Source organism: Rhizobium sp. P40RR-XXII (assembly GCF_012641405.1).
GTDB lineage: Bacteria > Pseudomonadota > Alphaproteobacteria > Rhizobiales > Rhizobiaceae > Rhizobium.
Window position 1 is genome coordinate 1 of record NZ_JABAII010000021.1, and the last position, 111,712, is coordinate 111,712.

Sequence of the window (111,712 nt, forward strand, 5' to 3'; positions counted from 1 at the left end):
ACAGCCTCGCACAGTCGAAGCGACATGGCGCAAGGCTGGTGAAATGCTCGACTGCTTCTCGCCAGCCGAATGCGCAAACTACCTCACAAACTCAGGATATGCTTCCGTATGAAAGCAGCAGGCTCTAGCGCAATTCGAGAGTTACGCTCGACGTGCGTCGGTTGCCCTCAACCACTCGCCTTACCCTCCACGAACGTATCCCGCATCGCCCGCAAAATAATCACCGCCGAAGCCGCCCCGGGGTCGATATGTCCCAGAGACCGCTCGCCCAGCCGCGCAGCGCGGCCGCGGGCGGCGATCATGGAGCTTGTGGAGTCCGCCCCGGTTTCAGCAGCTTCGACGATATTGTTCCACATGACGGCAACATCGCGTGAACCTGCCTTCACATCGATGGCGGCTTCTGCGGCGGGGATCCAGGCGTCGAGCATGGTCTTGTCGCCGCGCTGGCCTTTACCGCGTTGCTGGATACCGGCGCGCATCTCTTCGACGATCATCGCCTGACAGGCAGGCGAAAGGGACTCGTCCGTTTTCAATGCCTGCGACGCACGGCGAAAAGCTGTGGCATAGAGCGGACCCGTCGATGCGCCGACGGCATCCAGAAAGGCGGAGGCTGCGATGGAGAAGATTTCCGAGGGCAGGGCCTGCGCGAGATCGAGCTTTGAGAGTTCTGCATTCACCGCCATGAAGCCGAGGGACATGGTGATGCCGTGATCGGCATCACCGATCGCCCCGTCCAGCTCTGAAAGCCGGTCCTTCTCGGCATTGATCGCGATCGATATGCGCTGGAACATGGTGCCCAGGCATCGCGCGGCTTTTTCCGACATCGTCTTCCTCCCGATCCCAGCAGTTTCAGAGCTACTGGGCACATTCTTATGTTCATCCGACCTTCAAAGCGAAGGTGTCGCATGGATGGTGCAGCATCTCAGTCAGTTTCTGGTCGAGATGCAGGATGGATATGGATGCGCCGACCATGTCGAGCGATGTGCAATAATGCCCCACCCAATTCGCCTCGATCTTGATGTCCTTGGCGCTCAGCCTTTGCTCGACGCGCCGGAACAGGATGTAGAGCTCCATCAATGGCGTCGCGCCGAAGGAGTTGATCAGGACGGCAACACGATCACCCGCAAGGGGCTTCATTTCGGAAAAGATCCGGTCCATCACCCGGTCGGTGATCTCGTCGGCGGTCATCATCTTTTCGCGGGTGACGCCGCGTTCGCCGTGAATGCCCATGCCGAACTCGATATCGTCGGGGCCGATCTCGAAATTGTGGCGTCGCGTCTGCGGCAGCGAGCAGGGCTCCAGTGCGACCCCCATGGTGAAGGTCCGGTCATTGGCCTTGCGAGTAATCGCCTCGCAGGTGTCGAGTGAGAGGCCTTTGTCGCAGGCGGCGCCTGCGATCTTGAAGATGAAGAAGTTACCGGCAACGCCGCGCCGTCCTTCGCGATCCTCGATCGGCGACGAGGAGATATCGTCTGTTGTCAGCACGGTGCGGACGTCGATCTGCTGTTCCTGCGCCATTTCCGCAGCCATTTCGAAGTTCATGACGTCACCGGCATAATTGCCGTAGACGAAGAGCACGCCTTCGCCGCCTGAGGACGCTTTGGCGCATTCGAGGATCGGCGTCGGTGGTGGCGAGGAAAAGATGTTGCCAATGGCGACGGCATCGGCAAGACCCTTGCCGACATAGCCGAGAAAACAAGGCTCATGCCCAGTGCCGCCGCCGATCACCAGGCCGACCTTACCGACCCTCGGACCGTTTCGCGCCATCAGCGCCCGGTTCGATCCCTTGATCGGTGCAATATGCGTGGCATGCGCCTTGACGAGGCCCTCGAGCATCTCGTCGACAACATCATCGGGATTGTTGAGGAATTTCTTGATATGCGTCCGGTAGCTGCTGGGCAATGAGAGGCTGTTATCGATCCTTGGACGTTGCTGGGATTTCGGATCGAATTCGGTGACGCCGTCCGCATTCAGAATGCCGCGCCCCGTGGCAGCATCGGTAATGAGCACGTTGATATAACCGCCGCGCAAGGCAGCGAGGATCGCCGGCACTTTGTCGAAGCCGCCGGCAACGGCGATCCGCAGCCCGATGGACTTCAGCATGTTGAGGGATATGCCGACGGTGCGATCGTCAAGCGGGCCTGCAATCGGCTGACCTTTCGCATCGATGAAGCGACCGGCGAGAACGCCGACGGCATTCTTTGCCAGATAATCCTGCAACGAAACCGACTCGAAGAAGCCGCTGCTATGGATCGTCGAGTTCGGCCGCAGCGACGCGATGCCGAAGATGGCCTTGTTGGCCTTGGACAGCATCGCAAACTGATCCTCAACCAGCGGCTCCCGCAGTAATATGTCCCGAACCTCGGGAGCCGAGACGATGGCGGGCGCTGTGATATTGATGAGCTTGCCATCAGTCGCATTGGCAAAAGCTGCGGCGCAAAGCTCCGGCGTATAGGCAAAGCGCGCGCGCGTGCCGCCGGTTGCCTGAACGATGGTGACGTCCTGTAGGTTCGGTACATTGGCCTGCTCGGCAACGGCGAGGACCGTGCGGCCCCAAGCGACGGCAAGCGTGTCGCCGGATTTTAAGAGCCGGGCGATTGCCTGAGCGCCCGCGGTGCCGAGGCGGTCGATCAGCGGCCGCGAGCCGTCGTCGCTCGGGACGACAAGACAGTCATGCAGGCCGAAATGTCGCTTCAGTTCCTGGGCGATGGAGAGAGAGCTTAGCCGCGATGGCTCGAGCGAGATATTGACGATACCGCGGCTGCGAGCATCGGCCAGATAGCTGTTCACGGTCGCCCGCGAGATACCCATGATCTCGGCGATATCGCCTTGCGTCTTGCCATCTTCATAGTAAAGCCAGCAGGCCCAGACATAGGGATCGTCGCCATAGCGTAGCGGCATACTATCGGTTGCGTCCGGCGCACCCGCCTTGCTTGCACTATTTTTACCGACCGAAGATGCCTTGCCTGTCATGACGATTCACAATTCCCTTTTCCTGCCCGAGCATGGAAGCAATGGCGTATGTTTGCAAATGCTTCTTCGAGCGAGGGGCGGCCCGCGATCCCGTGGTGGAGCACGGGATCGTGTGAGCCTTGGGAGAGCCCTTTATGTCAGCCGCGCGCGCGCGCCGAGGGAAAGCTCCTTCAGGATGATCGCACAGGACGTAGCACCGGCATCCAGCACGCCAAGCGAACGTTCGCCCAGCCGGCTGGCGCGGCCGATCTTGGCAACGAGATTGAGCGTGGCGTCTCGGCCGGCCTCGGCGGCAGCGACTAATGCATCGAGCGCTTCCGCAAAAGATTTGCCGGCTGCATTCGTTGCATCGAACGCTTCGATTGCCGGAACCAGCGTATCGAGCAGCGTCTTGTCGCCGACCTTGGCGGAACCGATCGATTGGATGCCTTCGAGCCCAGCATGCAGCGCCTTGCTATAGGCCGCACTGTCGACCGCCTCGATGCCTTCGAGCTTTTCGGCAATCTCGGTGAACATGACGCCGTAAAGCGGACCCATGGAGCCGCCGATCTCGGTCATCAGCACCGTGCCCAGCGTGTCGAGCGACGTCGATAGCGACTGGTTCTTGCCCTTCAGGCGCTCCGATGCCATGCCGAAGCCCTTGGCCATGTTGACGCCGTGATCGCCGTCGCCGATCTTGCCATCGATCTCGCTTAGATAGGCCCGGTTTTCGACGATGCGCTCGGCCATCACCAGAACGATGTCGCCTGATGTTGCATTGTTGAATGTCTGCATGTGTACATCCCCCTCAGAGCAGCGTCGTGCACTTGACCTCGACGTCCAAAAGCTCCTTGAGCTCTTCGTCGAGCGCCATGACGGTCAGCGTCGCGCCGACCATTTCTAGCGACGTGAAGTAATTGCCGATATAGGTCTTGTAGATCTTCAGGCCCCGCTCGGAGATCTTCGCCTCGATCGTATCATTCAGGATGTAAAGCTCGTTGACCGGAGTGGCACCTAGGCCCGATACCAGGACGGCCACTTGCGTTCCGGCTGCCAGATTATGATCGTCGAGCACGATCTGGCACATGTCTTCGGCAATCTCCGCCGCCGTCTTTAGTGGTTCCACCCGAACGCCAGGCTCACCGTGATGGCCGATGCCGACTTCCATCGTACCGGGTTCGATCCGGAAATTCGGATGACCGACGGCGGGCAGGGTGCAGGGGCCAAGGCCGATACCGACGGAGCGGCAACGGTCGATCGCCTTCTGTGCGGCAACGCGGACTTCATCGAGGCTTGCGCCCTTGGACGCCTTGGCGCCGCCGACCTTCCACATGAAGATTTCGCCGGCCACGCCGCGGCGCTTCTCGCGCTCTTCGGGCGGTGCGGAGCAGACATCGTCGTTCGCAACGACGGTCGCGACTTCAATGCCATCCTTTGCAGCAAGCTTCATTGCCATCTTCACATTCATATTGTCGCCGGCATAGTTGCCGTAAAGGCAGATGACGCCGCGACCGCCATTGGCCTCGCGGATGGCATCATGGAAGCTCTTGGCCGTCGGTGACGAAAAGAGCTCGCCGACGGCGACCGCATCCAACATGTTCTTGCCGGCGTAGCCAATGAAGGCCGGCTCATGGCCCGAACCGCCGCCAGTGATCACGCCGACCTTTCCGGCATGCGGCGCATCCTTGGCCACCACGACGCGCGGATTTTCTGCCAGGCGTACGATGTCCGAGTGTGCCTTGATGAAGCCTTTTACAGTATCTTCAACGACTTCATCGGGATTGTTGATGAACCGCTGCATGGTCTCTCCTGTCGAATTGTCGAGCATCTGGGCTCAAAGAATGGTGTAGCCGCCGTCGATCAGAAGATCGGCGCCATTGATCATGTCCGCGCCGGACGAGGAGAGGAAAACAGCCGCGGCTGCGATCTCCTGCGGGAAGGCAAAGCGGCCGGTGGGGATGCGCTTCTTGGCGGCCTCACCCTTTTCGCCAGCCCAGGCCTTCTTGCCGAGCTCGGTCAGCACGATCGTCGGTGAGATGGTGTTGACGTTGATGCCATGCTTGCCCCATTCGGCGGCAAAGGTCTTGGACATGCCGATCACGCCGAACTTGGAGGCGCAATAGGCGACATGCTCTTCGATGGCGACGGTACCTGCCTGCGAGGCGAGATTGACGATCTTGCCGCCTTTGCCGGCCGTGATCATGGCGCGACCGACCGCCTGCGTGACCAGGAACGTGCCCTTGAGATTGATGTTGATCGTCTTGTCCCAGTAGTCGAGCGGCAGATCCTCGGCCGGTGCGAGGAAGACGACGCCGGCGCTGTTGACGGAGATATCGATTCCGCCGAAATGTGAGACGACATCGCTGACGGCCTTGGTGACGGAGGCCGGATCGGACACGTCGCAGACGAATGCTTCTGCGCCGCCGCCGATTTCGGATGCCTTGGCCTTTGCCATATCGACATTGATATCGAGAACAGCCACCTTCGCGCCCTTGGATGCGAAAGCTGCCGCGATGGCAGCGCCGATGCCGGAGCCACCGCCCGTAACAAGCGCTGTTTTGCCTGACAGCGGGAAATTCAAATCAATGTCTGGTGATGTCTCGGTCATCTTTTTCAAGCCTCTGTCTTCGGGGTACGGCGGGGCGGCAGTTCGCCCCGCCGCATTGTTTTACTTGCGGGTTTCGAGCAGCTTGTCGACATTGTCGGCCGTTACCGGCGTCCATGGGACATTGTAGTTCTTCTCCTTGCCGTCGTTGAACGGCATGTCGGGATACTGCGACCAGATCTTCGATTCCGGCTTGTAGTTGCCCTTCTTGGTGGCGAAGATCGCAAGATCGAGGGCGCCCTGGGCCTGCGCACTGGCATCCTGCAGGATCGAAGTCATCGTACCCTGCTTGACCGCGTGGAGCGCATCGGTAATGCCGTCGATACCTGCAATAGCGAAATCCTTGACGTTGAGCTTGGCAGCCTTGATCGCCTCGATCGCGCCGAGCGCCATCTCGTCATTCTGGCCGATGACGCCGTTGATCTGGCCCGGGTGCGAGGTCAGCCAGTTTTCCATCAGCGTCTGTGCCTCAGCGCGCGACCAATTGGCCGTCTGGTCTTCCAGCACCTTCACATTCGGGCACTCCGCAAGCGCCTTCTTGTTGCCTTCGAGGCGCGAGATCTGCGCGGACTGGCCGATCGGGCCTTCGAGGATGACGACATTGCCCTTGCAGCCAATCTTGTCGAGAACGGTCTTGGCTTCCATGTAACCGGAGATCGTGTCGTCGGAGCCGACATAGGAGGTCAGGAGATCGGAGTTGACGCGGGTGTTGGAGCCGACGACCGGGATACCGGCATCATGGGCTGCCTGAACGGCGGTCGCTGCCGCTTCGATATCGATTGGCACGAAGATGATGGCGTCGAACTTCTGCGTGATCATCGTGTTGACCTGCTCCTGCTGGACAAGTGCGTCATAGCGGCCGTCGAAGATGGTCAGGTCGACGTCACCGTTCTTGACGGCGGGATGCTCCTTCAGCGCTGCCGACCAGATCTGCATGAACTCGGCGTTGAGGCCATAGGGAGCAGCACCAATCTTCAGTTTCTTATCCTGCGCGAGAGACGGCGAAGCCAGAAGTGCGGTCGCGGCAGCAAGGGCAATCAGTAATTTTTTCATTATAAGTCTCCTCCATTGAAAGTCCGGCGGCCGTTGTGACGCGCCGTTTGGTTTCCGAGTGCGAACACTGGAATTTCTTCGGGCTTAGCTGCCCAGGTTTCTCTTTTGGTCGAGCATGACGGCGCCGACGATGAGCGCGCCCTTGAGGACCTGCTGGTAGTAGGATTGGATCCCCATCAGATCGAGGCCGTTGTTCATGACGCCGATGATCAATGCGCCGATCAGCGTGCCGGTGATGCGGCCGACGCCGCCGGAAAGGCTGGTGCCGCCGATGACGACAGCCGCGATGGCGTCGAGTTCGTAGGCGATGCCGGCTTGCGGTAAAGCGGAGCCGGTGCGAGCCGCGAGGATCATGCCTGCCAGCCCGGAAAGGCCGCCGGAAATCACATAAGCGAGAAAGCGCAGCTTGCTGACATTGATGCCTGACGTGATGGCAGCATGAGGGTTACCGCCGACGGCGTAGATATAGCGGCCGAAGCGGGTGCGGTTCAGAACCCACCAGGCGACGATGAAGACGATGGCGAGCAGGATGACCGGCATCGGAATGGACAAGACACTGCCGGTGCCGATCCAGCGGAAATCCGGAATGAGCGCCGGAACCGGCTTACCGCCGCCATAAATCAACGTCAGGCCGCGTGCTGCCGAGAGCATGCCGAGTGTTGCGACGAAGGCGGGGACAGCGAAACGGGACACGATGAGGCCGACCACGGCGCCGCAGGCGACACCGACGAGCAGACCGACGGCGAGCGCGATATAGGGTGGATAGGGGGCGCCGACGATGCCGGCTGTCGCTGACGTCGTTGCGAAGCTTGCGCTGACGATCCCGGTGAGCGCAACCACGGAGCCGACGGAGAGGTCGATGCCGCGTGTCAGGATGACAAATGTCATGCCGATCGCCAGCACGCCGTTGATCGAAGTCTGCAGCAACACATTCGAGATGTTGCCGGCCGTCAGGAAATACTCATTCGAGAATGAGAGGACGACGGCCAGAAGCAAGAAGGCGAGAAAGATCCCGTATTCCTGAATGATCAATCTGCGCCGGTCCGAACCGAACCAGGAATTGGACGGATTGTTGTCAGTGGCGGACATTGCAAATACCTCTTGTTGCCGGGCGCTTCTTTTTGGCCTCGTGCTCCGTCGCATTCAGGTCGACAGATGCACGAGCGATTGCGCGTCGGCCTCCTCCCTCTTGAGAATCCCGGCGGAGCGTCCCTGGCGCATCACCAGGATGCGGTCGGACATGCCGAGAACCTCGTCTATTTCGGATGAGATCATGATCACGGTGCCGCCTTGGGCGGCGAAGTCGCAAATGATGCGATAGATTTCGCGCTTGGCACCGACATCGACGCCGCGCGTCGGCTCGTCCAGCAGCAGTACTTTCGGCTTGCGCAGAAACCATTTGCCGAGAACGACCTTCTGCTGATTGCCGCCGGAAAGGCCGGAGACGGGCATGCTGTCGCGCGCCGCCTTGATGCCGAAACGCTTGATTATATCCTGGCTAGCTGTGGCCTCGGCCCGGCGATCCATCGAGAAACGCGGGCTCATTTCTGGAAGGCTCGCGAGGCAGATGTTGTTGCGCACGCTATCGATCAGGTTGAGACCCGTGAGCTTGCGATCTTCGGTCACGAAGGCAATGCCGTGCTGCATGGCTTCTGCCGGCTTGCGCACGACGATGGGTTCGCCGGCGAGCATGATCTTGCCGCTGCTGACGGCATCGACGCCGAAGATGCAGTTGAAGATCTCGGTCCGGCCCGATCCCATCAGGCCATAGATGCCGAAGATCTCGCCCTTATGGGCGGTAAACGAGATATCGTTGACCTTGCCCTCTGCGCTAAGACCGGTGACTTCCAGCCCGGGCGTCGCCGTCGGCACATTGGTCTTGATATATTCCTCGCCAAGCTCGCGGCCGACGATCATACGGATGAGGCCGGGCCGATCGATCTCGGCGAGTACACCGCTGCCGACATAGGATCCATCGCGGAAGGCCGTGTAGGAATCGGCGATCTGGAAGATTTCGGACAGGCGGTGCGAGACGTAGACGACGCCCTTGCCCCCGGCCTTCAGCCGCTCGATGGTCGCAAACAGCTGCTGTGCTTCCTTCTCGCCGATTGCCGAGGTGGGCTCGTCCATGAAGATCACCTCGGCGTCATGGCTCAGCGCCTTGGCGATCTCGACCAGCTGAACCTGGGCGACCGAAAGGTTCATCATGAATTGCGTGGCGCGGATCTTGAACTGCAACCGGTCGAGCAGCGCCTGCGCATTGCGGTTCATCGTCTTGAAATCGATGCCGCCGAAGCGGGCCGATGGCTCACGGCCGAGATAGATGTTCTCCGCAACGGTCATGTGCGGGATGGGGCTGAGTTCCTGTTCGATGATGGCAATACCGGCAGCAAGCGCTTCGGCGGGGCTTGCATAATCCACGTCCTTGCCGCGGCGGCGGATCGAGCCAGCATCGCGCTTGTGAATACCCATCAGGATCTTGATGAAGGTCGACTTGCCGGCGCCGTTGCCTCCGCACAAGGCGTGGACGGAACCGGGCCGCAGCTGAAAGCGTCCGTCGCGCAATGCAGCGACGCCGCCAAAGGACTTCTTCAGCCCCTCTACTTCAAGCAGGAATTCCACTTTCCCCTCCGCACTCCCGATGCCGGAGCAAGCTCTGACGAGACCGTCGATTGTTGCCTAGCACCAATGTTGACAATATTCGAAGTGCTTTCGACAAATGTCAATACGACGATGGAGAATTCCTATAGGAAGGTATCGTGCATGGATACCGATGGCGCATCTTCTCTTGGATGCGACTATAGGTAATCGTTATAAGCATCTGTAGATAATGATATTTCGTCGCACTATAATTACCGCAATGAGTAGCCTAGAAGGTGCCGTTGCGGTGGGAGTAGCGGCGCAAGTAGCCTGCGTAGAACACAGCGATTGTGCAAAAAGTTGGTTGTAGGCGCGGAGAATCTGCTTAATTTTAAGGTGCAGCGCAGTTCCGGCTGATATCGTTGGGACGGAGTAAGACAGAGATGCAGCCATCGAAAATCACCATCCTGTCATGCAGCATGGATCCGGAAAGCCGGAGTCGCCGGCTCGCTCGTGAAGCCGAGAAGCTGTTGCGGGAGAGGCGGTGTGGGGTTGATTTTATCGACCTTCGGAACCATGAATTGCCCGTATTCGATAACTCGAACTGCTATGACCATCCATTGTATGACAGGCTCTATCACGCAATCCGCGATGCGGACGGCGTGCTGCTTGCCGTGCCCATTTACAATTGGTCAGTGGGCAGCGTTGCCAAGAGCCTGATCGAACTTACCGGCGCAACAGGTGCGGGTGGTCGAAAATCTGCCTGGTTCGACCAGATCGTCACTTTCGTCTGCTCCGGGGGGCTTCCTCATAGCTATATGGCTTACGGAAACCTGGCGATGTCGCTGATGCTCGATTTCAAATGCGTGATCAATCCCTACGTCGTTTATGCGACGGAGAGAGACTGGATCGATGGTGCCAACCCGTCCGATGCACTTGCAGCAAGGCTGCAAAAGACGATCGAGGTCAAGCTGGAACTTGCATCGCGCCTTCGAGGCAGGGGTTATACTTCCGATTGGGAAATCTGAGGCACGGGAATTTACTGCTGTTTACCGATCACAATTTGGAGACGAACATGAACAATGAGGTGCTCAAAAACTACCTTCTTCATCTTGTTCCTGCGTTCGCTATCCCGATAGGATTATATCTGCTGGATGATAGCATTCCGCTGACGGCTCTGTTTAAAATCTGGTTGCTGTTTCCTCTGCTCCTGCTCGCAGTGAAAGGCCTGACGGTTTATTTCGCTCCAGGCAATCTAAGAGACCGTTCGATAGGACGAATCCTTGAATATGCTGTGTTGCAGGGGATGGTATATGCTGCGTTCATAGTTTTGTTTATAGGTTTTGCGCAGCCATATCTGCAGCTCACAACCCTTGCAACATTACGTCAATTTTTGATTGGCAGTGTTGCGATGACGGTGTCCAATATCCTCATGGCTCTAAATCAGCAAAAAAAGCTGCGCAATTCGTAACATTCGACAGCTGTTGTCTAAGCTTGCTTTTTCCGGAATTTCGACGGACGCCCGCGATACGCGTGCGTCAAAGGAAACTCGCTTCAAACAGTTCGCGCGTGTAAGCGTCGTGGGTTACGCTGGCTTGTATGTCTGCCTTGGTGAGTTCGTCCACGAACCGGCCGCCCTTCATGATCAGAACCCGGTCGCACATGTGGCCGATGACCGCGAGATCATGGCTGACGAGGATGTAGGTCAGTGATCGCTCCTCGCGTTGATCGGCGAGCAGATTGAGGATTTCGGCCTGGATCGACACGTCGAGCGCCGATGTCGGTTCGTCCAGCAACAGGATCGGCGGTGACAGGATCAGAGCCCGGGCAATCGCCACGCGCTGGCGCTGACCGCCGGAAAGCTCATGAGGATAGCGATTGGCGAAACTCGTGGGCAAGCCAACCTGCCGCAGGGCCTTTTCCACCTTGGCCCAGACGTCGTCATGCCCCATGGCCCGCAGCGGCTCGGCGAGCGCTGTGCCGATCCGGTGCTTGGGGTGGAGCGATCCGTAGGGGTCCTGAAATACTATCTGCGCATGGCGCAGTTCGTCTCGCGTCCTGACCTTTCCGACTGCCTTGCCGGCAATTTCGATCGTGCCGGTCCATCCTTTTTCCATTCCGGCGAGGCTGCGCAACACCGTCGATTTGCCGCATCCGGATTCGCCGACAATTCCGAGTGTCTCGCCGCGGCTGACCTCAAAGCTGACGCCACGCACGACGTGGTTTTGGACCTTGCCGGACGTGAAAACGACATCGAGATCCTGCACCTTGATCATCATACGCGCTCCAGTTTTGTCCTGTCGAGTACGGCCAGGCGGCGTACCGGGTGACGCGGATCGGGCAGGGCAGCCATGAGCCCCCGCGTATAGGGGTGTTGCGCATCTTCCAGCCGGGTCAGGGTTTCGACAATGCGGCCGCCATACATGACGATAATGCGCTCGCAGAAGGCCGCGACCATGCGAATGTCGTGGCTGATGAGCAGAAGACCGGAACTGTTCTCGCGCACGAGTTCATCGAGCAGGGTGAGGACGTCCTTGCGCACGCTGACATCGAGCGCCGATGTCGGCTCGTCGGCAATGACGAGCTTTGGCTTTGCCAGCAGCATCATGGCAATCATGACGCGCTGCCCCATGCCTCCGGAAATCTGATGCGGATAGAGAGCCATGACGCGCTCGGGATCGGCTATTCGAACCCGTTCAAGCATGGCACGCGCCGCATCCCGGGCAGCGCTGCCCGTCGCGCCGAGATGAAGGCCGGCGGACTCTGCGATCTGCTTGCCGACAGGCAGAACCGGATTGAGCGAGTAGCGCGGATCCTGCATGATCAGCGCCATATCCTTGCCGCGCAGCGCGCCCATCTGCCGCTCCGTTCTATCAAGGAGCGGCGTGCCATTCAGATCCAGGCGCTCGGCCGTCACGGCTGCGCTCGGCGGCAAAAGGCGCATGACGGCACGGCCGGTCGTCGACTTTCCGGAACCGGATTCGCCGACAATTCCGACGCGTTCGCGGCCGACATCGAAGCTGACATCCGAGACGGCCGAAACGGAGTTGCGGCCGAAGCGGACATTCAGTCCCTTGATGGAGAGAATGGTGTTGTGATCACGATCTTGCATGGCGGGGATCCAGAATATCACGCAGAGCATCGCCTGCGATATTGAAGGCTAGGCTTGCCAGAAGGATGGCAATGCCGGGCATGACAGCGACCCACCAGAAATCGAGCATGTATTTGCGGCCGCTGGAAATCATCGCGCCCCATTCCGGCGCAGGCGGTTGCGCCCCCAGCCCGAGAAACCCGAGCGATGCGGCTGTCAGGATGATGCCGGCCATGTTGAGCGTCAAACGCACGATCACCGAGGGAACGCACATCGGCGCGATATAGAAGAACAGGATGCGCAGCTTGGACGCGCCATAGAGCTGCGCGGCGGCGACATAGTCGGCATTTCGGACCACGAGCGCTTCCGCGCGCGCCAGCCGCGCGATCGGTGGCCATGCGGTCAACGAAATCGCGATGATGGCGGTGTTAAGCCCGGCTCCGAGTGCGGCGGCGAAGGCAAGAGCGAGGATAAGCGAAGGAAAGGAGAGCACGATATCCGTTGCGCGCATCAGGAAAGCGTCGATGCGCCCGCCGAAGAAGCCGGAAATGACACCGATCAGAAGGCCGATCGGTCCGACGATAACGGAAATCGACATCACCGTTTGGATGGTGATGCGGGTGCCGAAGATCAATCGGCTGAGAATATCGCGACCGAATTCATCCGTTCCGGCCAGATGCGCGAGGCTAGGCGGCTTCAGCGCCTCGGAAAGCTGCTGCAGGTTCGGATCATATGGTGCAAGCACCGGCGCAAAGATGGCGATCAGGCAGAAGATGGCGAGAACGACGAAGCCAGCCAGCCCAAGGGGCTCGTGGCCGAGCTTGCTGCCTGCGCGCCTCAGCGATGCACCCATGCGGGTGAGGATGCCCGGCGGGCGAACATCCGCTTCCGTTTGGACGGCGTCGGTCATCGGCTTGCCTCCCTGGTGCGCGGGTCGAACACGGCATAGGCGATATCGGCGAGGAAATTCAGGAGCATGAAGGAAAACCCGACGATGATGGTTGCGGCCAGGATGGCGTTCATGTCACCGATCATCAGGGCGTTGGTCATGTATTGTCCGATGCCGGGCCAGGAAAAGACGATCTCGGTGACCACGGCGCCCTCCAGAAGACCGCCATAGGAGATGGCGAGGATGGTAATGAGCTGGACGGCTATATTGGGAAGCACATGGCCGATGACGGTCCGGATCGGGCTTGCTCCCTTGGCGCGCGCGGCGATCACATAGTCCTGGCTCAGCTGCTCCAGCGTAAAGCTGCGTGTCATGCGCGTGATATAGGCGACCGCCGCATAGGCCAGAATGCTGGCCGGCAGGATGATATGCGCCAAGGCGTTCCAGAAGATCTCTGTTTCGCCCTGCAGCAGGCTGTCTATCAGGAGCAGCCCTGTCCTTGAGGTGACGATACCCTCGTAATAGACGTCGACCCGCCCCGGTCCGCCAACCCAGTTCAGGCCCGCATAGAAGACGACAAGTCCAACGATGCCGAACCAGAAAACGGGAATGGAATGGCCGACAAGGGCAATGATGCGCGCGATTTTATCGATCAGACTGTCGCGGAACAGAGCTGCGACGAGACCGAGCGGCACACCGACGAAGGTCGAGATGATGACGGCGAAGGTCGCAAGTTCGAACGTCGCCGGAAATGCCTGGGCCAAGTCCGAGGAGACCGGATTGCCCGTCAGGATCGCCGTTCCGAAATCGCCATGAGCCAGGCCCCTCAAATAAATGAAAAACTGCTGGTAGATCGGCAAATCCAGGCCGAGCCGCTGGCGCATCGCCGCGTAGGCGGCTGGATCGGCCAATTCACCGACGATGGCGCCGACCGGATCGGCCGGCAAGACGCGACCGATGACGAAAGTGACGCAAAGGAGGATGAACAGGCTGATGATCAAATGCGCGATACGGCGTCCGAACTCAGCGGCGGATAGTTCCTTCATGGTCGCTGCCTTCGATAATTAGTCGGCTCAGTCCTTGGTCACAATCTCAAGCCGCGTCATCTGGTTGGGATGCCCGACGTAACCCTTGACTTTGCCGGACAGCACGATCGGTTCGAACCGTTCGAAAAGGGGTAAAAGCGCCGGCTTCAGATCGACGAACATTTTCTGCATCTGCACGTAACGCTCGCTGCGCTTCTGGGCATCGACTTCCACGGCCGTCTTTCCATAAAATGCGTTCAATTCCGGAATATCCCAGGCTGAGCGCCAGGCGAAGTTGCCGGCATTATTGGCTTCCAGGCGATTGTCGGGATTGTTGGCGAAGTCATCCATCGAACCGAGCACGTTCGGCATCAGGGCGCTGGTCTGCGGAATGAGGAGATCGAAGTTGCGTGCGCGGTGCGCCGCGATAATTTCGGAGCCGTTACCCTGCTGGATATCGACCTTGATGCCGATCTGGCCGAGCGATGCCTGGATGGCGGTGGCAAGATCGATGCGCGGCGTCTGCGCAATCGTCTTCAGCGTCAGCGAGAACCCGTCCTTGAACCCTGCCTCTTCCAGCAATTGCTTGGCTTTCGAAATGTCCAGATGCCAATCCGGATTCGGTATCGCATTAGCGAAATTCTCCGGAACGGGGACGTTGCGCGCCCGCCCGTACGGACCCATTATGGTCTTTTCAATTCCCTTGTAATCGATGCCATAAGCAATCGCTTCGCGGACTTTCGGGTTGGCGAGATATTTGTTGCCCGCATTCATAGCCAGCACGTAGAAGCCGCCTGTCGGTACGCGCTGGATGACAAAATCGCTTTTGCCCTCGAAAGTCTCAAGATCAGACTTGGTCAATGCATTGCCGATATCGATATCGCCACGCTGCAGCATCAATCGCTCGACCTGGCTTTCCGGCACGTGACGAATGATCACGCGGCGCATCTTCGGCTGGCCGCCCACATAGTTCTTGTTGGCATCCAGGAGGACGATCTCGTTCGGAGTCCATTTGTTAAGCGTGAATGGTCCGGAGCCGGCCGAGTGGGTTCTCAGCCAGGCATTGCCGTAATCGTTGTCCGATATGTGCTTTTGCACTTCGACGCTGTCGACGACGCTCGAAACGCCGACTGCGAGACGATAGAGCAGGCCCTCCGCCGTCGTCTGGTCAGTCAAATCGATCTGCAGCGTTTTGGCGTCGATCGCATGCATATGCGCGGCAATGTTATCGCCATTATAACCAAGCCGCTTGAAATAGGAGGCTCCCGACTGATTGAGCTTCAGCAGTCGCGTCAGCGAGAAGATGACGTCATCGGCCGTGACCGGGTTGCCGGAGGCGAATTTGGCATCCCGCAATTTCAGTGTCAGCGTCTTTCCATCGTCCGTCCAGCTTTCGGCGAGTTGCGGAACGATTTTGCCGTCCGCCGTGGTGGCAACGAGCCGGTCGTAAAGATTGGCAAGGATTTCGAGCGCCTTCGGCTCCGTCGCCTGTTGCGGGTCGAGCGACAGCACCTGCGCAAGCGATGTGCCGATTACCAGCTGATCCTTCGGAGTGGCCGCATAAAGCTGGGGAGCGGCGAGTGTCAACGCACCTATCGCAATACCGACGAATGCGGATCTCGAAAAGTGCTTCATTATGGCTCCTCCTTGGATTACTATAAATACGTATTATGTCGTCCGTATGTCGTATTATGATTATCGAAGATCAGCGGGCTTGGCAAGCCCGCGCAGATCAATCGGCGGCAACCAGATGGGGATCAAGGAATGACGACGATGAGCAGAGGTCGGCAAAGACTCGCGCAGCAGGTGATCGATCAACTGCGGGCGCAGATCGAAACGGGCAGGCTGCGGGTGGGGGATCAATTGCCGACGGAGCCGCAGCTGGAGGCGACGTTTGGTGTCAGCCGCACGGTCGTGCGCGAAGCGATTGCCGACCTGCGCTCTGCCGGGCTCGTCAAGCCAATTCAGGGCAAGGGTGTTTTTGTCGCGGAGCTGACGGCACGCGGCGGACTGGCCCTGACGCCGGTTGAGATTAAAAATATCCCGGAAACCCTTGAATTGCTGGAGTTTCGTATGGCGGCAGAGGGGGAGGCGGCGGCGATCGCCGCTTATCGAAGAACCGCCGGGCAGGAAGCGGCGATCGCCGCGGCCAATCGAAAAATGGCGATGCTGATCGACCAGGGGCTGCCGACGGTCGAGGCGGATTATGAATTCCATATGGCCATAGCCGCGGCGACAAACAATCGATTCTATGTCGACGTTCTCCGGCATTTCGGTGCCCGCACGATCCCGCGAGGCCAGTTCCCAACGCTGCCGGAAGCCAATGATCGGGCTTATCTGGAAAAGGTCCATGCCGAGCACGTCGAGATCCTGATGGCCATTGCGGACCAGGATCCCGAACGCGCGCGCCAGGCGATGCGGGCACACATGATGGCGAGCCAACGGCGCTATCGCTTCCTCGCCGAGCAGCAACCGCAATAAGGGCTCGACACCTCTAAAAATTCATATTATGTCATATGACATTATGAAATCGAACGGGAGACATTCCGGGTGTATGTAGGAACGCAGGTCGACGCGCGGGACGACGATGATTATCGGGTTTTTGCGCAATTGGGGGTGAAGCACATCTGCGCCGATCCGCCGGGGAGGCCGGAGAGCTGGACGCTATCCGATCTCGAACGTCATCGCGACAAGGTGGAAAGCTTCGGATTGATCCTGGACATGGTCCAGCTTCCGTTGCCGTCGCAGCCGATCGAAAAGGCGTCCTATCCCGATATTCTTCTCGCCGGGCCTGATCGTGATCGTCAGATTGATTCGGTCTGCAAGCTGATCGAAGATGTGGCGGCGGCCGGCATTCCCGCGGCAAAATACAATTTGAATCTCATCGGCATTCCACGCACCCCGGAAGAGCCGGGGCGAGGGGGCTCGATGAATGCGAGCTTCCGCTGGGACAAGGCGGACCACAATGCCGCACCCGGCCTTGCAGGGGTTTTGTCGGAAGATGAAAACTGGGAGCGCATCGATTATTTCCTTAAGCGTGTTATCCCCGTGGCGGAAAGCAGCCGCGTCCGTCTCGCCTGCCATCCGCATGATCCCTACACGCCGCCGGGCTATCGCGGCGTCACGCGCGTGCTGGGCTCGGTGGAGGGTTTGAAGAAATTCGTCCTCATGCGTGAAAGCCCCTATCACGGGCTGAACTTCTGCCAGGGATCGATCGGCGAGATGCTCGACAATCCGCGCGAGGAAATCGACGACATCATTCGCTGGTTCGGCACGCGCGATAAGATCTTCAACGTCCATTTCCGCAATATCAGCGGCGGCAAGCTGTCCTTCATGGAGACCTTTCCGGATGAGGGCGACATGGACATGGTCCGCTCCGCCCGGATCTATAAGGAAGTCGGGTATCGGTACATGCTGATGCCGGATCATGTCCCGACGATCAGCGGCCGTGATCCGACCGGCGTCGCCTTCGCCTTTTGCTATGGTTACATCGCAGCGCTCGTTCAAGCGCTCGAACAGGCCTGAACCTTGTTGCCCCAATTGAATTGAAACAGGATTCCACGATGAACCCGATTGAACTGAAAAAAGCAGTTGGCAGCGGCCTGCTATCGTTCCCGGTCACACATTTTGATCAGAATCTGACGTTCGACGAAGCGAAGTACCGCAGCCATATCGAATGGCTGGCGGGCTTTAACGCCGCAGCGCTTTTCGCGGCCGGTGGGACGGGTGAGTTCTTTTCCCTCAACCCCTCCGAAATCCCGCAGGTCGTGCGTGCCGCCAAGGCTTCGGCCGGCAAGACGCCGATCATTTCCGGAGCGGGCTACGGAACGTCGCTCGCAATCGAAATCGCCAAGGCCGCGGAAAAGGCCGGCGCCGACGGTCTGCTGCTTCTGCCGCCGTATCTCCTGTTTTCAGAGCAGGCGGGCCTGATCGCCCATGTAAAGGCAGTTTGCCAGTCCGTCGGTATCGGCGTCATCGTCTACAATCGCGACAATGCCGTGCTCAGCGCCGAGAGTTTGGCACGACTGGCCGACGAATGCCCCAACCTCATCGGCTACAAGGATGGGGTCGGCGACGTCGACAAGGTGATCGAGATCACCACGACACTCAACGATCGTCTGGTTTATGTCGGTGGCATGCCGACACACGAGGTCTACGCCCAGGCCTATTTCGCAGCAGGTGTCACAACCTATTCTTCCGCGGTCTTCAATTTCGTTCCCGCTCTGGCGCAGCGTTTCTATGCTGCGCTGCGGGCCGGAGATCAGGCAACGGTCGACAATATTCTGCGGAGCTTCTTCTTCCCGCTGGTAACCCTGCGCAACCGCAAGAAAGGTTATGCCGTCTCCATCATCAAAGCGGGCCTGCGTATCGTCGGCAAGGATCCGGGTCCGGTCAGGCCGCCTTTGACAGATCTGACGCCAGAGGAAATGGCTGTGCTGGAAAAGATCGTCGCCGTGGCGGGGTGACGATCCGGGATCAGACCAATCGTTTGCGATAACGACGATCTGTATTGGAGGGAGGTGACGCGTGACACAGATATCCTTTGGACTTGCCGCATCGGTGCTCGCAATGGCGGCGATGGTGTCGGGTGCTGGCAGCGCTTCTGCAAGGACATTCGTTTATGTTTCGGCAGCAACGGCCGGAGCGATCGACACTTACAGCATGGACGAGAACACCGGCGAGCTCCTGCAGGTTTCGACCTTCGATGCGGGTAAGATGGTCATGCCGATGACCGTCAGTGCCGATAAGAAACATCTCTATGCCGTCATCCGTTCGCAGCCGTATCGGGTGCTGACGCTGGCGATCGATCCTACGACCGGCAAACTCACCCAGGAAGCCGTCGCCGCCTTGCCCGACAGCATGCCTTATGTCTCCACAGATCCGTCGGGCCGTTTGCTGTTCACCGCGTCTTATGGCGGCAACAAGATCGCCGTGCTGCCGATCGCCAAGAATGGGCTTGTGACCGACGGTGCACGGCAGATGATCCTCACCGGCCGCAATGCGCACTCGATCGTAAGCGACCGGACCGGCAGATACGTCTTCGCAACCAATCTTGGTTCCGATGTCGTGCTGCAGTTCGTGCTCGATCCGGCCACCGGCATGCTGGAGGTGAACAATCCGCCAAAGGTTACGACGAAGCCGGGCTTCGGGCCGCGCCACATCATTGTCTCGCCGGACAATAAATCCGTTTATGTTCTGACGGAATTGACGGGCCACGTCATCCACTACGCCCTCGATGCTGCCAAAGGTACGTTGAGCGAAGTCGAAAGCGTGAAATCCGTTCCTGATGATGCCGGACTTTTTCCGGGCATTGCTCCGCCGGCCCCGGCAGCGTTCAACGCAACCGCGCCAGGCGCAGCTCCGGCCGATGACGGCAAGCCGAAGGTATGGGCTGCCGATATCGGCATCACGCCGAACGGCAAGTTCCTCTATACGACCGAACGAACCACCAGCAAGATCGCTCTCTTCCATGTGGCCGCAGGCGACGGAAAGTTGACCTACGTCACGAATTATCCCACCGAGCAGCAGCCGCGCGGCATTCGCATCGATCCGTCGGGCCGCTTCCTTGTCGCCTCCGGCGAGAAGTCCGACAAGCTTTCGGTCTATGCCATCGATCAGGCAAGCGGCACGCTCTCATCCGTCGGTCGATATCCGGTCGATGCCGGCGCCAACTGGATCGAGATCGTGACATTACCCTAAGCGCCGCCTTATGCAGAAAACGCCCAAGCGTTGGATACGCTATCCGGCCTTCACGGCCATCCCTGCAATCAGGCTTTCCACCTCGGAAGAGGGAAGGGGCCGGGCGAGCAGATAGCCCTGAAGCAGTTCGCATCCGGCGCCTTCGAGGAAGCGGGCCTGTTCCTCGGTCTCCACGCCCTCTGCCACGACTTCCAGTTCGAGCGTTCTGCCGAGCGACACGATGGCGGAGGCAATAGCCATATCGCCGGGCTTGTCCGGAATGTCGGCAATGAAGGATCTGTCGATCTTCAATCGGGACAGCGGAAAGCGCCTGAGGGCGCTGAGGCTCGAATATCCGGTACCGAAATCGTCGATCGCGAGACTGACGCCCAGCGTCTTCAGTTCAAGCATGCGCTCTATCGCTCCCTCGATATCGCGCATGATCAAGCTCTCCGTCAGTTCGAGCTCGAGCCATTTCGGATCAAGACCTGCCGCTTCGAGTGCCGACGCAACCTGGTTTGTCAGCGAACTTTCCAGAAATTGCCGGGCCGATACGTTCACGCCGATACGCAGCTCAGGCAGGCCGCGATCCTGCCATGCTCGGGCCTGCTGACAGGCCTTGCGCAGAACGATTTCGCCGAGCGGCACGATGATCCCCGTTTCCTCGGCCAGCGGAATGAAGTCTGCGGGCGGCAACAAGCCCTCGACAGGATGCTGCCACCGCACCAGCGCTTCGACGCCGATCACCCTGCCGCTGCGGATCTCCTTTTGCGGCTGGTAATGCAGCACGAACTCATCCCGCTCCACCGCGCGCCGCAGCTCTTCGATCCGGCTCAGCTTGTTGCGGGCGTCCTCCGCCATGGACGGTGTGAACAATCGAATGGAGTTGCGCCCCGCTTCCTTGGCGCGATAGAGCGCCATATCGGCGCTTGCGAACAGGTCCGAGGCGGTATCGCCGTGCTCCATGGCGCATGCGACACCGATGCTGCAGCCGACACGGATTTCGACGCCGTCGATAGTCAGCGGCTTGGATATGGCCTCGAGAACGGCGGTGAGCCTCTCGTATATGGAATCGGAGGACTCCTCCAGGACGATGATGAATTCGTCACCGCCTATCCTCGCAACGATGCCGCGGCGACCGACATGGGTCGATATGCGCTGCGCCACCGCCATCAGCAATTCATCTCCGGCGGCATGGCCGAGAGTGTCGTTCACCAGCTTGAAATTATCCAGGTCGACGAAGGCAACGGCCAGGGGCTTCTGCTTTCGCGAAGCCTTTTCCAGCAGGGCGCTGAGCTTGCGGTCGAGCAGCATGCGGTTGGGTAGCCCGGTGAGCGCATCGTGTTCGGCCAGATAGGCAATATGGGCGATGTCCCGATGACGATCGATCGCTATCCCAACCGTTTGCGCTATGCCCGCGAGGAATTCCATGAGCCCGGCCTCGTCGCCGTCGGTCTTCACCGTCACCAGCGCCCCATGTTTGCCGCCATCCCGCGAGAAGATCGGAAATTCCAGAATGTCGCCACTCAAGGATTCGGGTTGCTCGCTGTCGAGAACAAAGTCGACCTGCCTGCCGTCGAGCAATCGTTCAAGGAGGGATCGGGCATCCTTCAGAAGGTCGTCAAGATCGACGCCTCGCGCCACATCCTGCAGGAGTTTCGTCTGCGCGCTCATCAATTCTTCGGCACGCTTGCGAGCGGAGATGTCGCGCGAGGCTCCAACGACACCGATGATGTTGCCGTTTCTATCCCGCAACGGAACGCGCGACATCATCAGCCAGCCTTCGCCCTTGAGGCGCCGCTCTTCCACGCCGAGATCGGCTTCGCCTGATTCCATGACCTGACGCTCGACCTCCTCGATCTTACGCGCGTCGGCCATCGGGTGAATTTCGGCGTCCGTGAGGCCGATCATTTCAGCGACATGTGTAAAGCCGTTGTTGAGAACGATAGCCTGGTTGGCAAAGAGGAAACGGCCGTCTCTATCCTTGGCGTAGATATAGTCGGGCACGTAATTGATCATCGCTTCGAGCCATTCGTAACGCTCGGTGAGCGACAGATGCTGAGCCCGGAGCAATTCGAGCAGCTCGCGGACATGCCGGTCATCATCGTTCGCATCTGTATTCACTGACTTCGACGATCTACCCGGCCGCTGTGTCATCAATGTTCTCTCACGTGGTGAACGGACAATAGAGGCAAGCAGTTATGCAACCATGAAAACAGATGGGGCATTTTGGCCATCTTAAACGAAAGCGTAAAGGCATATTTATCGGAGCTTTGACCAGAAGAATCTGGTTGCTGAGCATTCATGCGGCGGTGAAGGAGGGGTGGATTTGGCAAGCGTCGCGCTGCATGGTGGGAGAAAATCATAAAGTCGAGCACAAGCCATAGCTTGACACTTCATATTGTAATTTGAATTTCGTTCGTGTTGCCGCGCCGGATGCCGATCATATTCAGCTTGAGGCGTGGTGGTCGCCTTGCGGAGTAGGGGTGAAAACCGCTAAAGCCGAGGCGGGAGAAATGCAGGATTCGCAAGGACAAACGACATGAACGTTCGCAGAGCAGCGGCGAGTGGCAATCTCGTGCTTGCCGGCATGCTTCTGATGCTTGTCGGCGACTTCATGTTTTCGCTGAATGATGCCATGGGCAAGTGGCTGGTTGCGAGTTTCTCCGTCGGGCAGATACTGGTTATCCGCTCGCTCGGTTCATTCATAGTCCTGGCACCCATGATCGCGCGGCAGGGCAGCGATGCGCTCTTTCGCCTCGAGAGGCCGCCGCTGCAGGTCTTGCGGATAGTTATGACAACACTTGACGTCGGTCTTTTTTACGCCGCCGTTGCCTATCTGCCGCTTGCCGACGTCATGACCTTCTACATGGCCGGCCCCATCTATGTCGCCGCTATCTCGCATTTCTTCCTGGATGAGAGGATCGGCTGGCGGCGGTCGCTGGCCGTTTTCGTCGGCTTCGTCGGCGTATTGATCGCGCTCAGACCGTCCGCCGCCATGTTTTCCTGGCCGTCGCTTTTCGGCCTTGGCGGCAGCCTCGCATTCGCGATGACGCTTGTGCTCGGGCGGCGGCTGCGGCAGACGAGCGATGCCACGCTTGTTACCTGGCAGACGGTTGGCGCCCTCGCGGCCGGATTGGTGCTCAGCATCGGCAATTGGCGCGCGGCATCGGCACTCGATCTCGGCGCCATGCTGGCGCTCGGCGTTGTTGCCGGCGCCGCGCACTTGATGATCACTCGATCATTGAAACTTGCCCCCGCGTCGCTGCTCGCTCCGCTGCAGTATAGTCTGCTCCTCTGGGCGATCATCCTGGGCTTTGTTTTCTTCGGCGATATTCCGGATGCCCAGATCGTCATCGGCTCTGTCATCATTGTCCTTGCCGGGCTCTTCATTTTCCATCGCAAGAACATGGTTGCTACGATCCCAAAAGACGACATTGCCCCGGATGGGCATTGAGGCTGATACGTCATCGTTATCTCACTGAATATCTCCGGCGATCACGGCAACTCGCCTGTCTGGGAACGACGCCGCATGCATTTGCAGAGGTTTGCCAAGCAGATTGGGAGGGCTTGGGCCACCCCACTAGGATTCGTGCTCATCCCCCGTTACGATAAACCGCGCATCAACAAATCCGTGGCAGCCTATAGAAGCCAACGAGTGGAATGGGGAACATGAGCCTGCTGTCGTCCCTGATGAGAAGAATGCGGAGCCATTCCGAGATTTCAGGCGTTGATCGCCTCGACCCATCACACGATGTGCACCATCTCAAAAAGGTTTTCGACCGCTGTTCCAAGGCAGCCAGGATCGGAGTGTGGGAGTGCAGCCTTCCGGATGAGCGGCTTTCCTGGACGGATATGGTCTACGAGCTGTTCGATCTTCAACCGGGAGAACCCCTGGTCCGCGATGACATCGTCGCGCTCTATTCGCCAGAGGCATCCAAGGAGCTTACACGACTTCGAAATGCAGCCATCGAACAGCGCGGCAGCTTCTCACTCGATGCCGAGATCGTCACCTGCAAAGGCAATCGTCGCTGGATCAGGATCACGGCGACGGTCGAATGCGAAAATGATATTCCGGTCCGCATCTTTGGCCTGAAGCAGGATGTTACGGCTGAGGTCATGATGCTGCACGAGATCCGCCGCCGGGCGGATTTTGATCATCTGACGGGGCTGCCCAACAGGTTCAGTTTTCACGAACGCCTCGACGCGCTCTGCGGATCGGGATTGGAGACCAACACAGCTCTTCTGCTGATAGATCTCGATGGCTTTAAACGTGTCAACGACACTCTGGGCCACCGGATGGGGGATACGTGTCTTGTAGAGGCGGCGCGGCGTCTGGCGGGCGCTGCGGAGCACGCCGATCTGGTGGCAAGAATCGGAGGCGACGAGTTCGCCGTGATCTATACCGGGACTTCGGTAGGGCATGTCGAACATGCTGCCAGCCGTATCGTGCAGGAAATGCAATGGGACGCTCGTGACGGAATCGTCCTCGGCGCGTCCGTCGGTATCGCTTGGGCAGTGCCGGGAACGACCTCGGCCACGCTCTACGAGGAAGCCGACAAGGCCATGTACCGGGCCAAGACACAGGGGCGGGCTCGTCTTGTCGCTCATTGCACGACGACAGATGAGCCGCGCCCGTTCAGATCCGCGGGATGACTTCAAGGCGAGTTCGGACGCTTGTCTGGTGTTTCGACAAGGTCGGTGCGCCGAAACTCGACTGGTATTCGTCCTCTGCAAGGGAGGCACGCAATTCTGGTGGTTCATTAGGGAGCGCTGATCATTTAAAGTCCCGCCTTCCAAAACAAAGGACCAAGATGTCTGAACATTCACGACCGCTCGAATCGACAAGGCATTGCGTATCTGACCGTAAGCCTAAAGGGACGATCACTTATATAGCTGTTGCAATCATTGCTGTTCTCACAACATCGATTTCAGCCAGACATGAAGCTCCTGCACCATCGCAGAAACCCGTCGCGAAGTTGCTCCAAGACACCAACTGATCTGCCGGGAAGTGCTGTACGCCGACCGTCAGTGGTTGTTTACTATCGATTATGCAACTATAGATTGAAAGCAGATAATATACATTATGGAACTGATCTCGTGCCGCCGGATGTCGGTGTTAAACCGGAGCGAAGACCGGATTATGCGGAACGAAACGCCACTTACGGGAACGAAGAACCGGATTGACTATTGGCGTGGGCGTCCGACACCAGCACACAGACGGACGTGATATCGACAATTCTGCAGATTGAGGCGCCGACTGGTGCCCATTTGGCGTAATTGCATCGCGATGCGGCTCCCGCAGTTTGCTCGTAAGCGCTCAATTCCATGCACATTGACGTTTTTCGAGATGACCAACCGCTTTCGGTGGACGCATCGTTTGGGGTCAGGCCGCAGTTGCTTTGGGAAAGTTGAATGGCAGCAGGTCGTCGATATCGGCGTCCTCGGTGCGCTGGGGCAACTCGGTGAGAACGTGGCGCAACCAGGGTAATGGCTCGACGCCACAGGCGCGACAGGTCAGCATGAGGCTGTAGACGATGGCGCTGGCCCTGGCCCCGTCGACAGTGTCGCTGAACAACCAACTCTTTCTGCCAGTTGCAAAAATTCTGATATCACGTTCCAAAAGATTGTCGTCGATCGGCATTCTGCCGTCCTCGGTGTGGTGCGTCAGATACTGCGTTCGGGCGTCAGACGCGACGGGGGCAATCCGATAGACACGCTGCCCGCGATTGCCGAAAATGTCGATCAAGGGGGTAATGTCCCTATCCGTGTCACCGACCAGTGAAGACGACCGCTGCTCATCTCCAAGCGGTTCCGTCATGATAGCAACGAGCGTCAGCTTCTCGATGCCGAAACCCGGCTCGATCTTTTCGGTGCGATCCCGGAAGAGCTTGGTGAGCCACGCGATGTCGCGAGCTGGCTTGGCGGTTCCCGCTCGTATGGCTTGCCGTACGCCATCGACCTTCTCGACAATGAGGTCCGTTCGTCGGACACCGAGTCCCTTGCGCTGCAGTTCGGAGACAAGCTGCGTGATCAGGCGTCCCACATATTTGTTGATGGTTTCAGCTGCGCCGATAGGCTCAGCGAAGGAGCGACTGACTTCGATTAGCTCCGGTGTCCGGATAGGATCGATTGGCTCCCTCACACGACCAAACATCTGGTCGAGCCGCCTGCTGATTTCGGGACCAAACCGAAGAGTCAGTGGAGTACGTGGGGTCGCTGACAGCTCGCCAATTGTCGCTGACAGCTCGCCAATTGTTCTGAAACCGAGCGTTCGTAGATCACCGACGACCTTGCCCGGCAACCTCAGGCGAGCGATAGGCAGGTGTTCGACGGCACGAGCCGTCTCTCCAGGTAGTATGATGACGGTTTCGCGGTTGATGGCACGCGCACAAGCATGGGCAGCCCCCCACGTTTCGGCGATAGCAACGCGGGTCGTCAGTCCCCTCGCCCGGAACATGGAGCGTCAGGTGGAGCATTGCTTCGCCAAGGGCCTGTAGGTCTGGAAGCAGTTGGCATCATGAGTTCAATGAGTGGGTCTTGCACGAAGTTCAACCGCAACCGCTGCTATACCTTTGCCGTCGGTTTCGAACCAGAACTTGTCGCAGCCGTGCACAAACTTGCCGGAGAATGAATCTTGATCGGTACGGTGAGTTGGCCAACGTCCGCGCCATCATGCGCCACTCGAACTCGGTCAATGCCGTCGGCTCATGCCAACTCTGAAGGAGCCTCGACCCAAAAAGAGAGCCTTTATTTTTTCCTGTCGCTCACGCAGGATAGTCCATGACCGAACATTGTTGTAGCCGCATTGCTCGGCGAGAAGTAAAATCTTGTCGAGCATGATCACCCGACAAGCTCATTTCCACCGTCACTCTACACCCTAAATCGGCGTCGCCTTGATCGAAGTGTCAGACATCACCTCAATCTCAATATTCCTGCGATGTCCCAAGGAATCTACGACAGATGCCCAGGCGTGGCCGTGCCGTGCAGCCACAATAAGCCGATCATAACCGAGCATCGCCGCGTGATTAAAATCTTCGGCGTCTTCGATGTCAAAGCTGAATGATACGTTATGCATAATGGTCTCTCGCCTCGTTGACTATTGATTTATAGCGTCAGCGATCGAGAGGCGCATAAAGTCGCGAGCGAGGCTGGCCCACCTACAGCAGTTGGGCATCCTCTTCTACGGACACCTTTCTCTTCACCCACAAATCGCTCGTCTGCTCCATCGTCATCAATTCCGCTGGATACACGCGTTGCTGAAGAGCAAGCAGATCGTCGAGGCTACCTTTCATCCATCGTTCGTAATCATCCCGGTGTAGGATTACAGGCATCCGGTCGTGAACTGGCGAAACCGCCTCGTTCGCCGCTGTCATGGCACCGGAATAGACCGGCCCCCATTCATCGGAAATACGCCAAAGCCCTCCCCACGCGAAGATCGGTTCATCAGGAAGACTGAACCAAGTCCTCGTCTTCTTTCCCTTTGGTCCCTCCGGCTCGGCGAAATGCGTGACAGGTCTCAGGCAACGCCACTGCGGTTTGCGAGCAACCCCGATCCACATGGGCTTCGTCAGTTCGGCAACGTTGTTCACGGGTATCGGCTTTGCCTCGGGTTTCATCGTCTTGAGGCGCAGTGGAAAACCCCAGGTCATCGACCGCATTTCCCGAGCGCCATCCTGCTCAATGATGGCAATGCCGGGAGTGCCCGGATAGACCTCCTCTGGAGAGTTCGATCTAACTGGGTTGGCTACCCCGAAATAGCGAGCGACTTCTTCAGCCGACTTCCGAACCGTATATAGATTGCACATGCTGAAGCGTTCCCTTCAATCAGATCAGGCCGGTTTCCCGCCGTTCGCGAAAATCACAACTAAGATACGTTACATCGCCCAGCCTAAGGCCCCATGGGCTTTGACAATACGGTGTCTAAGCCAACGCGAGAGATTTCTCTCCGGAGCAGCCTATGGTACTGAGAGAATTCTGTATCTCCATCGCTTTACCCTCATGCACCAAAACGAGCGCATTCAATGTCAAACAAGTTCCTAATTCTACTGAGTCATAAAACTTTCTGGGTTCGCTGATGTTCGAGATTTGATAGCTTGCCGATTCGCATTTTGGCGCGAGTTTTCAAGATGTCTGTATCTGAAGCTACCTTATCTGGTCGATTTGAATCCTACCTGTCTTCGTTGACCAGTGTTTTCGGTCACGCGGATCGCATCGAACCGCTGCACGATTATTGTTGCGGGCTGTTGTTGCCGGGAGAACGCAAGAGCGTTGAGCCGATGGCGGCGGTGTTGGCGCCGTCGCGGGTCTCGGCGAAGCATCAGTCCCTGTTGCATTTCGTCGGTCAGGCCGGCTGGTCCGATGCGTTGGTTCTGGCCAAGGTCCGTGAACTGGTGTTGCCGTCGATCGAGCGCAGTGGGGCGATCACTGCCTGGATCATTGATGACACCGGCATCGCAAAGAAGGGCATGCATTCGGTGGGCGTGGCTCGGCAGTACTGTGGTCGCCTGGGCAAGCAGGATAATTGCCAGGTCGCGGTGAGCTTGTCGGTGGCCAACCATGCCGCCAGTTTGCCGGTTGCTTACCGGCTGTTTCTACCGGAGGCCTGGGCCGGTGATCCAGTCCGCCGGAAAAAGGCGGGCATACCGCAGGACGTGATCTTCCAGAGCAAGCCGCAGATCGCTCTCGACCAGATACGCAAAGCCCTGGCCGATGGCGTCGCTCCTGGTGTCGTCTTGGCCGATGCCGGCTATGGCAACGGGGGTGGTTTTCGTACCGCCCTCACTGAGTTGAGATTGCTTTACGCCGTTGGCATTCAATCGAATGCCACCTTCTGGTCGCCGGGGCAGGAGCCCTTGCCCGCCAAGCCCTGGAGCGGACACGGACGCCCCACCTCACGGCTGCAACGCAGCCCTGAACATGCGCCGCTCTCAGCCAAGGCCCTGGCTATGGACCGAGTGTCGGACTTTTCGACCGTCACCTGGCGTGAGGGATCAGATAGCGATCTCACCTCCAGGTTTGCCCGCTTTCGCGTGCGCTCCGCCGCCCGTGACTTCGAGCAGGACACTCCCCATCCCGTCGAATGGCTCCTGGTGGAATGGCCCGAAGGAGAAGAAGAACCCACCAAATACTGGCTATCGACCTTGCCCGAAGACACTGACTTCAGCACGCTTGTCGACACGGTCAAGCTGCGCTGGCGCATCGAGCGCGACTACCAGGAACTCAAATCCGAATTGGGCCTGGCGCATTTCGAAGGCCGAGGATGGCGCGGGTTCCATCACCACGCCACCCTCACAATCGCCGCTTACGGCTTTCTCATCCGCGAACGCGCCGCTTTTCCCCCCTCAGCACACCAAATCCGCAAAAACACTCCCATTCCCAATCGTCCTAGACCCCGAGGCGCCCCCAATCCGTCCGGAACGACACGTTCCAAACTCGATCGCAACGATCCGTAAGTACCTGACAGTCGCTATCGCAAGACAAATCAGCCGATGTCCATGCTGCCAAAAAATCTACCGTCTCAGAATTTAATGACACAGTAGAACTAAGCCGTGGTGCGATTATCGATACAATCAAAAGTGCCGAACGCATGAACGCATTGCAAAAGCGAACCGGCCCCAAACGTTACCACGTCGATGTAATTTCATGCGGATGTCCTGATCCAAATTGCGGCGCTTTTCACAGACTCCGGCTTGAGCGCCCCCTCCCCACGGTAGAGGAGGCGGAAGCAACTTTGCGCATGCACAGCAAAACGCAAAAGCGCTCGTGAAGCTATCGCACAATCCCCCAGCCGTCGAAGCCAAACGCGCCTCCGAGGGCGTCACTTCACATAGCAGCGTGCGAAGCTCGTCGATGATGACTTCGTGCTGAGGAATGACATCCCTGTCGAAGATCAACCAGCAATTTATGGTTTTAGAGAATTGAAGATGGCTCTGGCATTGGCTGCGATGATAGCCGACTGCGTCATGAAAAAGTCCGTCGTGCTCCTGAAATCGTACGAGATGGCGAGCTGGTCTGATAACTGCTCGGTGACAGTGCAATAGAGCCAGGGTTGGCTCTTAGAATGAAAATCCCGGCATCGGGCGAAATATCCGTCTGGCCGCATCAGATAGAAGTCATTTTGCGAGCCATATGTTCGGAGGCCATCGGGCCCTACGATAGCTTGGTTTTTCAACATGGCTTCGCGTTCGCGGGCCCAGGGATCAAAGCCCTGGGCTTTAACGGAAACCGTTATTTCGACAGGCTTGTCGGGTATAACGTCCGTCGGAATGAGGTGGCAGGCCATTTCGGCCCATGGATATTCAGGATGTGGGCGCGAGCAGAACGGTCGTTTGGTCTCCGTTTCTCTCCGCGAGGGGGTACCATCCAGCATGAAGACCACTGATTTCAAAGTCGCGCCGCCTCCATCCGCCTCCCTGCAGAAGGAGCGTGCGTCTGGATTGCTCCAAAGAATGTAATGGTCGTCGTTCATTCCGTTGCCGTAGAGGAAAATACCGGGCGCAACCGGAATTGCGACGTCGACATCGGCGATCCGCGCCGGATGCAGGTTGTCGAGGCATGCGGCAGCAGGTGGTGCATAGTGAGCTTCCCTCATTTTCTGCTGGGACCAGGTGACCGCGAAATAGCTGCCGAAGCCTAAGATGAAGACGGCGGGAAGCACGTACATGGCCCGCAGCGCCTGCGACTGGGTCGTGCGGCCGATCAGCACAATCCCGCTCGCTACAAACCCGCTGGCGGCCCCAATCATCACGAAGACGACGAGGAGGATTCCCAACGCCACGCCGGGCCCGTCAGAGGACGTGACACTCGCGTATTCGATTTTGGCCAAAACTGCCGCAACGATCCCAGCGAGAAGGAGCAGCCACCAACGCCACCAGAAACAAAGGGCGAGGAAGCCAATGCCGTAGGCCGGACCTACAAAACTGAGAAAGTGCCCGATGTACTGCATGAAGTCGTCGTCCGTCCCGCCCCAACATGATCATCTATGGCATCAACCTGAAGATGAATCATGAAAAACTTCGGTCAAATTGCATGCAACAGCGTCCACCGTCGTGATGCGCGACGAGGCTAAAAATATGACTGGTAGAAGCAGACCAGTCTCAACGAGGCCGCGAAAGACGTGCCCTCCATGAAATCAGCGCAGAAACAAAAACCTTTCGAAATTCCCTCGACAGTGCCTATTCGATCATTCATTGCTTCCATGCAATCGTACTTTCGTCAGCGACGTGACAACTTTTACTACCTCTGGTATTTCCATGATGGACGCTCAGGTTGGGAGAGACTTTCATGAAGAAACACGTCATGGCTCTGATGGCGGCACTTGCCATGTGCGCCCCCATCGCCAAAATGACGCCCGCTTTTGCCGCAGATGATGCATGCGCGTCTGTCAAAGCGATGGCGAATAAATTCAATGCCACACCGCGAATCCGGTTGGACGGCACCAGTTATCTTGAGGCAACCCATTTCACCACCTTGTATGTTGACACTAAGGAGTGGTGGCATGCTGGTTCTAAACCGTGGCATATAGAACCGCGCCAATATTCAAAAACCAATGATATCGAGAACTGCGAACATCTTGGGAGCGAAACGATAGACGGCGTCCAGACGGAAATCTGGTCCTACGACCACTTATCGTACCAGGAGGTAGATAACTTTAAGCTTTGGATATCAGTTGATACGGGGTTGCCGCTGAAATCCCATTTCAAGCGGGTTCGGCCAAAAGACGTTATCGAGTGGGACGGCATTTACACGTATCGCCCTGATATCAAAGACCCCGTCTGAACCACAGCACGTCGTCTTCGAAGGAAAACCATCGTCGGCATCCCGATGGCCGCTTCTAGCGCGTTCCCCCTGTCGGTCCTAACCGGTCATAGCCGAAATGGCCTCGACATGATTGATCACCTCACGGCCGGTCTTCAAAATTACTTTCGTTCCCGCGTATGCGTCGAACAGTTTCTCATGTGGGGCATAGCTGGTTGAAGAGTTTTTGCGCTCGCGATACTCGCGGACGTTGGGTAGCATTCCCCTTCTTGATTGCCCTGATAACTTTCAGAACAGGCGATCAACGAATTGCTCGGTCTCCCATGTTTTGAGAAAATTTGCTTCCCGGGCAACCCAGCCGATAGCATTGTCGCCCCACTCTTGCGCCCGGCTCGCGTACTCGCCCATGAGCCAAAAGTGACGGACGATCACAAACCGGTGGGCTGCTTCGTAGTCGTTTGGAATTATCGGCCGGATTGCTCGATATCCATCGATGAACGCATCCCACATAGTGGTCAACTTCCGACCAAAGGATATTTTCGCCCACAGGAAAACCGACAAGTCGTAAGCAAGGTATCCTGGACCACCATCATCAAAATCAAAAAATACTGCTTTGCCAGCGTCATTGATACGCGAATTGAAGCCGTGGCAGTCCCCATGGCAATACGTCCAGGTCAGATTGCTGAACTCTTCAATCGCCTTTGCGGTCCGCGCGGCGATATTATCAAGATCGCTGAGGACTTCGGCATCTTCCACTATTCCACTATCGCGTATTCGCACGAGCGGTCGGCGCAGCAAGTGTTCAAGGTCAAGACGATACACTGCCCCTTCAAATGGAAATGACCCGGCGGCATTGTGCACGAGGGCAAGGGTCTCCCCGTTGGCCCAAGCATCGCCAGCGTCTGCCGCATTTGCGTCGCGACCGTCGGCCGCCTGGAAAAGCACTCCCTCGCGCGGCCCTTCCGGCGCATATCCCGTAAGAAACAAAGTGCCGTCGCGTGTCGGAATGGGCGCGGCGACCGGAACTCCGGATCGCGCAAGGTGGGTCAGGAAAGCCGTTTCGGTTTGCACGTCGGCTGGACCACGCGCACGCTGGTGGGAAAGGCGAAAGACATAACGCCCGCCGTCGCTCGCAATAACAAGATAAACATCATTCAAGCCACGCTGGAGCAATCTGCAAGAAACCGGGCTTGCAAGCGAATAATGCTTACCGATGAAGCGCTCAATCGTCTCAACCTGTGGGGTCGAGTATCGTGCCTCGAAGTCGAGCATCGTCAGTTCCTTAGGAGAAGCCCTTCAAGGTAATTCTGTCGTACCGAGCCGATATTTGCAACTTTAGAGAACAAGAAAAACTGCCGAACCCGCCGCCAAGTTGGTGTCAGCAAGTCCGGGTTGGCCATCGTCATGCCACATATCATTCACGAACGCAGTCTCACACTCGCGGCCTTCAACCACGAAACCACATTTCTCATGGGCCCGGATCGCACGCTTATTGTGAGAAAGCACCCGAATTCCAATCCGGTGCAATCGCAAATGCTCGAAGGCGTGTTTCACAAGGCGAATAGCTTCGCTTCCAATCCCTTGGCCCAGCAATTGGGGGTCGAAAATGCCAACGGCCATGGACGCACGGCGTTCGCGGAAATCGAGATTGTCCAGCCTTATCTCCCCGACCAATCGGTTGCTAACTTCTATGATCCAAGCATTCGGATTGCCGATCAGTCTTTGAAGCCATCGTGACGCTCCGTCTCTGGTCAAAGGCTTCACGTCACGCAGACTAATCCCAAACATTTCGATGATTTCGGGATGGTTCCCAAGAGACAGACGAGCGTCAATGTCCTCTGAAGACGCGGGTCGCAGTTTGACGTTCCTACCTTTCAAATTCACCATTCCTACCATCGCCATCCGTTTTCGAAATGCTTTCCGCCATCGGAAGTCTAGGTAACCGCAAACGTATTGCAATGACGACATTTGGCGCGTTCCCGCCGAGGCTCTCGGCAGCTTGCGGCCCATTGCAGACACCTTTTTAACAGAGCCGCAATCAAACTAACTGCAACCCATGAGATTACATCTGTTTTTCTACAATCTCTTTACTAATTATTAGTGCGCACTACCTAGCTTCGTCGGCGGCGAACACCTGGGGAGCCCTCAATGCGGTCAATGCGGTCGCGTCCCAACACGTGGTGTAGGTGACTGGAGGTAGCGAAGGCGAGCGCCCGCGCGTTTCATAGCGCTGTAGCGGGTGATCGGCTTCGCGGGCGGCCATCAGTGTTTTCCGCTAGGGTCGGGTTGTTCAAGACACAACCTGACGGAAAGACCACCGATGACCAATGACATGATGAACGTGCGCTCGCTCGTTGAGAAGAGCGCCGATGCAGATTTATTGCGCGAGATGATCGGCTTTGCAGCCGAGCGGCTGATGGAACTGGAGGTCGGCTCAGTCACCGGTGCTGACTTCGGCGAGAAGAACCCGATGCGGCTCGCCCAGCGCAACGGCTATCGTGATCGCGATTGGGAAACGCGAGCCGGAACGGTCGAGCTTCGCATTCCAAAGCTGCGCAAGGGCAGCTACTTCCCAAGCTTTCTTGAACCGCGTCGTATGGCGGAGAAGGCTCTGACGGCTGTTATTCAAGAAGCGTATATCCAAGGAATTTCCACGCGTTCTGTCGATGACCTGGTCAAGGCCATGGGCATGAGCGGCATCTCCAAGAGCCAGGTGAGCCGCTTATGCGAAGAGATCGACGTCAAGGTGAAGGCGTTTCTCGACAGGCCGATTGAGGGCGAGTGGCCGTACGTCTGGGTGGATGCGACCTATCTCAAAGTCCGGCGTGGCGGTCGCATCGTTTCCGTCGCCGTCATTATCGCGGTTGGCGTCAACAGCGATGGTCGGCGTGAAGTCCTAGGTATGGAAGTCGGCACATCGGAAGCTGAGCCAATCTGGACGGAGTTTTTGCGTAGGCTGACACGCCGAGGCCTACGCGGGGTGAAGCTGGTTGTTTCCGATGCGCATCAAGGCATCAAGGCCGCCGTTTCCAAGGTCCTTAACGCCACATGGCAGCGGTGCCGCGTTCACTTCATGAGGAATGTGCTGGCGCATGCCGGAAAGAACGGCAGGCGGGTCGTCTCCGCCTTCATCGCGACAGCCTTTGCCCAGGAGACACCAGAGGCGGCCAGCGCTCAATGGCGCAGCGTCGCCGACCAGATCAGACCGAAAGTGCCAAAGCTTGCCACCATCATGGACGATGCTGAAGACGATGTGCTGGCCTACATGACCTTTCCGAAAGAGCACCGGGCGAAGTTGCACTCGACGAATCCGATTGAGCGTCTCAACGGCGAAATCAAACGCCGCACCGAGGTCGTCGGCATCTTTCCCAACGGTAAGAGCGAAGAGCAATCGATCCAGTGAATCGATTGCCGCTCGAACGCCATCGTGCGTCTCGTCGGCGCATTGCTCATGGAGGCGAACGATGAATGGACCGTCCAGCGAGGGAGGTACCTGACCCTCGAGACCATGGCTCAAATGAGCGATGATCCCCAAATCAGCTTGCCCGCTGTGGCACGCTGATAATCGCTCCGACCTGGGGCGGAAAGCACGGCAATCAGCCGGCAGCTACACCACCTATGTGGACGCGATCCTCAATGCTGTGGAAGATATTCGCCATCATATCGATTGCTCTTTATTTTTGGTTGTTCGTGATGTGGTTCAACGGGACCTACAGTCCAACGATGCTGCACTATCTCTTTGTCGCCATTCAATTGCCTGTCGTTGTTGGGACCACGTGCTAAGCGTTCGATTTATATATTGGCGCACCAATGTTCTGGAGAGCGACACTATGGGGTCTGGCAACTAAGATAATAGTATCTGCTGGCATGACGGTTCCTGGGACAATCAAGATGTATTATTTGAGCCAAGCATATTCGCATCCATCAGCGGTTTTCGCTGTCGCGTTTGGAGGAGCTTGGGTTTTTTTATCTATCGATTTTGTACCCTGGATTATTCAGTTTGTTGTTTTGTCGCGTTACTTCCATAAACAATTGAACCGTGGTCGAGCTATCCAGCAGCCTATATCCAGTGCTCGCCGCCCTTTGTTCCGGCTGCCAGCAGGCTAAAGGCTGATGTCCGCAATTGGCGCGAGGCGGCCGAGGCTATCGGCGGCTTCCAGGCCCGAAGCGGTTGTCGGCCTATCGGTTCCCAAGAGAGAGTTTCATAAGCGAGATTAACTTCGAAAAAGCATGCGCGACGCCGACCAAGACATATCCCAATAGACACGCTGCTACCTCTCCGATAACCGGCAAAAGAAGGAAGCCGTCGCCAGGGCCATTGCTCTCATCAGCGGACATCTCCGGCAAAGCTAAAAAGGCTACCAAAATAGGTGAGCAAGCGAGCCAGACGAATGTGATGACATGCGGCAACCATTTGAGACGGGACATCTTTATTGAGGCGAGAAACGCCGCGCCAAGCGCAATTATGTTGACGAGAAATATAAGCGAGACCGCGAATTCTGGCGGTAAAATCGTAGGGTATGCTGGGTCAGATTGCGTGAACATGAGCTGCCAAGGTTGAGTATGCCATCCGGTTTCAGCGACGGGCAATTAACAAGAAATTTGCAGTATCGGCAATGACCGCTGATGACGCGACGCGAAGCTGCTGTTCAAAAGACAGCGCTTAACCAGTGCGAGAGCGTGCAGTGTCAACGATTCTTTTAGTGGAAGTTTCTGCTCTTCACCTTCAGCTGATCGATATGCAGGTCGGGAATGAGGGAGTCTCGTGACTTCATTCCTTGGTCCGATGGCTCCCTGGATTCCGGCCTGCCTGGCGTTCCATGACCGAATTCGTCACCCCTCCCGGTCGGCAATCGGAATTCCAGATCGCGATCCGCAAGCCCCGTTAGGTCTTCCGACAGATCAAACAGCTGCTGGGCAACCAAATGAACGACATCGCCCTCCCTTTGGATGCGGCCATTGATCGCAATCATGGAAGCCCCGAGCGCGACGCGTCTGGACCGCTCGAACAGCTTTGGCCAGATGACGACATTCGCAACACCGGTCTCGTCTTCAAGCGTCATGAAGATCACGCCTTTTGCCGATCCCGACCGCTGGCGTACGAGAACCAGACCGGCCGCCATCAGCCATCGACCATCGCGAGCCGACATCGCTTCCGCACAGGTGACGACACGACGCTCGGCCAGTTCCTTGCGAAGGAAGCTGACAGGATGCGCCCGCAGGGTTAGGCCGGTGTGCCCGTAATCGAGGACGACGTTGTGTCCCTGGGTCATCTGTCGGAGTTCGACCGTTGGTGAAAAACAAAAGGCTGAACGAGCCCAAGAAGGCGGAGCACGATAGAGATGATTGAAAGTTCAACTATATGGCCAGTGTATTTCCCGGTCGTTTTTGTGAACCAGGAAAATGATGCTGGAGTTTCATCCAATGGTTGTTTTTCCTATTGGGCGCGACTTTTGGGGTTGATTATAGCATCCTCCGGCACAGATAATACTATCTGTGATGCATCACATAATGAAATTTCAACCCAAAGCGCAAGATAGGAGAAGTTTTATGGGTGGTTCATCTGATAGTGGTTCAAACAGCGGATGGGGCGGCCGGATCGGTGCTGCTGTCGGCGGTGTAGTCGGGGGAACGGCTGGCTCTGCGGCAGGCCCCATGGGCGGTCGGATCGGCGCTGCAGGCGGCGGGCTCGCCGGATACGCCATCGGTAACTCGGTAGAAAATAATATTAACAGCGGAGCTTCGCCCGACTATGGTGGCTACACTGCCATGGGTGATTACGGTGGAGGCCCCGCATCCGACGGCGGTAGAGGCGTTAGTAGCTCCGGAAGCCACAGATAGTTCTCGGAACCGCTGCAAAGGACATAGATTCTGGTTCTTGTCGGGGTCTATGTCCGATACTGGGGAGGTAACGGTTGAAATATCTTAACATTCTCATACCCCTTGCCATCATAAATCCCCTTTTGATTTTTCTGTTTCCCTTCGGTTTACGGGGAATTGAAGATCACTTCATTTACTTCGCCTTTCTCTCTCCAATTGTTTCATTTTTGGTATGGGACTTCCTTATTCGTCCATTTTTTGGGCAGCGATGACCCCAACCATTCATTGAAATTCACGTAGCTAGGCGGCTTGTAGTTCATGGCGCAGTTCTTGAAGCGATGTCTGGCAGGGGTGACAACCATCTGTCGTATGATTTTTCTCGTCTGTGCAGGTGACATTGGAATTATCATAAGCGCCGTATTGGTGGCTTTCCTCACCACCAATATCGCCGGTGTCGTCCTGTCTGCATCAGACGTTACTGCGACCGCACGAACCGAAATAGCCATTGTGGTACCGATCCTTACGATCGACATAATCCTCTTGGGCTCGATCCTACTGCGCATTCGAGAGGTTGCTCGACCGGATCGCCAACGTCGTTCGCTGCTTTATGCGCTTGTGACGGGCGTTGTTTTGCTGCTCTTAAAGTCGCCTTGGCAGGGTCTGGACCAGGCAAGCTATAGCTTTTCGGCCACAAGCGTCCTTTTAATCCTTACGACCTGCATTATCGCACCGATCTGCGAGGAGTTATTTTTTCGTGGTCATCTGTGGCTGAAGCTCCGGAGCCATCACTACAATGATAAACTGATCGTTTTGTGTACAACGGTGTTGTACATAGTCCCGCATGTTCCCAATAGTTTATCGGCATTTTTAGACTATGCGCTAATCGGCGTTTTTCTTGGAGTTATACGATATTTTAGCGGAGGAATACTTATTTCGTGCGCTTTTCATATGGCTATGAACATCATCTTAATATTCGGAATATGAATGACCGACGAAAGAATACGCCTCGCGGCGGTTGCAACCGAGTAGCGTTTCTCGAAACGGGAGGGCAGCTGTGTCCTTTGGCTTTGCGTTCGTTTTCAAGACAGCCCTCCTCGCCTTCTTCGAGGAAGTAATAAAGTTTGTGACGGTTTGGCTCTTCAAGCGCTCGCCGCACCCGGCTCTGGGATTGTTCCCAGTCGCACTGTTGGAATTTGGCCTATATTTCCCTGTGGTCAGGCAGCACCTTGGCGATCTAGGTATTGAGTCCACCTTCTTGTCATATATTTTGGCAACTTATTTCTTAGTTCTCGTTAAGTTTCTTCATGTTGCATCGAGCTACATTTATTTCAAGGCAAACAACTGGTTTATAGCCGTAGCTTATTGCACCGTTTGGCATGCGACTTTTAACCTGCTGCCTTTGCCCCCACTTTCGTTGAAGTATTATCTTCTTCTTCCGATTTGGGGCTTCTTATCAAGTGTAGCCGCAGCAGCCGTATTCTTGGTTGTCCAAAGACGGTTGTCTCGACCGGCACCCGTTCCTGAATCCGGTCCATTAGAAGATCGCAGATAGGACCAAGGCTTCGGAGGTTTAGGGTAGTAGAAGGAATAGCTCGCCCATTGCCCCCCAGCTCGCAACCCGCCGAACTCGGAGATCATTTGTAATTCAGTCGACGGTTCTCGTTCGCCTATTCATTTTGGCTCGCAAGCTCAGCCAGGAACGCTGTCCGGATGCGCTGCGCTAGAGCCGCCATGTCTTCATCATCGATATGCAGGACGCCGTTTTCGGCCATGAGTGCGTGATATTGTTGCTGCGCCAGGGGAACACCTTTTGGTAAAGGCGCGACGTGGAAATGGAGATGACTGTTTGCTTGACGACTTCCGAGCGAAAGAACGTAAACACGCTCAGCGTCGAACAGGTTTTTAAGGACCCGAGATAGAACGTACACCATTTCCTGCAGGCGAATGTATTCGGCTTTGGTGAGATCGTGCGACAGGTCCTCCCGATGTTCACGAGGGCAGACAAGGCAGTATCCCTGAAGAGTCGGATATTTACTCAAGAAGATGATCGTATCGGCGTCTTCGTATACAAGATGATGAAAGAAGGCCGGATCCCTGGCGGCGCAACGACAGATGAAACAAGGCCTCGTCTCAATCCCGTCCAGATATGCATCCAGATCGAATGGCTGGCGCTCAGTCACAGTGGGCGTCCCTTTTACAGAGGTAGAAAAATGACATCACGGCTTCTAACGTCGGAGCAGGCTTTCAAGGCAATGATCGCGTTTTTAGAAGAATATTATAATCGGACAGGATCTGACAGTGTCGGGTCTCTCCTTGGAAGCATGAACTTGCTGACGGATGGAAAGCCGGTGGATCTTGCCATGTGGCGGGAGTGGTCAAAATGTGTCGACAGCGCGGTGAACGGTGATTTTGACACCGGGACCCACAAAGAATCTTCAAACGTGTAAGTGAGCATCCAGCCATCGCGCCGATAGAAGTTCTCAGCGGTGGCGTTCCCTGCCGTGGAGAGCAGCTCGGCCTCTCGCACTCGATTTTTCGACAGATGCAATTTCGCGACGGATAGCAGCTGATGCGTTCCCCTCCCCGCGCGAGCATTCCTAAGCCTCGTAGAGTTTTACGACTTCGGGGCTCTCCACGGACACGAAGCCCACGATGTCACCGCTCATCGCAACGTAAAAATCATCTGAGGCTTCTTTCAGCCATATATTGAAATGTTCAATCGTCCTGAACGACAGCACCTCAGACGGCACGAGGGCCGCATGTGCATCGTGCCATCCCTGATGTCACAACCGCACAATGTCGGCATTGTCAGTCGATTGTGCTGGCCGAATTTTGAGCATTGATACGAACTCCCTGGAATTGAATCATCGGCATCGTCCTGTCGCTGGCCCATTTGGAATACCGGCCAATGCCAAGTTCCGCGTCCGGGACATAAGGGACAGCGATGAACCCGACGGAATTTCCATCTCGGCCGCCGGAATACCGAGAGATCGCTGGATCCGACCAGCCTATTTGTTCTCGTGATCAAAGCTATAGGCCCGTTGAACAAGCGCGACGCGGCCATCGAAGGGTTCGTGAGGCGCTGGTATCACTCCCGACTTAGCCCACAAATTAAACGGGGATACTAGAAGTGGGTTTGCCAGAAAGCTCGGTGCATATTCGAAATAGGCGCGGCGTTCCTCAGAACTCCAAGCGAGCGTCCCAAGTTCTCGATGATCGCCTTCAACGTTTAAGGCAACTGTCATCTTACGAACTGGTTTGAAGTTCATTTCTTCCTCACTCGCTGGCGCTCAGGACTTTCTACAATCTCATCAATCGTTTGTTTTTGGCGCGGCAAAAACAAGGTTTCAAACTCTTTGTCTGCATCCAACACGAAAGCAACCTTCACGAGAGCCTCGAAAGATATTTTGCCCGTTTCCTCGAAGAGGCGGATTGAACCATATGAGACGCCCGACATTGATGCTAAATCTCGTTGAGTGAGATCAGCATCAATCCGCCGCTTTTTCACTCTGGCCGCGAGGTCACGCACAGTTTCTGACGGAGAACTCATCGTAAATGCTGTCATTTTAGCACTAAACCTTAATTTAAGGCGTTAATTGCTAATATAATAGCATTTAAGTCAAGAAAGTCTACCGTTTTCTCGGCGTCTCTCCGATCAATGACACCAGCGCCTCCTCCAGCCGTGCCAACGACTGTTTAGGGCTGGACACCTTCAGCTGGACCGTTTCCAACCCCGACGCTTGTCGCCTCCCTTCAAAGCTTAAGACGCGCATAACCGGGTCATAACTGACCATGGAGGCGATCTCATTTCCCGCATTCGCGACCAACTGCCCATCGACCGGCAGTCGCGACGGAATTTGCAGATAGGGCGGTATATTCCCGCCCAGCGCCTTTTACCTGACACGCTACACCAGTGACGGCAGGATGCCGATCGATAACAACATTCTGGAACGCGAAATCAGAGTTTTTGCCACCGGCAGAAAATCGTGGCTGTTCAGCGATACCGTCGACGGAGCCAGAGCCAGCGCCGTGATCTACAGTCTCATGCTGACTTGCCGCGCCTGCGGCGTCGACCCGCTCGCCTGGCTGCGCCACGTGCTCACAGAGTTGCTGCAGCGCGAAGAAGCGGCCGAAATCGGCGACCTGCTGCCGTTCAACTTCTCCAATACTACTGTGGTTGGATAGAGCCGGATCTCACTACCAATGCGCGGACGTTCATCGGGCTTGCCGCCGTCAATGCGCATCGAAAATCGCGCTTACTTTCTTTCAGCACTCACTTTTCAGCAGATATCGTTTTCGACCACCCTTTTCCCGCAATGGCGCCTTCGATGCTACGTTGGGCTCTTATTGCTCAGGCGAAGAGCAATTCGACAGATGTGTCAGGTTGTGAGGCGCGATCTTGCGAAGACGAAATCATCGAAAATAGTGCCGGTCGAGCACCAGCTGCGTCTTACGGCTGAAATTCCATGCGAATGGGTCGGGAGTTCATCACGGAATACCAAGGTGTGGGCCAATTCAGGAGGGAATCAAATTTCAAGGAAACGCCCGAATACTCGGGGCGAAAATACAATCCGAGACTAGAGCACGCTTCGATTTCTCAGAATCGCAGGTTCGCAAATCAGCTGAGATATGATTCTCTGTTCCTACCGGGAAAGGACGGTCGGCAGGGATGACCCAACCATATTCCGAAGATCTTCGCGAACGGGCGATGGCGCGCTTGAATGCCGGAGAAACGATACGATCGATCGCAGCAGCACTTGCGATCGCTCCCTCGTGTGTTTCGAAGTGGAAGAAGCGCCTTGCAGAGACCGGCGCTCTCACTCCAGGCCGCGTCGGCGGGCGCAAGCAGCGGACCTTGTCCGGCGAGCGGGCCGACTGGCTGCGCCAACGCTGTCGATCCGGCCCGTTCACGACGCGGGGCCTTGTGGCGGAACTGGCCGAACGCGGCATCAAGACCGAGCGACGCGCCGTTTGGGTGTTCGTCCGGGCCGAGGGCCTGAGCTTCAAAAAAAACGGTTCTGCCGGCCGAGCAGACGCGGGTGGATATCGCCAGGAAACGGTTGCGTTGGAAGATCCATCAACGGCGGATCGAAGCGCGGCGGCTGGTCTTTCTCGATGAGACCTGGATCAAGACCAACATGGCGCCCCTCAGGGGGTGGGCACCGCGTGGCCAACGCCTATGTGCTGCGGTCCCGCACGGGCATTGGAAAACCCTGACCTTCATTGCCGCCTTGCGCTGCGATCGCATCGATGCCCCTTGGGTCATCGATGGGCCGATCAACGGCGAGCTCTTTACCCTCTATATCCAGAGGATCCTCGTACCCACGCTCGCCAAGGGCGACATCGTCATCCTCGACAATCTCGGCAGCCATAAGGGCCAAGCCGTCCGTCGTGCCGTCCGGGCCGCAGGCGCGCACCTCTTCTTCCTGCCGCCTTACAGCCCGGATCTCAATCCCATCGAGCAAGTCTTTGCGAAGCTCAAGCACCTGATCAGGAGAGAACAGCCTCGCACAGTCGAAGCGACATGGCGCAAGGCTGGTGAAATGCTCGACTGCTTCTCGCCAGCCGAATGCGCTAACTATCTCACAAACTCAGGATATGCTTCCGTATGAAAGCAGCAGGCTCTAGAGCCGGTTTAATCCGGGAGATACCCCCGAATGGCCGCAAAACACAGCGTTTTCAGGCAGTTCAATCCGATTCTTAGCCCGGTTTTACACGTTTGTTGTCGCTGGACACTGGGTCTCGCCTAAATCCACATGAATTCGCCGGTTCGGGCATTTGATTTCGCCCAGGGAGATTGGCTGGTCGGATAGGAATAGAAAGGAGCCCAAAAGCTGAACTATGGTACTCAGAACGAGGCGGCATGGCCAACGTCACTAAACTTGACTTTAACTTCCCCTGGCGATCGAGCTCATATGGGCAAAGGGTGCGAATTCCAGTGACATTGTTGCTTCCGTAGCCGAACGGAGACGAGATAATCGTGCTCGCAGACACGTCGTCTGGCAACGGATACTGCTTGGTTCCGCATCTGTAGCCATGATCGCTGACGCAGTCTTAAATGCGCCCGCTAGCCATGGATTAGGTATTGCAAAAGACGGTTCTGACGATTCCACATTTGCCTTAGTGGCTGAACCCAATCTCGATGCCGATGCGGTATCTTTAAAACCCAAGTCGGCGTGACCGCAAGCCGCGTACCGCTGACCCCGTCGTGACAATGGCGGGTTCAGTCAGCTTCGCTATTTTCGCCCTGCCTCGTCTTCTTGACTTTGAGCCTCGTTTGATCACGCCCTAGACCGATAATGATCCTTTTCGTGTGCGGTTTGAAATCCGCACCTGTCCGGAGCACAACTTTTGATCGATGCGGCAAACTGAAAATTCAGCCATCATTGCGCCTTCGGAATAAACCCCACAGTAAATCCGAACAATCGGCCAATCTTCCCTAAAGTTTCGAGCGTTGGGTTCGCCGTGCCGGCTTCGATCTCAGCAACTTGGCGCCTGGTGAGCGATAGCGTCTTGGCGAATTCGTCCTGCGTCAAACCAAGCCCTCTTCGGATTTCAACTACAGCCTCAGGTAACCTCAAGTCGCCCGTCCGAGCGCGTTCCGCCAGTGTTCGCCGGTTCTCAAGAATTTCCTCTTTCGTTGGCTTTCTCCATCGAGCCATCTAGCGGTCCTTCGCCATCATTGACACGCGGCCAGAACGCCGTCGGCTATCGCGATACAGCGCCCCATCGCACGGTCTAGAATTTCCGGAGGCGCGCTCATATCTTTCGCCATGGTCGGAGCCTGGCGCAAGTGTTCGGCAAACATGGCAAGCGTAGCTACGAGCGCACTCTGCTCAGCAGGATCAGGCATCAATTCGCCGCAAATGTGCTTCCAATCGGGAAGATGATCGCGACCTGCGTCACGCATCATGGCCCAGCGGGTGGAACGGACGATCCCCTCTTTGGCGAGCCGCATTGGCGCGAAATCAAAGAGCGGAGACAGGCGGATCGTGCCGTCCTGGTGTTTGCTTAATGCGGAATTCCGGCCGTGATTGTCGGGATTGCCAAGCGCGAGGTTGGCGATATCGCGCTTCAGGTATTCGACAATGTCCCCGAAGGGATTGGCCGAGTATTGGCGCAGAACGTCGATATAGGCCTCATGCGTGCCGACATGGCCGAAATCGGCAACCCCGATCGCGGACACGAGGCTTTCCTGCCCCAGTCGGACGGTTCCGACACCTTCTTTTTTCATCCGGTCGAAACGGGGAATGATCAGAACGCCTTCGGCGTAGGTCGAGTGTTCGTTGACATTCAGGCCGATCTCTTGAGCTATCCGCGAATAGAGGGCTTCGCCTTCGAGAATCAGGCGGTCCACAGGCTCGTTGCTGCGGACCAGCTTGACGATGACGTGGCGCACGGCCTCATCATCGGTCACGAAGCTGTCAGGATAATAGAGACCGTCATTCGCCTGGGTCATTGAGACCTTCGGCCATTCGCCTTGCAGGCCGCTTGAGCCGGAGGCGAGCATTCCAAAGCGGTCGGCGACTTCCATGAAGCGATCTGATCGTTCAAGGATTTCCGCCTCTGTAACCCCTTGGCGCTCAACACCGCGCAGCCGTTCCGTTTCGGCCTCGGCCGGTTCCTTGATGCGGATATTGCCTATGCCGCCCGTTGCCGATCGCAGAAGCAGCGATAGATCGGAAGCGCGCGAGCCTTCAGCAAGGCCGAGGTGCTCGGCAAGCTTTCGCCTTGCATGCCCCTGGGGCATAAGATCCAAGAGGAAGGGCGGCCAGCTGCGGCTATATCGATTTTCCAGATCAACAGGATAACGGACTGACAAGGCGCGATGGTCGCGGACCGGTTTTCCGGCCGCGAATTCCGCCGACGCCACGGTGACGAAATAGTCGAGATCGTAATCGACGATCGACGCGCCCTTGAAGCCGGCCGCGTCGTCCTTCAGTTCTAGCGTCGCGGCGTGATGCCACTCACCATCAAAATGGGTTTGGAGCGTTAGGCGCATTAATTGACCCTTTCAATGGTTCAAATAATGCATTTTTTCAAGTTATTCAACCCATCAAAGTGGGTTGAATAATTGCCCTCAGAACTGCCAGGTACCGAAGCGGTGATTGAATCTTCTGATCCGGCTGACCATCTTCCGGCCACGCAACGCACTACCGCAGGCGAACAGCATGAGGGACAGGCTCAGCGCGGGCGTCAACCAAGCATCGGAGCCGCTTCTCCCATCAAACACAATGAGCAAGACAGCTCCCATTGCAGCGAAGAAGACCATTCCGAAATCGTATTGCGTTTAAAGGCTCGCAAGCCGGGCCGAATCCTGGGCATAGCGCAATTGCCTCGCCAACCTTCGCTTTTCTGATGCCAGTTGATCGCGCTGGCGTCCGATCGCGTAGAAACCATGTTCGTTTTTCTTTTCAAAGCTCGACTTACTCATATCGCTGACCTCAGATATTTTTCTGCAATTTCCTCTGTTGACCTGCCACTGCGAATTTCCTCCAAAACCATCGGGACTCTAATCGCAGCCGGATGAAACTTCAGTGGCAGGTCACCGCGAAGCAAGCTGTCCAGCCTTTCAGCGACATCGCCCCATGCCGATGGCTACCATCACAGACGATCAAATGCCCATATCGCCATTCGACAATCAAAGGCGGCAAGCGTTGTGCATCGACAAGACCAAGAGCGATGCTTTCGATCCGCTCTTTCCAAACGTCCGTGGGAACGCGGTAGATCATCCCGTCTTCAGGTCCGCGACACCTTGCAGGCTTGAAAGCTCAATGAAGACGGGGTTGGCCTGACGGGCAATCGAAACTCGCCTCAACCACGTGCTGGTAAGAAGCATCGAGGTGGAGCGAAGGACGGCTATTGTGCCATTCAACGCGAACCGGCACGGTCGTATTGGACCGTATGCAGGATAATAGCATACGGCCCAGCCGCAAGACGTCGAGCAATCGTATGGTCCGTGTAGTCGTCGGGCAGATCAGGGTGACCCTCATCACGCAAATAGATTTGAAAGTAGTCGGCAAAAACATTGCCCTGAAACAGGACTTTGAAGTTGGAAGCCCCAGCATTCACCGAACCGATCATTGAAATTCCTCCGGTGGCCAGAAATGTGCCGCGAGTTACGGTCATTTGTTTGCCTCTTTCGCCATATTCTTCTGGCGGACCAGCGCGGCTCCTTAATCGAATTGTTCACCGTGTCCTATCTGCTCGCGAACAGCGTTGCCGATTGGCGGATCATCAGCAGGATCTGGGTCAGCACTGTTGGCTTTATCGAGAGAACGGACTGCCTCGACCAGTGCGACGAGTACCTCTCGAGTACCCCACCCCGCTTGGTTTGCTGAGGCGATGACTTCTTCCAGGGCGTCTTTGGCCGCCACCTTCAATTCCTCGATGCGCTGCTCTAAATCCTGGGCTCGTGGGCATGGAAACGGCATGGTCGGCTCCTCTTGCTGCGGAGGTAACCCGTGGGACATCGGTCGGTTCCGTCGTCTCAACGGATCTTCAAATAATCGCAGAAAAACCTTCCAATACCAACGAATATCTGTCGTTTCCCAAGGCGATTCGGACGCTGCGCTCGGCGCCTGAATTTGATCACATGGATGCAGGAGTCGGGAGAAGAGTCGTGCCCATGGCTGATTTTTGTCTGAAGAAAACGGCTTGATAAGTAGCGTTGAGCGAAAAAGCGGAGTCGTCTGCACCGGACGACGCAGCAGCGCGTTGGATTGCCGTCTTGATGCGCGCCTTGCTACGGAAGCCCCACGTGCGTCGTTTGGTTCATCGATTTCGGCAGCCATGTCTTTGAAAGCAACCATACCCCCGTCACGAAGGCCACACTCGCCGCGACACCCAGCAAATGCGCGATATGCCATGCTGTATTGAATTTGTCACCGGCGTAGCCTCCAACTCTTCCAGTGAAGCAGCAGGAGTTGGCCTGAAGGTGAGCCCTTCCTGGGCAATGTACAGCCTTGCCGCAATATCAGTTTTCTCTCTCATCGGCACAACATGAGCGTGCACATGTGGAATATCGCCCCCTGAGAAAAGGAAAACGACACGATCTACGCCGTAAGTTTCTTTTGGGCACGCGCGATCCTTTGCCCTGTGCAAACTAGCTCGCCCGCAAGGTCGGCTGGCAAATCATCGAAATAGTTGAAATGATCGCGAGGGGTGATTTGAACATGCCCACGACGGATCGGAGAGGTATCGAGGATACGCCAGTAACTCAGGGCTTTCCAAAATGGGGACGCATGAAATCCGATTGTTCGCGATGTCGCAAAAGAGGCACGAAGAATTCTTTCCGGTCATAATTTCCTCGCCCGCGCAGCTATAGGCGGTTAACGATATCAAGCACCGAACCCGATGTTCAACCCAAAGAAGCCAGCGCTACTTGTGAACAAATAGCACTCGCTGAAACGTCCGTGCCGGATGATCCAAGGATGCATGTGCTTGTGGGAAGATCTTGCGCTTTACTGATGGGGCTATCAACAATTGGCGACGAGCACGATCTCAATCGAATTTGTCGCGGCACCCCGCCGCATATGGAGTTTACACGGCCTCTGCCGTCACTTACGGGAATGCCAGCCATCTGGATTAAGGGGAACCGGTGATGTTGATCACCCAAAGCGACTACCATCGGATTTACCGGGTCATCAACAGCCTGTTGGTCAACGAAAACGCCAATCCCGCCACGGCTTCGATGTATTTCAGCACCTTTGGGGCCTTCATCCTCGAACATCACTTCAAGGTGAAGGCAAAGGCAAAAAGCGGGCTCGCGGCCTACAACCTCGACGGAAAGTACATCCTCTTCGCAGACCAGCGCGACGATGGTTACGTCTCTGGCGCTGGTGAGAATTTCCATTGCTGGGTCGAGGCTGACGATTGGGCGATCGATTTCATGGCCCCTACGTTCTCACAGAGCACCCCGGGTTTGGCGATTCCGCCGAAGATGTTTCAGCGGCCGCTCTCATCGATGCGCTCGTCCATCAATGATTTGAGCCAGTCCGGCGACTTCTTCTATCGTGCCGAACCTGATGCAACGAGCCGACGTTTCGCAGACTGGCGCAAGAATCCGATGATTGGAGACCTCGCCAGCCTCGCAGCGAACTGGTTCCGGAAATCTCCCAGAAAGATGCAGACATCAATCACAGTGCGGCATCAGGATGGAAAATCCAACGCCGTACCACTCATCGGCAACTCCCTTGTTGGTGCTTGGTAATCGTGGCACGAACGCGTCCCCACGCGATTGAAATGTCCTTGTGTTCCCCTTGAATTTTCTCGCGCACGGTGGCTGCATGATGGAGTGCCCCTCGCCCAGATACGACGGCAATAAAGGGCTGTTTCTGGAGGACACGGATCATGCGCTTGAATCAAGTGACGGTAACGATGCCCGACCTCGATGCAGGCTGGAACTTTTATTGCACTCTTGGCCTCAAGCCTGTCGTCGATGCACGTCCCCACTATGCTCGATTCTTATGCCCGGACGGCGACAGCACGTTTTCATTGCACCAAGGCGAGAGCGCCGGTCGTGGGACTACGGTGTATTTTGAATGTGACAATTTGAATGAGACGGTCAGCCAACTGCAGAAGAAAGGGCTTCAATTCACAAGCCCGCCCGAAGATAAAAGCTGGTTGTGGCGAGAAGCCGAGCTGTTTGATCCTGGTGGTAATCGCGTCCTGCTATACTTTGCTGGGCAAAATCGCATTAACCCACCATGGCGTATCAAATAGCTTGTTTTGGAAGACTGACTTGCTCCACTTTTCCACGGACGAAGGTATTTAAGCTGAAGCGGCGAATTTCCGCGAAATTGAAACAGGCCGCATAACGTCAACCGATTGGTGGCAATTCCAGGCATTCGAAAATGGTCATGAAACACCGACGCCAGTCTGCCTGGCAATTCCTTTTACTGCCCTTGCGGCTCATTATAGCCGTGTTCGTTGTCATCAGCGAAATCGCCCGGCCCGTTTATCGGCCGCTCGTGAATTGGTTTGCTTCGCTTTCCATCGTAAAGCACTTTGGCGAGTTTGTGGGTTCACTGCCGCGAGCCGTCATTCTTGTTCTCTTTGTGGTTCCGCTCGCGATTGCCGAGCCCCTGAAGATTTATGCATTGGTCGTGATCGCCCGGGGCCATGTAATCTCGGGGCTGGTCATAATCGCACTGGCCTATCTGATGAGCTTTCTCCTAGTTGAGCGCCTGTTCCACGCGGGCCGTGAGAAACTGCTAACCTATGGCTGGCTTAAGTGGATTATGGACCGCGTTGAGATCGTTCGAAATTGGATGGCCGAGATGAAGGAGCGGATCATGGCGTCCGTCCGCACTTGGCTTAGATCTCCCCGAAACTGATAAGCCAAAAGTAGTGGCAGCCGACTAGGGGAACCCAGATGCAGGCCTACCGACAGGCGACATTTTGGGAAAGGTGCAGGGCGAGCTTCTGACACTCGCCAAGCCGAACGGGTGGCGCGTTCTTGTCTGGGTGAATCGAGCGGTCGCGTAACCGTCGATAAGAAGTTGGGGTTCGAACCGTCTGGACAACCCCAAGAGACCAGATGAGGCTTGATCTTGCCAATGCTGGCGAGGCGGTAAGCGGAATAGATGCAAATGGCGCGTTCCCGCTATCCATTGCAGTCGTCTACATGGCATAGTCCTTAATCGACGTCCGCAAGGAAATGCTCCGGAAGAGTTAGTTTGATCTAAATCAGGCAACGATTATATATTGTATGCTAGAAGCTACGGAGGCCATGGCGAAAGCCCGCCAGAAGTTGCATCTTCATCAGGGGCTGTTACATCGTGATAGCGAGGGAAACCGATACTTCCATCAAGCCGGCTGATTTCGTCGAGAGACGGAAATGGCCGCGTTTGTCGCAGGCGCCGCTATTTCCGGAAATGCAAGCTGCTACAGCCCCGGAATCCTTGTCGTTTTCGAACTTGGATTTGGCTATTGATCAGCAATTTGCGGCCTGGCAGCAATTCATGACGCCGTTGATCGACATCCACATGCCAGAGCGCCTCCGCATCGGTGATGCATTTCCCGTGAATCAAATCGTCTGGAATCTGGAAGGGGTGCTTCTCATCCAGCAGGACAGTCCCGCATTCAGCTTTGCGCGATCTGAAGAAAAAGTACGCTATAGCTCGATGGATCATTGGCAGGTCACATTTTTGCGGACCGGAAAGACATGGGCGAGCACGAACGGGCGAGTGATCGAAAATGCCCCAGGTATGATGGAAATACGCAATTTGGGATGCCCCTTTTATGGGAGATCTCTTGCCGGCCAGTCCCTCGCGCTTATTCTCCCACGTGATTTATTTGCGATCCATGGCGGACTCCCAAACGCCGACAGTAATATCGTATTGGGAGGAGAGCGCGTCGAACTTCTCCACAGTTACGTGGATCATCTCGAAACGAACCTCGAACGGCTGACCAAAAACGACCTCGCCGGCGTGAGGAACCAGCTTCGTGATACGATATTTGAAATCATGACGTCGCTGGCGCATGATCGCCTCGATAGTGATGCGACGCAAACTGGATTGATGACGCGGGCAAGGCAATTCATCCAAGATAACCTCCATTCGACGTCCCTAACGCCGGAGAAACTCAGCCGAGAATTGGCCATTTCGCGCACCCGGCTTTACGAGATGTTTCAGACATCCGGCGGAGTATTGAATTACATTCGAAGAAGACGGCTTTTGGCTGCGCACATGGCGCTGAGCGATCCAGCCAATAGATTGAAGATTGGTGCTATAGCCGAACAGCTCAGCTTTGATTCCGCCGCCTCCTTCTGTCGCGCGTTCACCCATGAGTTCGGCTACAATCCCAGTGAAGTGCGCAAACATTCGGGGATGCACGAAATGGCGCATCCGATAGGCGCAAAAGACCTTTCGACGTTTAACGGCTGGCTCAGCTCCCTTGGGCTTTGACTGCGCCGGCTACCGGTGTGCGGGAATGCCTTCAGACCTTCAATACGCTCGCCTTGTAAATTTCTTCGATCGTTTTCCCGAGACTGGCGTCGAACTCCGCGTCGCTCATCGTAACCCGCAGATCTTCCGTCAAAGCCCTTGAGAAGCTCGCGATCATGCCATGATTATGAGTGAGCTTTTCGCAGGCGTCGACACGGCTATAGCCGCCTGAGAGCGCGACGACACGAGCGACTGACTTATGGTCGACGAGCGACTTGTAAAAATCCGCGACCGTCGGAATGGTCAGTTTGATCATGACATGCTGGTCCGGCGACAGAGCATCGAGTTCCCGGGCGATCTCGTCGCGCAGGATGGCTTCCGCTTCGGTTTTCGTCGAGCTCTTGATAGAGACTTCCGGCTCGATGATCGGAACGAGGCCGTGGTCCAGGATTTGCCGACCCACGACGAACTGTTGCTTCACCACGGCAGCGATCCCGGTCTTATCGGCATGAGCGATCACCGACCGCATCTTGGTACCGAAGATTCCCTTCTTCACCGCGCGCTCCAGCAGAGCGTCAAGATCGGGCATCGGCTTCATGAGCTGGACGCCATCTTCCTCGCCCGCCAATCCTCTATCGACTTTCAGAAACGGCACGACGCCGCGGTCCTCCCAAAGGAACGACGGGACCGGTTTTCCATTCGCGTCTCCATCCATGGTCCTTTCGAAAAGGATGGCGCCGATCACCTTGTCACCGGAGAATGCGGGGGTCGTCACGATGCGCACCCGCATCTCATGCACAAGCCGGAACATCTCCTCCTCGCCGCTGTAGTCGGCATCGGAAATGCCGTAGAGACGCAAAGCGGCCGGCGTGGAACCACCACTTTGATCAAGGGCGGCGATGAACCCGTCCCGGCTGGTCATCTGCGCCATCATCCGTGCATCTGCTGCCATTTTCATTCCCTTTGCGCTGCGTCCTAACGTGATGGCGTCGAAGTCCACACCCAAGGTTCCAAGGTTGATCAAATTCCCAGTTGCTTCCAAGCTCAGGGACTTTCCGAGTCACGACGCTGCAAACATACTTGCATCGTCGTGCCGACCCAATGCGTCTACGGCAGTTTCCTCAATACTATTTCGGCGTCGTACTCCTCGGGTCCGCGAACATGCGGCCCAACTTCGCGTCGCGATGCAGCGTAAGCAGCCGTCCGAGAGCTTCCTTTGGTGCGCGAGCCCCCGGATGCCGCAGCACTTCAGCTGAAAGCTGCTGGCCGAAAGGCACTGCGTCACGCAGCGTCATCCCGCCAATACGGGCCGCCAGATAACCTGCGTTGAAGGCGTCGCCGGCCCCTGTCGTGTCCCTGATCATTGCAACTTTGGGAGTCGCCATCTCGCCGCTCTCGTTGCCTGCGGCGAAGGTAATCGCATGCGCGCCATTCTTGACGATAATCTCCTTCCCTCCCTCAGCTTCGATCCTTGCAATGGTGTCGGCCGGGGACTTGTCGCCCCACAGAGCGGCCTCGTCGTCGAAACTCGGGAGTACGATATCGCTGAGCGCAAGCATGTCTTGAATGCTTTGCCGCGCGTGCTCGGGCGACGCCCAAAGCCTCGGGCGGACATTCGGATCGAAGGAGACGACTGCGCCTGCGTCACGAGCCCGCGCAACGGCATCAAGCAGTGTTCGGCGACCGTTTTCAGGCAAAATAGCCAGCGTTATCCCTGAAACATGGATGAGGTCTGCGCCACTCATCGCCACCGACAGCTCCGCCGGATCATCGGCGAGATGCGCGGCTGCCGAATCCTTTCGCCAGTAATGGAAGCTGCGCTCAACGCCGTCCAGCTCAATGACGTAGAGTCCCATTGTCCGCGTGGAATCTCGCGAGATGACCGCCGTATCGAACCCATCTGCGCGTAGCTCTTCGACGAACCGGCCAGAAAGACCGTCGATCCCTACCCTCGTCACGAAGGCCACACTCGCCGCGACACCCAGCAAATGCGCCATATGCCATGCTGTATTGAATGTGTCACCGGCGTAAGCGAAGCGAAACATGTTCGCTCCATCAGGCGCCATTTCGATCATCGCCTCACCGATGGCGACAATTCTTCTCGATACAAACTCCACCATCCGGGCAACCTCAGCGAGTCTCGAGATCGTAGATGCGCCCGGTGAGCCAGGCAGGCCAGTCCCGTTCGAAGAAGCATTTGGCGCTTTCGTCAAACGTCCGGTTCCGGCGAGTGTGGATATCGAAGCCCTCGGTGCTCATTCGCACCACAATTTGCTCCCGACGATGCTCTTCGCGTTCCTTCCGGAAGCGAAGTTCCTCGAGCGGACCCGACTTGGAAAGAGGCAAGGAGTCACCGTTGCGATCGCAGATCGCCCGCGCGCCGCGACTGCCTCCGCCATTTGCGATGAAGAAATCCAAGGCGGCGAGGACAGCTTCGGATGCGATCGCCATCTGATACCATTGAACGGCGCGGGTCGCCTCTGCGGCCCGGTCGTAAGTTATTCCATGTTCGCCGATGCGCTTGTTGAGCAGTCGTGCCTCTTGCAGTGCGTCAGTGACGTTGCCCGGATCGCAGATCAAACCAGCCTTATCGCTCATGCGCGCCTGCACCTCGCTGCGGACCGCCTTTACCGTCAGTTCGCTGTCGGAGCGAAGGAGCGCGCTGATTTCGGCCATGCCCTGCTCGGCAGCAATCCTGATGTCAGCTCCGGGGGGCGTCCGGGCTTTCTGGCTGGCAGATATGTGCTCTGCGACGCGTGTACCGAAAACCTGTCCGGCATTGAGTGCAGCACCTCCGGGACGGGTAACACCATGGGTTCCGGCGGCCTCACCGATCGCGTAGCAACCGGCAAGGTTGCTGCGCCCCCAGGTGTCGACCATGATCCCTCCGTTCATATGCTGATTGTTCACAGCGAACTCCAGCGGCTGCTCGGCAATGTCGATCTTGTAGCGGCGGTAGAGCTCGATCGAAAGCGGGTTCATGTGCCGGAGACGATCGATCGGCATCTCCTGGATCGCCCCTGCATTGCCAAGATACTGACTTGCGTCGTAGTCAAGCCGTGCAAGCGAAAACGGCAGGTCGCCGGGGACAGGCAGTGGGTTCCTGTTGAAATCCATGAAAACCTGACGCCCTGCAATGGTCTCTCGATAGATGGCGAGATCCACGAGGCTCGATCCGAAATCGAGCATGCGGGTGGAATGGAATGGCCACTGGTAGCCTTTCCGGAATACGTTCGATGCTAGTTCCTGGGTGGTCCGATAGTACCCCGCGAGGAAATGATGCTCGTTTCCTTCGGCATCTAGCGAAAAGATATGGGGAATGGCCTGCATATAGGTGCCGGAAAGATTCCAAGGGAATCCTTCCCGGCGAGTGCCAATTCCGAATTGGCTCTCCGTCAGGTTCACCAGCTCGATGCCCGCCTCAAGCGCCAAGCCCAAAGAGCCGAAGCAGCCGTTCGGATAGACGCTGTCCCGATAGAGTTCCCCGGGTCCGCCGGCGGCGAGTACCAGGACGTTGCAGACGAAGAGAGTCAAGCCAAGGAGATTCTTCTCGGCTCGATGGCCCGCCTTCATGACGAGCACGCCGCAAACGCGGCCTGCGGCCCCCTGCTCTTCCTTTAGGATCTTCACCACCGTTGCATGGTTGTAGAACGGAATCCCCAGACGTATTGCCTCTTCGGCCAGCACCTTGACCATCAGCCTCGACGTTCTTGGTCCGCAGCTCGTCGCGCGACCGACCTCGTCGTGATCCGTCTGATATCGCAACGTCCCGCCAAGTGGCTCCTGCGGAAGTCGAAGGCCGAGGAACTGCAGCGACGCCATCATACGCGGGGAGCCGACCGCCTCCACGTAAGCCGTGTCCTCGTCCATCGCGCCGCCCGCCCGGATTGCCCGCGCCATCGCCTTATAATTATCTCCTTGATCAGCGGTATTTGCAGTGTGCAGCGTCTGCTTGTCGGAGCCGGAACAAGCGGACGTGCCGCCCCATGCGCTTTGGCTGACGATCGCCACATCGTCGCCGCGCCGCTTCAGTTCGACCGCTGCACGCAGCCCCGCCGCGCCAGATCCGACGATGACGCAGCCGGCTCGATATACGGGCACATCGATGCCCGCCAGGCGGACTATCTCCGAGGACATTGCCTCCGGGGACAGTCGCGGCATGTCGACATCCGTGAGCGCGTCGAGGATGTGTTGCGGAACATCGATGGTCATTGGCGCAGGTCCTTGCGAGGTCTTGGCTCAGGAGAGCGGGATGTCGATCCAGCGCTTCAGGCGCGAGGATTCCATGCAGGCGTCGACGATCTGGCAGATATGATGACCGTTTTCGAACGTTGGCCACATCGGTGTGTTCGTGGTGATCGACTTCACCACCTCGGCGGCTTCGATAATCTTGCTCTCGTTGTACCCGAGGGCGAAGTTCGGAAGCGGTAGGAACGCCCTGAAGGTCGGGTTTTCAGGCCCGACGTCGATCTCGCGGAAGCCACTTCGTCCGGCACGGTCGTCGTTCGTGTAGAAGCGCAAGCGGTTCACCTCGTCATAGGTGTAGGCAATGCTGCCTTTTGTTCCATAGATTTCGTAGGTCTGCATGAACTTGCGGCCGGTGGCGACACGGCTGAAGTCGACGATCCCCGCAGCACCATTTTCGAAGCGACAGAGCAGGTTCGTGGCGTCGGGATTGGTAATCTCTGCCCACTTCTCATCGCCTTTGAGCTTGACCTGCTCGCCGTATGCAAGCCCTTCCACCACAGGCCGGCTGGCCGTGACGATCAGGTTGTCGGCAATCAAAGAGCTGACGCGACCCACCAGAAACTCCATGAAGCTGAAGATGTGCGAGCCGGTGTCACCGACGATACCCGTCGGGGCCACTTTGCCGTCGGCGCGCCACATGAATGGTGCCATCGGGTCGCCGTACATATCGACGTGCTGACAGCCCTTGAACATCTCGATCTCGCCGATTTCCCCTGCCTGGATGATCTCCTTGGCGAGGTCGTGCACCGGATTGCGGGGGAACGCGTGGCCGACTCTCGTGATGACGCCCTTCTCTCGGGCGATATCGGCAAGCTCGCGAGCCTCTTTGGCGGTATTCGCCAGCGGCTTCTCGCAGTACACGTGCTTGTCGGCGATCAGTGCAGCTTTGGCTACCTCGTAGTGCAGGCTGTCGGGCAGGCATATGTCGATCAGGTCGATTTCCGGGTCGTTTACCGCCTGTTGCCAGTTCTGCAGGATCTTCGCGCCGGGGGCCCGTCGGGCAAGATCTTCGGCCGCGGCCGGATTTGCCTCGACGATCGCGACGACGCGCGCGGTCCCTCCGGAGGGACCGAGGAAATGAGGAAAGGTCTGGTAGGCCATCGTGTGGATCTTGCCCATCCAGCCCGAGCCGCCCAGCACAGCCACCTTGACTTCGCCCATTGCGAAAACTCCCTTGAAATCCGGCCCGTTCACGACCGGTCGCTGATATTCATCTGTTCCCCGCGGTTACGGAGGCGTGACGTGTTTCCTACCGGACGCCGGCGCGTGCCCTCGGGCGCGTATCGTTGCGCTCGTATGAAAAGATCGCCGATGGGAGTGGCGGCAGTCCTCGAATGAGGTCGGCTCCCTTCTCGCCGACCATGATCGTCGGAGCATTGGTGTTGCAGGAGGGAACACGCGGCATGATCGAGGAATCGCACACGCGCAGTCCCTCGAGCCCATGGACCTTGAGATCGAGGCCGACGACGGCGTCGTGCCCCGTGCCCATCTTGCACGTCCCGACGGGATGGTGGTCCGTCTTGGCATTGGCGCAGCCGTATTCGAAAAGCTGCTCGTCGGTCGTGACCTTCGGGCCGGGAAGACGCTCGGCCAGGACGAACGGCTTGAGGGCGTCCTGCTGCATGATTTCGCGCGCAATCTTCAGGCCTTCGACAGACATCTTCCTGTCGTGCGGGTCCGACCAGTAGTTCGGATCGATGAGGGGTGCTGCCGCGGGATCGGACGAAGACAGGCGGACCGTCCCACGTGATCTCGGGTGAAGGTAAGCGGAATTCAGCGTGACGCCCGCGTTCTTCAAGCGCTCGACGCCAGCCTCGATGCCGGATCCGAGACCCAGATGGAACTGGATGTCCGGCGAGCGAGCATCGGGCTCGGCGTACCAGAAGCCGCCTGTCTCAAAAAGCGACGATGCAACAGGGCCGGTACGGAAGAGCACATACTCCATGCCCGCCCAGAGTGTGCGATGCAGTTTCGCCACGCCGTCATACGTGTGGTCGCCAGTGCATTCGGCGATGACGAACAGATCGAGATGATCCTGCAGGTTGCCGCCGACGCCCGGGAGGTCGTGAAGTACCTTCACACCTACGGAACGCAAATGATCGCCGGGACCGATGCCCGACTGAAGAAGCAGCTTCGGCGAGCCAATCGCTCCCGAGGAGACCAGGACTTCCCGCTCGGCACGAACGATCTCCGGGCCGCTTCCGCCTGCGATCTCAACGCCCACGGCGCGGTTGCCTTCCAGCACGATGCGCGAGACGCGCGCGCCGGTGCGGACTTTCAGGTTGCTGCGGTTCTTGATCGGGGAAATGTACGCCATGGACGCCGAAGAACGGCGATGATCGCGCTGCGTGACCTGGTAAAAGCCAACACCGGCCTGCTGTCGGCCGTTGAAGTCCGGGTTGTACGGAATACCCAGTTCCTGTCCCGCGCGGATATAGGCGTCGCAAATGGGTAGCGGCGCGGCCGGCATGGATACGCCGAGCGGACCGCCGTAGGAGTGGTAGTCGTCGCAGAAGCGCTGATTGTCTTCGGCGCGTTTGAAGTAAGGAAGGATCGAGCGATAGTCCCACCCCTCGCAACCGTCTTCGCTCGCCCAAAGATCGTAGTCGGCGGAATTTCCGCGAGTGTAGAGCTGCGCGTTGATCGATGAGCCGCCGCCGATGACCTTGGCCTGCGTATACCGGAGGATCCTGCCGTTCATGTGCTTTTGAGGCACCGTGTGCCAGCCCCAGCTCGCGACGCCCTTGGTCATCTTTGCGAAGCCGGCGGGCATATGAAACAGTGGGTTCCAATCGCCGCCGCCCGCTTCCAGCAGGAGCACGTTGACGTTTGGGTCTTCGCTGAGCCGGTTCGCAAGCACGCACCCGGCCGGACCAGCTCCCGTGATAATGTAGTCGAAACGCATTTTGCTAATCCTGTTGGATGCGAGAGAACGAGAGATCCTGCGAGGCTATGTGGTCCGCCACGCGAAGCGCCTGGCTTGCCACCGTAAGGGCGGGGTTCACCGCGGCCGATGTCGGCAGGAAACTGGCGTCCACGACGAAGAGATTACTGTGGTCGTAAGAACGGCAGTATACGTCCAGTGGTGCGGAGGCAGGATCGTTTCCGATCCTGATTGTTCCGCACTGGTGCGACGGTGTGCGCTTGTCGAACGCTCTGGCCAGCACGATCGGGAATCCGATCGACTTCAGGATTTGCTTCAGTTTCGCGACGAGTGCGAGGTGAGCTCCCCAGTTTGTCCGCTGCCACTGCAGGATGACGCGATCGCCATCGACCATGACCCGGCTCTCGGGATTGGGTATGTCCTCGCTCATCGCATAGAAGTCGATTGCGTGGCCCGTTACGAGATTGAGCAACCATTCCGGCGCGCTTGGGAGGGATCCCTTGAGGATCTTGGCAGACACGCGTCCGAGGAGTTGCACGTTGCCGAGAGGAAAACCTCCGTCTCCATCTGAAAGATAGAAATCGTTGAACGCGAACGTCTTCTGATAGACGGACGTGTTCCGGAAGGTCGGCGAAACGCCGATCACGGCCGAAGCGTTGTGGTTCATGAAGTTCCGTCCGACCTGGTCGGAGGAATTCGCAAGGCCGTTCCTGTAGCGGTCGCTTGCCGAGCGCAGCAGCAGGACCGACGACTGAACGGCACCCGCGGACAAGATGACGATTTTCGGGGCCACGGAAAGCGTCTGTCCGTCCCTGACGAAGACGACTTTCTCAATCTTACCGCCTTGGCCGGTCTCTAGCCGAACCGCGCGCGAGTTCGTTTGGAGGGCGACATTCGGATGCTTCATCGCGATGGAAAGCGCCGCCGTTTCGGCATCCATCTTGCCGTCCTTGGAATTCGGATGGGCATCCCACGGTGTCTTCGCCTTGGCCAGCCAGGTGTCGATGTCGATGCCAAGTGGCAGCGAAGATGGGTGCAGCCCCTTTCTCTTGAGACGCGCTCTCACGGCGGAGATGGGAGCTTCATCCGGAACCGGCGGGTATTCGTATCCGAGAGAATGGTGCGGCTCCGTCGGATCTTCGCCGAGAGTGCCGCGAACCCTGTACATGCGCTCCGCACGACTGTACCAGGGCTCCAAGACCTCGTATGGAAACGGCCACGCCGGAGAAACGCCTTCCCGATGCTTGAGAATCCCGAAGTCCTCCTTTCGGTAGCGAGACAGCACCGCGCCGTAGAATTTCGAGTTCCCGCCCACGTTATAGTAGTTGCCGGGATTGAAGCCTTTTCCATCGGCTTCGTACCACGTCTCCTTCGGTCGGAAGTGTCCGCGTTGGAAGATAGCTCGTTGATCGCGATTCACCGGCAGGTCGGCTATGTGATCGCCGGCTTCCAGGATGAGGATCTGGGCGCCGCTCGCGGCTAGACCGGCCGCCACGGTCGATCCGCCCACTCCTGAGCCGATGATGACGATATCGGGTGTGACGTTCATTTCAATTCCTGTCCTACGCGATCCGGACCTGGGTCTGCGGATCGAAGAAGACGGCCTTGTCGAGGTTGAACGCGAGGCGTGCCGTTTCGCCCGCCTTGATCCGGGCATCGGCCCGCAGTCGCGCCACCACTTCCTTGCCACCCAGCTTGGTGACCGCGAAAGTGTCCGATCCGGCCGGCTCGACGACCTCGATAAGGCAATCGTTCTCCGCGACGCTCTGCGCATTTCGGTCGGCGCCTTCCGGGTCGGTTAGGGCTTCGGGACGGATGCCGAAGACAACATTGCGGTCCGCGTAGGTTGCCAAAGACATCATGCTCGGTGCAATCGGGAGCTTCATCGCCTCTCCCGCTGTTCGCTCCAGCGAAACGGCGAGACCGTTCGAATCCTTCAGGATCTTGCCTGAAAGGAGGTTCATGGCCGGCGACCCCATGAAATCGGCGACGAACATGTTTGCCGGATTATTGTAGATTTCCGCGGGCGTGCCGAACTGCTGGACAATGCCTTCCTTCATGACGGCGATCTTCGTTGCAAGCGTCATGGCCTCGATCTGATCATGCGTGACGTAGACGATCGTCTTGCCGGTCGCCTGGTGAAGGCGCTTGATTTCGGTGCGCATGTCGACGCGAAGCTTGGCATCGAGGTTCGACAATGGCTCGTCAAAGAGAAAGAGCTTCGGGTCACGGACCAGGGCACGGCCCATTGCCACGCGCTGTCTTTGGCCGCCCGAGAGCTGGCTCGGCTTGCGATCGAGCAGATGGCCGATCTGCAGCACCTTGGCGACCTTGTCGATTGCCTGCTTGCGCTCTTCGGCGGGCACACCGCGCATTTCCATACCGAAGGAGATGTTTCCCGCCACCGTCATGTTCGGATAGAGCGCGTAGCTCTGGAATACCATCGCGATGTCGCGCTTCGATGGGTGCAGGTCGGCGATGCTGCGGTCGTCGACGCGAATATCCCCTTCGGTGATCGTCTCGAGACCGGCGATCGTGTTGAGCAGCGTTGACTTGCCGCAGCCGGACGGACCGACAAGCACGAGGAAGCCGCCCTTTTCCAATTCGAGGTCGATGCCCTTAAGGATTTCCAGGGCGCCGTAGCGCTTTCTAAGACCGGAGATGTTGAGGAAAGCCATTGTGATTATCCTTTGACAGCGCCCGCCATCAGACCGCGAACGAAATAGCGGCCGGCGACGATATAGACGATGAGGGTCGGCATGGCGGCGATCATTGCGGCGGCCATGTTGACGTTGTACTCGACCACGCCAGTCGAGGTGTTGACGACGTTGTTCAGGGCAACGGTCATTGGCATCGAGTCACCTGAGCCTGCGTAAGCCGACGCAAACAGGAAGTCGTTCCAAATATTGGTGAACTGGTAGATGACCGTGACGACAATGATAGGCAGCGAGTTCGGTAGCATGATGCGGCGGAAGATCTGGAAGAAGCTTGCTCCGTCCACCTGGGCTGCGCGCACGAGTTCGTCCGGAAACGCCTCGTAGTAGTTACGGAAGAAGAGCGTCGTGAAGCCGAGACCATAGATGACGTGGACGATGACGAGATTGACGGTCGAGTTGCCGAAGCCTAACGACATGCCGATCTCGTTACGCAACGTTGCTCCGAACCGACCGAGGTTGCCAAGGATGGTCGCCATGGGGAGAAGCACCGACTGAAACGGAATGAAGCAGGCAAAAAGCATCAAACCGAAGACCAACGTGTGGCCTGGAAAACGCCACTTCGTCAGAATGTAGCCGTTCAACGCGCCCAGGATCGTGGAGATCGCCACGGCTGGCACAACCATCTTGATCGAGTTCCAGAAGTAGCCCTTGATGCCTGTGCAAGTCAGACCGACACAGGCCTCGCCCCAGGCCTTGAACCAGGGATCGATGGTCGGCGACTGAGGTAAGGCCAGCATGTTGCCATTCTGGATCTCGTCCATCGTCTTGAACGAGGTAACCAGCATGACGAATAGCGGCATCAGGTAGAAGATTGCGAATACGACCAGCAGGCCATAGATAATCGTGCGGTTGATCCAGCGCCCACTGGCAATGCTCCGTGATGGTGAAGACGGGGTGGAAATCGTAGTCATCGCGCCTTCTCCTTCAGTTCGGAATAGAGGTACGGAACGATGATCGCGGAGATCGTCATCAGCATGATGATCGCGCTTGCAGAGCCAACGGCCATCTCGTTGCGCTTGAAGGTGTATTCGTACATGAAGTTGGACGGCAGCCAAGCCGAACCGCCCGGCCCGCCGGAGGTCAGCGCCACGACAAGATCGTAGGACTTGATCGCCATGTGAGCGAGCACGATGAAGGCTGACAGGAAGACAGGGCGCAGCAACGGAATGATGATCCGGCGATAGAGTTGGGCAGTCGTCGCGCCGTCGATCTGGGCAGCTTTCATGATCTCACTGTCGATGCCACGCAGGCCGGCAAGGAACATCGCCATGACGAAGCCGGAGGCCTGCCATACGCCTGCGATAACGACAGTGTAGATGACGAAGTCCTTGTTCTTGATCCAATCGAAATGGAAGCTCGTCCAGCCGAGGTGATGCAGCGTCTGTTCGAGGCCGAGACCCGGATCGAGGAACCATTTCCACGCAACGCCGGTGACGATGAACGACAGCGCCATCGGGTACAGGAAGATCGGTCGCAGAACGCCCTCGCCACGGATCTTCTGATCCAGCAAGATCGCCAGAAACAAGCCGAGCGTCAGGCAGATGCCGACATAAAGCACGCCGAAGATGCCCATATTGGTGATGGAGGTGTACCAACTGGATGGCGGATCGCTTTCAAACGTCCAGCGCCACAGCCGTTGATAGGCGCGCGCGCCGGTCAGGGCGTAGGACGGAAAAGTCTTCGAATTCGTGAAGGACAGATAGGCCGTCCATGCGATGAAGCCATACACGAAGATGATGGTAATCGCGAAGCTTGGAGCAAGCACGATCTGCGGCAGCGTGTTCTGGATCCGCGCACGCATCGACGTGCGCTTCTCGCGCGTTAGAATTGGTTCGGTGGTAGCGACAGTGCTCATGGTAGTCATCCCTTCGGGGGGCCTCGACCGGGCATCTTCCCCGCGATTTCCGCGGGGAAGACTTTCAGCCGCACTTAGCGTGCGTCGTCGATCGCCTGGACGAGTTGCTTGACAGCTTCGTCGGAGGTCTTGATCTGACCATGAACGAACTTCGAGACGACGTCCTTGTAGGCGTTGGCGATTGCGGGAGGTGCGCCATAACCTTGTGCCAGCGAACCGAACAGCGTGCCTTTCTCGTTAGCAGCCTTCAGGTCGGCGATGCCCTTCTTGCCACAGGCGTCGAAGTCAGTATCGGGAACGTCGGTACGGGCCGGAACCGAACCCTTGACGACGTTGAAGGCCGACTGAAAGCTCTTCGACAGCGTCGCCGTTGCAAGCGCAACCTGCGCCGCCTTACGATCGTCAGGTACCTTGAACATGCCGAACATGTCGGAGTTGTAGATCACACTGCCTTCGGTGCCGGGGAAGCGATAGCACAGGAAGTCCTTGTTCGGGGTCTTCTTGGCGGCTACAAATTCGCCTTTGGCCCAGTCGCCCATGACCTGCACGAGCGCATCGCCCTTGATGACCATCGCGGTCGCCAGGTTCCAGTCACGACCGGAGAAGTTCGGGTCGACGTACTTGATGATCTTGGCGAGATTGTCGAACGATTTCTTCATCGTATCCGACTTCAGCGCCTCCTCGTCGAGGTCGTTCATCGCTTTCTTGTAGAACTCGGGACCGCCGGTCGATTCCACGATCGAGTCGAACATCGTCGCTTCCTGCCAGTTCTGGCCGCCGAGAGCGAGCGGAACGACGCCCGCAGCCTTCGCCTTATCGAGCAGTGCGATCAGGTCATCGAACGTCTTCGGCTCGGTGCCACCGATCTTGTCCATGACGGCCTTGTTAATCCACAGCCAGTTCACCGAGTGAACGTTGACCGGGGCGGCGACCCATTTGCCATCGTATACCGAAAACTTCTGCAGCGCCGCTGGAACGGATTTGTCCCAGCCTTCCTTCTTCGCAGTTTCGGTCAGATCACCCATGACCCCGGCCTGGGCGTAGTCGAGGACGGTGTAGCCGAGCATTTGCGAGGCGGTCGGATAGTTGCCAGCGGCGACCATCGCCTTCAGCGCGGTCATCGCGGCGTCGCCGCCGCCGCCTGCTACCGGGACGTCCTTCCAGGCATACCCTTCCTTGGACAGGTCCTGTTTCAGGACATTGAGCGCCGCAGCTTCGCCGCCGGACGTCCACCAGTGCAGCATCTGCACTTCTTTCACGTCGTCGGCGCGTGCCGCAGCAGTCGCACCAGCAAATGCAAGTGCAATTACAGCGGTAGATGTTAGAAACTTGCGCATTGAAAACCTCCCAGTACAAGTTTAAGGTGCGGGACCATTCCCGCACCGATCACCCGCCCTCCTCGGGCGTAGTCCTGTCGCCGACCTAAGCCGGCGTTCCCTTCTTCGGCATCCACCAGTTCGTTCGGGCGCCGATATGCATGTTAAGTGTCTTGGTCTCGGTGTAATCCTCGACCGCATGGCGGCCCAGCTCGCGACCGAGGCCGGACTGCTTGTATCCGCCGAAGGGGAGCTCCGAAGCACCGTCCATGAAGGTGTTCATCCAGACCGTCCCCGCGCGAATCTTTCTGCCGATCGTGAGGCACGTGTCGAAGTCGCGGCTCCACACGCCGGCCGAAAGACCGTAGTCGATGGAATTCCCGATCTGGATCGCTTCAGCGGTTGTCTCGAATGTCAGGACGGAAAGGACTGGTCCGAACACTTCCTCGCGTGCTACCGCCATGTCCGGCGTGACAGCTTCGAGAATGGTCGGAGCCATGAACTGCCCCATGCCGAAGTCAAGGGCTTCGCCACCGTGAGCGACCTGCGCACCGTTGTTCGTCGCGCCGGTCACATAGGTGTTGATCTTTTCCAGGTGCTGCGGCGTGATGATGGCACCGACCTGGGTGCTTGGATCGAGCGGATCGCCGACCTTGACGTCCTTCGCCAGCTCGGCAACGCGCTTAACGACGTCTGATGCAATGCTCTTGTGCAGGATCAGTCGCGAACCGGCATTACAGCATTCGCCTGCATTGAAATACGCGCCGAACACGGCAGCGTCGATGAAGGCATCGATATCCGCATCCGGGAAAACGATCTGCGGGTTCTTGCCACCAAGCTCGAGCGACACCTTCTTCAGCGTCTGCGCGGCGTTGGTCATCGTCAGTTTGCCGACCCCGGTCGAACCCGTGAAGGACACCATGTCGACATGCGGATGCGTCGTCATGATCGCGCCCACCTCCGGTCCGGTGCCTGTAACGATGTTGACCGCACCGTCAGGAAGGCCGGCCTCTTGCAGAATCTCCCCCAGCAGCAGCGTTGATCCCGAGGTGAGTTCGGAAGGCTTGACGACCGTCGTGCAGCCGGCGGCAAGTGCAAAAGGCAGCTTCTGACCGACGATCAGGAACGGGAAATTCCACGGTGTGATGATCGACACCACGCCGATGGCTTCACGAAGAACGACGCCCAGAGTACCGTCGCCCAGGGTGTTATAGCTCTCGCCATGCAGGTCACGGGCGAGTCCAGCGGCGTATCGCCAAATGTCAACAGAGCCAGCAATCTCCCCGCGAACCTGTGAGATCGGCTTTCCCGCTTCGATGGCGTCGAGATAGGCAAGTTCTTCGGAGCGCGCTGCGATGAGATCGGCGGCCTTCAGAAGAATGGCGGACCGTTCGGACGCGGTCATCCGGGGCCAAGGTCCATGATCAAAGGCCTTGCGTGCAGCGGCGATCGCCCGTTCGGCATCTGCTTTCATGCCCGTCGGATAGCGACTGACGACGACACCATGGCTCGGTGCTACGCGTTCCAGCGGCTGCGTGCCGCCTGCTTCCCACTTGCCGTCGATCAGCATCTTGAAATCGCGCGCCCTGTGATCGGCGAGAGCTTTGGGAGCAATCAGAACCGTCATTACCATTCTCCTTTGAACTGTGCGGGGCGCTTTTCTGTGAAGGAAGCAACGCCCTCCTTTAGGTCACCCGTCTTCGCAACAAGGATCGAGCCCAACGCCTCGACGGCGGTCCCGTTGTCCTCACCATTTGCGGAGGCGATCATGAGTTTGACGACTTCGAGCGCCGCCGGACCGCGCGCTGCGATGCGCGCCGCATATTCGTTGGCAGCCTTGACGGCGTTACCTGTCGTTGTGACTGTATCGACGACGCCGAAGCCACGTGCCTCCTCGGCGGTGAATATCTCTCCGCCGAGAGCCATACGGCGAACAACCTGGGCGCCGAAGCGTTTCACCAGGCGCTGCGTGCCGGACCAGCCGGGAACCATGCCAAGACCCGTCTCGGGAAGACCGATCTTGATCTGCTCTTCTGCGATACGAATGTCGGCGACGCCCGCAAGCTCAAGCCCGCCGCCAAGCGCGTGACCGTTGAGCGCAGCGACGAGCGGGACGCGAAGCGTTGCGAGCCGCTCGAAGATGCGATGACCGTGCCGGACCCACGCATGACCGAACTCTTCGGGTCGCATTCCACCCCAAGCCTTAATGTCGCCGCCGGCCGAGAATCCCTTGCCCTCCCCTGTCAGGATCGCGACGCGAACCTTTGGGTTGGCTTCCACTTCGTCAGCGGCATCGGACAGCGCCTTGAGCATGTCGAGGTCGAGTGCGTTCAACTTCTCAGGCCGCGAAACCGTCATCGTCGCGACGGGACCTTCCACGTCGACCTTCACCGTACCGCTAGCCATTGAAGGTGCCCTCCAGAACGCGGGCGGCCCTCTTCGGAAGCGAGAGATCGATGTTGGCTTCGGCAAAGAGGTTCAAGCCCATGACCTTGAGATCTTCCGAAACGATCAGCGGGAATTCGGACTGGCCCAGGACATGTTCCTGGAGATCGATGCCCGGAGCGATCTCCGTCACCACGATGCCCCTCGGCGTCAATTTCATGACGCAGCGCTCGGTGACATAGGTGATGTCTTGCCCCTGTTCGATCGCCCGCTTGCCGGAGAAGGTGACATGCTCGACCTCGTTGACCAGTTTCTTGAGCTTGCCTTCCTTCTCGATAACAAGCTTGCCTTCTGCGACCGCAAGCTTTGCACCCGCGTTGAACATTCCGGAGAATACGATCTTCCTCGCCCGCGCGGTGATGTCGACGAAGCCGCCTGCGCCCGCTGTGACATGCGGACGGAACGACAGTTTCGACACGTTGACCGAGCCGTCGCTGCCGATTTCCAGGAAGGAAAGCAGCGAGGCGTCGAAACCAGCTCCCTGAAAATAGGTAAACTGGTACGGCGAAGGCATGTAGGCGTCGGCGTTCGAGGCGCAGCCGAAGGCGAAGTCAAGAAGCGGAACGCCACCAACGGCACCCTGCTCGATGACCCATGTCACCGCGCCATGAAGGCCCTCTTCCATTAGAATGCGGGGCACATTCGCCGAGATACCGAAGCCAAGGTTGACGCAGCTTCCGGCCTGCAGTTCCTGCGCAACGCGACGGGCGATGACCTTTTGGATGTTGAACTCCGGAACCCGGAAAGTGTCGAGCGGCCGGAAGATCTCTCCGGAGATCGCCGGATCGTAGAGCGTCTGCGTCGTCTGCTTCTGATCCGGATCGACGACGACATAGTCGACGAGCATGCCAGGCACGCGCACGTCGTGCGGCTTTAGCGAGCCTTCCTTGGTTATGCGCTTGACCTGAGCGATGACGATGCCGCCGTTGTTGCGGGCAGCGAGCGCCTGATCGAGGCCACCGAGATACGCGCCTTCATGCTCGTAGGTGAGATTGCCGCGCTCGTCGGCAGTCGTTGCACGGATGATGGCGACTTGGGGCACGATTGACGGGAAGAACAGATAGTCGTCGCCTTCGAAGGAGACCCGTTTGACTACCGGCTCGCCGGCCCCGAGATCGTTCATGGCGCAGCCCTGCCGGTTCGGATCAACGAACGTGTCGATGCCGATCTTCGTCAGAACACCCGGGCGCTTGGCAGCAGCTTCCCGGTGAATATCGAACATGATGCCCGAAGGAATATTGTAGGCCGGAATCTCGTTGTTCGTGATCATCTGCCAGATCAGCGGTGGCTCGGCGCTCGACGGACCCGATGGATAGGAACCGCCGATAATCTTCTTGAGGAGACCCTTTTTGGCGATGTAGTCGACGCCCCTGATGCCGCTCATGTCACCGGCGGCGATCGGATGCAGCGTCGTGATATCCCTCGGATGACCGGTGCTATCAAAGCGCTCGCCAATCGCCTTCAACATGAGGTCGGGGCAGCCAAGGCCGCTCGACGACGAAACGGAGACGACGGCACCGTCCGGAATGAGGGCTGCGGCTTGCGCCGGGGTAATGTGCTTGCTCATGTTCGTTTAGGGTCCTGTTTCAACTTTCACGGCCGCACCCGTCGCAACCGCTTTCTTGACGGCAAGCGCGGTGGCCATTGACCAAATTCCATCCTCGGTCGCCGCCAAGGGCAAGCCGTTCCTCATTGCGGAGTGGAACGCTCTGAGAGCGTCCTCGTAGAGGTTGCCGCCGTCGACAGTCATGCCTGCGTCCTTCCAAGTGGGGAGCCGTTTGCAGCGCCACAGGTTTCGCGAACCACGAGCCGAACCGACGAGACTATGGCTTCGGCTTCCGCCTTTCCGGCGCTGATCTGCTTCAGGAGAAGCTGCGCGGCACGACGGCCTATTCCTTGAGGATCGACCGAGATGGTAGTCAGAGCCGGAACAGCGGTTTTTGCCTCGATCACGTCGTCGAACCCGACGACCGCGAAGTCCCGGCCGGGCTCGAGCTTCCTGGCACGAAGGCCGTCGCAAACCCCGAATGCGACCGCGTCGTTGAAGCATACCGCAGCAGTCGGCCTGTTTCCGATCGACAATGCACGCTCGATCGCTTCGGCTCCGCCCGCCCTCGACGGCGGGGAATCGACAATCAGATCCTCGTCGGCATCCAGCCCGCAAACGGCAGCAGCGGCACGATAGCCGGCCAGACGCTCGTCAAAGACCGCCGTGTCACGAAAACCGCCAAGGAACGCGATGCGGCGATGACCAAGTGACACCAGGTGCTCCACGCCCACAACGACGCCTTCGCGATTATCCGAGACAACTGATGAAGCCTTTGCTCCGGGCACATTTCTAACGGCGACAACAACGGGAATGCCAGCGGCGATGAGCGGCTTCAGGTCGGCGGCTTCCGTCGCGCGTGCGGGCGAAAGGATCAGCCCCGAGATGCCGTGCTCACGCATCGACGCGATGACCTCCCGCTGACGGTCGAGGTTCTCGCTTGTGTTGGATAGAAACTGTACGAATCCGGCAGACTGCACGACCATGTCCACGCCGACTGCGAGCTCGGCGAAGAAGCCATTCGTCAGATCATTGACGACAACGCCAATGATCTTCGACTTCGACCCTGACTGCCTGAGATTGGCGGCGCCGCGATTATAGACATAACCGAGTTCCCGCATCACGGCATTGACCTTGGCCCTCGTGCCATCGTTGACCAACGGAGATCCCTGCAAGACCAACGAGACGGTCGATTTCGACACGCCCGCAGCCTTCGCGATATCGATGACGGTGACCCGTCCCTTGGTCATGACAAACCTCCAATGACCTCAGTCATGTCAATTTAATAATTGGAACGTTCCAATTCAGTCAAGAAGAAAATCTTTTCACCAATCTGACAGGCATCGCATTCTCATATAAGCATAGGAATCTATTATGCTATTAATTTCTGCGGCACTTGTTCCCTGGCGGCCATAGACGGCAGATTTATTTGGAACGATCTAAATTTCGAACGCGTGAGCTTGCTCGGAATCCTCTAGGCTCGTCCCAGCTCGGCGGTGATCCCGACAAGACGATCCGCGTTTTCATCAACGCCTTTCCATTGAAGCGATTGGAAGCGCGTAACAAGGACTGCATCAACGAAATGTCACGACGAAACTTGCGAGATTGCGCCTGTCGCGTGCCGAGGCCGACGCGAAGGGATTTTCATCGTATGCCAGATGACGCGGCGCCCACATTTCAGTCGAAGGGATTATCAAGATATACCCGATCGACTAGCTTCAGACTGCGATCGGGCTGCACGATGTATGTCTCGCGCACCCGTTCGCCCCACTGATCCGTGAATGTGTGAGGAAGGATGCTGCCGACTGGTGACTTTTGTAATCGTTGTGTCGGCTGCCCGCCGTAGGTAATGCTCCCCGGAATGGGCTCCAGTCCTGGTTCGCTAGTTTGGCAGGCCGCAAGCATGGCCGCCAAAATCACCACAACCGCTATCCTTTTCATTGTATCCTCTCATCTTGCTTCGAGTCATCAAGTCCGCTGTAGGTTCGAGTCCGGCCAGCCAGCGTCGCTGGGGTGCCAACATCGTGGTCGCTTCTGTCGATCTGCAGGCCCTCACCTTCGGGCGCTCCAAGGGGCTCGGGTTTAACCGCCTCCTCATCCATCCTGTTAAGGATATGGTATCGTGGCTGAAAGATCCGCGAAGCGCCTTGGAAAGCGCTCTAAAACTCAGCAGCCGTCATTCTTACCCTTCTCTGCCATCGTCCTGTATCGATATCGGCGGCACGTCGCCGGCGTGCGGGTGTGTTGCCGAAAAACGGTTGCATCCGGTCGGTGGGGGCGTCCTGATTATGGACTGGTTTCCTACACAGCGAGGAAGTCCCATACGCCACAATGTCTGGGGAAATTTACTGGCGACCCTCGGCTCTTTACAGCCCAATCGAAAGAGCGTTCACAGTTCGGACCGGAGCGACGGCGTCGCGATCCCCCATTGGCTTCCCAGAATGGCGTCGCAATGGCAAGAGAGTTCAGTGGGTGGTTAGGAATCAATCATGAAACGACGTTCGCTTCCCCTACCCCAAGCCAAGCAAGCTCGTCTGCCTTCCACTCTATGATGGCGGCAATTGGGCCTTCTTGATCCGGATTCCATAGCCCTTACCGTCGTCCAAAATGAATTCTATGCCAGCCTCTTCCAGCACGTGCCTTATGCTTTCCAGCGTACCATTTCGTAATTGCTCTCCTCGTTCCAACCGACTTATTGTCTGAGTTGAAACATTCGCCGCCTGCGCAAGGTCTCGTACTCCCCAACCCAAAGCGATACGAGCCAGTTTGCACTGAATAGCATTCATTTCACAACCCTGTTGTGATTTCTCTTGCTCAAATGCACCGGCAACTGTACCCTCCTAAGCTATAATCGGCTGGCCTGGGTGTTCGCACCACCCCGGCCAGCCTGACCACAACCTAAGCTGTCTGGAGCTCGGATCATGGCTGATTCTGAGAATAGCAGAACTTTGCCTGCATTTGCCCGCGGAAAAATAAGGCCATGCCCTCCGACGTGTGAAACCCTCCCGCGCGTGATCGACCGCCGGAACCTGCTTGCCGTCGCGTCGCGCCTATTGAATTCTCACATCGAAGATCCTGACGCTCGGCGAACAGAGCCTGGCCCAACGCCCGTCAGGGAATTGTGGCCGAAATGGTATGCGCTTTATCAGCAGCAGGTGAAGGCCACTCGTCTCAGAGAAAAACTTGAGAAGGAATTGCTCGAAGAGGCCGGTGGTCTTCCGGCAGCGACGCTGCCGAGTGTTGGAAAGGATGGCGTCGTTAAGGTTCATTCGTTTGCCGACATCAATCGAATGGCAACGCAGCTTAATGCCGGAGACCTGTCTCGGGCGCGCGCCGAGCTTCGAAGGCGCCGGAAACGATGGAAGGACGCGGATCAGCGTTTGGGATACAGCGCGGCGCTCGCTTTGGAGCAGGAGCTCGCGGAAGGGGCCGGAATATCGGGACGTGTCATGGGGATCACACCGCCCTCCTCCCTGATGGAAGTCACCGCGAAACTCCATTGCCTGATCGTCATGCATGATCCCGGCCTGAAGCTCGAAGATGCCCCCTGGCCCGAGCTGCGCACGATGCTGAAGGATCTTATCCGCCTTGCCGGGAAGCGCCGGCCGACATCATGCAAGCGACCTACACAGCCTGGCAAAGCGGCAGGCGTTCGGAGCATTCTAAACCTGGCGACACACTACCAAGAGGCGGCCAGGAAGCTTGGCGAGGGCTCGTCCAAGCCCAACCAGGCTCCGCAGCGTCTTCTGGCGCTCCATGCGATGGAGCTCTACCTGAATGCATTCCTGCTCGCCAAAGGCGTGGACCCCACGATGGTAGGCGGTTTCCGGCACGACCTCGGCGAACGAACGCGGATAGCGACCGACGCCGGCCTTATCCTGCGCAAGCGGACGGTGGCGCATCTGGCCACGCTCTCTGCAAGCAACGAGCATCACGTCATCAGCCATGCCCCGCAACCTGCGTCCACGCTGTCACAGATAAACCGAGTTATGGCGACGGTCGATGAGCTCTCGCGCAAGGTGAGAAGGGCGTTGCGGGGAGCGTCTTGATTGCGCCTCACAGAGGCGGCACCGGCAAGGTGTGCCTCAGGCTGCATATTCAGCCTACGCTCTTGAACATGGGGTAATCGCGGACGCTTCCCCCAACGACATTGCCCTAGCAATATCTGACATTGGTGGTTGCCCCCGGTAAGATGAAATACGGGCTCACGATTGGAACCGGGCCCAGCATCAAATGGGAGGCAACCATGGACCAATATATCGGGCTTGATGTTTCGTTGAGGCAAATGTCCTTCTGATCCCAAAGTTCTATCGCAGATCATCCGAAAGCCTCCACGCGCAAAGGTGGTTGTTTTCGAGACAGGCCCACTGTCGACTTGGTTCTATCACGCGCTGACAGCCGAAGGAATTCCCGCGATTTGCATCGAAGTACGTCGTGCGCAAAAGGTTCTGAATGAGACCCTCAATAAGACTGATGCCAATGATGCGGATGGTCTAGCGCAGTTGGCCAAAGCCGGGTTTTACAAAGTCGTGCGAGTGAAGACTTTCGACAACATGCTGACGCGTACACTGGTGGCAGCGCGTAGCCTGCTCGTGAGCATTTCCAAGCAACTCAGCAACCAAATACGCGGTCTTCTGAAAACGTTTGGTCTCGTCGTGCCCAAAGGAGAAGGACGGGTATTTGATGCCAATGTGAGAGAGTTGCTGAATGGAAATAGCGGCCTGGCAGTTGTGATATTACCCCTCCTCGAGGCATGGCGCGAAATGCGTGAGCGCGCAGCCAATCTTGATAAACAGTTGGTCGCAGTTTCCAGACAGAGCCGGGCTACGAAGCTTCTGATGACGATTCCAGGCGTTGGTGCCGTAACGGCCGTCTCGTACATTGCTGCGATCGAAGATCCGGAAAACTTCCCCACCTCGCGCTCCTCGTACATCTTCTCTTCTCGCTGCAAAAGTCTGAATTCGGTCGAGTGAAGACTGGCCAGTCATCTGGCGCGCGATCAACTGATAGATCTGACAAACTATCTCGTAGAAATTGGATGGAAACGGATGGATAAATAGTGCGTGAGAGTGCCTCAGGAATTGGATGGGAATGGATGGGAAAATGGAATTTCTAAACACGGCGACCGTCCGGATCACGCCGGAAATCCTGTCGCTGATCGCCGAAATCGACGAATTCAAAGGTGCTTGGCGCGCGATCGGCCGGATCGCGCCTGAGCGGCTGTCCAGCCTCCGGCGTGTCGCCACGATCGAAAGCGTCGGTTCCTCCACACGTATTGAAGGGGCACGCCTCACCGACCGAGAGGTCGAAAAGCTGCTGGCAAACATTCGCCTGGGGTCATTTACGACACGCGACGAGCAAGAGATTGCCGGCTATGCGGAGGTAATGGAGAACATCTTCAGTGCTTACGAAGCTATTTCGTTCACCGAGAATCATATCCGTCAGCTCCACCGCGACCTTCTTGCACATTCGACAAAGGACGAGCGGCATCGCGGCGCCTACAAAGCGCTCTCCAACAACGTGGAAGTGTTTAACGAACAGGGCGAGAGCCTCGGCGTCGTTTTCGAAACGGCATCGCCGTTCGATACGCCGCGTCGAATGCAAGAACTGATCGCTTGGCTGGATGAGCAAGGGCGAGAAAAGCAGCTCCACCCACTTTTGGTCGTCGCGATCTTCGTTGTCGTTTTCCTCGAAATCCATCCATTCCAGGATGGCAATGGCCGCCTATCACGTATTCTGACCACCTTGCTGCTCTTGCGGGCCGGCTACGCTTATGTCCCCTACAGCTCGCTCGAAAGCGTCATCGAGCAAAGCAAGGAAAGCTATTACATCTCGCTTCGGCGTACGCAGGCAACGATCCGCAGCGCGGAGCCCGACTGGAATCCTTGGATCGAGTTCTTTTTGAGGGCCCTGCATCTGCAGAAGACCCGGCTTGAGAAGAAGATGGAGCGCGAGCGCATTATCCTCGCCGACATGCCGGAATTATCCGTCACATTGCTCGAGTTGGCGCGTGAGCACGGGCGGATTACAGTCGCGGAAGCTGCTCGCATCACCGATGCAAGCCGTCACACCATCAAGGATCATCTCAAGGCACTTGTGGATCAAGGGCACCTCGTCCTGCACGGTGCCGGCCGCGGTGCCTGGTACGGTCTTTCCTGATGAATCGGATGTCGGGCCCATCTGAATGGGCTCCTCTCGAAGGGATGCGAACTGTCGCCCCGGTAATTCAAACAACCCCTAAGCTCGCTTAGCCTTTGAGAATATCACGCTTTATATCAGGCTGGCTGCCCGACCGCGGCTCGCGGATCCTTCGGCCCCCTTGCGCGTTTTCTCGATGAGGAAACAACCGGATCGGTCTGGCAGAGCCTGCGAGAAGCTGATGGCGCACGAAAATGACCGCGAAGATTCAAGGGATCGAAGACATGAACATGAGTGAGTTAAAACCCGCTGCGGAGCTGGCCGCGAAGCGAGTGTCCCGGTTCAAGAATGAAAGCCCGCAGTATTCCAAGGCCAGAACGGCCCTGCTGGCAGAAGAAATCGAAGTCCGACGCCATCTCACCCGGCTTGCCGACCTTCGCCGGCAGCTACCCTCCGGCCCGGTCGTCGAAAAAGACTACCGGTTCAAGGACGAGAATGGTAACGAGATCGGACTTGCAGAACTCTTCGGAAATCACGACACACTTGTGACGTATTTCTGGATGTTCGGTCCGCAGCGCGAACGGCCCTGCCCGATGTGCACAAACTTCCTTGGCGGCGCGAACGGCAACGGGGTCGATGTCAAACAACGAGTTGCGTTCAAGATCATTGGGCGAAGCTCTGTGGAACGACAACGGGCGTTTGCCATGGAACGAGGTTGGCATGACCTGGATTTTGTTCAAACGGTAGGTGACGACTATGCCCGAGATTTAGGCCTGGTCGATGATGAGGGTTACGAATATCCGGGCTTCACTGTTTACCAGAAGAACGGATCGGAAATTCGTGTCTTCTACAATGCCGAAATGCCACGCGAAGCGGCCGATCCTGGACAGGATCCCAGAGGCGCTGTTGATATTGCACCGCTGTGGAATATTCTCGATATGACTCCGGCGGGGCGCGGCGCAGACTGGTATCCGAAGCTAAAATACTAACGCTCGACTCCCTGCAGTTAATCTAGCCTTGGCTATGAAGAAGCCTTAGCATATCGGCGTGTCGATGGACGAGCTTCCATTCTCCCTCCTCGCGTCGGAAGACCTCCGTCACGCGCAACGACATCGGAATCTCTCCGTCTTGACCAGCCATCCTGGGCTTTGGCATGCTGCAGTCCCGTCCAGAAGCCCAGGTTTCCATCCTACGAAGACTGAAGGATTTCGGGACTTCGAAACTGCCCCGCTTCCCTCCTTAAATGCGCCCCTTCTCGTTCGAAGCGTTGACCGCCGCCGGACCGTCGATCCGGTTCCCGGACGGAGGAAGGAAGGTCGCGGGGTCCGTGGGGCGTCGACATATTGATCAGGGGTCGCGGAGTTGCCGTTGATATAGTCAAGGGAAGCGCTCTCACAACGATTGACCTGGCACTTCATCCAGAGCTGGCATGGCTATCTCCTGTTGGCGAGGTGTGGAACACCATGGTAAGGACTTTATTCGGCGTCGGGATCGATGCCTCCTTGGTGTTGCTTCACCGCGGTCAGAACGCGCAACAGACTGGGCCATCTCATTCTATTGATCCCATCCTGAGATGGCCGTGTGCCGATCCCGAAGAGAAGCGAGGGCCTGCGAGAGACATCAAACTACCGAGAAGCTGAAAGCTCAAAAGCGCTTGACGTCAATACGCCGAATAGGGAAGAGCCGGAAATACTATGTGAGCTTCAGTAAAGCATATTTCTTTGTCAGCGTAATGCCACCCTCTCTGACTTCTCCAAGCCCAGAAGTTGGCGTAGCGCGACGGTTGGCCCGACGAGGTCCTGCAACGTGTAGCCGTCAAGGACTTCGAGAAAGGCTGCGGTCGCGGTTGCAAGCGCGCGCTTGAGCACGCAGGCCGGCAATACCACGCAGGCATTACCGCCTTCGGCTTCCATGCAGGGAACCAGCGCGAAGTCCGGCTCGCAGGCCCGAACGATGTCTCCGACCCTGATCGCCGATGCGTCATGAGCCAGGCGCATTCCCCCCTGACGTCCCCGTATGGTCTCGATCAGACCCTTCCTACCGAGTTCGTTGGTGATCTTCATTAGATGCGCCTTGGAGATACCGTAAGCCGCAGCCACTTCATCGATCGTCGACGGGTTCCCGCCCGGACGGAGACCGAGATACATCATCAGCCGCAATGCATAGTCGGAATAAACTGTCAGCCGCATGAATTTCTTCCTGGTTCCATTTTGAAGCATAATAGCAATCAGGCGGCGGAGCGAACTCCAACCGCCTGATGCTCATGTTATGCCGCCAAATCGTCGGCCGGACCGAAGAACTCGTAGTGGATCCTGTCTTTCGGAACGCCGGCTCTGTCCAATCCATTGACGAACGTCGTAAGGAACGGCTTTGGACCACACAAATAGATGTCGGCTTCCGTCAGTGGCGTGTTCTCGGCGAGCCACTCGAGGGTGACGAAGCCTTCCTGGTCGTAGTGAACGCCCTTCCGATCGTCGGAATGCGGCGCGCGATAGAAGATCGCCGACCTCATTCCGTCGCGGCCGAAGATGAGCTTGCGAACATGCTCGCCCATCGCGTGAACCTTGCCGTCTTCGGCGCCGTGAACGTAGTAGACATTCGCGTTCTCTTCTTTCGCTGCGATGGTTTCGAGCATGCTGACCATCGGCGTCAGGCCGACACCGCCGCTCAGCAAGACGACCGGTCGCGCCGTATTCTCCTTCAGGAAGAAATCGCCTGCCGGTGGCGCAACTTCGAGCACATCGCCGACGACCAGCTTGTCATGCAGATAGTTCGAAATCACACCCGAGGGCTCGCGCTTGACCGAAATTCTGTAGGTCTCGCCGTTCGGAGCAGAGGAGATGCTGTAGTTGCGGCGATGTTCACCCTTTCCGGGCACGGCTATCCGGAAGGTCAGATACTGGCCGGGGAGATGGCGCAGGACCGGCCTGTCATCTTCCGGCTTGAGTACGAAGGAGGTGATGATGTCGCTCTCGCGGCGTTTGTCGGCAATGCGGAAGCGGCGCCACCCGTTCCATCCGCCTTCAGTGGCGCTTAGCTCATCATAGACCTGCTTTTCCCTGCCGATGAGGATATCCGCTAGGAACCAGTAGGCCTCGCCCCAAGCTGCAAGCACTTCGTCGGTTGCGGCGTCGCCCAGCACCTGCTTGATGGCTGCGAGCAGTGCGTTGGCGACATGCGGATAATGATGCTCCTGAATCTGAAGGCCGACATGCTTTTGTGCGATCCGCTCGACCGCCGGCCCGAGGACGGCGAGGTTGTCGATATTCTGCGCATAGACGAGGATCGCCTGTGCCAGCGCCTTCGTCTGCCCGCCGCCTTCGCCTTGGTGGGACTGGTTGAAGAGGTTGCGAACCTCCTCGTCCTTGAAAAGCAGTAGATACATGGCGGCGGTGATCTCGGTGCCGTGGGCTGCAAGCGCGGGTACGGTGGCCTGCACGATTGCCTTGGTTGCCGCGCTCAGTTCTCTAGCCATTTCGGATCTCCATGATTTTGATAGTGGCGGGAACCGATGTATGCCTTAAAACATATATCAACAATGTATCTTTTTGCATTAGCGATGCCCTGTGCGGTTCTGCCACACGTGAGCCCAGCATAGTCAGGCCCATTCGTTTCCCAACCACGCCCCATCGATTTTTCAGTTACAGCGATCTGAGGTTGATCTAAGGGCTGTCAAATGAGCTCACCGACGAGTACTTGACGAGCTCATTTTGAGGGTAACGTTGATAATTCTCTCCATTTTTATTCTGAAATACCGGTGATGTCGGGCGTCTGCCAGGCAAGGTGCTGTCCGCTGTCGACCGCGATCATTTGGCCGGTGATACTCTCGGCGCGCGCTAGATAGGCAACCGTTTCGGCAACCTGATTAGGGACACCCCCGCGGCCGAGCAGAACGACGCCCGATTGGCGTGCAAAGTCAGCCTCGCTTTGCCTTGCATTGCTGAGAGTGGGACCTGGTCCCACAGCAGTTGCCCGTATTCGAGGCGCAAGAGCTGAGCAAAGGTCCTCGTTGCGGTACGTGAAGACGGCGGCGAGGACGATTAAACGGGATTATCAAGGAAGCTGTTCGTTCCGTCACGCAGAACTGAGGAGCGCCTCGATTTCGCTTCGCGCGGGCATGGCGGGCGCTGTACCGGGGCGCGTCACTGCAATGCCGGCGGTCACCGACGCAAAACGCACGGCGTCAATCGGCGCGCGTCCTTCGGCAAGGGCTGCCGCAAAGCCGCCAAGAAAGGCATCCCCGGCTCCGGTCGTGTCGATCACCTTTCCTGCGGCAATAGCCGGAACGAACTCGCTATGGCCTGGCGTTCGATACAGCGATCCTCGCCCGCCGAGCGTGATGATTGCTGTCTTCGCACCGCGCTGGAGAAGCGTCTCGGCGGCCCTCATTGCCTGCTCGTCGGTGTCGACCGGATGGCCGACGATACCTGCGGCCTCAATCTCGTTCGGGACGATGAAGTCACATAACGGATAGATACTATCGGGGATCACCTGTGCCGGCGCGGGGTTGAAGATCGTCGTAACGTCAGCCTTCTTCGCGATCGAAAGACCGTGGATGGCGGCTTCGATGGGCTGCTCGAGCTGGGTCATGAAGATAGAAGCGGCTTCGATTTCCGCGCGGTTGGCATCAACATCTTCAATGCCGATTAGGCCGGCAGCGCCAGGGGCTACGATAATGGCGTTATCGCCGTTGTCCTCGTTGACGAAGATGAAGGCGGCACCGGTCGAGACGCCTTCCACGCGCACCACATTGGCCTTCACGCCTGCTGCCGCATAGGCCGCAAGCGCCATGTCACCGAAGGGATCGTTGCCCACACGCGAGATAAAGGTGACGTGGCCGCCTGCTTTTGCCGCGGCAATTGCCTGGTTGGAGCCTTTGCCACCAGGACCGAGAGAAAAGCCAGAACCGATCAAGGTTTCGGCGACATGCGGCAGACGCTTGGCCTTATAGGCGGTATCGGCGGCGAAGATGCCAAGAATAACGATGGTCTTTCTGTCACTCATCGCGCCACCTCATTGGCTGGGATGACACCCTTGGTGAGAATGAAGCAGCCGTAGAACCGCGTCTCGCCAGTCGCGATAACGCAATAGGCCTTGCGGGCAATGTCGTAGAAAGCCATCCGCTCAATCGGATACATGGGTGCCGCCTTATTCTCTGCGCGATCGACTACGGCTTGCACTTCCCGCTGCACGTCTGGGATTTCGTCCGGTTTGCCGATTACTTCCATGCGGCCAACCGAGGGCTGCAGCGGCGTGTCGAGCGGGAAGACAGAGAGGATTGCCTCGATCGCCCTTGGTGCGGGCGTATTCTCCATTGTCAAAAGACCACCGAGCAGCGAGTGCCGGGCCACCGAATCCGAAGGGAAGTTCGTGTCCGAAACCACGAGGTAATCGCCATGCCCCATCTTGGACAGCGCCTGGAGAATATCTCCATTGAGTTCTGGCCTGATACCTTTGAGCATTGATTCTTCACTCCTTTTGGCGGCTCTTCCGGCCTGTTTTCAATTGATGTCCGGCTTGGTCTGGCGGTGGCGCTGTCGACCCGCGGATGATGAGCGAGGCGCTCAAGGCCTCGTCTCCAGGTTCTGATACCCTTTCGAGCAATAATTTGACCGCGCGCCTGGCCAGTTGGTCCGTCGGCTGGCGCACGGTCGTCAGGCGTGGCACGACAAGATTGGCGAGATGAATATCGTCGAAACCAGCGATGGAGAGGACGCCCGGCACATCGAGGCCAAGGTCCCGCGCCGCACGAAGGACTCCAATCGCCTGCTGATCGCTGGCAGCGGCGATAGCCGTTGACCGCATATTCGGCGGCTGTGCAAGAAGCCGCCGCGCGATGACCTCGCCGGATTCGTAGTCGAACCGGCCGGAGAATATTTTAAGCTCCGCCTTTTCATCCAATGCGCGGATGCGGTTCACGAAGCCCTCGCGGCGCGCGCGCCCGGCCTCAGTATCGGCCGGACCGGCAATATAGGCGATGCGCCGATGGCCGAGTTCGTAAAAATGATCGGCAACGAGTGCCGCCGCCTCGGCATGATTGATGGAAATCAGCGGAAAATCGGCAAAGCGGCGATCGAGCGACACGATCGGCACCTTGGATTTCACATGCGCGGGATGGGTGACATTCGCCGCGACAATGATGATACCGCGCACAGAACGATCGAGAAAGGCCGAAATGTGGCTCTGCTCAGCCTCGCGGTCATTGTGAGAACTCGCCAGCATCAGCGAATGGCGGTGCTCAAGTGCCGCACGTTCGGCGCTGGCCGCCATTTGCGAGAAGAACGGGTTGGTTATATCGGGAACGATCAGCCCGATGACATCCGTCTTGCTGGTACGCAGCGCCCTGGCCATGACATTCGGGCGATAGCCGAGCGCGTCGATCGCATCATGGACCTTGTCGCGCAGCACTGTCTTGACGGAAAGCTCGCCAGCGAGTACTCGCGATACTGTACCCACCGAGACACCCGCCAGCGTGGCGACATCCTTGACTGTGGGTATCTTGTCCATATGCACACGCTGCCGCTATTTCACTGCGCCGGCTGTCATGCCCGCGATGATGTGTTTTTCGAGCAGGATGCCAACGAATACAAGTGGCAAGATCCCGGCCGTCGAAAGCGCCGCCATGGACCACCAGTTGATCCCCTGACTGCCCGTCTGGCTGGCGATCATGACCGGTAGCGTATTGGTGTTCGTCGATGTCAGCAGGGCTGCGAAGAAATATTCGTTCCAGCACAGGATCAGAGCGAGGATGAAGGCTGCAACCATACCCGGCGCCACCAGCGGCACGATGATGCGGCTGAACGCGCCCCAGATCGACAGTCCGTCGACGAGTGCGGCTTCCTCGAGCTCCACAGGGATGGTCGCGAACTGGTCACGCATGATCCAGATGACGATCGGCAGAACCATCAGCGTATAGACCGCAATCAGTCCGCCAAAGGTATCAAGGAGAGCAAGCTGCTTGTAGAGGACCAGAAATGGCAGGGCCAGAACAACCGGAGGCATGATGAGCTGCGACAAGAAGAAAAAGGATATGTCGGAATTGCGCATATGGCCGAATTTATAGGAGAAGCGGCTGAGCCCATAGGCGGCAAGCGATCCAAGGAAGACGGCGAGCGCCGAGGCTGTCCCCGAAATCACGGCGCTGTTCCATAGCCGGCGCATAAACTCGTCACGAACGGTCGAAGTCTGGGTGAGCGCGTCAGGTGATAGCCCGAGAGAGCGCCAGCCGAGCCAACTCGGCGTGAATTCGTACCAAGGCACAATATTGCCCTTCATAACGTCGGGCGCTGTCTTGAAGGAAGTCGAAATTGTCCAGAAAAGTGGAAAAAGGCTGACGATCGCCCAGGTTACGAGGAGGCCGTAGACAACAAAGCGCATTGCCCACCAACGCGCGCGTTGACGGCGGGCGAACTTGTCAAAGTCAATTGCAGCCATCAGATTCTCCCCGTCATGCGCTTGACGATGCGGTCGGAAACATTGATCAGCGTTGTCATACCAATGACGATAATTGCCAGGTAGACGAGCGCCAGAAGCGTTCCATATCCGACGTTCGAACGATCGCGATATTCGCGATAGATGAAGCTGGTGACGGAATCCGTGGCGCCACCCGGGCCGCCGGCCGTGACCGTGATGATGATGTCAGCGAGCTTCAGCTTGAAGATGATGCGGATCATGACCGTCGTCACCGAAACCGGCAGCATCAGCGGGAAGATGACTTGCCAGAAGCGCTGCCATTTCGTTGCGCCATCGACTTCCGCAGCCTCCAGTACTTCGCGTGACAGCGACTGCAGGCCGGCAAGAAGCATGATCATCATGAAAGGAATGAACGTCCAAGCATCCATGATCATGATCGAAAACTTCGCGGTCAGTGGATCGCCGAAGAAAGACGGATTTTCCCAGCCTAGCCACCGAGCAAGCCGAGCAATTGGCCCGAAGCGCGTCTCCAGCATCGACTTTCCGACCATCCAGCCCACAGCAACCGGTGACAGCATGAGCGGGAGGAGAAACGTCACGCGCCAGAATTTGCGAGCAACGATCTCCTGGTTCAGCAGCAGTGCCAAACCAAAGGCAATCGCATATTCAACCGCGATAGCAAGGACATAATAGCCCATGTTGATAAGCGCATTGAGATAAAACGCGTCCCCCAGCATTTGCCGCAGATTATCCAGGCCGTTGAATTGCCGTCCTGTCGGCGAAGCCAGGTTCCAGTCGGAAAATCCGACCCAAAGCGCAAATAGAAGCGGAAATACCACCATGGACACGACGAAAAGGGCGGCTGGCAGCACGAACAGCGCCTTCTTTCCCGCCTCACCATGAATGACGACACGCGTCACGCAAAGGACTGCTGCCCAGATAAAATAGGCGTAGAGCACGGGCCGCCAATTTTCGAAGCCCCATTGCGCCCAGCCGAGGTCATGGGACGCCTGGAGCATAAACGAAACGGCAAACCAGGCCGCACTCACCCAGAGGGCTGCATAACCCCAAAGGCGCCGGCTCGCCGAAATCGAGCCGGTCTCGACCGTATGCAACAGATCGCCTTCCATTGTCGACATAATAGTCCCCGCCAAGCTATTCGAAGGCCGGCGGAACGCGACGTTCCGCCGGCTTAATCACCTTACGGGATCAGAGCCCAAGGCTCGCGCGATACAGTTTCAGCTGCTTATCGCGGCCGATCTGATCGGTGATCTTTTCCCAGGCGGCGGCGATGGCATCTGCGGTTTCCTGGGCCGACTTGTACTTGCCGCCATAGCCTTTCGCCAATTCGTCTTCCGCGACGGAATAGTATTGGAAAATGCCCGGGATACGCGGCTCAACAGCACGGTTCGGGTGGTTATAGGAGCCGAATTGCGACTTTAGATAGTTCGAGATGTAGTCGCCCTTGTAGCCGGCGGCCACCCATTCTTCGATCTTGGACTGGCTGTTGCGGTGTACCTGGAAGCCCGACGGATACATGGCCGTCCAAATCGCCAGATCCTTGCCTCCGAGATGGGCGGCGGCGCTCCACGCAGCACGGTGTTTCAGCTTGTCGCTTTCCACGCGGGCCATGACGTAGATGCCCCATCCGAGATAAGCGCAGTTCGGCGCATAATTCACGCCGTCCTTTGCCTTCACCCATTTACCGGCCTTGCGGTCATATACATCCTCGGACCCAGGCAGAATGTCGAAAGCAGCAACCTCGCCGACGACCGATGTGTCGGACGTGTTTGCCTGCTGGCCGATATCGCCCCACCATGTGACCATGGAACCAGTACCGGCGAGGAACTGCTGGAACCCGGTCGTGCCCGGATCGGCGTTGATCTGGTCGGTGGGTTCGTAAGATAGGAGGTCCATCGCTTCCTGAATAGCGCGGACCCAGCCGGGACTATTGACGAGCGGCTTCATGTTTTCAGGGTCAAACAGCCAAGCTGGATCGCCCGGCACCTTCACATAGGCGGTTGCCCGGTCTTCCAAGAAGTAGAAGCCAAAGCCACCCCAGCCCTTATACGGGTCGAGATAACCATAGGCCGGGCCGTTTGACAGCGGATCCTTCTTACCTTTCAGGAACTTCGAAACTTCTTGAACCTGAGCCCAGGTCTTCGGAACGCTCCATTCACCAGAGTGGCCTTCGTCCTTCCAAGCCTTGGCAAGGGCCATGTCGCTGAAATAGTCAGCGCGGTAATTGAAGTTATGGCAGTCGCCGTCAATCGTTACGCGATAGGTCTTGCCGTCCCAGGTCCCAACGGGAGGCTTAAGATAATCCACGTAGTCGTCAATATCGATCTGCTTCTTTACCCAATCGGGCATCTCGGATAGCAGACCCTTGCCGGCTGTATCACCCTCGAAGGGCGCGCCCATTTCAAGAATGTCGAAATCGACGGTACCAGTAGCGATCGACTGCTGCAGGCGGGCATTATAATCGGCCTGAGCCAGGTCGATCCATTTGATCTTGGCGCCGGTATAAGCCTCCCATGGCTTCAGGAAGCCGCGGAACAGGAAATTGTGGAGATTTTGGTTGTTAAGCCCCATGAAGGTCAGCTCAACGCCAGCAAACTCGCCCTGCTTGACGTTGGCCTTGGTCGGCCCAAGGCAAAGCTCACCTACTTTCTGCCAGTCGGCATCCGTTGGCGCGCCCTTGCCTACGCCGGGAATTTTCAGAATTTGTGCCCGGACGTCATCCGCGGCAAACGCCCAAGACGGCAATCCGCCCATGACGCTGGAAACACCCATAAGCGCGGCAGCGCTCCCCGTGCCGCGCAGGATGTCGCGACGGCTTGCCTGACGGCGCATCAATGCATCGTATACTTCGAGTTTCATGTGGTCTCCTCCGTTTTGTCCCCGGTGATCTGCCCGCCGGTTGATGCGGAACCAGTCGCAAAATTTACACTGGTCTGCTGCAAAGCTATCTGTTATTCAACGAAATGAAACGTTTCATCAGTTGCGTTTGACACCGCTCCTCTCGGTCTCGATGAGGAGAATTAGACAGTAGCCGTAAAATGTCAATCGAAAATGAAACGTTTCATAGAGGGGGATTCCGCGATATTTCATACGGCGGTGCATGGCGCAATGTGCCCGGGCCGCGGATGAAGAGACCGTTGAAAGAATGAGAGAATGCCTCGGTGAAAGCCTTGAAAAATGGCTTTTGCGTAGGCAGAGGGAGCGAGATGGCTGAAGTTAAAGTATCTGGGGCGCAAAAGACCTACGGCGCCATGAAAGTTCTCCACGGGATCGATATCGAAATCGATGATGGCGAATTTGTCGTGCTCGTCGGCCCTTCCGGCTGCGGCAAGTCTACATTGCTGCGAATGGTGGCGGGACTTGAAAGCATTACCGGTGGAACGATTTCAATTGGGGGCCGCGTCGTTAACAACGTGCCTCCTAAGGACCGCGACATCGCGATGGTATTCCAGAGCTATGCGCTCTATCCGCACAAGACGGTGGCAGAGAACATGGTCTTTGCGCTACGCCTTCAGAAGCAGCCGGCAGATGTCATCAAGCAGCGCCTGCAAGCAGCAGCCGAGACGCTCGATCTCGTGCCTTATCTTGACCGCTATCCGCGTCAGCTATCCGGTGGCCAGCGCCAGCGTGTGGCTATGGGCCGTGCAATCGTTCGCTCGCCGCAAGTCTTCCTGTTCGATGAGCCGCTGTCCAACCTCGACGCCAAGCTGCGTGTACAAATGCGCAAGGAAATCAAGGAACTGCATCAGCGGCTCAATACGACGACAATCTATGTAACTCATGACCAGGTAGAAGCCATGACCATGGCCGACAAAATCGTGGTTATGCAGGGCGGCCATGTCGAGCAGATCGGCACGCCGCTCGACCTCTACGACTGGCCAAACAACACGTTCGTAGCGACCTTCATCGGCTCGCCGTCCATGAACCTCATGAAGGGCAAGTACAAAGCCGATGGGCACATCTTCGTCTCCGAGACCGGTGATGAGATCGCTCTGGGTTTCGCGCCCGCTGCCACCGACGGTCAGACGGTCCAGCTCGGGGTTCGTCCAGAACATCTGCAGCTTGGCGACGCCGGCCTGAAAGCAACAGTGAATGTGACGGAGCCGACCGGCCACGAGACCATGGTTTTCCTGCGCTACGGCAATAGCGAGCTCGTTGCGGTCTTTTCCGAACGGCACGATTTCCGTCCTGGAGACGAAGTCACCGTCATCCCTCGCGTCGGAAAGCTACATCTCTTCGATGCACAGTCAGGCCGAACATTACGGCAGTAGCTGGTTTCCATGCAAAACTGAGCCGGTTAGGCATATAATTTCCATTGAGAATTGAGCCATGTGAACCTTCCCCCAACTACGCGCAAGCTTCTGCAAGAAAATGCAATTGCCATCGAAAATGACATTCGCGACCTCTTGCGCAACTTTGGGCTCAAAGTCGGCGTAGTTGGGGCGGCCTGTTTCGAGGATAGGACCGTGAGCTGACCGAAGACATGCCCGATCTGGCAGAGATCATGGACGCCCTCCTGACCACCAGGCAGAGGCTACGTGAGGAGTTTTCCCGCCTGCATCGGAAAGTGTTGGAAATCGCCAAAGGTAGTGCGACCTGCACACGCTTAATGACGCTTCCTGGTGTCGGCCCGGTTACGTCGCTCTCTTTTATCAGCACGATCGACGTACCTGCCCGCTTCCGAAACGATCATCTAACTTTGAAGCTACTTGTGTATAGGAGTGGGCAACCGCTCGACAGAGTCTAGCGTACCATCAATATGGTCGCTCGATGATTTAACTTCTTGGTTTGGAAAAGCGGACGCCGGCGCCACCGCCGTTTTCCGGGATAAACTCGATGCCAGCGGCCTCGAACGCTCCACGGATGGCCTCCAATGTCGCCGCATACCCCGGACGACCGGCTTCGATCCTAGTCACCGTCGCCGCCGTAATATTAGCCCGGCTTGCGAGATCCCGAACGCCCCACTTCAGAGCAGCTCGCGCCATTCGGATTTGATCGGCAGTCAACATTATAACCTTGACATAATCTTTATATGATTCAAACTCTCTGGGACGGTTCACAGCGGCCACGCAGAGTGCTTGCGACACTCTCCGTGACCTGACCGCAATTCAAGCTTCAGGGAGCTCGGATCATGGCTGATTCTGAGAATAGCAGAACTTTGCCCGCATTTGCCCGCGGAAAAATAAGCCCATTCCCTCCGACGTGTGAAACCCTCCCGCGCGTGATCGACCGCCGGAACCTGCTTGCCGTCGCGTCGCGCCTATTGAATTCTCACATCGAAGATCCTGACGCTCGGCGAACAGAGCCTGGACCAACGCCCGTCAGGGAATTGTGGCCGAAATGGTATGCGCTTTATCAGCAGCAGGTGAAGGCCACTCGTCTCAGAGAAAAACTTGAGAAGGAATTGCTCGAAGAGGCCGGTGGTCTTCCGGCAGCGACGCTGCCGAGTGTTGGAAAGGATGGCGTCGTTAAGGTTCATTCGTTTGCCGACATCAATCGAATGGCAACGCAGCTTAATGCCGGAGACCTGTCTCGGGCGCGCGCCGAGCTTCGAAGGCGCCGGAAACGATGGAAAGACGCGGATCAGCGTTTGGGATACAGCGCGGCGCTCGCCCTCGAACAGGAGCTTGCCGAAGGGGCCGGAATATCGGGACGCGTCATGGGGATCACACCACCCTCCTCCCTGATGGAAGTCACCGCGAAACTCCATTGCCTGATCGTCATGCATGATCCCGGCCTGAAGCTCGAAGATGCCCCCTGGCCCGAGCTGCGCACGATGCTGAAGGATCTTATCCGCCTTGCTGAGAAGCGTCGGCCGACATCATGCAAGCGACCTACACAGCCTGGCAAAGCGGCAGGCGTTCGGAGCATTCTAAACCTGGCGACACACTACCAAGAGGCGGCCAGGAAGCTTGGCGAGGGCTCGTCCAAGCCCAACCAGGCTCCACAGCGTCTTCTGGCGCTCCATGCGATGGAACTCTACCTGAATGCATTCCTGCTCGCCAAAGGCGTGGACCCCACGATGGTAGGCGATTTCCGGCCCGACCTCGGCGAGCGGACGCGGATAGCGACCGACGCTGGCCTTATCCTGCGCAAGCGGACGATGGCGCATCTGGCCACACTCTCCGCAAGCAACGAGCATCACGTCATCAGCCATGCCCCGGAGCTTGCGTCCACGCTGTCCCAGATGAACCGAGTTATGGCGACGGTCGATGAGCTCTCGCGCAAGGTGAGAAGGGCGTTGCGGGGAGCGTCGTGATTTCATCTGACATACGCAGCGCTGGCTGGCCGCACTTCAAGTCTGCAGCAATTTGGCCGCCTTGAAGGAATATGAACTGCCGACCCGTCGATGACTTGTTGTGATCACTGCATTTCCCTATGAGGCCAGCTACCTGCTATGGGAGTGGCCGAAATGGGGCCGAAAGCCCATAGGCAAAGCCGGGTCGGGGATTCAATGAGATGGGCTCCCTTTTATCACCGGCCCTGCTCCTTGGCGGCCCGATCGACGCGCCCCCGAGATCGCTTTTGCGCATCGCCCTCAAAAATCATTGACGCCGTCCCTGCCGTGAAGTCGAGGACGGGTCCGAGGGTCGGCCGATATTAGCTAGCTCGACGCGTTCCGCTGGCATTCACTGCGAGGTCGGAACATCTCCCATCGAATCGCCAAGGGACTTAACAAGAGTTTACCCTAGGAGCCGACACTGGCAATGGCTGTGAACTTTATTCAGACTATAATCAATGCCGCCAACGCGACGCCCCGCTGTGGCAAAAACCGTGATCAAAGGGCATCGGGCGTCAGGCATTAAGCTCCCGGACATTGCAGGCTCGTGCGGCACACCATCGACCGGTTGATTAGGCCAACTTCTGCCTCCCATAGAGCAACAGCATGCAGACAATTACCGCGCCGTAGATTAACTGCCGCCCGGCCTCTTCGATCTGCATGACCGACAGGATCGACTGCAGCAGCGTGATGAGGATCACGCCGGCGATCGTCCCGAGATAGGAGCCCTTGCCGCCGAGCACATGCGTACCGCCGAGGACGACGGCTGCGATCGACGGCAGCAGATAGGCATCCCCCATAGACTGCGAAGCCTTGGAGGCATAGCCGGCGAGCAAGACGCCGCCGAGCGCACTCAGCGCCCCGGATATGACGAAGGCGAGCATGGTGATGCGGCGCGTATCGATGCCGGACATATAGGCGGCGCGTTCACGATTACCGATGGCATAGAGCGAGCGGCCGAAGGTCGTCCGCGTCAGGAGGAAGATCGCCAGAATGCCGATGATCAGCCAGACGACCACGCCGTTCGGCACTGACGGGATGACATAGCCGGTCGCAATGAAGCGCATGGCCGGCGAAGCGGAATCCTGCGGCGAGAACCCGCCGGTGTAGACGACCATCAACCCCTGCACGACGGCATTGGTGGCGAGCGTGATGATCATCGAGGGAATGCGCAGATAGGCGACCGCCGCTCCGTTGAAGGCGCCGATGACGGCGCCGCAGATAATGCCGAACGGAATGGCGAAAGCAGACCCGCTGGTGCCATAGGCCGTCGCGGCACAGGCCATCATCGCCCCCGCCGTCACCACCCATGGCACGGAGAGATCGATCTGCCCGAGCAGGATTACCACCATCATGCCTGTGGCGATGACGCCAAGAAAGGAGGCGACCTTCAGCTGCTGCAGCAGATAATCCGGGGACAGGAAATTGCGTGAATAGAGCGAACCGCCGAGCAGCAACAGGATGATGCAGCCGAAGGCGATGGCTACGGCAGGATCGATGCCGCGCAAGCGGGCCGGGATGATGGATTGCCGCATGGCCGATGCATCCTCGCTCATTGGAACCACTCCAGCCTGTTGCGCACGCGCGCCAATCCGATGGAGCCGATGCTGATCGCCACCAGCAATACGATACCCTGGAAGAGTGGCTGCCAGAGCGGATCGAGATCAAAGACGAAAAGCAGATCGCCGATGGTGCGGAAGGCGAGCGCGCCCAACACCGCGCCGATCGCGCTTCCCCGCCCGCCGGCAAGCGAGACGCCGCCGAGAACGACGGCCGCAATCGAGTAGAGCGTATAGGCATTGCCGCTCGCGAATGCGGCCTCCCCCGTATAGGAGAAAAAGGTGAGATAGAGGCCACCGATTGCGGACAGCAGGCCACCCAGCGCATAGGCGGCAAGCTTTGCCCGCTTGATCGGCATGCCCGACATATAGGCCGCGGTCTCGGACGAACCCGCGGCATAGGCCGCGCGTCCCAACACCGACCGACTGAACGGCACCCAGATGATCAGGATCGTCAGTGCCAGAACGACGAGGCTCGCCGGGACCACACCGAAAAGCTTTGAGGTGAAGGCGTCCGCCAGATCCTCGTTGACGGAACCGCCGGGCGACGGACGCAGCAGCAGCGCGAGGCCGAAGAAGACGGCACTGGTCGCGATCGTTGTCACGATCGGCTGAAGCCTGCCGACGATGATGATCAGCCCATTCAGCAGACCGCAGGCAAGGCCGGCAAGAAGAACCGCGACGACGCCGATTCCCGTCTGCAGCGGCGAGCCGACGACGAGCCAGGAGGCCAGGCAATTGCAAAGGATCAGAATCATGCCGGCGGATAGATCGATGCCTGACGTGATGACCACGAAACATTGCGCCATGGCGACAAAGGCGAGAAGCGTCGCTTTGTTGGCCGCCGTCTGCACGACATTCGACGTGAAGCCGGCCGGATGGTTACTGACATAGACGATGAACATGACCACGAACAGCGTGGCCGCGAGCAACGTACCCTTGTGCTGCGCATGCCAAAACCGCCAGTCGCCGGGAGACGTCTTGCTCATTGTCCGATCCTCCGTTCGCCGGCCTGGGAATTGACATTGAGCGCGCTGCCGATGAGTTCGCGCTCGTTGATCTCGATACCCTCTAACGTGCGGACGACGCTTCCGTCATACATGACGAGTACGCGGTCGCAACAGCCAATCAGTTCGTCATAGTCAGTGGAATAGAGGATGATCGCCGCACCTGCATCGGCAAGTTTGCGGAGCAGGGCGTAGATCTCCTGTTTCGTGCCGACGTCGATGCCGCGCGTCGGATCGTTGAGCAAGATGATCTTCGGCTTGTTCATCAACCATTTGGCGATGACGACCTTCTGCTGGTTGCCGCCCGATAGCGCGCCGACCGGCATGTCGATCGTCGCAGCCTTGATGGCGAGCAGCTTCAGCAACTCATCGATCCTCGCCTGCTCTGCAGCCCGATCGATGACGCCGCACTTCGAGACGCTGCCGAGTGCCGCTATGGAGAGATTTTCACGCACGGTCATCGGTAGCATCAGCCCCTCGGTCTTACGATCCTCCGGGATCAGCGCGACGGAGGTCGTGCCCGATTTTGCCTGTTTAGGGCTCCTGAACAGTGCCCGCTGGCCGGCGACCTCGATCGTACCGTTAAGGTCGCGCAACACGCCGAAGAGCGCCAGCAGCAACTCGCGCTGCCCCTGCCCGTCCAGCCCGCCAATGCCGATGATCTCGCCGGGGCGAACGTCGAAGGTGATATTGGAAAGACGATCGCCCCAGGATAGGCCGCGGCAGGATAGAACGGGCGCGCGATCGGCCGCAATCGCCGGCTTCGGCGGGAAAACGTTGGTATATTCGCGGCCGATCATCAGCTCGACCACCTGCTGGTCGGTCTTGGCTCTGGCCGGATAGGACTCGATGCTGCGGCCATTGCGAAAGACCGTGCAATCATCCGCCAGTTCGGCGATCTCGTGCATGCGATGCGAAATATAGATTAGCGCCATGCCCTCAGCGCGCAGCCGCTTGAGAACGCCGAACACCTTCTCGACATCAGATTGCGTCAGAGCCGAGGTCGCCTCGTCGAGGATCAGCAGGCGCGGCTTGCGGGCGAGCGCCTTGGCGATCTCGACCATCTGCCGGCGCGACAGCGGCAGGTCTTTCACCGGCGATGAGGGATGAATATCCGACGCGCCTGCGCGCGCCAGCGCCTCTTGTGCGATCGCGCGCTGCCTGCGCCGGTCGATCATGCCGAAGCGCAGCGGCGGATTGCTGATGACGATATTGTCGGCGACCGACAGATCCGGAATGAGCGACAGTTCCTGGAAGACGCAGACGATGCCTGATGCCATCGCCGCCGAAGGCGTGGGAAAGCCGACCTCCCGGCCGTCAAGCAGCATTCTCCCCTCGTCGGGCGAGACAACGCCGGCCATGATCTTGATGAGCGTCGATTTGCCCGCGCCGTTTTCGCCGAGAACGGCGTGGATGGCGCCCGGGCGGATCGTGATGCTGGCATTCTTCAGCGCGATGACGCCGCCATATCGCTTCGATATGCCGTCCATCCGGAAAAGAGGTTCAGATAGGCTCAAGCGTCCGTCTCCCGCAGCCATAATGAAGACAGTGCCGCGGGCGGATGCGCCCGCGGCCACCATGACGAATGGAACGGCTTACTGGTTTTCCTTGGTCTGCCCCATGATTTCCTGGGCAGTGAAATTGATCCCGCAGGTGGGGAAGGAATTGCCAACGAAGAAGTTATCGGACTCCTTCGGATAGTAATCCTGGCCTTCTTTGAAATCAGGATCGGAGACGAGCGCCGTCGGCAGCTTGATCGCCTGCGGGATCACCTTGCCCTCAAGTGCCGCGATCGCGGTCTGGATCGCGACGGCGACCTGGGCGGGGCCAGTACCGGCGGAGGTGCACTTCAGGCCGTCGGCAGCATGGGCGGCGCAAAGCTTGCGGAAGCCGTTCTCCGTCTCGCCGCCGAAAGGCACGAAGGGATGCTTGGCATCGATCATCGCCTGCACGACGCCGGTGTCGCCGCCCTGCGCGGTGACGCCGTCGAACGGGCCGTTGGTGGCGATCGCATCCGCAGTCGCCTTCTGCGCGACGCCATCGTCCCATTTGCCGACGACTTCGGTCACGTTGAACTTCTTGCCCGAGGCGGCCAGCGTTTCCTTGATGCCGTCGTGGCGGTCGGTATCGACGGAGGTGCCAGCGACGCCGCGCACTTCGAGCACCTTGCCGCCATTCGGAATGTGCTTGACCAGCCAGTTGCCCCAGATGACGCCGAGGCCCTTCTGGTCGACGTTGACGTTGATCGCGTCCTTGGTGTCGAGCGTGTTATCGAAGGCGACGAGCACGACGCCCGCTTCCTTGGCGCGCTTGATGACCGGGCCGAAGGCCGTCGGGTTCTGCGCGTCGACGACGATTGCGTCATAGCCGGCATCGATGAAGTTGTTGATCGCCGAGATCTGGGCCGGAACGTCCTCGCCTGTCGAGACAACCTTGAATTCCTTCAGCTTCGCCTTAACGTCGGGCTGTGCCGCATAGGCCTTCGCCGTCTGCACCATCTGGATGCGCCAGGTATTGGCGATATAGCCGTTCGCGAGCGCGATCCGGTAGGGTCCTTCCTTCTTCGGAAACTGCAGGAACTGCGTGTCGGCTGCCCAAGGCGTCATGCATTTGGGATCGGCTGCCGGACCGGACACGACCTTCGGCGCCGCATAGGCGGTGGTGCAGAGCAGAGCGAGCATGGGCACGGAAAGGCACGCGAGCCCGATGGGCTTCGCTTTCAATCTCTTAAGCATGGATGTCCTCCTCCTCGGGCGGACCGAAGCCGCCCCTCCAATATGAATTGATTGGCATGCTTGGTCCGGAAGGCTCCATTCCCATCCATATCCGGAACGGCAGAAAGGTAGCATAGTAGACAGCGCTGTCAATTTCTATTTGCTAGCGCTGTCAACTGTGGCATAACTATACTTATTCTATTCGCTGCTGCAGAAATATAGAATTTCGGGGAAAATTATTCCATGCGCCGTGTAACATTGGACGATGTTGCAAGTTTCGCCGGTGTCAGCCCGATCACCGTGTCGCGTGTTTTGCGTAAACCCGATGCCGTTTCCGAGCCGCTTCGCAGGCGCGTCAATGCCGCCGTCAAGGAGCTCGGCTATGTGCCGAACATCGCCGCGAGCCGGCTGGCATCGGCCAGAACCCATGCGATCGGCGTCATCGTGCCGACGCTCTACAACGTCATCTTCGCCGAATATCTGCTTGCCCTGCACGAGGTGCTGGTCGATGCTGGCTTCCAGGTCGTGGTCGTCAACAGCCGCTATTCGGAGATCGAGGAGGAGAATGCGATCAAGGCGCTGCTCGGCCAGCGGGTCGAAGCCATCATAATAGCCGGCATTCACCACACTGCGCATGCGCGCCAACTGCTCGCCCATGGCAACTTGCCTGTTGTGGAGACCTTCGAGCTTTCGCCGGATCCGATCGACATCAATATCGGCATGTCGCAGGAGAGCGCCGGGCGCGCGGCAACGCGGCATCTGATTGCGCGCGGTTTTCGGCGGATCGCATTCCTCTGCGGCAACCTCGATCACCGCTCCCAATCTCGCCTCGATGGGTATCATCTGGCCATGTCGGAAGCAGACCTCGAAAACTTCGAACTGGTAACCCAGCAGCCAAGCCACAGTTCCATCGCGCTCGGATCCGCACTTTGCGCGGACATGCTGGAGCGTGAGCGGATGCCTGAAGCAATCTTCTGCACCGATGACAATCTCGCCCTCGGCGCTCTACAGGAGTGCCGCAAGCGCGGCATCGGCATACCAAACGACATCTCGGTTATTGGCTTTCATGACCTGGAGTTTGCAGCCTGTGCCTCTCCCTCGCTGTCATCAATCGCGTCGCGACGCTACGAGACGGGCAGGCTCGCAGCCGAAAAGGTGCTATCCGCAATCCATGCGAACACCCGCCATAGCCGGGAACAGATTGATCTCGGTTTCGAGGTGAAGCTGCGGGAGAGCACCGGTGGCTAGGTAATACCTGAATGAAGGGCCTTAAATTCACAAACGGCTGCTTGTAGAAATTTGAGGAGAGGTGCCCCGTTAGTATGCTCTTGAACGGATAAGAACCCGCGACCCTGTTATTACAATTTTCCTTGAGAACAGATTGACTAGGCGAGCCAAGAATTTGGCCTGACTGAATTGACTGATTGGGGGCCGACTGCAGAATGTGCGGATTTTGCGCCGGGAAGCCTCAAGCAGACGTCTTCTCTGCCTGATCGTTAAAGCTTCAGGAGGCTTGAATGTAGGCGACGGACCGAAGGCAGGAATTGGGCAGTTCACCCACGTGATTGCCCGGCTCGCTGGCGCACCGCCTCCGGACAGGCGACGCCCAGCGCCACCTCAGCGGAGCTAGGCATCGCAACGGCTTAAGCTTGTGTCATGAATGCCTGTGTCGTGATCGCATTTGAGTAGAAAGGCGCGATGTCGTTGAGGAACGAGGTCTGCTGTTCCTTGGTGAAGGCCGCCGACGCGTCGTAGATGACGTTGGTGTGATAGCCGAGGTCGTGAGCGTTGCGCACCGTCGACTCGACGCACTGCCGCAGGGCGAAGCCCATGACGTAGATGTCGAAGATCCGGCTATTGCGCAGATAGCTGTCGAGCGTGGTGGCCGCAAAGGCGCTGCTGCCGCCGGTGCGCTCGCTGATGACATATTCGCCGTCACGAGGCTCGAACCCTGGGAAGAAATCGGTCTGCTCGCCGAGGAACGAACCATAGTCGCGCACCATCTTGCGCAGCCCGTACTTCCCTTCGCCGAGCACCCGGTAGTTCGGTTCGAGCACCATCCTGACGTGGATGACCTCGATGTTGCGGCGACGGGCCTCTTCGAGGACCTTCTTCGAATTGGCGATCGCGGTGTCGATCTGCTCGCGGTCCTGGAACTGGCCGTTGATGCCGCCAGTGGGGGCCAGCCAGTCGTTCTGGTATTCGATGAGGATCAGCGCGCTCCTAGCGCCGGCTTCGTTGGTTGCGTGGTCGGTCATGTTATTGTTCCTTCGTTGGATGATGTTCGGGTGCTCTCCCCTGCGGCTGGCGTCAGGCCGCAAGGAGAGCCTGATGCCGGCGCAGGTGCTCGCGGAAGCAGTCGGCATAGTCCTCGGCCACAGCGTTCCTGACGCTCGGGCGCGCCGCCAGTGCCGCCCGCCATGCCGAGACACGCGGGAAGCCTTCGAAGATCGCCTGCGACACGGCGGGATCGATGATCGTGAAATAGCGGAAGAGCGGGGCGTAGACCGCATCCACCATGCCGAAGGCGGCGCCGGCGAAATAGGGGCCCGGCCCGAGCTCGGCCTCCAACTTCCGGAGCCGGTTGCGGAACGCCGCCCGCTTGGCGTCCGCGGTCGCCGGATCGGTGGCGTTGAGAAACTGCCAGCCATCGGCCAGGGTCTGCGTGGCGAACTCGATCCACGCGCGCTGCCGAGCGCGTTGCAGCGCATCGTCGGGATACATCGCCGCGCCGCCCTGCGTTTCCTCCAGATACTCGCAGATCACCACGCTTTCGAAGAGGACGACTTCCTCGTCGTCGGTCTGGTGCACCTTGAGCAGTGGAACCTTGCCGGTCGGCGACAGCGCCAGGAACCAGTCGGGCTTGGCCGAGAGGTCGACGTTGATCCGCTCGAACGGCGCGTTCTTCTCGAGAAGGACGATCGCGGCGCGCTGAACGAACGGGCAGAGCGGGTGGCTGATGAGTGTCAGGCTGGGGTCGGGCATGATGGCCTCTCGATGTGACGGCAATTCCGGATGAAGGAGCGGCGCGACGGTCAGATCGCCTGGCCGCCCGAGATGTCGAAGGTGGTGCCATTCGCCCAGCCCATGTCGTCGGACAGGATGGCTGCGACCGCGCCGCCGATGTCGTCGGGCTCGCCGACACGGCCGAGCGCGATGGTCCCAGCGACATAAGCGTTCACATTCGCATCATCGCGAACCACACCGCCGCCGAAGTCGGTCGCGATAGCGCCCGGCGCGATCGTGTTCACGCGGATCTGCCGCGCGCCCAGCTCGACCGCCATGAACTTGCTCAGCGTCTGGATCGCCGCCTTCGCCGCCGCATAGAGGCCGTAGCCCGCCATCGTGACACGCACGAAGCCGGACGAGACGTTCAGGATCCGCCCGCCATCCGCGATCAGCGGGAGCAGCTTCTGCGTCAGGAAGACCGGGCCGCGCAGATGCGTGTCGATCAGCGAGTCGAACTGTTCCTCGGTCGCGTGGATCATCAGCGCGTACAGGCCCTGACCGGCATTGTTGACCAGGAAATCGAACTGCTCGCGGCCGAACCGGGTCTTCAGCGTCTCGGCGATCGTCTCGGCAAATGCCGGGAAGCTTGCCGAGACGCTGACGTCGAGCGCGATCATCGCGGCCTTGCCGCCCAGCGCCTCGATCTCCTGGCGCAGCGTATCGGCCTCTGCCGCGCCGCTGCGATAGGTGCCGATGATGGCGACGCCGCGCTTGGCAAGATGCAGCGCCATGCTGCGGCCGAGGCCGCGGCTAGCGCCGGTGATGAGTGCGATCTGCTTGGTCATGGTATGTCCTTCCTGGAGTGGTCTCGCCGGAATGCCGCACCGCCGCGGCGTCGTTCCGATACCAACCAGATAAGCTGGGCGGGCCGCGCCCGCCCGCCCAATGCTCTCAATCTATTGCCTGATTGTCTCAAGCTCTTTGCTTGCTCGAAAAACAATGCCATAGAAGGCTCATGATTGAGCAGCTCCAACCGCATATCGACCTCGCCCTGCGCCACGCGCGATCGGGGATGACCGTTACGCCGATCCAGCGACTGGAGATCGGCGTGGGGCAAGCGACATCAGGCACGGCGCCTTGCCTGTACCGTTCAATGATCTGCTTCATCCTGCAGGGTTCGAAGGATGTGGTGATCCACGATACTCTGCTGCGCTACGACTCCGCGCAGTATCTGGTCAGCGCGCTGGATCTGCCGCTGAGCGGCCAGATCCACGATGCTGGTGACGGCCGGCCTTATGTCGCGGTTTCGCTCGTCCTCGACCCCGCATTGCTAGCCGAGGTCGCATCCACCATGCCGCCGGTGCGCGACGCCGATGCGCCTAGTATGGGCATCGCGATCAATACGATGACCCCGCCGCTCCGCGACACGCTGCTGCGCCTGCTCGCGCTGCTCGACACGCCGGCCGACATTCCGGTTCTGGCGCCGATGGCGGAACGCGAATTGCTTTATCGTCTCCTGCAAGGACCGAAGGGACGCCTGCTGCGCCATATCGCCCGGCCTGAGGGGGCGCTCGGCCGAATCCGGCGTGCGGTCGAATGGATTCGCGATCACCAAAACGCCCGGCTGCGGATCGAAGCCCTGTGCGACGTAAGCGGGATGAGCCGCGCCAGCCTGCACCGCCACTTCGTTGCACTGACCGGACTAAGCCCGATCCAGTATCAGAAGCAGCTTCGATTGCAGGAGGCGCGACAACTGCTACTCTCCGGTGACCGGACTGCTTCAGATGTCGCCTTTGCCGTTGGTTATGAAAGCGCCTCGCAATTTAGTCGCGAATATCTCAGGCAATTTGGCGCCTCGCCGGTGCGCGACATGCGTCAGCTCCGGCAGACGATCGGCAGCTCGGCAGCGGCGTAATCGACCATCGTGCATCGTCTGTGTGATGCTCGTCCGCCGAACGAACGTCTGCTTACGAGAGTTGGCGAGGCTGCAATCGACGACCGAATAAATTGGTTAAGGGTTTCGGGTGCCGGAGGCGTACGAAAGCCTCTCATGCAGGAACCCGCGGTCGTCAGACTGTGAGCTATGGGGTTTTGTGGAGGGAAGCGTCTGGCTGACCGCCGATCGCAGCGACGGTTGTCAGTCCCAACGTGTCCGGAGCGGTACTTGCCGGTGTGATTGCCGAGATATCCGTGGTGCGTGAGAGCAGGTTTGCTCCGCTAAAGGCCCTCACCATAGGGGCTGGCGCATAGTTTTCCATTGGCCAGCACTGCTGTGAGCAGACCATATAAATGATCATTTCATGCCGGGTCATAAGGTATTCTCCCGGTTTCTTGTTGCCTCGTCTGGCGGTGCACGAGGCTGCCGCCAGCGCTTGAACACCTCTATGACGATCATGCGCCCGCCGCAGCATGGGCATTGCGGTCGGAAGTCGATCGGTTCGTCCTCCTCCACGTCAGGGGGCGACGGTTCAGCGTGGAGGAGTTCGCGGGCGTGGGTGATGTTGGTCTTTCGAGCGCTGCCGGCAAGCAGACCGTAATGCCAGATGCGGTGGAAACCGCGCGGCAAGACGTGAAGCAGGAAGCGACGGATGAACTCGTCGACCGCAAGCGTCATGACCTGCTGTCGATCGCGGCCGTCTCGACGGTAATTCTTGTAGCGGAAGGTGACGTCCGTTTCGTTGAACGCGATCAGGCGACTGTTCGAGATTGCGACCCGGTGCGTATAGCGAGATAGATATTCAAGCACAGCTTCGGGCCCCGCAAAGGGCGGTTTAGCATAAACGATCCAACGTTTCCTGCGTACCGGCGACAGGTGCCGCATGAATGCCCGGCGATCAGCCAAATGTGCCACCGATCCGAAGAAGGCGAGCTTGCCGGCGTCGTGGAGATAGAACAGCCGCGTCAGGAACAGGCGGCGGAAGAGCTTGCCGAGCACACGCACCGGCAGGAGGAATGCTGGACGTGATGATATCCAGTGTGATCCATCGAGAGCGATGCCTCCGCCCGGTACGATCATGTGGAGATGGGGATGATGTGTCATGGCCGATCCCCAAGTGTGCAGGACGGCAGTGATGCCAATGCGTGCGCCAAGATGCTTTGGATCGGCGGCGATCGTCAGCATCGTTTCCGATACGGCCTTAAACAGCAGATCGTAAACCAGCGCCTTGTTGTAGAAGGCAATGGCGGCGACCTCGGCTGGCAATGTGAAGACGACGTGGAAGTACCCGACCGGCAGGAGATCAGCCTCTCTTTCGGCGAGCCATGTGCGTGCAGCCGCCCCCTGGCACTTCGGGCAGTGCCGGTTGCGGCAGGAATTGTAGGCGATGCGCCACTCTCCACAATCCTCACAGGCCTCGACATGCCCGCCCAATGCAGCGGTGCGGCAGTGCTCGATCGCTGACATCACCTTGAGCTGGGACAAGCTGAGATGTCCTCTGTGGGCTGCCCGGTGAGCTGGCCCGGCAGAACGGAAGATATCGGCGACCTCGATTGAGGTGCGCAACAGCTCAGCCGTCTGGCGATTTGCCTTCCATCAGCGCCATCAGTCTATCAAGAGGTCCCGCCACCGCGTGAATGGTTCGGGTGGAGACCTTCGCATAGAGAGCGGTCGTCTCCAGCTTGCTGTGTCCGAGCAGAACCTGAATGACACGGATGTCAGTGCCGTCCTCCAGAAGATGGGTGGCAAAGCTGTGCCGCAAGGTATGGGGGCTGACGCGCTTGTGGATGCCGGCGACATCTGCAGCTTCCTGAACCGCGCGATGCAGTTGTCGCGACGAGATCGGATCGGTGCGGCTACGCCCCGGAAACAGCCAGCCATGAGGCAGCATCACGCCGCGCCGCTTTCCTTCGCGCCACCACAGCCGCAGCAGTTCGAGGAGCTGCGGAGAAAGCATGGCATTGCGATCCTTGCGTCCCTTGTCTTGTTCGACCCGGATCAGCATCCGTTTCGAGTCGATGTCATCGACCTTGAGATGCGCGACCTCGGAGACGCGCAAGCCCGCACCATAGGCCACACCGAGTGCCGCCTTGTATTTGACGCCAGGTGCCGCCTCGAGCAAGCGGGCAGCTTCCTCAATACTCAGCACATCCGGTAGTTTGCGGGGATTGCGCGTAATCACCAGCGCTCGCGCCAGATCCCGCCGCCTCAGCGTCACCGTGAACAGAAAGCGGAGTGCCGAAACCGTGCTGTTGATCGTCGCAGCGCCGACACCGTTCTCATGCTGATCCAACTGGAAATGCCGTATATCTTCCACCGTCGCTGTATCAGGCGAACGCCCAAGGAAAGCGGCGAAGCGGCGTACGTGACGGATGTAGTCCTGCCGCGTGTGAGATCCCAGACCTCGCATTATCATGTCTTCCTGCATGCGCTGGCGAAGCGGTGTCATCGGGGCATCATATTGAAAACCGGCCATTGAACGTTCCTCCTGTTGAAGAGAACACAATGGTCCGACAACGCCAGCAGCCTGCCTAGAACCTCAGATGATCACACCGACCTCACCGCGCAGGCCCTCCCGCGGAGCGGGTTCGTGCATGGGGGCGCAAAGCAGTCATCCCGCGCGTTGGCTGCAACGCCACATTTTAAAGATCACGACGCCCCAATCAACAAAATCGAATCCGTTGATATGAAGGGATATGAACTGACCACCCCGTTATTGCTTTCAGTTCGTGCAGCTCAAAAACCACGACGCGTCAATGCTTTAAACGAGAAGGCATTGATGGTGCTACCAAGATGTTTGGTCCTAAAATTGCAGTGGCTTTTTACATCACATCCCAATGTCTGAGTAATGACCAACGTGGTACCGAAGTCAGAACGACAGCTGAACCTTCATCGACTTGTTTCGGTCGCCGGCGGTTTCGAACGCGATGATCGCATCCTCCAGAGGGAACGTGCCGGTGAGCAACGATTTCAGGCTAACCCTGCGCTTGTTGATGAGTGTGACGGCTAGGCCGAACTCCTCGTGAAAACGAAATGTGCCCTTCATCTCGATTACCGGCTCATCAAGGAACTGTGGGCCTTTACCGACAACCGCATCGCCGTGCGCTATGCCTACGAGTATTGCGACGACAGCGGGCAGTGGTTCCGGGCTTATGGCAACGAAAACTGGCTCTTCGCCGCAGACGGCCTGATGTCGCATCGCCACTCCAGCATCAACGAGATGCCGATCGCCGAAGCCGACCGCAAGTTCCGTTGGCCGCTCGGCCGGCGCCCGGACGACTATCCGTCGTTGAGCGATTTCGGCTTCTGACTATAACACCCGTTCTGAGCGATCGCGCCAGTGCCCGCCTGCACTGGCGCGATTTGTCGTTATGAAAGCCGGGCGCCTAGCGAAGCTTTCGGGATGCAGGTTCACGATCTGCAATGCAGGTGAAGCGCGATAGGCCGAAAGTACGACCACATTCGATGACGCGGTGAGGTGCGCCGGCAGAGTTGAAATCAGACCGACCCCGCCGTCCATCTTGCGATGGCAAGCGGCCATGTCCGGGGGGCCGTGCTCTTTGAACAGAACTACCGTCAGCTGACGATCAGCGGGGACCTATCCGCTCCACGCCTCTGGCTGCCGCCGCGGCTCCCCCTCCGGGTGACGGAATCTGGGCTGCGGCTTCGCATGTAGGTGCGCCCATGCACGCTGCCGTGCGCATTGCCGGCCCGTCGCCTGCCGGTTCGACGATCACGACCCACTGTTAGCGACCGGAAAAGCCCATCGAAGAAAATTTCGCGATACCGCAAAAAACTCGTTGACACCCAAAAACACGAGCGCTACTGTACCGATCAGTAAAGACTTTACCAAATAGTACACACCAAAGATTTACAAAGGAAAATCAACATGTCACGTCCTCCTCTTCCCCCGTTCACTCGCGAAACTGCTATCGAAAAGGTCCGCCTGGCCGAAGATGGCTGGAACAGCCGCGACGCCGCCAAGGTCGCACTCGCTTACACCCTCGACACCCGCTGGCGGAACCGCGTCGAATTCGCCACCAACCGCGAAGAAGCCCAGGCATTCCTCGAGCGTAAGTGGAACAAGGAGCATGAATACCGCCTCATCAAGGAGCTCTGGGCGTTCACCGGCAACCGCATCGCTGTGCGTTATGCCTACGAATATCACGATGACAGTGGCCAGTGGTTCCGTGCCTATGGTAACGAGAACTGGGAATTCGCAGAGGACGGCCTGATGGCTCACCGCCACGCATGCATCAATGAAATGCCGATTGCTGAAAGCGATCGCCTGTACCATTGGCCGCTCGGCCGTCGTCCGGACGACCATCACGGCCTCAGCGATCTAGGGCTCTAATCATGGCCCGCATGGTCGCTGAAAGATCCGACGCCATCGCCTCCCTGGCCGAAGTGTTTCGCGAGCATGGGTACGAAGGTGCGAGCCTTGCCGTGATCGGCAAGGCCACCGGCCTGGGTAAGGGCAGCTTGTACCACTTCTTCCCGAACGGGAAGGAGGAGATGGTCCGGGCTGTGCTCGCCGAAATCGAGCAATGGTTTGAAGATTCCGTCTATTCTCCACTGCGAGACGGAGACAATGCCAACGCCGCAATCACGACGATGCTCGATGAAACTGCGAAATACTTCAGGTCGGGCAGACGCGTCTGTCTCGTCGGTGCCCTGGCTGTCGCCAACACCCGAGATCTCTTCGCGCAGGCTATCCGTGGTTATTTCCTCGCCTGGGTAGACGCTCTGCAAGCAGCGCTCGTCCGGCAAGGCCGTGACGCTAAGCAGGCGCGCCTCCTATCGGAAGACGCCGTTCTCGCGATCCAGGGAGCGATCGTTCTCTCCAGGGCGCTCGACGATCCCGCCGTCTTCCAACGGGCAATCGATCAGCTGCATGCTCGATTGGCGTTCAATGGAAAGACGCTTAACGACAACGCCTCGGGTAACGGGTTGCTTTGAACCCTCATTGCGGCCTGACCTGACGCATTGCATCCCCAGGCTCGCCGCCGTGGTGGGCCTGCGGATTGCGGAGGCAACGCATTTCGGGAAGTCATCGTCTTTGCGATAACCCCGCTGATTTTTCCGACGACGCAATTCGCCGCAACGGGCCGCTCAGCGGTCGACATCAGAAGAGATCGCCACCATGAAGACCTTCTTACCGACCGCCGCCATCGGTGCACTTGCCGCCAGTCCTTTGCTTGCCCAGGACACCGTGCAGAAGGTCAGCCTCAAAGCCAGGCTTGCGGACAACATCGCTGAGATGGCCGTCGTGGAGTGTGCCGTGGACGGTGACAGCGTGTCGGCGGCCGTGACAGACCAATCTGGCGTCCTGCGTGCCCTGGTGCGATCCGAGAATGTCGGTGCGCACACAGCCGATGCGTCGACGCAGAAGGCATTCACTTCGGCATCGTCGCGAAGCCTCACAAGCGCAAAAGACGAGAACGTCGCCGGCAACCCGCGAGCGGCAGGGCTTACGGACGTCCCAGGCTTACCTCGCCTTAGCCGGCGGCGTCCCGATCAAGGTCGGCGAGGAGACGATCGGCGCGGCCGGTGTCGCGGGCGCGCCGAATGGCGACTTGGACGAAAATTGCGCGAACATTGCAATCGAGGAAGTCAAAAGCCGGCTCAAGTGAGGTCCCTTACAACGATACGCTTTTTAAGGCCCACGTGCAGGGGGCCGGGTTACTTTGGAGATTGGCTATGAATGGCGCGGAACTCCTCGTTCGAGCCCTTGAGAATGAGGGCGTCGAGAAAATATTTGGCATCCCCGGAGAGGAAAACCTCTTTGTGGTCGAGGCCCTGCGGAAATCCTCGATCGAGTTGATCGTGACACGTCATGAGCAGGCGGCAGCCTTTATGGCAGCAACCTATGGACGGCTGACCGGAAAGCCAGGCGTCTGCATCTCCACGCTCGGACCGGGCGCTTTGAACTTTTCGACAGGAGCAGCCTACGCCCTTCTTGGCGCGATGCCGTTGATCCTCATCACAGGACAAAAGGGCGTGCTGTCTTCCCGACAGGCACGTTTCCAGGTTGTCGATGTCGTCGCCAGTATGAAGCCGCTGACAAAGCTTACCCGGCAGATTGTCTCCCCGAAGATGGTTCCGACCGTGGTTAGGGAAGCCTTCCGGATCGCACAGGAAGAGCGCCCAGGTCCAGTGCATCTCGAATTGCCCGAGGATATCGCCGCGGAAGAAGGTGGGGAGGTTGCAATGGTTCCTACGCATGATCTTGATCTTCCGGTGGCGAGCGCCGAGGCGGTGGACCGGGCGGCGGCGATGATCGCAGCTGCAGAGAGGCCGCTGATTATGCTGGGAGCGGCAGCGTCGCGTCCGCGATCGACGGCTGACCTTGCAAACTTCGTCATTCGCACCGGAATACCCTATTTTACGACACAGATGGGCAAAGGAACCGTCCCCGGGGGCCTGGAGCTCTACCTGGGCACTGCCGCTCTTTCCGAACGAGACTATATTCACGAGGCCATCGAACGGGCCGACCTGATTATCACGATCGGACATGACACAATCGAGAAGCCTCCCTTTATCATGGGCGGCCACGGAGCAAAGGTCGTTCATGTCGGTTACCAGCCCGCCACTGTTGAGCAGGTCTATTTCCCGCAGGCTGAGGTAATTGGGGACCTCGGGCCAACTCTCAAGATCCTTGCGGACCGGCTCGAAGGCAATCTGCCGAACGCAAAGGCGCTGATCTATCTCAGACGAGGGATCCGCGCGCGCGTTGCTGATCGGGAGCTCGAAGCTCGCTTCACTCCGCAACGGATCGTCCACGATGTCCGCGCGGTAATGCCGCCCGATGGAATCGTTGCCTTGGACAATGGCATGTACAAGATCTGGTTCGCTCGTAATTACCGGCCTGAGGTCGCGAATACTCTGCTTCTCGACAATGCTTTGGCGACGATGGGAGCCGGGTTACCCTCCGCAATGATGGCCTCTATGCTTTACCCCACCCGGCGCGTCATGGCTGTCTGTGGGGACGGCGGTTTCATGATGAATAGCCAAGAGCTTGAAACCGCAGTGCGTTTGCAGCTGAACTTTGTCATCCTCCTGATCAGGGACAATGCGTACGGTATGATCCGGTGGAAACAGGCAATCGACCGGTTCACCGACTTCGGGATGACCTTTGGAAACCCCGATTTCGTCAAATACGCCGAGGCGTATGGTGCAAAGGGCACACGCGTCGAGCGCATCGAAGATCTGGAATCGACCCTGAACAACGCGTTCAAGATGGGCGGCGTGCATCTTGTCGAAGTTCCGATAGACTACTCAGAGAACGATCGCGTGCTGGTCCGAGAGTTGGCGGAGAGGCTGCCGGTGGTCGAGGACATCCACTAATGCGAAGTACACCAACTGCCTTTGAGATTTGATGCGAGCTCGGATGGCACAGATCGATCGGGCGGCTGCGGGGAATGGCGGATGGCCCATTGGAAGAAGGCGTCTGTCGTGAGGGCGACCTTGGTGACGATCGCGATCCGATCCAGCCGGTGCGGAAATTGCTCGCGGCCCGACCAGGTGTCATCGAACACCCCCCTCGGCAGGCCGTCCATGCTGTACGTGTTATTTTCCCGACGATAAACCTCTATACCGTCCGGGCCTTTTGCGTCGGTCCATTGGTCCAAGCTCGGCCGCTCGGCTTTATAGTCGAAAAGAGGAACCCCGAAACCACGAGAGGTTTGCATCAGATCGATGTCCACTCTCCCAGTGGCAGGTGGATGATGAAGGTGGCGCCGCCGTCATTGCCTCCAACGCGCTGAACGGCCGCCGCACGGTTCTCTGCGCAATCGACCTTCAGGCTCTGCGTCCTGCGTTCTCAACCCATCCGCCGCGCATCCTGATCCTCTACGGATCGGTGCGCGCCGTGTCCTATAGCCGCCTGCTCGCGCAGGAGGCTGGTCGCCTGCTGGAGCACTTCGGGGCCGAGGTGCGGTTCTTCGATCCGTCCGGCCTGCCCCTTCCTGACGATGCCCCGGTGAGCCATCCCAAGGTGCAGGAACTGCGGGCGTTGTCGGAATGGTCGGAGGGTCAGGTTTGGGTCAGTCCGGAACGCCACGGTGCGATTACGGGCATCATGAAGGCGCAGATAGACTGGATCCCGCTCTCCATCGGCGCGATCCGGCCGACACAGGGCAAGACGCTCGCTGTCATGCAGGTGTCTGGCGGCTCGCAGTCCTTCAACGCCGTCAACACCTTGCGTTTGCTCGGCCGCTGGATGCGGATGATCACGATCCCGAACCAAAGCTCGGTCGCCAAGGCCTATCAGGAATTCGACGCGGACGGCCGGATGAAACCCTCCTCCTATTACGACCGCGTCGTGGATGTCTGCGAGGAACTCGTGAAGTTCACGTGGATGACCCGCGATTGCTCATCGTATCTCACCGATCGTTATAGCGAGCGCACGGAAGAAGCATCCAAACTGGAGGCGCGGACAGACCTGAAGGCGGCGACGTAATCAACTCTTCTAGGCATCCAAGGTCTGGATCTCCCTGAATTCCTGAGCATTCATCATCGGTCTGTGACGATCCGCGCGATCATCTCAATGCCGACGGGAGGGTCGGATTGGAACGGCACGATATAGGCACGTTTGGCCAACTTGCCCTTCACGCGAGCGATCTGGGCCTGCTCTCCAACGATGCGAGACAAGAGTAGCGGATCCCGGGTTCCGCTCTCCGACATCGTCCGGTTGACCACCCAGCCATAGGGCTCGATCTTCGCCCGCCGCAAATCCTCCTGTAGCGCGGACGCCTCGGACACCGGGGTCGTCTCGGGCAAGGTGACAAGAATGACGCGCGTATAATCGGGGTCCTGAAGCCGCATCAATGGCGTGACGATTCGCCCGGGAACATCCGCCATCTGCGCAGTCATCTGCCGATGGTAGGCCCCCGTCGCATCGAGCAGAAGAAGTGTGTGCCCGGTCGGAGCGGTGTCGACGATGACAAAGGCATCGCGCGCCTCGGCGACGATTCTCGAAAAGGCGTGGAATACCGCGACCTCCTCCGTACAGGGAGATTCCAGGTCTTCCCGCAACAGCGCCCTTTCATGGTCATCCAGATCACGGCCGCGCGTGGACATGATCTTCTCGATATAGCGTTGTGTTTCCGCGGACGGATCGATCCGATCGACAGTCAATCCCGGCATGTTGCCATCGACTACGAAGGAGAGATGCGCGGCTGGGTCGGTGGTGGTGAGGTGGACGGAATGACCACGCTCGACCAGCCCGATTGCCACGGCGGCGGCAATAGTCGTCTTTCCGACCCCACCTTTCCCCATGACCATCACGAGACCCTTCTTTCCGGCGGCGATCTCGTTGACGAGCGCGGACAAGGGCGGCAGTTCCGCGGATTGCACTGAGATTTTCGCCACATCTGCAGGCACTGGCCGCTGCGTGCCGAATAACGCTCGCAGCGCATCGAGACCGACCATATCGAAGCCCAGCAGCGGATATTCGTCCCGCGGCAGTCGCGAGAGTTTCGCCGGCATACTCTTGATCGCGCCCTCCTGGTATCGCTCGAGAGCGATGGCGACCGGATCGTCACGCATGGTGGCGATGAACGTACCGTTGAGCGCCAGAATCTGGTTGCCCAATCCAAGTTCCATCAGTTCGCCGGAAGTTCGCGCCGCTTCCCTAATCGCGGCTGTGTCGGGCCGCGTCACGAGCACGATCGTGGTTCGCCGCTCGTCGCCGAGGCAGGCAAGTGCGGCGCGGAACCTGCTCTCTTGCATCTTGAGACCCGAATGCGGACCTAGACACGACGCCCCTCGGTCGTTTCCTGCCAGGAAACCCGTCCATGCCTTGGGGAGACTGAGAAGCCTCAGCGTGTGCCCGGTGGGCGCGGTGTCAAAAATGATATGGTCGTACTCTGCCCAATCGTCCGCGAGGAGACCTACGAACGCGTCGAAAGCGGCGATTTCAGTGGTACAAGCTCCGGAAAGCTGCTCGCGGACGGTCTCCCGCTGAAGTGGGGAAGCCTCATGTTCCATCTGCTCCAGAACCCGCTTCCGGTACTCGTCTGCCTCGAAATCCGGATCAATGTTCATGGCGAACAGGCCCGGCACGGAGCCGACCGGGGTCGGAATACCCGAGAGCCGCGTCGAGAGCATTTCGTCGAGGTTCGACGCCGGGTCGGTGCTGACCAGAAGAACGCGTTTGCCACCATCACAAAGTGCGATCGCACTCGCGCAACTGAGTGAGGTCTTTCCCACACCACCCTTCCCTGTAAAGAAAAGGTAACGCGAGGGGTTCGTTAGCAGGTGTCTTACGGGCATGATCGCCTCCTTCACGACAAGGAGTAGCGCATTGCGACCTCTATGCCTTGACCGAACTCAATCGATTTCTATTTCCAAGAATATAGAAATATGAATTGACACACCTCTCGGGATTCTGCCGGCTAGACGAACGAGACAACGCTGATGGCCGTTTTTGGTCAAGCGCGCTTGCGGTAACAACGGCAGAAATAGAGGCGCTAAGCCGTCGTTGAGCGAGAACCGTAGAGGGCGTCGAAGCAGATGCTGGAGCAGCATCTTCGCCTTGATTGGAATCGAACACCATAACCGGTAACAATCAGCCGCCAGCTCATACTTTTAAGCTGACAAGCTTCCTTTCATGGGAAGCTTAGCTCCAGCGCGGCGGTGTTCCGATATGATTTTTGAGCGCCTCGGTAAATGCTCTGATTTTCGCAGATGGCACTTGAAGCGCCCGAAGAAGGTATATCCCGGAAGGCCGTTCATTCCATGCTTCGCCCGACAGCGATAGGCGGACAAGATCACCCACCTGGACGGAAGGCCCCGAGACCCAGCTCGGTAGGAACGCCACCCCCATCCCGGCGATCGCAGCCGCGTTCAGCGCTTCAAAATCGTCGGACCGGAATACGACGCGCTCGCACGCTTCCCCTGTCGGCGCGCCAAGAATATTAGACCAACCGAGAAGATCGTTGCCATGGAGCTTATCGAGGACACGATGTTGGCGAAGCGCATCTGCACTTTCCGGCACGCCGTAGTGCTCAAGATATGCAGGGCTCGCCACGACGATGCGATCAAGAGGCGCCAACTTGGTGGCTATCAGCGAGCTGTCCTGTAGATCACCCATCCTCACCACCAGATCGAGCCGCTCTGCGACCGGGTCGGCCAGCCTTTCGGTGAGATCCAATTCGACATGCAGGCTTGGATATTCCCGCGCGAGAGATGCCAGAACGGGGATGACGTAGCGCTTTCCGAAAGTCGGGAAACAGGCGACCCGCAACGTGCCGCTGACCGCGCCATCGAAAGCGGCGACCTCGGAATGGGTATCCGCCAGATCGTCAAGCAGGCGCTGGGCGCGCTCAAAAAGGTGACGTCCCGCATCCGTCAAAGACAGCGCCCGTGTCGAGCGAACAAGGAGAGCAACACCCAGATCCTGCTCCAATGCATCGATCTGTCGAACGACAGCCGAGGGCGTGACGGCCCGGCGCCGAGACGCAGCCGAAAAGCTCCCAGTTCGGACGACATCGACGTAAACCGCGAGATGTTCGGCGAAGCGTGGGTCCCTCATCTTTGCCTACGACGCAAAACCGTTTCGACCATTCAGTTCGTTATCATCTGCAGGCATTCGGCGCACTTTCCTTCTCGTGAACGGGCGAACGCCCAACAAACAGAAGGAACACTACTATGGTCAAGGTCCTCGATACAATTCTCTCCCAGTCCGCCTATTCCGCCGAGATCGACGTTCCGCTCGAACAGATCGATATTGCTGACTGGCTGTTCAACCTGCCCGAAGCCGAATATCTTCGCTGCTGCCCGCCCGATCATATCGCTGCCGGCGTCACCTGGACCGACGACGGCCGTCGGATGTCGATCAATGTCGAGCAGATCGGTTCGGGCCTGGTCGTACAGCACTATGTGGCCGAAGTCGCCGAGCCGGCCTATTGCCGCATGAACTCGATCTCGGATGTGTTCACAGCCAATGGGCGCACGAAGGTCAACGTCATCTGGGAACTGATCGCCGAGAAGATCGACGACAGAAGGACCCGCTATACCAACAAGGTCACCGCGCACCCGACGGATGCGTTCATGCGCTTCATCGAAGAGCATGATGTCAGCTACGAAGAGGCCGCGGCAGCCCGTCAGGCCGCAGGCGGCGACCACAACAGCCGCGAGACACCACTGTTTGCTGCAAGCATCGCCCGGCGAGCGCTTTCGAAATAAGGAGCCGTTGCGATGAAAGCGATCATATTCGATGACTTCGGAACCGCGGATGTCCTGCGGCTTGGCGAAGCGTCCATGCCCGAAGTACGCCCCGACGATCTTCTGGTCAAGGTGATGGCGGCTGGCGTCAACCGAGCCGACCTCCTGCAACGGGAAGGTGTCTATGGCTCGCAAAGCTACGGCGACAGCACTACTCTCGGGCTTGAGGTCGCTGGAGAAGTCATTGCCATGGGTGACGCGGTGACCGGCTTTGCAGTCGGAGAGCGTGTCATGGGCATCGTCGGCGGCGGCGCCTATGCCCAATATGCGCGTCTCGACAGCGGATTGGCCGCTGCCATTCCAGCCGGCATGTCCTTCACCGATGCAGCCGCGGTCATGGAGAGCTTCGTGACGGCCTGGGAGGCGCTTTCAAATCTCGGGAAAGTCGCAAAAGGTGAGACCGTCCTCGTTCATGCTGCTGCAGGCGGTATCGGATCGGCTGCCGTCCAGCTCGCAAAGGCCGCCGGGGCGACCGTGCTGGCCACGGCATCTGCAAGCAACATCGAAAACGTGCTGACACTCGGCGCGGATGCAGTTTTCGATTACAAGCAGGCGGACTTCGAGGCGGAAATCGTTGATACCACTGCCCCTCGTGGCGTCGATCTGATTATCGACTTTGTCGGCGGGTCCTACCTCGCCCGCAACATTCGCAGCCTTGCGCCGGGCGGTCGGCTTGTCCAGGTCGGCCTGCTCGGCCGCGATAACAACGCCATCATTCCCCTCGACCTCGTTCTTCACAACCACCTGCAATTGATCGGCACGGTGATGAAATCCAGGTCACGGTCAGAAAAACGAGCGATGATCGGCCGGTTCAGGGAACACGTACTGCCGAGGGTTGGCCACGAGCTGAAGCCGGTCATTGGAGCGACGTATCCGCTCACCGCTGTATCGGATGCCCAAAGCCGGATGGAGGCCGGCGGATTGTTCGGGAAGGTTGTTCTTACGGATTTTCATGAATGACACAGGCCTGGGATGTGCTACCCGCGCCTTGAGATCCCATCAGGGGTGAGTAGCGGCCTGCACGGTGGCAGAGTGAGGTCGCTAGAAAACTCTCTGGAGGCCAACCATGCCGATGACAGCAGATCAATCTCAAGCGCAGACCACTACTCTCGT

Annotated in this window: 97 protein-coding genes and 10 pseudogenes; 36 read left to right on the forward strand and 71 right to left on the reverse strand. The window is 58.1% G+C overall.

The features are described 5' to 3' along the window. Window positions 1-167: 167 nt before the first annotated feature. The 8 genes from dhaL (HGP16_RS28385) to HGP16_RS28420 all read right to left on the reverse strand — a co-directional run bounded on the left by dhaL (HGP16_RS28385) (window position 168) and on the right by HGP16_RS28420 (window position 9,232). On the reverse strand, window positions 168-824 hold the full coding sequence (dhaL, locus tag HGP16_RS28385) for a dihydroxyacetone kinase subunit DhaL (RefSeq protein WP_168843306.1): 657 nt from the start codon (window positions 822-824) through the stop codon (window positions 168-170). A gap of 52 nt (window positions 825-876) precedes the next feature. Continuing rightward, window positions 877-2,973, reverse strand: a complete 2,097-nt coding sequence (locus HGP16_RS28390; RefSeq protein ID WP_168843307.1) for a bifunctional sugar-binding transcriptional regulator/dihydroxyacetone kinase subunit DhaK — start codon at window positions 2,971-2,973, stop codon at window positions 877-879. A gap of 132 nt (window positions 2,974-3,105) precedes the next feature. Continuing rightward, a complete protein-coding gene (gene dhaL, locus HGP16_RS28395) occupies window positions 3,106-3,747 on the reverse strand; it encodes a dihydroxyacetone kinase subunit DhaL (RefSeq protein ID WP_168843308.1) in 642 nt (213 codons plus the stop codon). Between the two features lie 13 nt (window positions 3,748-3,760). Continuing rightward, window positions 3,761-4,753: a dihydroxyacetone kinase subunit DhaK gene (locus HGP16_RS28400; protein ID WP_168843309.1), complete on the reverse strand. Its 993-nt coding sequence runs from the start codon at window positions 4,751-4,753 to the stop codon at window positions 3,761-3,763. 33 nt (window positions 4,754-4,786) lie between these two features. Further along, on the reverse strand, window positions 4,787-5,560 hold the full coding sequence (locus HGP16_RS28405) for an SDR family oxidoreductase (protein WP_168843390.1): 774 nt from the start codon (window positions 5,558-5,560) through the stop codon (window positions 4,787-4,789). A 60-nt stretch (window positions 5,561-5,620) separates the two neighbouring features. Next, on the reverse strand, window positions 5,621-6,610 hold the full coding sequence (locus tag HGP16_RS28410) for a substrate-binding domain-containing protein (protein ID WP_168843310.1): 990 nt from the start codon (window positions 6,608-6,610) through the stop codon (window positions 5,621-5,623). A gap of 84 nt (window positions 6,611-6,694) precedes the next feature. After that, window positions 6,695-7,699: an ABC transporter permease gene (locus HGP16_RS28415; protein WP_168843311.1), complete on the reverse strand. Its 1,005-nt coding sequence runs from the start codon at window positions 7,697-7,699 to the stop codon at window positions 6,695-6,697. Between the two features lie 54 nt (window positions 7,700-7,753). Beyond that, window positions 7,754-9,232, reverse strand: coding sequence for a sugar ABC transporter ATP-binding protein (locus HGP16_RS28420; protein ID WP_168843312.1), 1,479 nt, complete (start codon window positions 9,230-9,232; stop codon window positions 7,754-7,756). Window positions 9,233-9,633: 401 nt separating this feature from the next. Between HGP16_RS28420 and HGP16_RS28425 the strand changes: the two genes are divergently transcribed. Both HGP16_RS28425 and HGP16_RS28430 read left to right on the forward strand, forming a co-directional pair. Beyond that, window positions 9,634-10,218, forward strand: a complete 585-nt coding sequence (locus HGP16_RS28425; protein ID WP_168843313.1) for an NADPH-dependent FMN reductase — start codon at window positions 9,634-9,636, stop codon at window positions 10,216-10,218. Between the two features lie 47 nt (window positions 10,219-10,265). After that, window positions 10,266-10,661 (forward strand): hypothetical protein, encoded by a 396-nt coding sequence (locus HGP16_RS28430; RefSeq protein ID WP_168843314.1) that lies wholly within the window; start codon window positions 10,266-10,268, stop codon window positions 10,659-10,661. A gap of 67 nt (window positions 10,662-10,728) precedes the next feature. Here the strand turns inward: HGP16_RS28430 and HGP16_RS28435 are convergent, their stop codons facing one another. From HGP16_RS28435 to HGP16_RS28455, 5 genes are read right to left on the reverse strand one after another with little or no spacing between them, the layout of a single operon-like run. Then, window positions 10,729-11,466 carry an ABC transporter ATP-binding protein gene (locus tag HGP16_RS28435; RefSeq protein WP_168843391.1) on the reverse strand — a complete coding sequence of 246 codons (738 nt, stop codon included), beginning with the start codon at window positions 11,464-11,466 and terminating at the stop codon, window positions 10,729-10,731. Beyond that, window positions 11,466-12,302 carry an ABC transporter ATP-binding protein gene (locus HGP16_RS28440; RefSeq protein WP_168843315.1) on the reverse strand — a complete coding sequence of 279 codons (837 nt, stop codon included), beginning with the start codon at window positions 12,300-12,302 and terminating at the stop codon, window positions 11,466-11,468. The genes HGP16_RS28435 and HGP16_RS28440 overlap by 1 nt, the downstream gene beginning before the upstream one ends. Continuing rightward, on the reverse strand, window positions 12,289-13,191 hold the full coding sequence (locus HGP16_RS28445) for an ABC transporter permease (RefSeq protein WP_168843316.1): 903 nt from the start codon (window positions 13,189-13,191) through the stop codon (window positions 12,289-12,291). The genes HGP16_RS28440 and HGP16_RS28445 overlap by 14 nt, the downstream gene beginning before the upstream one ends. After that, window positions 13,188-14,216: an ABC transporter permease gene (locus tag HGP16_RS28450; RefSeq protein WP_168843317.1), complete on the reverse strand. Its 1,029-nt coding sequence runs from the start codon at window positions 14,214-14,216 to the stop codon at window positions 13,188-13,190. The genes HGP16_RS28445 and HGP16_RS28450 overlap by 4 nt, the downstream gene beginning before the upstream one ends. A gap of 27 nt (window positions 14,217-14,243) precedes the next feature. Further along, window positions 14,244-15,830 (reverse strand): ABC transporter substrate-binding protein, encoded by a 1,587-nt coding sequence (locus tag HGP16_RS28455; RefSeq protein ID WP_168843318.1) that lies wholly within the window; start codon window positions 15,828-15,830, stop codon window positions 14,244-14,246. A 129-nt stretch (window positions 15,831-15,959) separates the two neighbouring features. Between HGP16_RS28455 and HGP16_RS28460 the strand changes: the two genes are divergently transcribed. The 4 genes from HGP16_RS28460 to HGP16_RS28475 all read left to right on the forward strand — a co-directional run bounded on the left by HGP16_RS28460 (window position 15,960) and on the right by HGP16_RS28475 (window position 19,895). Continuing rightward, on the forward strand, window positions 15,960-16,676 hold the full coding sequence (locus HGP16_RS28460) for a FadR/GntR family transcriptional regulator (RefSeq protein ID WP_168843319.1): 717 nt from the start codon (window positions 15,960-15,962) through the stop codon (window positions 16,674-16,676). 69 nt (window positions 16,677-16,745) lie between these two features. After that, window positions 16,746-17,720, forward strand: coding sequence for a mannonate dehydratase (locus HGP16_RS28465; RefSeq protein WP_168843320.1), 975 nt, complete (start codon window positions 16,746-16,748; stop codon window positions 17,718-17,720). A gap of 38 nt (window positions 17,721-17,758) precedes the next feature. Then, on the forward strand, window positions 17,759-18,661 hold the full coding sequence (gene kdgD, locus HGP16_RS28470) for a 5-dehydro-4-deoxyglucarate dehydratase (protein ID WP_168843321.1): 903 nt from the start codon (window positions 17,759-17,761) through the stop codon (window positions 18,659-18,661). Between the two features lie 61 nt (window positions 18,662-18,722). Further along, complete coding sequence (locus HGP16_RS28475; protein ID WP_168843322.1) at window positions 18,723-19,895, forward strand: lactonase family protein; 1,173 nt, start codon at window positions 18,723-18,725, stop codon at window positions 19,893-19,895. Window positions 19,896-19,934: 39 nt separating this feature from the next. On the opposite strand, the gene HGP16_RS28480 is transcribed toward HGP16_RS28475, so the two are convergent. After that, window positions 19,935-21,998: a putative bifunctional diguanylate cyclase/phosphodiesterase gene (locus HGP16_RS28480; RefSeq protein ID WP_312862969.1), complete on the reverse strand. Its 2,064-nt coding sequence runs from the start codon at window positions 21,996-21,998 to the stop codon at window positions 19,935-19,937. A gap of 418 nt (window positions 21,999-22,416) precedes the next feature. Here HGP16_RS28480 and HGP16_RS28485 point away from each other — a divergent pair, with 418 nt between their 5' ends. Continuing rightward, window positions 22,417-23,331, forward strand: a complete 915-nt coding sequence (locus HGP16_RS28485) for a DMT family transporter (protein WP_168843324.1) — start codon at window positions 22,417-22,419, stop codon at window positions 23,329-23,331. 215 nt (window positions 23,332-23,546) lie between these two features. Beyond that, complete coding sequence (locus tag HGP16_RS28490; RefSeq protein WP_246703648.1) at window positions 23,547-24,530, forward strand: sensor domain-containing diguanylate cyclase; 984 nt, start codon at window positions 23,547-23,549, stop codon at window positions 24,528-24,530. Between the two features lie 730 nt (window positions 24,531-25,260). Here the strand turns inward: HGP16_RS28490 and HGP16_RS28500 are convergent. From HGP16_RS28500 to HGP16_RS28510, 3 genes and pseudogenes are all read right to left on the reverse strand, one after another. Continuing rightward, window positions 25,261-26,331 (reverse strand): annotated as a pseudogene (locus HGP16_RS28500) (transposase domain-containing protein); the annotation flags it as partial. Window positions 26,332-26,754: 423 nt separating this feature from the next. Then, window positions 26,755-26,952: a hypothetical protein gene (locus tag HGP16_RS28505; RefSeq protein ID WP_168843325.1), complete on the reverse strand. Its 198-nt coding sequence runs from the start codon at window positions 26,950-26,952 to the stop codon at window positions 26,755-26,757. Between the two features lie 82 nt (window positions 26,953-27,034). Beyond that, entirely contained in the window at window positions 27,035-27,682 is a 648-nt protein-coding gene (locus tag HGP16_RS28510; RefSeq protein WP_168843326.1) for an SOS response-associated peptidase, read from the reverse strand. Between the two features lie 321 nt (window positions 27,683-28,003). Here HGP16_RS28510 and HGP16_RS28515 point away from each other — a divergent pair, with 321 nt between their 5' ends. Beyond that, window positions 28,004-29,329: an IS701 family transposase gene (locus HGP16_RS28515; protein ID WP_168843327.1), complete on the forward strand. Its 1,326-nt coding sequence runs from the start codon at window positions 28,004-28,006 to the stop codon at window positions 29,327-29,329. A 449-nt stretch (window positions 29,330-29,778) separates the two neighbouring features. Here the strand turns inward: HGP16_RS28515 and HGP16_RS28520 are convergent, their stop codons facing one another. Beyond that, complete coding sequence (locus tag HGP16_RS28520; protein ID WP_168843328.1) at window positions 29,779-30,822, reverse strand: hypothetical protein; 1,044 nt, start codon at window positions 30,820-30,822, stop codon at window positions 29,779-29,781. A 338-nt stretch (window positions 30,823-31,160) separates the two neighbouring features. Here HGP16_RS28520 and HGP16_RS28525 point away from each other — a divergent pair, with 338 nt between their 5' ends. After that, window positions 31,161-31,655, forward strand: a complete 495-nt coding sequence (locus tag HGP16_RS28525; RefSeq protein ID WP_168843329.1) for a hypothetical protein — start codon at window positions 31,161-31,163, stop codon at window positions 31,653-31,655. A 267-nt stretch (window positions 31,656-31,922) separates the two neighbouring features. Here the strand turns inward: HGP16_RS28525 and HGP16_RS28530 are convergent, their stop codons facing one another. Both HGP16_RS28530 and HGP16_RS28535 read right to left on the reverse strand, forming a co-directional pair. Then, window positions 31,923-32,906 carry a phosphotransferase enzyme family protein gene (locus tag HGP16_RS28530; protein WP_168843330.1) on the reverse strand — a complete coding sequence of 328 codons (984 nt, stop codon included), beginning with the start codon at window positions 32,904-32,906 and terminating at the stop codon, window positions 31,923-31,925. A gap of 63 nt (window positions 32,907-32,969) precedes the next feature. Next, on the reverse strand, window positions 32,970-33,644 hold the full coding sequence (locus tag HGP16_RS28535; protein ID WP_312867346.1) for a GNAT family protein: 675 nt from the start codon (window positions 33,642-33,644) through the stop codon (window positions 32,970-32,972). A gap of 310 nt (window positions 33,645-33,954) precedes the next feature. On the opposite strand from HGP16_RS28535, the pseudogene HGP16_RS28540 reads away from it, so the two are divergent. Beyond that, a pseudogene (locus HGP16_RS28540) lies at window positions 33,955-35,196 on the forward strand (IS256 family transposase). Between the two features lie 1,138 nt (window positions 35,197-36,334). Here HGP16_RS28540 and HGP16_RS28545 read toward each other — a convergent pair. Beyond that, window positions 36,335-36,928: pseudogene (locus HGP16_RS28545) on the reverse strand (OB-fold nucleic acid binding domain-containing protein); the annotation flags it as partial. Window positions 36,929-37,772: 844 nt separating this feature from the next. Here HGP16_RS28545 and HGP16_RS28550 point away from each other — a divergent pair. After that, the gene (locus tag HGP16_RS28550; RefSeq protein WP_168843331.1) at window positions 37,773-38,438 is read left to right on the forward strand and encodes a CPBP family intramembrane glutamic endopeptidase; all 666 of its coding nucleotides are present in this window, start codon (window positions 37,773-37,775) and stop codon (window positions 38,436-38,438) included. Window positions 38,439-38,508: 70 nt separating this feature from the next. Beyond that, window positions 38,509-39,006 (forward strand): hypothetical protein, encoded by a 498-nt coding sequence (locus HGP16_RS28555; protein ID WP_168843332.1) that lies wholly within the window; start codon window positions 38,509-38,511, stop codon window positions 39,004-39,006. A 115-nt stretch (window positions 39,007-39,121) separates the two neighbouring features. Here the strand turns inward: HGP16_RS28555 and HGP16_RS28560 are convergent, their stop codons facing one another. Beyond that, window positions 39,122-39,634, reverse strand: a complete 513-nt coding sequence (locus tag HGP16_RS28560; protein ID WP_168843333.1) for an HIT family protein — start codon at window positions 39,632-39,634, stop codon at window positions 39,122-39,124. A gap of 1,085 nt (window positions 39,635-40,719) precedes the next feature. Further along, complete coding sequence (locus HGP16_RS28565) at window positions 40,720-41,019, reverse strand: helix-turn-helix domain-containing protein (RefSeq protein ID WP_205927581.1); 300 nt, start codon at window positions 41,017-41,019, stop codon at window positions 40,720-40,722. Between the two features lie 329 nt (window positions 41,020-41,348). Here HGP16_RS28565 and HGP16_RS28570 point away from each other — a divergent pair. Together HGP16_RS28570 and HGP16_RS28575 are read left to right on the forward strand one after the other, a co-directional pair. Continuing rightward, window positions 41,349-41,639 (forward strand): annotated as a pseudogene (locus tag HGP16_RS28570) (transposase domain-containing protein); the annotation flags it as partial. A gap of 484 nt (window positions 41,640-42,123) precedes the next feature. Further along, window positions 42,124-43,066, forward strand: a protein-coding gene (locus tag HGP16_RS28575; RefSeq protein ID WP_168843334.1) for an IS630 family transposase whose coding sequence is annotated in 2 segments (ribosomal slippage) — window positions 42,124-42,459 and window positions 42,461-43,066 — 942 coding nt in all. Because the reading frame shifts where the segments join, the coding sequence is not laid out codon by codon here. 771 nt (window positions 43,067-43,837) lie between these two features. Here the strand turns inward: HGP16_RS28575 and HGP16_RS28580 are convergent. From HGP16_RS28580 to HGP16_RS34800, 7 genes are all read right to left on the reverse strand, one after another. Continuing rightward, on the reverse strand, window positions 43,838-44,116 hold the full coding sequence (locus tag HGP16_RS28580) for a helix-turn-helix transcriptional regulator (protein ID WP_003517384.1): 279 nt from the start codon (window positions 44,114-44,116) through the stop codon (window positions 43,838-43,840). 17 nt (window positions 44,117-44,133) lie between these two features. Next, window positions 44,134-45,456, reverse strand: a complete 1,323-nt coding sequence (locus HGP16_RS28585) for a type II toxin-antitoxin system HipA family toxin (protein ID WP_168843335.1) — start codon at window positions 45,454-45,456, stop codon at window positions 44,134-44,136. A 78-nt stretch (window positions 45,457-45,534) separates the two neighbouring features. Next, window positions 45,535-45,726: a hypothetical protein gene (locus HGP16_RS34235; RefSeq protein ID WP_246705623.1), complete on the reverse strand. Its 192-nt coding sequence runs from the start codon at window positions 45,724-45,726 to the stop codon at window positions 45,535-45,537. Window positions 45,727-45,988: 262 nt separating this feature from the next. Next, window positions 45,989-46,186 (reverse strand): hypothetical protein, encoded by a 198-nt coding sequence (locus HGP16_RS28595; protein WP_168843336.1) that lies wholly within the window; start codon window positions 46,184-46,186, stop codon window positions 45,989-45,991. A 139-nt stretch (window positions 46,187-46,325) separates the two neighbouring features. Further along, entirely contained in the window at window positions 46,326-46,583 is a 258-nt protein-coding gene (locus tag HGP16_RS28600; RefSeq protein WP_168843337.1) for a hypothetical protein, read from the reverse strand. A gap of 47 nt (window positions 46,584-46,630) precedes the next feature. After that, the gene (locus tag HGP16_RS34795) at window positions 46,631-47,266 is read right to left on the reverse strand and encodes a hypothetical protein (RefSeq protein WP_409526868.1); all 636 of its coding nucleotides are present in this window, start codon (window positions 47,264-47,266) and stop codon (window positions 46,631-46,633) included. Between the two features lie 243 nt (window positions 47,267-47,509). Then, window positions 47,510-47,743: an HIT family protein gene (locus HGP16_RS34800; protein ID WP_409526869.1), complete on the reverse strand. Its 234-nt coding sequence runs from the start codon at window positions 47,741-47,743 to the stop codon at window positions 47,510-47,512. A gap of 314 nt (window positions 47,744-48,057) precedes the next feature. Between HGP16_RS34800 and HGP16_RS28615 the strand changes: the two genes are divergently transcribed. The 4 genes from HGP16_RS28615 (at window position 48,058) to HGP16_RS28630 (ending at window position 51,364) form a co-directional block, all read left to right on the forward strand. Next, the gene (locus HGP16_RS28615) at window positions 48,058-48,666 is read left to right on the forward strand and encodes a DUF2026 family protein (protein WP_168843339.1); all 609 of its coding nucleotides are present in this window, start codon (window positions 48,058-48,060) and stop codon (window positions 48,664-48,666) included. A 140-nt stretch (window positions 48,667-48,806) separates the two neighbouring features. Then, window positions 48,807-49,178, forward strand: coding sequence for a VOC family protein (locus HGP16_RS28620; protein WP_168843340.1), 372 nt, complete (start codon window positions 48,807-48,809; stop codon window positions 49,176-49,178). Between the two features lie 137 nt (window positions 49,179-49,315). Further along, window positions 49,316-49,792: a hypothetical protein gene (locus tag HGP16_RS28625; RefSeq protein WP_246703594.1), complete on the forward strand. Its 477-nt coding sequence runs from the start codon at window positions 49,316-49,318 to the stop codon at window positions 49,790-49,792. Between the two features lie 444 nt (window positions 49,793-50,236). After that, a complete protein-coding gene (locus tag HGP16_RS28630) occupies window positions 50,237-51,364 on the forward strand; it encodes a helix-turn-helix domain-containing protein (RefSeq protein WP_168843342.1) in 1,128 nt (375 codons plus the stop codon). A 31-nt stretch (window positions 51,365-51,395) separates the two neighbouring features. Here the strand turns inward: HGP16_RS28630 and HGP16_RS28635 are convergent, their stop codons facing one another. From HGP16_RS28635 to HGP16_RS28715, 17 genes and pseudogenes are all read right to left on the reverse strand, one after another. Further along, a complete protein-coding gene (locus HGP16_RS28635; protein ID WP_168843343.1) occupies window positions 51,396-52,295 on the reverse strand; it encodes a fructose bisphosphate aldolase in 900 nt (299 codons plus the stop codon). A 175-nt stretch (window positions 52,296-52,470) separates the two neighbouring features. Beyond that, window positions 52,471-53,463, reverse strand: coding sequence for a sugar kinase (locus HGP16_RS28640; protein WP_281408269.1), 993 nt, complete (start codon window positions 53,461-53,463; stop codon window positions 52,471-52,473). A gap of 10 nt (window positions 53,464-53,473) precedes the next feature. Further along, window positions 53,474-55,555: an FAD-binding protein gene (locus tag HGP16_RS28645; RefSeq protein WP_168843345.1), complete on the reverse strand. Its 2,082-nt coding sequence runs from the start codon at window positions 55,553-55,555 to the stop codon at window positions 53,474-53,476. Between the two features lie 27 nt (window positions 55,556-55,582). Beyond that, complete coding sequence (locus HGP16_RS28650; protein WP_168843346.1) at window positions 55,583-56,752, reverse strand: Gfo/Idh/MocA family protein; 1,170 nt, start codon at window positions 56,750-56,752, stop codon at window positions 55,583-55,585. An 88-nt stretch (window positions 56,753-56,840) separates the two neighbouring features. Beyond that, window positions 56,841-58,496: a GMC family oxidoreductase gene (locus HGP16_RS28655; RefSeq protein WP_168843347.1), complete on the reverse strand. Its 1,656-nt coding sequence runs from the start codon at window positions 58,494-58,496 to the stop codon at window positions 56,841-56,843. 4 nt (window positions 58,497-58,500) lie between these two features. After that, window positions 58,501-60,024 (reverse strand): GMC oxidoreductase, encoded by a 1,524-nt coding sequence (locus tag HGP16_RS28660; protein ID WP_168843348.1) that lies wholly within the window; start codon window positions 60,022-60,024, stop codon window positions 58,501-58,503. A gap of 13 nt (window positions 60,025-60,037) precedes the next feature. Beyond that, window positions 60,038-61,153, reverse strand: coding sequence for an ABC transporter ATP-binding protein (locus HGP16_RS28665; RefSeq protein WP_168843349.1), 1,116 nt, complete (start codon window positions 61,151-61,153; stop codon window positions 60,038-60,040). 5 nt (window positions 61,154-61,158) lie between these two features. Beyond that, window positions 61,159-62,103 (reverse strand): carbohydrate ABC transporter permease, encoded by a 945-nt coding sequence (locus tag HGP16_RS28670; RefSeq protein WP_168843350.1) that lies wholly within the window; start codon window positions 62,101-62,103, stop codon window positions 61,159-61,161. After that, entirely contained in the window at window positions 62,100-63,047 is a 948-nt protein-coding gene (locus HGP16_RS28675; protein ID WP_168843351.1) for a carbohydrate ABC transporter permease, read from the reverse strand. Before HGP16_RS28675 ends, HGP16_RS28670 begins: the two co-directional genes overlap by 4 nt. Before the next feature lie 74 nt (window positions 63,048-63,121). Then, window positions 63,122-64,384 (reverse strand): ABC transporter substrate-binding protein, encoded by a 1,263-nt coding sequence (locus tag HGP16_RS28680; protein ID WP_168843352.1) that lies wholly within the window; start codon window positions 64,382-64,384, stop codon window positions 63,122-63,124. Between the two features lie 85 nt (window positions 64,385-64,469). Continuing rightward, window positions 64,470-65,996, reverse strand: a complete 1,527-nt coding sequence (locus HGP16_RS28685; protein WP_205927582.1) for an aldehyde dehydrogenase family protein — start codon at window positions 65,994-65,996, stop codon at window positions 64,470-64,472. Beyond that, window positions 65,990-66,769: an enoyl-CoA hydratase/isomerase family protein gene (locus tag HGP16_RS28690; protein ID WP_168843354.1), complete on the reverse strand. Its 780-nt coding sequence runs from the start codon at window positions 66,767-66,769 to the stop codon at window positions 65,990-65,992. The genes HGP16_RS28685 and HGP16_RS28690 overlap by 7 nt, the downstream gene beginning before the upstream one ends. Continuing rightward, window positions 66,762-68,375, reverse strand: coding sequence for an acyl CoA:acetate/3-ketoacid CoA transferase (locus HGP16_RS28695; protein WP_168843355.1), 1,614 nt, complete (start codon window positions 68,373-68,375; stop codon window positions 66,762-66,764). Before HGP16_RS28695 ends, HGP16_RS28690 begins: the two co-directional genes overlap by 8 nt. A gap of 6 nt (window positions 68,376-68,381) precedes the next feature. Then, a pseudogene (locus tag HGP16_RS28700) lies at window positions 68,382-68,549 on the reverse strand (gfo/Idh/MocA family oxidoreductase); the annotation flags it as partial. A 5-nt stretch (window positions 68,550-68,554) separates the two neighbouring features. Continuing rightward, window positions 68,555-69,604 carry a LacI family DNA-binding transcriptional regulator gene (locus HGP16_RS28705; protein ID WP_168843357.1) on the reverse strand — a complete coding sequence of 350 codons (1,050 nt, stop codon included), beginning with the start codon at window positions 69,602-69,604 and terminating at the stop codon, window positions 68,555-68,557. Window positions 69,605-70,031: 427 nt separating this feature from the next. Next, window positions 70,032-70,295 (reverse strand): hypothetical protein, encoded by a 264-nt coding sequence (locus HGP16_RS28710; protein ID WP_168843358.1) that lies wholly within the window; start codon window positions 70,293-70,295, stop codon window positions 70,032-70,034. Between the two features lie 605 nt (window positions 70,296-70,900). Further along, window positions 70,901-71,140: a helix-turn-helix domain-containing protein gene (locus tag HGP16_RS28715; RefSeq protein ID WP_168843359.1), complete on the reverse strand. Its 240-nt coding sequence runs from the start codon at window positions 71,138-71,140 to the stop codon at window positions 70,901-70,903. Between the two features lie 369 nt (window positions 71,141-71,509). Between HGP16_RS28715 and HGP16_RS28720 the strand changes: the two genes are divergently transcribed. The 4 genes and pseudogenes from HGP16_RS28720 to HGP16_RS28735 all read left to right on the forward strand — a co-directional run bounded on the left by HGP16_RS28720 (window position 71,510) and on the right by HGP16_RS28735 (window position 75,481). Next, window positions 71,510-72,403 (forward strand): hypothetical protein, encoded by an 894-nt coding sequence (locus HGP16_RS28720; RefSeq protein WP_312867347.1) that lies wholly within the window; start codon window positions 71,510-71,512, stop codon window positions 72,401-72,403. Window positions 72,404-72,600: 197 nt separating this feature from the next. Further along, window positions 72,601-73,279 (forward strand): annotated as a pseudogene (locus HGP16_RS28725) (transposase); the annotation flags it as partial. Between the two features lie 178 nt (window positions 73,280-73,457). Next, on the forward strand, window positions 73,458-74,513 hold the full coding sequence (locus HGP16_RS28730; protein WP_246705624.1) for a Fic family protein: 1,056 nt from the start codon (window positions 73,458-73,460) through the stop codon (window positions 74,511-74,513). Between the two features lie 263 nt (window positions 74,514-74,776). Next, window positions 74,777-75,481: a DUF899 family protein gene (locus tag HGP16_RS28735; RefSeq protein ID WP_205926725.1), complete on the forward strand. Its 705-nt coding sequence runs from the start codon at window positions 74,777-74,779 to the stop codon at window positions 75,479-75,481. 22 nt (window positions 75,482-75,503) lie between these two features. On the opposite strand, the gene HGP16_RS34805 is transcribed toward HGP16_RS28735, so the two are convergent. The 10 genes from HGP16_RS34805 to HGP16_RS28785 form a co-directional block, all read right to left on the reverse strand. Beyond that, window positions 75,504-75,680, reverse strand: a complete 177-nt coding sequence (locus tag HGP16_RS34805; protein WP_168843361.1) for a nuclear transport factor 2 family protein — start codon at window positions 75,678-75,680, stop codon at window positions 75,504-75,506. 536 nt (window positions 75,681-76,216) lie between these two features. Beyond that, complete coding sequence (locus tag HGP16_RS28745) at window positions 76,217-76,681, reverse strand: RrF2 family transcriptional regulator (protein WP_168843362.1); 465 nt, start codon at window positions 76,679-76,681, stop codon at window positions 76,217-76,219. A gap of 77 nt (window positions 76,682-76,758) precedes the next feature. After that, entirely contained in the window at window positions 76,759-77,967 is a 1,209-nt protein-coding gene (gene hmpA, locus HGP16_RS28750) for an NO-inducible flavohemoprotein (protein WP_168843363.1), read from the reverse strand. A gap of 266 nt (window positions 77,968-78,233) precedes the next feature. Then, window positions 78,234-78,455, reverse strand: coding sequence for a hypothetical protein (locus tag HGP16_RS28755; RefSeq protein WP_312867348.1), 222 nt, complete (start codon window positions 78,453-78,455; stop codon window positions 78,234-78,236). A gap of 111 nt (window positions 78,456-78,566) precedes the next feature. Further along, window positions 78,567-79,496 carry a ribokinase gene (locus tag HGP16_RS28760; RefSeq protein WP_168843364.1) on the reverse strand — a complete coding sequence of 310 codons (930 nt, stop codon included), beginning with the start codon at window positions 79,494-79,496 and terminating at the stop codon, window positions 78,567-78,569. Further along, window positions 79,493-79,954 (reverse strand): RbsD/FucU family protein, encoded by a 462-nt coding sequence (locus tag HGP16_RS28765; protein WP_168843365.1) that lies wholly within the window; start codon window positions 79,952-79,954, stop codon window positions 79,493-79,495. The genes HGP16_RS28760 and HGP16_RS28765 overlap by 4 nt, the downstream gene beginning before the upstream one ends. 7 nt (window positions 79,955-79,961) lie before the next feature. Then, a complete protein-coding gene (locus HGP16_RS28770; RefSeq protein WP_168843366.1) occupies window positions 79,962-80,999 on the reverse strand; it encodes a LacI family DNA-binding transcriptional regulator in 1,038 nt (345 codons plus the stop codon). A 15-nt stretch (window positions 81,000-81,014) separates the two neighbouring features. Beyond that, window positions 81,015-81,926 (reverse strand): carbohydrate ABC transporter permease, encoded by a 912-nt coding sequence (locus tag HGP16_RS28775; RefSeq protein WP_168843367.1) that lies wholly within the window; start codon window positions 81,924-81,926, stop codon window positions 81,015-81,017. Continuing rightward, the gene (locus HGP16_RS28780; RefSeq protein WP_168843368.1) at window positions 81,926-83,044 is read right to left on the reverse strand and encodes a carbohydrate ABC transporter permease; all 1,119 of its coding nucleotides are present in this window, start codon (window positions 83,042-83,044) and stop codon (window positions 81,926-81,928) included. Before HGP16_RS28780 ends, HGP16_RS28775 begins: the two co-directional genes overlap by 1 nt. Window positions 83,045-83,114: 70 nt before the next feature. Beyond that, window positions 83,115-84,785 carry an ABC transporter substrate-binding protein gene (locus HGP16_RS28785; RefSeq protein WP_168843369.1) on the reverse strand — a complete coding sequence of 557 codons (1,671 nt, stop codon included), beginning with the start codon at window positions 84,783-84,785 and terminating at the stop codon, window positions 83,115-83,117. A gap of 347 nt (window positions 84,786-85,132) precedes the next feature. Here HGP16_RS28785 and HGP16_RS28790 point away from each other — a divergent pair, with 347 nt between their 5' ends. Together HGP16_RS28790 and HGP16_RS34240 are read left to right on the forward strand one after the other, a co-directional pair. Next, window positions 85,133-86,197: an ABC transporter ATP-binding protein gene (locus HGP16_RS28790; protein WP_168843370.1), complete on the forward strand. Its 1,065-nt coding sequence runs from the start codon at window positions 85,133-85,135 to the stop codon at window positions 86,195-86,197. A 75-nt stretch (window positions 86,198-86,272) separates the two neighbouring features. Beyond that, a pseudogene (locus HGP16_RS34240) lies at window positions 86,273-86,613 on the forward strand (IS110 family transposase); the annotation flags it as partial. Between the two features lie 88 nt (window positions 86,614-86,701). On the opposite strand, the gene HGP16_RS28800 reads toward HGP16_RS34240, so the two are convergent. Beyond that, complete coding sequence (locus HGP16_RS28800; RefSeq protein WP_168843398.1) at window positions 86,702-86,911, reverse strand: helix-turn-helix transcriptional regulator; 210 nt, start codon at window positions 86,909-86,911, stop codon at window positions 86,702-86,704. 380 nt (window positions 86,912-87,291) lie between these two features. Between HGP16_RS28800 and HGP16_RS28805 the strand changes: the two genes are divergently transcribed. Further along, entirely contained in the window at window positions 87,292-88,185 is an 894-nt protein-coding gene (locus HGP16_RS28805) for a hypothetical protein (RefSeq protein WP_312867349.1), read from the forward strand. A 593-nt stretch (window positions 88,186-88,778) separates the two neighbouring features. On the opposite strand, the gene HGP16_RS28810 is transcribed toward HGP16_RS28805, so the two are convergent. The 4 genes from HGP16_RS28810 to HGP16_RS28825 all read right to left on the reverse strand — a co-directional run bounded on the left by HGP16_RS28810 (window position 88,779) and on the right by HGP16_RS28825 (window position 93,507). Next, window positions 88,779-89,762: an ABC transporter permease gene (locus HGP16_RS28810; protein ID WP_168843372.1), complete on the reverse strand. Its 984-nt coding sequence runs from the start codon at window positions 89,760-89,762 to the stop codon at window positions 88,779-88,781. Further along, window positions 89,759-90,754 carry an ABC transporter permease gene (locus HGP16_RS28815; RefSeq protein WP_168843373.1) on the reverse strand — a complete coding sequence of 332 codons (996 nt, stop codon included), beginning with the start codon at window positions 90,752-90,754 and terminating at the stop codon, window positions 89,759-89,761. Before HGP16_RS28815 ends, HGP16_RS28810 begins: the two co-directional genes overlap by 4 nt. After that, window positions 90,751-92,289, reverse strand: coding sequence for a sugar ABC transporter ATP-binding protein (locus HGP16_RS28820; protein WP_168843374.1), 1,539 nt, complete (start codon window positions 92,287-92,289; stop codon window positions 90,751-90,753). The genes HGP16_RS28815 and HGP16_RS28820 overlap by 4 nt, the downstream gene beginning before the upstream one ends. Window positions 92,290-92,367: 78 nt before the next feature. Beyond that, the gene (locus HGP16_RS28825; RefSeq protein WP_168843375.1) at window positions 92,368-93,507 is read right to left on the reverse strand and encodes a sugar ABC transporter substrate-binding protein; all 1,140 of its coding nucleotides are present in this window, start codon (window positions 93,505-93,507) and stop codon (window positions 92,368-92,370) included. A gap of 222 nt (window positions 93,508-93,729) precedes the next feature. Here HGP16_RS28825 and HGP16_RS28830 point away from each other — a divergent pair, with 222 nt between their 5' ends. Further along, the gene (locus HGP16_RS28830; RefSeq protein ID WP_168843376.1) at window positions 93,730-94,734 is read left to right on the forward strand and encodes a LacI family DNA-binding transcriptional regulator; all 1,005 of its coding nucleotides are present in this window, start codon (window positions 93,730-93,732) and stop codon (window positions 94,732-94,734) included. Window positions 94,735-95,129: 395 nt separating this feature from the next. Here HGP16_RS28830 and HGP16_RS28835 read toward each other — a convergent pair whose 3' ends face one another. Genes HGP16_RS28835 through HGP16_RS28845 form a run of 3 tightly spaced genes read right to left on the reverse strand, consistent with a single transcriptional unit; the run spans window position 95,130 to window position 97,280 of the window. Further along, window positions 95,130-95,744 carry an isochorismatase family cysteine hydrolase gene (locus HGP16_RS28835; RefSeq protein ID WP_168843377.1) on the reverse strand — a complete coding sequence of 205 codons (615 nt, stop codon included), beginning with the start codon at window positions 95,742-95,744 and terminating at the stop codon, window positions 95,130-95,132. Between the two features lie 52 nt (window positions 95,745-95,796). Beyond that, window positions 95,797-96,471: a glutathione S-transferase family protein gene (locus HGP16_RS28840; protein ID WP_168843378.1), complete on the reverse strand. Its 675-nt coding sequence runs from the start codon at window positions 96,469-96,471 to the stop codon at window positions 95,797-95,799. 50 nt (window positions 96,472-96,521) lie between these two features. Further along, complete coding sequence (locus HGP16_RS28845) at window positions 96,522-97,280, reverse strand: SDR family NAD(P)-dependent oxidoreductase (protein WP_168843379.1); 759 nt, start codon at window positions 97,278-97,280, stop codon at window positions 96,522-96,524. A gap of 170 nt (window positions 97,281-97,450) precedes the next feature. On the opposite strand from HGP16_RS28845, the gene HGP16_RS28850 reads away from it, so the two are divergent. Further along, a complete protein-coding gene (locus tag HGP16_RS28850; protein ID WP_168843380.1) occupies window positions 97,451-98,350 on the forward strand; it encodes an AraC family transcriptional regulator in 900 nt (299 codons plus the stop codon). A 393-nt stretch (window positions 98,351-98,743) separates the two neighbouring features. Here HGP16_RS28850 and HGP16_RS28855 read toward each other — a convergent pair whose 3' ends face one another. The 3 genes and pseudogenes from HGP16_RS28855 to HGP16_RS34245 all read right to left on the reverse strand — a co-directional run. Next, the gene (locus HGP16_RS28855) at window positions 98,744-99,940 is read right to left on the reverse strand and encodes an IS91 family transposase (protein ID WP_168843400.1); all 1,197 of its coding nucleotides are present in this window, start codon (window positions 99,938-99,940) and stop codon (window positions 98,744-98,746) included. A gap of 1 nt (window position 99,941) precedes the next feature. Beyond that, complete coding sequence (locus HGP16_RS28860; RefSeq protein WP_168843381.1) at window positions 99,942-100,847, reverse strand: site-specific integrase; 906 nt, start codon at window positions 100,845-100,847, stop codon at window positions 99,942-99,944. Between the two features lie 393 nt (window positions 100,848-101,240). Further along, a pseudogene (locus HGP16_RS34245) lies at window positions 101,241-101,423 on the reverse strand (L-idonate 5-dehydrogenase); the annotation flags it as partial. Here HGP16_RS34245 and HGP16_RS34250 point away from each other — a divergent pair. The 5 genes and pseudogenes from HGP16_RS34250 to HGP16_RS28890 all read left to right on the forward strand — a co-directional run. After that, a pseudogene (locus HGP16_RS34250) lies at window positions 101,418-101,681 on the forward strand (DUF1348 family protein); the annotation flags it as partial. The pseudogenes HGP16_RS34245 and HGP16_RS34250 overlap by 6 nt on opposite strands. A 579-nt stretch (window positions 101,682-102,260) precedes the next feature. Then, window positions 102,261-102,725 (forward strand): DUF1348 family protein, encoded by a 465-nt coding sequence (locus HGP16_RS28875; RefSeq protein ID WP_168843382.1) that lies wholly within the window; start codon window positions 102,261-102,263, stop codon window positions 102,723-102,725. A gap of 2 nt (window positions 102,726-102,727) precedes the next feature. Next, complete coding sequence (locus tag HGP16_RS28880) at window positions 102,728-103,330, forward strand: TetR/AcrR family transcriptional regulator (protein WP_168843383.1); 603 nt, start codon at window positions 102,728-102,730, stop codon at window positions 103,328-103,330. A 301-nt stretch (window positions 103,331-103,631) separates the two neighbouring features. After that, a pseudogene (locus HGP16_RS34810) lies at window positions 103,632-104,004 on the forward strand (heme-binding protein). A gap of 67 nt (window positions 104,005-104,071) precedes the next feature. Then, window positions 104,072-105,718 carry an acetolactate synthase large subunit gene (locus tag HGP16_RS28890; protein ID WP_168843385.1) on the forward strand — a complete coding sequence of 549 codons (1,647 nt, stop codon included), beginning with the start codon at window positions 104,072-104,074 and terminating at the stop codon, window positions 105,716-105,718. Here HGP16_RS28890 and HGP16_RS34260 read toward each other — a convergent pair. Beyond that, window positions 105,715-106,077 carry a hypothetical protein gene (locus HGP16_RS34260; RefSeq protein WP_246705626.1) on the reverse strand — a complete coding sequence of 121 codons (363 nt, stop codon included), beginning with the start codon at window positions 106,075-106,077 and terminating at the stop codon, window positions 105,715-105,717. The genes HGP16_RS28890 and HGP16_RS34260 overlap by 4 nt on opposite strands. Window positions 106,078-106,118: 41 nt before the next feature. On the opposite strand from HGP16_RS34260, the gene arsH reads away from it, so the two are divergent. Further along, the gene (gene arsH, locus HGP16_RS28900; protein ID WP_312867350.1) at window positions 106,119-106,832 is read left to right on the forward strand and encodes an arsenical resistance protein ArsH; all 714 of its coding nucleotides are present in this window, start codon (window positions 106,119-106,121) and stop codon (window positions 106,830-106,832) included. Window positions 106,833-106,885: 53 nt separating this feature from the next. On the opposite strand, the gene arsA is transcribed toward arsH, so the two are convergent. Both arsA and HGP16_RS28910 read right to left on the reverse strand, forming a co-directional pair. Next, a complete protein-coding gene (gene arsA, locus HGP16_RS28905; protein ID WP_168843386.1) occupies window positions 106,886-108,646 on the reverse strand; it encodes an arsenical pump-driving ATPase in 1,761 nt (586 codons plus the stop codon). A 346-nt stretch (window positions 108,647-108,992) separates the two neighbouring features. After that, window positions 108,993-109,907 (reverse strand): LysR family transcriptional regulator, encoded by a 915-nt coding sequence (locus tag HGP16_RS28910; RefSeq protein WP_168843387.1) that lies wholly within the window; start codon window positions 109,905-109,907, stop codon window positions 108,993-108,995. A 116-nt stretch (window positions 109,908-110,023) separates the two neighbouring features. On the opposite strand from HGP16_RS28910, the gene HGP16_RS28915 reads away from it, so the two are divergent. Together HGP16_RS28915 and HGP16_RS28920 are read left to right on the forward strand one after the other, a co-directional pair. After that, a complete protein-coding gene (locus HGP16_RS28915) occupies window positions 110,024-110,560 on the forward strand; it encodes a hypothetical protein (RefSeq protein WP_168843388.1) in 537 nt (178 codons plus the stop codon). A 12-nt stretch (window positions 110,561-110,572) separates the two neighbouring features. Beyond that, a complete protein-coding gene (locus tag HGP16_RS28920) occupies window positions 110,573-111,559 on the forward strand; it encodes an NAD(P)H-quinone oxidoreductase (RefSeq protein ID WP_168843389.1) in 987 nt (328 codons plus the stop codon). The last annotated feature ends 153 nt before the right edge of the window (window positions 111,560-111,712 follow it).

Bases quoted from the DNA above. Each gene is read 5' to 3' on its own strand.
- HGP16_RS28595 (WP_168843336.1), bottom strand. From the start codon at position 46,186: ATGATCTACCGCGTTCCCACGGACGTTTGGAAAGAGCGGATCGAAAGC.
- HGP16_RS28780 (WP_168843368.1), bottom strand. From the start codon at position 83,044: ATGTCGACAATGGAAGGCGATCTGTTGCATACGGTCGAGACCGGCTCG.
- HGP16_RS28860 (WP_168843381.1), bottom strand. From the start codon at position 100,847: ATGGCCGGTTTTCAATATGATGCCCCGATGACACCGCTTCGCCAGCGC.
- HGP16_RS34235 (WP_246705623.1), bottom strand. From the start codon at position 45,726: ATGGTCTTCTTCGCTGCAATGGGAGCTGTCTTGCTCATTGTGTTTGAT.
- HGP16_RS28455 (WP_168843318.1), bottom strand. From the start codon at position 15,830: ATGAAGCACTTTTCGAGATCCGCATTCGTCGGTATTGCGATAGGTGCG.
- HGP16_RS28530 (WP_168843330.1), bottom strand. From the start codon at position 32,906: ATGCTCGACTTCGAGGCACGATACTCGACCCCACAGGTTGAGACGATT.
- HGP16_RS28765 (WP_168843365.1), bottom strand. From the start codon at position 79,954: ATGCTCAAAGGTATCAGGCCAGAACTCAATGGAGATATTCTCCAGGCG.
- HGP16_RS28770 (WP_168843366.1), bottom strand. From the start codon at position 80,999: ATGGACAAGATACCCACAGTCAAGGATGTCGCCACGCTGGCGGGTGTC.
- HGP16_RS28625 (WP_246703594.1), top strand. From the start codon at position 49,316: ATGAAACACCGACGCCAGTCTGCCTGGCAATTCCTTTTACTGCCCTTG.
- HGP16_RS28800 (WP_168843398.1), bottom strand. From the start codon at position 86,911: ATGGCGCGAGCTGCTCTGAAGTGGGGCGTTCGGGATCTCGCAAGCCGG.
- HGP16_RS28600 (WP_168843337.1), bottom strand. From the start codon at position 46,583: ATGACCGTAACTCGCGGCACATTTCTGGCCACCGGAGGAATTTCAATG.
- HGP16_RS28825 (WP_168843375.1), bottom strand. From the start codon at position 93,507: ATGCTTAAGAGATTGAAAGCGAAGCCCATCGGGCTCGCGTGCCTTTCC.
- HGP16_RS28410 (WP_168843310.1), bottom strand. From the start codon at position 6,610: ATGAAAAAATTACTGATTGCCCTTGCTGCCGCGACCGCACTTCTGGCT.
- HGP16_RS28730 (WP_246705624.1), top strand. From the start codon at position 73,458: ATGGAATTTCTAAACACGGCGACCGTCCGGATCACGCCGGAAATCCTG.
- HGP16_RS28815 (WP_168843373.1), bottom strand. From the start codon at position 90,754: ATGAGCAAGACGTCTCCCGGCGACTGGCGGTTTTGGCATGCGCAGCAC.
- HGP16_RS28660 (WP_168843348.1), bottom strand. From the start codon at position 60,024: ATGAACGTCACACCCGATATCGTCATCATCGGCTCAGGAGTGGGCGGA.
- HGP16_RS28565 (WP_205927581.1), bottom strand. From the start codon at position 41,019: ATGACAGCATTTACGATGAGTTCTCCGTCAGAAACTGTGCGTGACCTC.
- HGP16_RS28710 (WP_168843358.1), bottom strand. From the start codon at position 70,295: ATGAAAAGGATAGCGGTTGTGGTGATTTTGGCGGCCATGCTTGCGGCC.
- HGP16_RS28690 (WP_168843354.1), bottom strand. From the start codon at position 66,769: ATGGCTAGCGGTACGGTGAAGGTCGACGTGGAAGGTCCCGTCGCGACG.
- HGP16_RS28450 (WP_168843317.1), bottom strand. From the start codon at position 14,216: ATGAAGGAACTATCCGCCGCTGAGTTCGGACGCCGTATCGCGCATTTG.
- HGP16_RS28910 (WP_168843387.1), bottom strand. From the start codon at position 109,907: ATGAGGGACCCACGCTTCGCCGAACATCTCGCGGTTTACGTCGATGTC.
- HGP16_RS28580 (WP_003517384.1), bottom strand. From the start codon at position 44,116: ATGGCTCGATGGAGAAAGCCAACGAAAGAGGAAATTCTTGAGAACCGG.
- HGP16_RS28685 (WP_205927582.1), bottom strand. From the start codon at position 65,996: ATGGTAATGACGGTTCTGATTGCTCCCAAAGCTCTCGCCGATCACAGG.
- HGP16_RS28890 (WP_168843385.1), top strand. From the start codon at position 104,072: ATGAATGGCGCGGAACTCCTCGTTCGAGCCCTTGAGAATGAGGGCGTC.
- HGP16_RS28760 (WP_168843364.1), bottom strand. From the start codon at position 79,496: ATGAGTGACAGAAAGACCATCGTTATTCTTGGCATCTTCGCCGCCGAT.
- HGP16_RS28670 (WP_168843350.1), bottom strand. From the start codon at position 62,103: ATGACTACGATTTCCACCCCGTCTTCACCATCACGGAGCATTGCCAGT.
- HGP16_RS28645 (WP_168843345.1), bottom strand. From the start codon at position 55,555: ATGACCATCGATGTTCCGCAACACATCCTCGACGCGCTCACGGATGTC.
- HGP16_RS28505 (WP_168843325.1), bottom strand. From the start codon at position 26,952: ATGCATAACGTATCATTCAGCTTTGACATCGAAGACGCCGAAGATTTT.
- HGP16_RS28665 (WP_168843349.1), bottom strand. From the start codon at position 61,153: ATGGCTTTCCTCAACATCTCCGGTCTTAGAAAGCGCTACGGCGCCCTG.
- HGP16_RS28525 (WP_168843329.1), top strand. From the start codon at position 31,161: ATGAAGAAACACGTCATGGCTCTGATGGCGGCACTTGCCATGTGCGCC.
- HGP16_RS28550 (WP_168843331.1), top strand. From the start codon at position 37,773: ATGGCGCAGTTCTTGAAGCGATGTCTGGCAGGGGTGACAACCATCTGT.
- arsA (WP_168843386.1), bottom strand. From the start codon at position 108,646: ATGCCCGTAAGACACCTGCTAACGAACCCCTCGCGTTACCTTTTCTTT.
- HGP16_RS28835 (WP_168843377.1), bottom strand. From the start codon at position 95,744: ATGACCGACCACGCAACCAACGAAGCCGGCGCTAGGAGCGCGCTGATC.
- dhaL (WP_168843308.1), bottom strand. From the start codon at position 3,747: ATGCAGACATTCAACAATGCAACATCAGGCGACATCGTTCTGGTGATG.
- hmpA (WP_168843363.1), bottom strand. From the start codon at position 77,967: ATGGCTAGAGAACTGAGCGCGGCAACCAAGGCAATCGTGCAGGCCACC.
- HGP16_RS28445 (WP_168843316.1), bottom strand. From the start codon at position 13,191: ATGACCGACGCCGTCCAAACGGAAGCGGATGTTCGCCCGCCGGGCATC.
- HGP16_RS28695 (WP_168843355.1), bottom strand. From the start codon at position 68,375: ATGAGCAAGCACATTACCCCGGCGCAAGCCGCAGCCCTCATTCCGGAC.
- HGP16_RS28535 (WP_312867346.1), bottom strand. From the start codon at position 33,644: ATGGGCCGCAAGCTGCCGAGAGCCTCGGCGGGAACGCGCCAAATGTCG.
- HGP16_RS28485 (WP_168843324.1), top strand. From the start codon at position 22,417: ATGAACGTTCGCAGAGCAGCGGCGAGTGGCAATCTCGTGCTTGCCGGC.
- HGP16_RS28775 (WP_168843367.1), bottom strand. From the start codon at position 81,926: ATGGCTGCAATTGACTTTGACAAGTTCGCCCGCCGTCAACGCGCGCGT.
- HGP16_RS28790 (WP_168843370.1), top strand. From the start codon at position 85,133: ATGGCTGAAGTTAAAGTATCTGGGGCGCAAAAGACCTACGGCGCCATG.
- HGP16_RS28850 (WP_168843380.1), top strand. From the start codon at position 97,451: ATGATTGAGCAGCTCCAACCGCATATCGACCTCGCCCTGCGCCACGCG.
- HGP16_RS28510 (WP_168843326.1), bottom strand. From the start codon at position 27,682: ATGTGCAATCTATATACGGTTCGGAAGTCGGCTGAAGAAGTCGCTCGC.
- HGP16_RS28635 (WP_168843343.1), bottom strand. From the start codon at position 52,295: ATGGCAGCAGATGCACGGATGATGGCGCAGATGACCAGCCGGGACGGG.
- HGP16_RS28875 (WP_168843382.1), top strand. From the start codon at position 102,261: ATGTCACGTCCTCCTCTTCCCCCGTTCACTCGCGAAACTGCTATCGAA.
- HGP16_RS28615 (WP_168843339.1), top strand. From the start codon at position 48,058: ATGTTGATCACCCAAAGCGACTACCATCGGATTTACCGGGTCATCAAC.
- HGP16_RS28715 (WP_168843359.1), bottom strand. From the start codon at position 71,140: ATGAATGCTATTCAGTGCAAACTGGCTCGTATCGCTTTGGGTTGGGGA.
- dhaL (WP_168843306.1), bottom strand. From the start codon at position 824: ATGTCGGAAAAAGCCGCGCGATGCCTGGGCACCATGTTCCAGCGCATA.
- HGP16_RS28920 (WP_168843389.1), top strand. From the start codon at position 110,573: ATGAAAGCGATCATATTCGATGACTTCGGAACCGCGGATGTCCTGCGG.
- kdgD (WP_168843321.1), top strand. From the start codon at position 17,759: ATGAACCCGATTGAACTGAAAAAAGCAGTTGGCAGCGGCCTGCTATCG.
- HGP16_RS28515 (WP_168843327.1), top strand. From the start codon at position 28,004: ATGTCTGTATCTGAAGCTACCTTATCTGGTCGATTTGAATCCTACCTG.
- HGP16_RS28405 (WP_168843390.1), bottom strand. From the start codon at position 5,560: ATGACCGAGACATCACCAGACATTGATTTGAATTTCCCGCTGTCAGGC.
- HGP16_RS28650 (WP_168843346.1), bottom strand. From the start codon at position 56,752: ATGGGCGAAGTCAAGGTGGCTGTGCTGGGCGGCTCGGGCTGGATGGGC.
- HGP16_RS28490 (WP_246703648.1), top strand. From the start codon at position 23,547: ATGAGCCTGCTGTCGTCCCTGATGAGAAGAATGCGGAGCCATTCCGAG.
- HGP16_RS34805 (WP_168843361.1), bottom strand. From the start codon at position 75,680: ATGGAAACCTGGGCTTCTGGACGGGACTGCAGCATGCCAAAGCCCAGG.
- HGP16_RS28810 (WP_168843372.1), bottom strand. From the start codon at position 89,762: ATGAGCGAGGATGCATCGGCCATGCGGCAATCCATCATCCCGGCCCGC.
- HGP16_RS28840 (WP_168843378.1), bottom strand. From the start codon at position 96,471: ATGCCCGACCCCAGCCTGACACTCATCAGCCACCCGCTCTGCCCGTTC.
- HGP16_RS28460 (WP_168843319.1), top strand. From the start codon at position 15,960: ATGACGACGATGAGCAGAGGTCGGCAAAGACTCGCGCAGCAGGTGATC.
- HGP16_RS28390 (WP_168843307.1), bottom strand. From the start codon at position 2,973: ATGACAGGCAAGGCATCTTCGGTCGGTAAAAATAGTGCAAGCAAGGCG.
- HGP16_RS28425 (WP_168843313.1), top strand. From the start codon at position 9,634: ATGCAGCCATCGAAAATCACCATCCTGTCATGCAGCATGGATCCGGAA.
- HGP16_RS28735 (WP_205926725.1), top strand. From the start codon at position 74,777: ATGAACATGAGTGAGTTAAAACCCGCTGCGGAGCTGGCCGCGAAGCGA.
- HGP16_RS28745 (WP_168843362.1), bottom strand. From the start codon at position 76,681: ATGCGGCTGACAGTTTATTCCGACTATGCATTGCGGCTGATGATGTAT.
- HGP16_RS28785 (WP_168843369.1), bottom strand. From the start codon at position 84,785: ATGAAACTCGAAGTATACGATGCATTGATGCGCCGTCAGGCAAGCCGT.
- HGP16_RS28620 (WP_168843340.1), top strand. From the start codon at position 48,807: ATGCGCTTGAATCAAGTGACGGTAACGATGCCCGACCTCGATGCAGGC.
- HGP16_RS28585 (WP_168843335.1), bottom strand. From the start codon at position 45,456: ATGCGCCTAACGCTCCAAACCCATTTTGATGGTGAGTGGCATCACGCC.
- HGP16_RS28705 (WP_168843357.1), bottom strand. From the start codon at position 69,604: ATGACCAAGGGACGGGTCACCGTCATCGATATCGCGAAGGCTGCGGGC.
- HGP16_RS28680 (WP_168843352.1), bottom strand. From the start codon at position 64,384: ATGCGCAAGTTTCTAACATCTACCGCTGTAATTGCACTTGCATTTGCT.
- HGP16_RS28830 (WP_168843376.1), top strand. From the start codon at position 93,730: ATGCGCCGTGTAACATTGGACGATGTTGCAAGTTTCGCCGGTGTCAGC.
- HGP16_RS28655 (WP_168843347.1), bottom strand. From the start codon at position 58,496: ATGCGTTTCGACTACATTATCACGGGAGCTGGTCCGGCCGGGTGCGTG.
- HGP16_RS28845 (WP_168843379.1), bottom strand. From the start codon at position 97,280: ATGACCAAGCAGATCGCACTCATCACCGGCGCTAGCCGCGGCCTCGGC.
- HGP16_RS28880 (WP_168843383.1), top strand. From the start codon at position 102,728: ATGGCCCGCATGGTCGCTGAAAGATCCGACGCCATCGCCTCCCTGGCC.
- HGP16_RS28520 (WP_168843328.1), bottom strand. From the start codon at position 30,822: ATGCAGTACATCGGGCACTTTCTCAGTTTTGTAGGTCCGGCCTACGGC.
- HGP16_RS28400 (WP_168843309.1), bottom strand. From the start codon at position 4,753: ATGCAGCGGTTCATCAACAATCCCGATGAAGTCGTTGAAGATACTGTA.
- HGP16_RS28440 (WP_168843315.1), bottom strand. From the start codon at position 12,302: ATGCAAGATCGTGATCACAACACCATTCTCTCCATCAAGGGACTGAAT.
- HGP16_RS28915 (WP_168843388.1), top strand. From the start codon at position 110,024: ATGGTCAAGGTCCTCGATACAATTCTCTCCCAGTCCGCCTATTCCGCC.
- HGP16_RS28415 (WP_168843311.1), bottom strand. From the start codon at position 7,699: ATGTCCGCCACTGACAACAATCCGTCCAATTCCTGGTTCGGTTCGGAC.
- HGP16_RS28435 (WP_168843391.1), bottom strand. From the start codon at position 11,466: ATGATCAAGGTGCAGGATCTCGATGTCGTTTTCACGTCCGGCAAGGTC.
- HGP16_RS28640 (WP_281408269.1), bottom strand. From the start codon at position 53,463: ATGGTGGAGTTTGTATCGAGAAGAATTGTCGCCATCGGTGAGGCGATG.
- HGP16_RS34795 (WP_409526868.1), bottom strand. From the start codon at position 47,266: ATGGTTGCTTTCAAAGACATGGCTGCCGAAATCGATGAACCAAACGAC.
- HGP16_RS28430 (WP_168843314.1), top strand. From the start codon at position 10,266: ATGAACAATGAGGTGCTCAAAAACTACCTTCTTCATCTTGTTCCTGCG.
- HGP16_RS28675 (WP_168843351.1), bottom strand. From the start codon at position 63,047: ATGAGCACTGTCGCTACCACCGAACCAATTCTAACGCGCGAGAAGCGC.